The sequence below is a fragment of the Telluria sp. LT2P80 genome (assembly GCF_059685955.1).
Map to the genome: position 1 here is coordinate 403700 of NZ_JCASIO010000003.1, position 115343 is coordinate 519042.

Here is a 115343-nt window from a genome sequence, read left to right on the forward strand (position 1 = left end):
GATGCCGACCACCTGATTACCCTCGACTACCGGGAAGCCGCTGATGCCGTGCTGTTGCGACAGCGCCAGCACTTCGCGGATCTTCATGGTCGGTGGAATCGTGATCGGATCGCGCAGCACGCCCGCTTCGAAGCGCTTGACCCGCGCGACTTCGCGCGCCTGGTCGGCTGGACGGAGATTCTTGTGGATGATACCGATACCGCCCTCTTGCGCCATGGCGATCGCCAGGTTCGCTTCGGTCACGGTATCCATCGCGGCGGACAGCAGCGGAATGTTCAGCGTGATATTGCGGGTGAGCTTGGTGCGCAGGGAAGTTTGGGCCGGAAGAACGTTGGAGTAGGCCGGGACGAGCAGCACGTCATCGAAGGTGAGTGCTTTTTGGAGGAGACGCATAGTATTTCCTATAGGCGCAAAAGCGAATTATACAGAAACCCGTGATTTCCGTCGCCGGCCTGACCCAAATTTAGTTGGTGCGGTACGGTTTGCGATTGACAGCCGGACCGAAGCATGGCGAAATCTGTTAATTCTCAGGAGCAATTTCTATGTCGCAGATGCCGTACCGCGCCCTCGGCGCCACCCTGCTCTTCCTTGCCGCCACGGCCGCGCACGCCCAGTATGTCTGGATCGGCCCCGGCGGCACGCGCCAGTATTCCGATCGCCCGCCCCCGCCCGGCACACCGGCCAGCAAGATCGTCAAGGCGCCGGGCCGCGCCAATCCCGAACTGGCGCCGGCGCCCCCTGCCGCAATGCCGGCGGAAGGGTCAGCCACCGATCCAGCCACCAAGCCGCTACCGCCAAAAGGGCCGCCCACGCTGGCCGAACAGGAAGCCGCCTACCGCGCGCGCACCAAGGCACGTGACGAGTCCAATCTGAAAGCACAGGAAGAAGCGCAGCGTGTACGCCAACTGGCCGAGCGCTGCAACGCCGCGCGCGAGACGCAGGCGCAGCTGGCGTCCGGCACGCGCATCGCGCGCTACGGCCAGGATGGCCAGAAGAGTTATATGACGGATGCCGAGCGGGCCACGCGGGCCGCGCAGGTCAATCAGGCGCTGCAGGACTGCCGCTAGCGCCTTCCCGCTTGGCCGCGCGCTTGCGGCGCGACTCCTTTGGGTCAGCCACGAGCGGCCGGTAGATCTCGATGCGGTCGCGCTCGCGCAGCACCGTGTCGAGCGTCTTCTTCTTGGCGTAGATGCCCACCGGCTGCGTCGTCAGACTGATATCCGGGAAGGCTTCCAGCACGCCACTGCGCTCGATGGCGATGCCGATCGTCGTGCCGGGTTCGACCTGCAGCTCGCGCAGCCACTCGACCTTGTCGCTGGCGTAGCTGACCGAGATGCCCAGCAATGCGGGCGCAGGCGCGACGTCAGCCATACACGACCTCGGCACGCTTGCAGAACGAATCGACCATGCTGTTGGCGATCATGCCGAACACGGGGCCGACGATCTGCGCCAGGATCATGCTGGAGAACTCGTACTGCATGTCGAACTCGATCTTGCAGGCATCGGCGCGTAGCGACTTGAAGCTCCAGGTGGCTTCGAGCAGCTTGAACGGGCCGTCGACCAAGTGCATCTTCATCTGGGTCGGGCGCTGGTTGTGGTTCGATGTCGTGAAGCTCTGCTTGACGCCATGGAAATTAATTTGCAGAGCCGCGACGAGCTTGTCATCGGTGCGTTCGACGATGTTCACGCCACTGCACCAGGGAAGAAACTTCGGATAATCTTCGACTTTGGCAACGAGGTCGAACATCTGTTCTGCGCTATAGCCAAGGAAAACTGATTTGTGCACTACTGCCATTGGTCAACCGTTTGTTATGATGGGGGTCGTTTGCAAGTGGCGCCACCGTTGGCGCAATAGCAGTAGTTTAACCGACACGCGAATTTTCGCCTTTTCATGAGCATCGCTGACAATAAAAAAGCATTTTTTGACTACTTCATCGAAGACCGCTACGAGGCAGGTCTCTTGCTGGAGGGTTGGGAAGTCAAGGCCATCCGCGAAAGCCGGGTGCAGATCAAGGAAGCCTACGTGCTCGTCCGTGACAACGAGCTATACCTGTTCGGTGCGCACGTCAGCGCACTGACGACCACGTCGAGCTTCAGCCACCCCGAGGCGCTGCGCTCGCGCAAGCTGCTGCTGCACCGCGCCGAGATCGATAAGCTGATCGGCAAGGTGGAGCGCTCCGGCTACACGCTGGTGCCGCTCAACCTGCACTTCAAGAAAGGCAATGTGAAGTGCGAGATCGGCCTGGCCAAGGGCAAGAAGCAGCACGACAAGCGCTCGACCGAGAAAGACCGCGACGCCAAACGCGAAGTCGCTGCCGCAATGAAGACCAACCGGCGCTAAGCCGTTCTACGCGCCCTGTGCCGGTAACGCCAGCACGCGGGCGCCGGTCAGCGCGATCAGTTCGCGGTCGTGGGTCGAGAACAGCACCAGGTGTTCGTGCGCCCGTGTCCTGATCTGATCAATCAGAAATGCCCGGGCGTCGGCATCGATGCCATTGGTCGGCTCGTCCATCAGCACGACCTGCGCGTCTCCCATCAGGCCGGCGGCCAGCATGAATTTCTTGCGCGTGCCGAGCGACATGTCGCCAAAGCGCGCGCCAAGATACACCGCGATTCCGAAGCCTTCCAGCAGCGCGCGATGCGGCCCGGCGCAGCCACGCAGCGCCTGCACCATGCACAGGAATTCGTCGCCGGTCATGAAGTCGTAGGCAACCGAGGCATCGGGCACCCAGGCCAGCGCAGCGCGTGCGCCCTGCCCGCGCGCCAGGTCATGCCCGCAGACCAGCACCCGCCCAGCCTGCGGCGCATCGACGCCGGCCAGCAGCGCCAGCAAGGTCGACTTGCCGGCGCCGTTGGGTCCCACCAGCGCCACGGCGCCTGCGCCAAAGGCCACGTGCAGGTCCTCGAATACCACCTGGCCGCCGTAGCGCATGCCCAGGCCTTCGGCTGCCAACAAGATCGTCATTGTGTTGCTCCCATCAGAATCAGTGCAGCGAGCGTGAGCGCAGCCTTGAAGGCGGTGCCGTACCGGTGCCGCTGCAGCACCGGTGCGCCGAGCAGCGCAAGCAGCAGCAGCGACAGGCAAAGGGAACCGGCCAGCATTGACAGCAGGTCCGGGCTGCTCCCCGGCGCGGCGCGATACCCCAGCCACACCAGCATGCCGCTGCCGCCGCCCAGGCCCAGCACGACCAGGTGCTCGGCCGCGAGCACCTTGGCCACGCCGAACGGCATGCTGCGCAGGTAGGGTTCGAGCGGCTGGCGCGCGCGCCAGAACGCGTAGTACAGGCCGGCGAGCGCATACGCGCTCACGGCGCACGCCAGCGCGATGAAGCCTGTGGCATCCTGGCGCTTGCCCACCTGGCAGATCATCCACCAGTTGGCCGCATGCACGAGCAGCGCCGCCCCGATACGTGGCAGCGCCACGTGCAGGTGGCCGCGCCACAAGCTGCGCATCTGCAGCAGCATCAGGAACACCAGCGCAGGAACACGCAGCACGCCGCCCGCACCCGTGCGCCGCGCGCTACGAGCTCGGTCAGCACCGAACACCACGACATGCGCCACGGCGAGTGTCAACACGATCAGCCCAAGAACATACAGGGGAAAGAAACCGTCAGCACCTGGCGGCGACGCGGGGCTCGTGGCCACAGTCCAGAAGGCGACCGCAAACGGCAGCGCCCACCACTGCAGCGCAACGAGCAGCAAGGCAAGGTCCAGCGCCGGCGCCACACGCCCTCCGTGCAGGCTCGCTCGGGCAAACCCCGCAAGCGCCGCGCCGCGCACGAATGGCCGGTGCACGCGTGCCCACAATGCAACCGCCGCCAGCCAGCCGGCGACGTACATCAGGCTGGTACGCCAGTCGGCGGGATCGCGCCAGAAGTGCAGGATCGGCGCAGCCAGCAGCGTGGGCCGCTCGACCAGCGCGAGGCCAAACAAGGCAAGGCAGATGACCAGTGCATGCGCATAGCGCGCATACAGCGCCCGCGACTGCGCGGCGAAATAGCGGCGGCGCAGCAGGAACAGGGTACCGAAAGGTTCGGCCACCGCTGCCCGCCAGCGCCGCACTGCCATCACTCAGGCCGCGACGCTGGCAGGTTTGACCGCCATCATGACCGACAGGCGCCACGCGCCAAAGCTCAGCGCCAGCCCGGCCGCCACGCCCAGCGCCAGATGCAGCGCGCTGTGGAACAGCAGCGGCGCCACCAGGCCCGAGACCAGCGCAAACGACATCATCTGGATGAAGCCGATCATCGACGAGGCCAGGCCCCGGTTGTCAGGGAACAGGCCCAGCGCCGTGATCTGGATCGCCGGCATCGCGACCGACAGGCCGAACGTGTAGACGAACAGCGGCAGCACGGCCCACGGCACGGCAGCGGTGAACAACGCGTTGTAGCCAACGTTAAAGGCCGCGCCCAGCGCCATCACGCCAAAGCCCAGCCACATCATGCGGGTCGGCGTGCTTTTGTGCGCGTGTTTGCCGCCCCAGGCCGAGCCGACCACCATGCCGCCGACAAGCGGGATGAACATCCAGGCAAACGCCGTCTCGGGCAGGCCGAGGATCACCATCACGAAATTCGAGGCCGAGCCGATGTACAGCGACAGGCCCGAAAACGCGAGGCCGAGCGCCAGCGAGAGCAGCACGAACTGCGGATGGCGCAGCACCTTGACGTAGTTGCGGCCGATGGTCCCGGGATGGAAGACCTGGCGCTTTTCACGCGGCAGGCTTTCGGGCAGGAACTTCAGGCACACGAGGACCAGCAGCGCGCCGAACACCGCCAGGAACACGAACGACGAGCGCCAGCCGAAGGTGACGTGCAGCCAGCCACCCAGGACCGGCGCGATCGCCGGCGCGAGGCCGAACACCATCATGATGTGCGACATCATGCGCTGCGCCTGCGCGCCCGAGAAGCGGTCCTGCACGATGGCCTGGCCGATCACCGAGCCCGCGCCTGCCGACAGGCCCTGCAACGCGCGAAACACGAGCAGCCAGCCGAAGCTCGGCGCCCACGCCGCGCCAATCGAGGCCAGCGTGTAGACCGTCAGCGCAGTCAGGATCACAGGACGGCGGCCGAACGAATCGGACAGCGTCCCGTAGAACAGCATCATGAACGCAAACGTGAACAGGAACACGCTCAGCGTCTGCTGCACCGCGACCGGGCCGACTGCATATTCGGCGCCGATGGCCGGCATCGACGGCAGGTAGGTGTCGATGGCCAGGGCCCCGACCATGCCGAGGCAGGCGAGGATGACGGTGAGGAGTTTTTGCATGAACGGCGCTTTCGGAAAACCTGCCGGCGCTGCACGGTGCGCGATGCACGATGCATGGGGCCGGATGACGGGCATTGGAGGGCTGCGATTGTAATCGATTTCGGCCTTCCCGATCTGTCGCTGCCCTGTTTTCAATCGGCGCTCAGCGCCATGCCGAAACGCTCGAAACGGGGCATCCAGTCGTGCTGGTAGTCGGCAGAAACAAGGATGCGTTCGGCGCGGCCAAGCAGCTTCGCGCGCGGCACCAGGCCGATCACGCGCGAATCGGCGCTGTTGTTGCGGTTATCGCCGAGCATCAGGTACTGGCCGGGCGGTACGCGCAGCGGCGCAATGTCACGCAGCGCGGGTACGCCAGGAAGCAGTTGTACGCGCTGATGCGTGCCGCCCACGGATTCGCTGAGCCGGACGGCGTCGACCTCGCGCCCGCCGACCGGCTCGCGTGCGGTCCCGACCAGCGCGTAGGCGCCCTCTTCCCCGTTGATGCTCAAGCGGTCATTGCGCATCTCGACCAGGTCGCCCGGCAGCGCCAGCACACGTTTGATCAGGCGCGTACCGTCGAGCGGCGAATAAAACACGACCACATCGCCGCGCACAGGATCGCCGAGGTGCGCCACTTGCCGTTCAGTCAGTGGTATCTTGAGGTCGTATGCCAGGCGGTTGATGAACACCACGTCGCCCTCGAGCAGATTGGGCCGCATCGACCCGGATGGAATCGGGCTCCAGTCGGCGACTGCGGTACGAAATACGCCGAACAGCAGCAGAAACAGCAGAAAACCTTTGTTGGCGCGGACAAGATTGATCACGGACTGCTCCTGATTGGGTGGTGGAGTCGTCAATAGTAATTGTCGATCAAACGTCAATGCTTAGCTGTTCGTTAACCACGCAATCCTGACAGCAGTGTCACCACGCTGTCATATTCGACAACTAGACTGATTGCGGGACGACTACGACCGCAGACCATGGATATGAAGAAAAAGGCCACCGAGGCTGACTTGAAACAATTTTCCGACGGCAGCGCCTATTTGAATCGCGAGCTGTCGCTGCTCGAATTCAATCGCCGCGTGCTGGCACAGGCGGAAGACCCGACCGTACCACTGCTCGAGCGCCTGCGTTTTTTATGCATCGTCGCGAGCAATCTGGACGAATTCTTCGAAGTGCGCGTGGCCAGCCTGCTCGCTACCTACCAGATCGACCGCAACGACAGCGAGCTGCCCGAGACCCTGGCCGCCGACCTCGAACGCGCGAGCGCCGAGTGCCGCCACCTGATCGCGCGCCAGTACGCGCTGTTCAATCAGGAGATTCTGCCGCAGCTGTCCGAGCAAGGCATCCACCTCCTGCACCGCAGCGAACGTAATCCCGCGCAGCGCGCGTGGGTCAAGCAGTATTTCGACCGCGAAGTGCGCCCGCTGCTCACGCCCATTGGCCTGGACCCGGCGCACCCGTTCCCGCGCGTGATCAACAAGAGCCTGAACTTCATCGTTGAACTCAGTGGCAAGGATGCGTTCGGCCGCGGCTCGGGCATCGCCATCATGAAGGCGCCGCGCGTGCTGCCGCGTGTGATCCGTCTGCCAGACGACCTGTCGGACAAGCCGGGCAGCTCGTACTGCCTGCTGTCGTCGGTGATCCAGTCGCACATGGCCGATCTGTTCACAGGCCGCGAAGTGGTCTCGTACTCGCAGTTCCGCGTCACGCGCAACAGCGACCTGTGGGTGGACGAAGAAGAAGTGAAAAACCTGCGCCAGGCGCTGCAAAGCGAGCTGCATGGCCGCCAGTACGGCTTTGCCGTGCGCCTTGAGGTGGGCCGCTCATGCCCGGCGCACCTGGCCGATTTCTTGCTGAACCAGTTCCACATCGACCGCAGCCGCCTGTTCACCGTCGATGGCCCGGTGAACCTGGGGCGCCTGCTCGAAATCGTCAACCAGCACGACCAGCCAGACCTGAAATTCCCGTCGTATGTGTCGGGCTATCCGGGCAAGCTGTCAGGCGCCGACATGTTCGCCGCGCTGAGGAAGCAAGACGTGCTGCTGCACCACCCGTTCGAATCGTTCCAGCCGGTGATCAACTTCATCCAGTGCGCGGCGGCCGATCCCAACGTGGTGGCGATCAAGCAGACCATCTACCGGGCGGGCAGCAATTCCGAACTCGTCGAGGCGTTGATCACGGCCGCCGAACGGGGCAAGGAAGTCACCGTCATCGTCGAACTGATGGCGCGCTTCGACGAAGAGGCCAATATCAACTGGGCGGAGAAGCTCGAGAAGGCCGGCGCCCAGGTCGTGTATGGCGTCGTCGGATTGAAAACGCACGCCAAGATGGCACTGGTGCTGCGCCGCGAACCGAGTGGCCTGCGCCGTTACGCGCACCTCGGCACCGGCAACTACAACCCCACCACCGCGAGGTTCTATACCGACTTCGGCATCCTCACATCCGACGACGACCTGACGTCGGATGTGAACGAAGTGTTCATCCACCTGACCAGCATGACGCGGCCCAAGCAGCTGGCCAGCATCTGGCTGGCGCCGTTCTCGCTGCACAAGGAAATCGTGCGCGCGATCCGCAACGAGACTGAACTCGCGAAACAGGGCAAGCCGGGGCGCATCATCGCCAAGATGAATTCCTTGACCGATGAATCGGTGATCAAGGCGCTGTACGACGCGTCGTGCGTGGGCGTGAAGATCGACCTGATCATCCGCGGCGCCTGCGCGCTGCGCCCGGGTGTCGAAGGGCTGTCCGAAAACATCAAGGTGCGCTCGATCGTCGGGCGCTTCCTGGAGCACACGCGGATCTACTACTTCCGCAACGACCTGAAACACGATACGTACCTGAGCAGCGCCGACTGGATGAACCGCAATCTGTTCCGCCGGGTCGAAGTGGCCTTCCCGATCCGCGCGCCGCTGCTCAAGCGCCGCATCATGCGCGAAGGCTTGCTGCCCTACCTGAAGGACAACGTGAATGCGTGGGAACTGGGCAGCGATGGGCGCTACCGCCGTCGCCGGCCGCGCGGCAAACAGGTTGGCTTCAGCGCGCAGCAGGCACTGATGGACATGCTCGGCGCTGAAAGCGCCCCCAACAAGGAAATCGACAATGGAACTGATCCTCTGGCGCCACGCTGAAGCCGAACCGGGCACGCCTGACCTGCCCGACGAACTGCGCGCGCTGACACCCAAAGGCCAGCGCCACGCGGCCCGCATGGGTGCGTGGCTCGAACGCACACTGCCACACGAATGCCGCATCCTCGTCAGCCCCGCCACACGCTGCGTGCAGACGGCCGATGCGCTGGGACGGCGTTACAAGGTGGTGGAAGCATTGAGCACGGCGTCGAGCGCCGAAGCGATCATCGAGGCCTGCGGCTGGCCGGCGCACCGGCAGCCGGTGCTGGTCGTGGGGCACCAGCCACTGCTGGGCGACGTAGCCTCGCTGTTATTGTGCGGACAAAAGCAGGACTGGCGCATCCGCAAGGGCGGCGTGTTCTGGATCGAGCACAAGGCCAGCGATGGCATGCCGTACATCCGGCTCGTCGCCGGACCGGATGTCATCGGCAAGCTGCGCTAACCCTGGCGTACCTGGAACGGCACCCCGACCTCACCCCAAGCCTGCACTTCTTTCTCGAGCCAGGGCGCGAGCGTCGGGTGCTTGCGCATCAGCTCCGCCGGCAGATCCAGGTCGATGCGTGAGCGCATGCGCAGGCGCAGGCCGGCGATGTCGTCATCGGCGCGTGCGTGCATCAGCACGATCGCCAGTCGCAGCGCCAGCACGGCCTTGGCCAGATCGGCCTCCACCAGCGTCTCGCGGATCTTGCGCAGATTGCCTTTCTGGCCAAGCACGAGCGTCGACAGCATGCGCTGCTCGCGCGTCGTGAAGCCACCCAGATCGGCGTGTTCGACGATGTAGGCGCCGTGCTTGTGCGCACCGCTCATCGAGATCGCCAGGCCGATTTCGTGCAGCATCGCGGCCCAGGCAAGGTACGGCCGGTGCGTCTCGCCCTGCGGCTGCAGGCGTTCGAACAGCTGCGTCGCGATGCCCACGGTGCGCAGCGCGCGGCCGCTGTCGACACGGAAGCGCCCCATGCAGGCGCGGATCGCGGCGTCGCGCCGGTCGCGCCGGTTCGCGCGCAATTCGAGATCGGACAGCACACCCAGGCGCAGGCCCGCATTGATGGCGGTAAGCCGCTCGACCTTCAGCTCCTGCATCGCGCCGATCAGCACCGTCAGACCGCCGACCATCACGGGCACGCGCTCGCGCTTGACGCCCGGTAGCACGAAGGCATCCACGTGACCCAGGTCGAGCAGGATGGCGCGCAGTGCCTGCAGGCTGTGCTGCGAGACCGTGCCATCGCCGATGGCATTGCGCGAGATGACCTCGGAAATCGCCCGCATCGTGCCCGACGAGCCGTAGGCGGTGTCCCAGCCCTTGGCGTGGTACAGCGAGGCGGCGTCTTCGAAGCGCGCGCGCGCGGCCGTGACGGCGGCGTCGAAATTGTGCTCGGTGATGCGGCCATCCGGGAAATACGCCAGCGTTTGCGGCTGGGTGCCGATGCCGAAGGATTCGACCAACTGAATGTCGCCCCCGGTGCCGGCGATGACTTCGGTCGAGCCGCCGCCGATGTCGATCACCAGGCGCCGCTCGTCGTGGCGCTCGATCGCGCGCGCCACGCCCATGTAGATCAGGCGCCCTTCTTCTTCGCCCGAGATGATGTCGATCGGGTGCCCGATCGCGTTCTCGGCCAGCGGCAGCAGCAGGTCGGCGTTCTTCGCCACGCGCATCGTGTTGGTGGCGACCACGCGCATGGCGTCGAGCTGGTATTCGTCGAGGATCTTGCGGAACTCTTGCAGGCAGTGGATCGCGCTGCGCATTGCCGCTTCGCTGAGCATGTTGTCGGCATCGAGACCGGCCGCCAGGCGGATCGGATTGCGCGCGGTGCGCACGATGTGGATGCGGCCACCGGCGGGCTCGCCGATGTGAAGGCGGAAGCTGTTGGACCCGAGGTCGACTGCTGCAAACATGAGGTCCTTTCGATGATGACCGGATGCCTGGGCGGGCAAGGCGCCGCGCAGGTATCTTCATGGGACCGAGTATACAGCCTGGGCCGGTGTGCGCCTAGAGCGCGCTGCGCGGTGCCGGCGTACGGCGCATGCCGAACCAGAAGCCCAGCAGGCACGGGATGCCGAGTGCGACGGCCGAGACGGCGTCCCAGATGCCGTCGCCCAGCAGCGCCGAGATCAGACCGATCGTGGTGAGGATGCCGAGCACGATCGGCGCGCCCCAGATTTGTGATGGTGTGCGGATCATGAGCGTTCTCCGGTGAGTGTCGTCGTTGTGGGGAGCGGGTGCGCGTGCGCGGCCACCTTGGTGGTGGCGTTGCCCGTCTTGCCGCGCTTGAGCCACAGGTACAGGCCCGTGCCCAGCAGGATGATGGTGGCGATGTCGAGCAGCGCCCACAGCAGCTTCATCGCCTGCCCGCCGTAGTCACCGAAGTGCAGCGGCTGCGACACCAGCAGCGCTTTCAGATACCACGGCAGTACCGGGGAGTCCGTCAGCTGGCCCGTGTTCGCATCGATCAGCACGGGCCGGTACATGCGCGAGCTGAACGCCTCGTTGCCATTCATGTAGATGCCATAGTGATGCTCGCTGCTGAAATCGGTGCCCGGGAAGGCGACGAAGGCCACGCGCATGCCCGGCAGCGCCGCCTTGGCCGTCTCGATCGCATCGTGCACCGACGCGGTATGCGGCAGCGGCTTCTTGCCTTCGTATTGCTTGAGGATCTGCGCCAGCTCGTTCTTCTGGTAGTACTTGTACATCAGGTCGGCCCAGGTGTTGATCATCCCGGTGCCGCCGACGACGAACAGCCAGACCAGCGTGACGATGCCCAGCATATTGTGCATGTCGAGCCACTTCAGGCGCGCGCTGCGTTCCTTGCGCACGGTGCCGAAATCGAGCTTGCGCATGAACGGCGCATACAGTACGACGCCGCTGACGATGGCCACCAGCAGCAGCAAGGCCATGAAGCCCAGGAACAGCATTCCCGGCAAGCCCATGAACAGGTCGACGTGCAGCGCCAGCATCGTCGACATGAACACCCCGCCCTCGAAGGCCGGCTCGGTAATCACTTTCGTGGTACGTGCATCGACCGCGATCGGCTTGTAGTTGGGGTCGTGCATATGGTCGGCCAGCGTGACGTTCCAGATCTCGGGCACGTCGGCTTCCTGCGAGATGAACATCGGCTTCTTGGTCGGGTACAACTCTTTCGCCGACGCGATCACGGCGTCGACGTTCCCCTGCGGCATCGGGCTCGACAGCACAGGCGGCTCTACCTCGGTGCCGAGCAAGTGGCCGATTTCGTGGTGGTAGATCAGCGGCAGACCGGTCAGGCACAGCAGCAGCATGAAGATGGTGCAGATCAGGCTGCTCCACTTGTGGATCCAGCCCCAGCGGCGCAGGGAGACGGGTGACATGATGGTTGCGCGTGCCTATGGCAAAAATCGTTGAGTCCAGAATAATAATCGTTCTCATTTACATTTGCAAGGCGCGAGGATAGAATGCGCGCTACCCTATTCACCCAGACTGCATCACATGAACACTCGCCGTTTCGCCCTGACCCCGGCCGCATTCGCCGCCGCCCTCCTCGTCGCAGGTACCGCATTTGCCCAGGACGGCGCGCCGGCCACGGACGACAGCGCCGTCCCGACCGTCGTCATCAGCGCGTCGGCCGACGCATCGGCCCAGGGCCTGCCGGCTGTCTATGCGGGCGGCCAGGTCGCGCGCGGCGGGCGTCTGGGCCTGCTGGGCAACGTCGACATCATGGACACGCCGTTCAACAGCACCAACTACACGCATGCGCTGATCCAGGACCAGCAGGCACGCAGCGTCGCCGACGTCGTCCAGAACGATCCGTCGGTGCGCGTGGCGCGCGGCTTTGGTAACTACCAGGAGCTGTACATGATCCGCGGCTTCGCGGTGGGCTCGGACGACACCGCGTACAACGGCCTGTATGGCCTGCTGCCACGCCAGTTCGTCGCGACCGAACTGGTCGAACGCGTCGAAGTACTGCGCGGCGCCCACAGCTTCATCAACGGCGCGGCCCCTGCTGGCGGCAGCATCGGCGGCTCGATCAACCTGCTGCCCAAGCGCGCCCCGAATCAGGACCTGAGCGAAGTCACGCTTGGCGTCGAGACGGGCGGCCAGGGTTACGGCGCCATCGACCTGGGTCGCCGCTTCGGACCGGAAGGCCGCGCCGGCGTGCGCGTCAACGTTGCTCACCGCAAGGGCGACACCGCAGTCGATCGCGAAGGCCGTGAACTGAGCGTGTATTCGCTGGGCGTCGATTACCGCGGCCGTGGTTTCCGCCTGTCGGCCGACATCGGCGCGCAGGACCACGAACTGACCAATGCACGCCCGAGCGTGACGCTGGGCGCGACCACCCCGATGATTGCCGCGCCAAGCGCCGACCGCAACTTCGCGCAGCCATGGACCATCTCGGAAGAACGCCACACCTTCGGCACCGTGCGCGCTGAAGTCGACCTGGCTGGCGGCGCCGTCGCCTGGGCCGCACTGGGCGCGCGCAGCGGCCAGGAATACAACATTCTGTCGTCGATCACGGTCAACAACGCCAATGGCGACGGCACCATGACCCGCTTCGACAATATCCGCAAGGACCAGGTCCGCACTGGCGAAGTGGGCGTGCGCGGCGCACTGCGCACCGGCTTCATCAAGCACATGCTCAGCGCCTCGGCCTCGGGCTTCCACAGCGAGTCGCGCAACGCCTATGCCCTCAGTGACTTCGCCGGCTTCGCGTCGAACGTCTACATGCCGCGTGACGTGGCAGCGCCATCGTCATCGTTCTTCACGGGCGGCGACATGGGCAACCCACTCGTGACGTCCAAGGCAATCCTGTCGAGCCTGGCGATCGCCGACACGCTGTCGCTGCTGGACGACACGGTGCTGGTCAATCTGGGCCTGCGCCACCAGCGCCTCAAGGACTACGGCTATGACTATGGCACCGGTCTGGAAAACTCGGCCTACGAGGCCAGCGAGAATACCCCGTTCGCCGCCGTTGTCTACAAGCCGCGCAAGGACCTGTCGGTGTACGCCAACTACAGCGAAGGCTTGCAGCGCGGCGCGGTTGCCTCGGGCACCGAGATCATCAACCAGGGCCAGGTCTTCGCGCCGTACGTCTCGCGCCAGCGTGAAGCGGGCGTCAAGTTCGACAGCGGCCGCTATGGCTTGAGCGCCGCCGTGTTCTCGACCAGTCAGCCGAGCGGCTATGTGCAGAACCGCGTGTTTGGCGTGTTCGGCGAGCAGCGCAACCGTGGCCTGGAGCTGTCGGTGTTCGGCAATCCGGTGCGCGGCCTGCGCGTGCTGGGTGGCCTGACGCTGATCGACGCCGAGCAGCGCATCACGGCCGGCGGCATCAACCAGGGCAAGGATGCGATCGGCGTGCCAAAAACGCAGCTGAACATCGGCGCCGACTGGGACGTGCCGGGTGTGCAGGGCCTGGCACTGAATGCCCGCACCGTCTACACGGCGACCCAGTACGCCGATGGCGCCAACACGCAGAAGCTGCCGTCGTGGACCCGCGTTGACCTGGGCGCAACCTACCGCACGACCTTCATGGACCGTGACCTGACGCTGCGCGCCCGTGTCGACAACGTCGCCGACAAGAACTACTGGGCCTCGGCCGGCGGCTACCCGGGTTCGGGCTATCTGGTGCTGGCGGCGCCGCGCACCGTGGCGGTGTCGGCAACCGTCGGCTTCTAAAGCACGTTCATCGCTGCGCCTTGACGATCTGCAGGGCGCTGGCGATGGCGGTGCTGATGTCGCCCATATTCGCGGGCACGATCAGCGTATTGTTGGTCTTGGCCAGGTTGGCAAAGGCGTCCACATAATGCTCGGCCACGCGCAGGCTGACGGCGTCCATCCCGCCCGGCGACTGGATTGCATCGCCCACCTGCCGCAGTGCCGACGCGCTGGCTTCGGCCAGCGCGACAATCGCCGTCGCTTCACCCATCGCGCGGTTGATGGCCGCCTGCTTCTCCCCTTCCGAGCGCGCGATCGACGCCTCGCGCTCACCACTGGCGATATTGATCTGCTCCTGGCGCCGGCCTTCCGACGCCGCGATCAGCGCCCGCTTTTCGCGTTCAGCCGTGATCTGGGCCTGCATCGCATGCAGGATCTCCGCCGGTGGCGTCAGGTCCTTGATTTCATAGCGCAGCACCTTCACGCCCCAGTTGGCGGCCGATTCATCGATCGCATTGACGATGTGGGTGTTGATATGGTCGCGCTCTTCGAACGTTTTATCCAGTTCCATCTTGCCGATCACCGAGCGCAGCGTGGTCTGGGCCAGTTGCGTGATCGCCTGCAGATAGTTCGATGAACCGTACGACGCGCGCATCGCATCGGTCACCTGAAAGTACAGGATGCCGTCGACCTGCAACTGCGTGTTGTCGCGCGTGATGCAGACCTGCGGCGGCACGTCGAGCGGGATTTCCTTGAGGCTGTGCTTGTAGGCGACGCGGTCGACGAACGGCACCACGATGTTCAGGCCCGGCGCCAGCGTGGCATGGTATTTACCGAGGCGCTCGACGACCCAGGCGTTCTGCTGCGGCACCACGTTGATGGTCTTGAAGACGAAGACCAACGCGACGACAAAAATGATCAGTGCGACGATGCTGAGGGTCGATTCCATGGGTTTCCTTTGGAGTTGGATTGAATCCGGATTGGATGGGACGGTTCTGGTCTACCGGCGAGCCACGATCAGGCGATTGCCCTGCACTTCGACGATTTCGTGCTCGCCCGGCTGCGCGTCCTGGCCAGGCTGCAGTTCGACGTCCCACAACGCGCCCCGGTACATGACGCGGGCACGCCCGCCGTGCCACTGCGGCACGCTGACGCGCTGGCCGATGTCGAGGTTGATGCTCGGGTCATTCGCCGCCGGGCGCCGGCCGCTGCGGGCAAAGCGCGTGCGGCGCAGGACCAGCGTTGCCGCGATCCCGATCGCTGCCGCGACGAGCGTCTGCAGCGCGCCGCTTGCGCCCAGCCACGCAGCCAGTGCGCCGAAGACGAGGCCCAGCGCAATCATCAGCAGATAGAACGTGCCGATGAACAGCTCGGCCACGATGAGTAGCCCGGCCCCGATCAGCCAGTAGGTCCAGTCGGCCATGGTGTGTCTCCTTTTTATTGTGGTGAAAAAAAACCCCCGCTACCCGAAATGGATAGCGGGGGCCTCGCGAGCACTGTGTGCCCGCCCTTGCTTACATCTTCGCCAGCTTTTGCCAGGTGTCGATCACCGAGTCAGGATTGAGCGACATCGACTCGATGCCCTCTTCCACCAGCCACTGCGCGAAATCAGGATTGTCCGATGGACCCTGGCCGCAGATGCCGATGTACTTGCCCTTGGCGCGGCAGGCCTTGATCGCCATCGACAGCAGCGCCTTGACAGCCGGATCGCGCTCGTCGAAGTCCTTGGCCAGCAGCTCCATGCCCGAATCGCGGTCCAGGCCCAGCGTCAGCTGGGTCAGGTCGTTCGAACCGATCGAGAAGCCGTCGAAGAACTCGAGGAACTGCTCGGCCAGGATGGCGTTGGATGGCACTTCGCACATCATGATCAGGCGCAGGCCGTTCTCGCCGCGCACCAGGCCGTTCTTGGCCAGCAGGTTCACGACTGCCTCGGCCTGGCCGAGCGTGCGCACGAACGGGATCATCAGCTCGACGTTGGTCAGGCCCATCTCGTTACGCACGCGCTTCATGGCCGTGCACTCCATCGCGAACGATTCGGCGAAATCGTCGGCCAGATAACGCGCCGCGCCGCGGAAGCCCAGCATCGGGTTTTCTTCGTCCGGCTCGTAGCGCGAACCGCCGATCAGCTTCTTGTACTCGTTCGACTTGAAGTCGGACAGGCGCACGATGACCGGCTTTGGCCAGAACGCGGCAGCGATCGTCGACACGCCTTCGACCAGCTTGTCGACGTAGAAGGCGCGTGGCGATGCATGGCCACGGGCGACCGATTCGACGGCTTTTTTCAGGTCGGCGTCGATGTTCGGGTATTCGAGGATCGCCTTCGGGTGCACGCCGATATTGTTGTTGATGATGAACTCGACGCGCGCCAGGCCCACGCCGCTGTTCGGCACCGACTGGAAGTCGAAGGCCAGCTGCGGGTTGCCGACGTTGAGCATGATCTTGGTCTTGATCGGTGGCAGTTCGCCACGCGCGACTTCGGTTACTTCGGTTTCGAGCAGGCCGTCGTAGATCATGCCTTCGTCGCCTTCGGCGCAGGAGACGGTGACCAGCGTGCCGTCCTTGAGGACGTCGGTGGCGTCGCCGCAGCCGACGACGGCCGGCACGCCCAGTTCACGCGCGATGATCGCTGCGTGGCAGGTACGGCCGCCACGGTTGGTGACGATCGCTGCGGCGCGCTTCATGACCGGTTCCCAGTTCGGATCGGTCATGTCGGCCACCAGCACGTCGCCCGGCTGGACGCGGTCCATTTCGGACGGGTCGGTGATCACGCGCACGCGGCCGGCGCCGATCTTCTGGCCGATTGCGCGGCCGTGGGTCAGCACGGTGCCCGTGCCCTTCAGGTGGAAGCGCTGCTGCGCGTCGGTCGACTTCTGCTGCGACTTGACGGTCTCTGGACGCGCCTGCAGGATGTACAGCTTGCCGTCGCGGCCATCCTTGCCCCACTCGATGTCCATCGGACGGCCGTAGTGGTTTTCGATGATGACGGCGTACTTGGCCAGCTCGATGATTTCTTCTTCGACCAGCGAATAGCGGTTGCGCATTTCGATCGGCACGTCGACGGTCTTGACCGAGCGGCCGGCCTTGGCTTCGGCGGTGAATTCCATCTTGATCAGCTTGGAGCCGATATTGCGGCGGATGACGGCCGACTTGCCCATTTCGAGCATCGGCTTGTGGACATAGAATTCGTCCGGGTTCACGGCGCCCTGCACGACGGTCTCGCCCAAGCCGTAGCTCGAGGTGATGAAGACGACGTCCTTGAAGCCCGATTCGGTGTCGATGGTGAACATGACGCCGGCGGCGCCGGTATCCGAGCGCACCATGCGCTGCACGCCGGCCGACAGCGCGACTTCGGCGTGGGTGAAGCCTTTGTGCACGCGGTACGAGATCGCGCGGTCGTTGTACAGCGAGGCGAAGACGTGCTTCATCGCCTCGAGCACGTTGTCGATGCCGACGACGTTCAGGAACGACTCCTGCTGGCCGGCGAACGACGCATCCGGCAAATCTTCGGCGGTGGCCGACGAACGCACGGCGAACGAGACTTCGGTTTCCGAATCGGCGAACAGGCGCTCGTAGAAGTTGCGGATTTCTTGTTCGAGGCGCGGCTGGAATGGCGTGGCGACGATCCACTCGCGGATCTCGGCGCCGGCGACGGCCAGCGAACGCACGTCGTCGATGTCGAGGTTGTCGAGGCGGCGCGCAATGCGCTCGCCGAGCGACGCGCCGCCGTCGATGCTGTGATCGAGGAAGTCGCGGAAGGCATCGGCCGTGGTGGCAAAGCCGGTTGGCACGCGCACGCCGGCGCCCGCCAGTTGGCTGATCATTTCGCCGAGGGACGCGTTCTTGCCGCCGACCGACTCGACGTCGGTCATGCGCAGCTCTTCGAACGACGCGACGTAGACGCGGTCGGCCTGCCCCGGTTGGATCGCTGCAGTAGCTGGATTGGTCATGATAAAAAACACCTTACTTGATGATGGAAACCTGTGGGTGCATCGGTGCAAGGCGGGGGCGCGATTCGCGTATTCTTGTTATTCTGGCCCGCGTGCAGCACAATGCAAAATCCGTTGCCGAGCATTCTACCCCGCAAGTCGGGGATGTGCAGCGCACTTTACATGCAACTCTGTCAGCAAAGCTTAACAAACAGACCATGATCGACGATCCCCAGTCCCTGCCCGCACTGGCGCCGGCCCCCTCCCGCACCGTGTTCTTCGTCTCCGACGGCACCGGCATCACTGCGGAGACGTTCGGTCACGCGGTCCTGAGCCAGTTCGAGATGCGTTTCCGGCAGATCCGCCTGCCCTTCATCGACTCCATCGAAAAAGCGCACGACGCCGCGCGCCGCATCAACGACAGTTTCGCGTTGCACGGCCAGCGGCCGATCGTGTTCTCGACGCTGGTCAAGCACGACCTGTCGAGCGTGATCCGCTCGGCCAAGGGCATGCACATGGACCTGTTCCAGACTTTCGTCGCGCCGCTCGAGCAAGAACTGGACGTCAAGTCGACGCACACGATTGGCCGCATCCACAACGCGGTCGACAGCGAAGAATACAAGAACCGCATCGAAGCCATCAACTTCTCGCTCGCGCACGACGATGGCCAGTCGCACAAGAACCTGGCCGATGCCGATGTGATCCTGGTCGGGGTGTCACGCTCAGGGAAAACGCCAACAAGTTTGTACCTGGCGATGCAATACGGCCTGAAGGCCGCCAACTACCCATTGATCCCGGACGACTTCGAGCGCGGCCGCCTGCCGAGCAACCTGCCGCCGTACAAGGCCAAGCTGTTCGGCCTGACGATCACGCCCGAACGCCTCTCGCAGATCCGCAACGAACGCCGCGCCGGCAGCAAATACGCGTCCATCGAAAACTGCCGCTACGAAGTCAACGAAGCCGAGCTCCTGATGCGCCGCGAAGGCATCCGCTGGCTCTCGTCAACGACGAAATCCATCGAAGAAATCGCCACAACGATTCTCCAAGAAATCGCCCCCGACCGCCGCGAATACTGAACAATTAGGGTCAGAGTCGAATTATTGAGCAATTTCTTTTTCATCCCGGCGGATTCAAGCCGGGATAACTTCAACTTGCGCCAGAGCTCTTGAATCCCAATTAGGGTCAGAGTCGAATTGTTTGACAACTTTTGAAATCAAAGCGACCTCAATCAGATGAGGTCGCTTTTTTAGTGGGAAATTGCCCAACAATTCGACTCTGACCCTAATTGCCGATTAATTGATTGGAGCTCAGGATTGAGAATAGAAGGACTTGCGCCATAAATCGGAGGTGTCACCCGACGCCGATTGCCCGGGCTGCTGTTGAAGACCAACATTAACAGTCGGGCCGGCAAGTAAACCGAGGCGGACTGGCAATAAACAATGAGGGTCAGAGTCGAATTGTTTGACAACTTTCTCGAATTAAACATCCTCAATAAGATGAGACTGCTCATTCAAAGATAAATTGCTCAATAAATCTACTCTGACCCTAATTGTTAGAGCTCAGTAAAAAGGAAATTGCCCAACAATTCTACTCTGACCCTAATTGTTGGGCTATTGGGTGGGGGCTAGAAGTATTGGCGCCAGTCGCTTAGCCAGGCGGGGAAGGCGGCGGAGGGCATGGGATTGGCGATGTGGTAGCCCTGGGCGTAGGTGCAGCCTAGGGCTTGCAGGAAGTCCCAGTCGCGGCGGGTTTCGACGCCGACGGCGACCGATTTGCGGTCCAGGCTGTGGGCCAGGCTCAGGCAGGAGCGCAGGAGCGTGCTCAGCGGCAAGCGGCGTGAGGCGCCGTCGACGAAGCTGCGGTCGATCTTCAATTCGGTGAACGGGATACGCGCCAGCAGCTGCAGGTTTGAGCGACCGGTGCCGTAGTCGTCGATGGCCAGCCCAAAACCCATCATCCGCAGCCGGACCAGGCGCTCGATGAAGTCCGGGTCCGTGTTCAGCACCGACGATTCCGAGATCTCGAATGTCACGTCGGTAGCAGCGACCCCGTGGCGCTCCAGGCACGCCGACATCTGGCGCACGAATGCGGGGTGAGCAAGTGTCTCGGAGGCGATGTTCAGCGAGATCGGGATGGCGATGTCCTGGTCCTGCAGCCAGCGCCGGCGCTCCACCGACAACTCGATCATGCTCCAGTCGAGGAAGTCGATGCGGCCACTCTCGGCCAGCGCATCGACGAACGAGGCTGGCCCCAGCACGCCGTGCTCAGGATGGTTCCAGCGTGCGAACACCTCGAGGCCTTTGACCTGTCCCGTCGCCAGCTCGATCTTCGGCTGGAAGTACGGCTCGAACTGGCGCTTTTGCAGGCCAATGCCCACTTGCTGGAACGTGAAGCGCGGCTCGGCTGGCGCCTGCGTGAAGCGCGGCAGCGGCGTGTAGTTCTCCAGCACCGGCTTGAGCGTCACGGCGGTGACCGGTCGGGCGATGGCGCCGAGCAGCTCGATGCCGAAGGCTTCGGCCAGCGTTTCGACGGAGAACAGCAGGCCGGCCGGCTGCGCGCCGGTCACGATCAGGCGCGCGGCGCACTTGATCTCGCCCAAGCGCCGCAGCAGCGTCAAGCCGTCCATGCCGGGCAAGTCCAGGTCGATCAGTGCGACGTTGACGAGCGGCGTGGTCCCGGCTTCCAGCGCCTGCAGCGCAGCCGCGCCGTCGGCGACGTCGGTGACCTGGCCGGCGCCGAGTTGTCCCAGCAAGGCGACCAGCGCCCGGCGCTCGGAAAGGTCGGCTTGCGCCACCAGAAAATGCAAATGCGCGATGTCCATCGTTACTCCACGTTACAAGCCGCTAGCCTACTGGATGGCGCAGGCGCCGTCTATGCCTGCTGCTGGCGCAGGCCTTCAAAGAAGCACACGGCGGCGCAGGCGGCGACGTTGAGCGACTCGACCTGGCCAAGATGCGGCACCGCGACACGGTGCGTGGCCAGCTCCAGCACCTCGGTCGATACGCCCTGCCCTTCGTGTCCCAGCACCCACGCCACAGGTAGCCGCAGGTCCAGCGCATACAGGCCCTCGGCCGCATAGCCGCTGGTGGCCAGCACCGGCACCTGCGCCGTGCGCACCAGGTCCGCCAGTTCGACATGCTCGAAAATCTCCAGCACGAAGTGCGCGCCCATCGCCGCGCGCAGCACCTTCGGCGACCAGCAGAACGCGGTGCCGGGGCTGCAGTACACCTGCTTGATGCCGGCGGCAGCAGCGCTGCGCAGGATCGAGCCGACGTTACCCGGGTCCTGCACGCCATCGAGCAGCAGGCTGGCCATCACCAGCGCCGGCGCGGTCGCCGGCTGCGGCGTGTCGATCACGAACAGCAGGTGCACGCCGTGCTCGACCTGGCTGACAGCGTTGAACAGTGCATCGGGCAGCGCCGTCACCGGCGCGTTGACGGCGCCGCAGCGTGCAACGATGGCCTGTACTTCGGGATTGCCCAGCGCGCCCTCGGACACCACGCAGTGGCGCGGTGCGCCGCGCAATTCGAGCCAGGTCTGGCACAGGTGCACGCCGTCTAACAGGCTGTGGCCGGCCTTGCGGCGCGCCTGCGAGCTGGTGGCCAACGCCTTGATCTCTTTGTAGAACGCGTTGTCGCGCGAAGTGATGGTCTTCATGGGTTCACCACATCGCCAACCATGGCACCAAACAGGTCGGTCTGCAGCATCCCGCGCACCGGTGCGAACGAGCGCCGGTGCGCCGGCGACGGCCCGTGTGCGCCCAGGCGTTCCAGATGCAGCGCGGTGCCGTAGCCCTTGTGCTGGTCGAAGCCGTATTGCGGATACTGTTCGTGCAGCCGCACCAGCGCCGCGTCGCGCGCGGTCTTGGCCAGGATCGAGGCCGCCGAAATCGCGTTGACCTTGTCGTCGCCCTTGACGATCGCGTGCGCACGCACCGTCAGCTCGGGACAGCGGTTGCCGTCGATGAGCGCGATCGTCGGCGCATGCTGCAGCGCCTCCACCGCGCGCCGCATCGCCAGCATCGTCGCCTGCAGGATGTTGATGCTGTCGATTTCTTCGCACGAGCATTCGGCCACCGCCCAGGCCAGCGCCTGGGCGCGGATCAGCGGCGCGAGTTCATCGCGCCGTGCGGCGGTCAGCTTTTTTGAATCGCGCAGGCCGTCGATCGGGCGGCGCGGATCGAGGATGACGGCGGCCGCGAACACGGGCCCCGCCAGCGGGCCGCGGCCCGCTTCATCGACGCCGCACACGATGTCCAGTGCGGTGAACGGCCGGCCCCTGGTAGGCAGGCCCGGATACAGATTGATTCTTGTCTTGGTCATCTACGTGGTGCGGGCGCGGTGCGCCCGATAATCTGCAGCACCGCCTGCGCGCTCTCTTCGGCGCTGTTGCGCAGCAGGCTGTGGTGCATGTCGAGGAAGCGCTGCGCCAGGCGCTCGCGCCCCGCGGTGTCTTCCAGCTGGTGCCAGACGGCGTCGGCCATTGCTTGAGGCGTGGCCGCATGCTGCAGCAATTCCGGCACGACGAATTCGCGCGCCAATATGTTCGGCAGGCCGATCCACGGCTGGTAACCCATATGCCGCATGATTTCCCACGAGGCGCGCATGACCTTGTAGGCGATCACCATCGGCTTCTTGAATAGCGCGACTTCAAGGGTGGCCGTACCCGAGGCGACCAGCACCGCGTCGGCGGCGGCAATCGCCGTATGGGAGCCTTCGGCGGTCACCATCAGCTCCACGCCCTGCAGGCCGGCTGCGGTAACGATCTGGTCGAAGTACGCCCGTTGGCGCTCGCCGGCCATCGGCACGACAAAGCGCAGGCCCGGATCGCGCGCCGCCAGCAGCTGCACGGCGCGCACGAATGGCTCGGCCAGGTATTTCAGTTCGCCCATCCGGCTGCCCGGCATGACGGTGACGACGCGCGCATCGACCGGCAAACCAAGCGCGCGGCGCGCACCGGCCACGTCAGGCTCGAGCGGAATCGTCTCGGCCAGTGGGTGTCCGATATAAGTCACCGGCACGCCGGCAGCGCGATAGATCGCTTCTTCGAACGGGAAGATGACGAGCATGTGCGACACGGCGCGCTGGATCTTCTTGATGCGGCCACCGCGCCAGGCCCAGATCTGCGGCCCGATGAAGTGCACCGTCGGGATGCCCGCCGCGCGCAACTGCTCTTCCAGGCCCAGGTTGAAGCCAGGGTAGTCGGCGCCGATGAAGGCAGCCGGCCGCTCGGCGATCAACCGATCGCGCAGGCGGCTCTGGATGCCCTTGAGTTCGCGGTAGCGGGGAATGACTTCGAACAGACCGCGCACAGTCAACAGGTCCATCGGGACGTCGCTGACCATGCCCTGCTCGATCATGCGCGGCCCACCGATACCGTGGAAGCGCGCGTCGGGCAGGTGCGGCCGCAGGCCGGCCAGCAGACGCGCCGCCAGCATGTCGCCGGATGCTTCGCCGGCCACCAGGGCCAGCGACACATCGCGGGCCGCGGCGGACGGCACGCCGTCAGCGAACGATGCCACGGCTCGCGGTGCCGAGGAAATCGCGCAGCAGGCGAATGTCGTTTGCCGCCGCTGGCAGGCGTTCTTCTTCGGCCTGCAGCGCCGCTTTCGATTCTTCGAGCGTCAGGCCATTCCGGTACAGCAGCTTGTAGGCGCTGCGGATGCCGTCGAGCTGCTCACGCGTGAAGCCGCGGCGCTTGAGACCTTCGAGGTTGACGCCGCGCGCACCGGCCGGGTTACCCGACACCAGCACGTACGGCGGCACGTCCTGCGTCAGGCTCGTGTACATGCCGATGAACGCGTGGGCGCCGATCTTGCAGAACTGGTGCACACCGACGAAGCCGGACAGGATCGCCCAGTCACCCACGTGCACGTGGCCCGCGAGCTGTGCATTGTTCGAGAAGATCGTGTTGCTGCCCACCTGGCAGTCGTGCGCCAGGTGGACGTAGGCCGAAATCCAGTTGTCGTTGCCCAGGCGCGTGACGCCTTCATCCTGCACCGTGCCCAGGTTGAAGCTGACAAATTCACGCACCGTATTGCGGTCGCCCACTTCCAGCCGGGTCGGCTCGCCCTGCCACTTCTTGTCCTGTGGCGCAGCGCCAATGGAGCAGAACTGGAAGAACTTGTTGTCCTTGCCGATCGTCGTGTGGCCGTCGATAACGACGTGCGGCCCGATGACGGTGCCGGCATCGATGCGCACGTTCGGGCCGACGATCGAGTAGGCCCCGACCTCGACCGAGCTGTCGAGCTGCGCCTGCGGATCGACGATCGCGGTTGGATGAATCTTGCTCATCACGTCTCCTTACTCGGGCGTGGACGCAGCCGGTGCCGCCTCGGCGCCTTTCATCGGCGCTTCGGCAGCGCCCCGGATCGTGCACATCAAATCGCCTTCGACAGCGACCTTGCCGTCGACCGTGGCCACGGCCTTGTATTTCCAGATGCCGCGCGAGACGCGGACGATTTCCACTTCCATGCGCAGCTGGTCGCCCGGCTCCACTGGCCGCTTGAAGCGCGCATTGTCGATGCCGACGAAGTACACGACCGAGTTTTCATCGGGCTTGACGCCCATGGTCATGAACGACAGGATCGCGGCGGTCTGCGCCATCGCTTCGATCATCAGGACGCCCGGCATCACCGGCTTGTGCGGGAAGTGGCCGTTGAAGAATTCTTCGTTGATGGTGACGTTCTTGATCGCGACGATGCGCTTGCCCAGTTCGACGTCCAGCACGCGGTCGACCAGCAGCAGCGGATAGCGGTGCGGCAGGTATTCCTTGATCTGGTTGATGTCGAGGGTGGTGAGTTCTGGCGTAGTCATTGTTGTTCTGTAAGGGTTTTGATGGTTTTCTCGAGCGCGCGCAGTTTTTCGCGCATCGAGCCCAGGTTGCGCACGATCGCTGCGCTGCGTTCCCATTCGGCGTTCTTGGCCAGTGGGTAAAAGCCCGTGTACTGGCCCGGTTCGAGCACCGAGCGCGAGACCATGCTGCCCGATGAGATATGCACGTTATCGGCGATCTCGAGGTGGCCCAGCACCATGGCGGCGCCGCCGAACGTGCAGCGGCTGCCGATCTTGGCGCTGCCGGCCACGCCGACGCAGCCGGCCATCGCGGTGTGCGCGCCGATGCGGGTGTTGTGGCCGATCTGGATCTGGTTGTCGAGCTTGACGCCATCTTCGATGATCGTGTCTTCGAGCGCGCCGCGGTCGATCGTCGTGTTGGCGCCGATGTCGACGTCGTCGCCGATCAGCACACGCCCGGTCTGCGGAATCTTGATGTACACGCCGCCTTCGTTGGCAAAGCCGAAGCCGTCGGTGCCGATCACAGCGCCCGAATGCAGGATGCCCCGCTTGCCGATCTCGCAGCCAGCGTGGAACGTCACGTTCGCAAACAGATGCGTGCCTTCGCCGATGACGGCATTGCGCCCGACGTAGCAGCCGGCGTCGATGACGGCCTGCGCTTTGACGACGGCGCCTTCGTCGATCGTCACGTGCGGCCCGATATGGGCGCTCGGGTCGATCACGGCGCTGTCGGAGACGACGGCGCTCGGGTGCACGCCTGCGGGCGGCACGTGATCCGTCAGCGAAGCGAAATACTGCGCCGCGCGGGCAAAGTATGCGTAAGGGTTGGTGGTGACGATGCGCGCGCCTTCATAGGTCGCGGCCACCGTCGGGTCGTCCAGCGGCGACAGGATCAGGGCCGCGGCCCCGCTTTGCGCCGCCAGTGCGCGCAGCTTGCTGTTGGAAAGGAAGCTGATGTGCGAAGCGCCGGCCGTGTCCAGGGGAGCAATCGCCGTAACCTCGAGGTTCGGGTCGCCCACCAGCTGTCCGCCGAAGCGCTCGACCAAATCGCCTAGTCGAATGCCCATCTCGGTCTTTCAGTGTGAGTCAAAATCGGTAAAGCAGGAAAACACTGCCGACAGGTGTTACTTATCGAGCAGCTTGAGGATCTTGTCGGTGATGTCCACGCGTGGATTCACCCACGCCGCTTCGACCAGCACCGCGTCGAGCTTTTCGGCTTCGGCGTACTGCTCCACGAGCTTGTAGGCCTTCTGGGCGATCGCGGCGCGTTCTTCGTTCTTGCGCTGCTGCAGGTCTTCCTGGAACTCGCGCTGCATGCGCTCGACGTCTTTCTGCATGTTGAACAGCTCGCGCGCTCGGCGCGTGCGTTCCAGCTCGGCCAGACTGCTGCCTTCGGCATCGAACTTCTCGGACGCGCCCTTGAACTTGCCGACCATCTCTTCGACGGCCTTCTGACGCTTGGAGAATTCGGCCGCCAGCTTGGCGTCGGCCGCCTTGGCCATCTTGGAGTCGGTCATCAGGCGCTCGGTGTAGACGAAGCCGATGCGGCCCGTCGCCACCTGCGCCTGCGCCTGTGCCAGCGGCGACGCGCACACCGCGGCCAGCAGCAAGGCTGGCGCCACGGTGGGCTTGAAGCCGTCAGGCAGCGAGGCAATCAGATTTTTCAACATAAAGTCTCTCGCAATCGTTCTTCAGGACGCAGTGGGCCGGTCAGAAACCAGTACCCATCTGGAACTGGAAGCGCTCCAGGCGGTCACCCGGCAGCGAATTCAGCGGCTTAGCATAACTCAACTTGAGCGGACCGACCGGGGAAATCCAGGACAGACCGATACCAGCCGAGTAGCGGAACTCGCCGAAGCGGATCTTCGCATCCTCTTGGAACACCTGGCCGCCGTCGGCGAAGGTGAACCAGCGCAGGCTGCGGTCGGTGCCGCTGCCCGGGAACGGGAACTGCAGTTCGGCGTTGACGATGATGCGTTTCGAGCCGCCAATCGCATCGTAGTAGCGCTGGTCGACCACGCCCAGCGACGAGCTCTCGTAGCCGCGCACCGAACCGATGCCGCCGGCATAGAAGTTCTTGAAGACCGGGTAGGCGCTGCCGCCGATGCCCTTGCCGTAATCGAACTCGCCGCGCAGGGCCAGCGTCATCCAGCGCGTGACTGGCTTCCACCACTGGTGTTCGTACACGAGGCGGTAGTACTTGGCGTCGCCGATCGCATCGACTTCGAAGTTGGCGCGCTGGAAGCGGCCGCGGCTCGGGGTCACGGCGCTGTCGCGCGTGTCGCGGCCCCATGCCACCGTCAATGGAATCGCGTTGGTGGTGGCCGAACCCACACCGCTGGCCGGGCCGCCGTTCTGGCGCACGAACGTCTGGTAGATGCTCGGCGACGATTCGTCGGTTTCCAGTTCGGTGCGTTCCAGGCCCGCGCCGAAGTAGACGGTATCGGACTCGGAGAACGGCACGCCGAACGTCATGTTGCCGCCGGTCTGACGCACCGTGTACGAACCGATGTTCAGCGCCGGTGGACGCGATGTGCGCAGGTACAGCGAGAATGCGCGCGAGACGCCGTCATCGGTGAAATACGGATTGGTCTGCGAGAACGCGATCGTCCGGTTGTACTTGCTGGTATTGAGTTCGATACCGACCGTGTTGCCGCTGCCGGCGAAGTTGGCTTGCGAGATCGACGCGGTGAACGTGAACTTCTCGGACTGCGAGAAGGCGCCGCCGATCATGAAGTTACCGGTCGGTTTTTCTTCGACGGCGATGTTCACGTCGACCTGATCGGACGTGCCTGGCGACTCGGGCGTCTCCACTTTCACGTCCTTGAAGTAGCCGAGGCGGTCGACGCGGTCGCGCGAGAGCTTGACGCGGTTGGCGTCGTACCACGAGCTCTCGAACTGGCGGAATTCGCGGCGGATGACTTCATCGCGGGTCACCGTGTTGCCCGAGATGTTCATGTGGCGCACGTAGGCGCGCTTGCCCGGATCGACGAAGAACGTGAAGGCCACTTCGCGCTTTTCGCGGTTCAGTTCAGGGTTGGCCGTGACGTTGGCGAACGCGTAGCCGAAGGTGCCCAGGCGATCGGAGATCAGCTTGTTGGTGCCCTCTTGCAGGTCGCCCACGTAGGTCTTGCCCGGCTGGAGCAGGATCAGCTGCTTGAGCTCTTCTTCGCGGCCGAACATCTCGCCTTCGAGCTTGACGCTCGAGACGGTGTACTGCTCGCCTTCGGTGATGTTGAGCGTCAGGTAGATGTCGCGTTTATCCGGCGTAATCGACACTTGCGTCGATTCGACGTTGGCTTCGAGGTAGCCGTGATTCAGGTACCACGACTTGATCTTTTCCAGGTCGCCGGTGAGCTTCTGCTTGGAATACTGGTCGGCCTTGGAGTACCAGGTGAACCAGCCCGACGGGCGCAGTTCGAGCAGCTGGCGCAGCTCTTTGTCGCTGAACGCCTTGTTGCCGATGATGTTGATGCCCTTGATCTTGGCGACATCGCCTTCGTCCACGTTGAACATGATCGTGACGCGGTTGCGTTCGATCGGGGTCACGGTGGTGGTGATCTTGACGCCGTACAGGCCATGCGACAGGTACTGGCGCTTGAGTTCCTGCTCGGCGCGGTCGACCGACGCCTTGTCGAAGATCTTGGTCTGGGCCACGCCGATTTCGGACAGCGCCTTGACCAGCATGTCTTTTTCGAATTCCTTGGTGCCCGTGAAGTCGACCGACGAAATCGCCGGACGCTCTTCGACCAGCACGACCAGCACGCCGTTTTCTTCTTCGAGGCGGATGTCCTTGAAGAAGCCGGTTGCGTACAACGCCTTGATCGCGCTCGAGGCCTTGACGTCGTCGAAGGTCTCGCCCACGCGCACCGGCAGGTAGCTGAACACGGTGCCTGCCTCGGTACGCTGGATGCCCTCGACCCGGATGTCCTTGACGACGAACGGGTTGACGGCCATGGCATTATTTGCGTACAGCGTGGCGCACAGCGCCACGACGGCGGAGCCAATCAGGCTGCGGCGAATGAACGGCAAGGCGAAACGATCTGGTTGTGATTTCATTGGCTGGATCAAAGGGTCACTCATTTGGACAACGATTGCTTGGTGATTTGACTGGGCTCCCGGGGAGCGAACCGCGGGCGGCTAGAGTAAGCGTCCCAGGTCGTTGAAGACGGCGAGCGCCATCAGCATGAACAGCAGGCCGACCCCGGCGCGCTGTGCGAACTCGACGACGCGCACAGAAACAGGACGCCCGGTCAAAACTTCCAGCGAATAATACAGTAAATGGCCACCATCCAGAACGGGAATTGGTAACAAATTCATGACGCCTAAGCTGATACTAATGAAGGCAATAAACTGTAAATAGCTGACGAGCCCAATGCGGGCGGTCTGTCCGGCGTAATCGGCGATCGTGATCGGACCGGTCACATTTTTCAATGACGCTTCGCCGGTAATCATCTTGCCGATCATTTTCAGCGTCATCGTGGACGTTTCCCAGGTGCGCTCGGCACCGCGTGCGATGGCATCGAACGGGCCTGACGAGACGGTCACCATCTCGGGCGCCTGCGCCACCATCGCCTTGATCACGCCGCGGCCGCTGGCGTCCGCCTCGGGCGTGAGCGACAACGTGACCGGGGTTCCGGCGCGCTGCACCTCGACCTGCAGCGCGCGGCCAGGCGCGGCGCGCACTGCCTCGATGAAGGCGATGCCATCCACCACCGGCGCGCCGTTCAGGCGCAGCACGAGGTCACCGGCCTGCAGGCCGGCGCGCTGCCCTGCCCCATCGGCGATCACCTTGTCGATGCGCGGCTGCGGGCGCCACAGGTCCAGGCCCAGCGTAGCCATCACATCGCTGTCGACATCGAGCTTGCCGATGACGGACGCGGGCAGCACCACGGTGTAGGCTCCGCCGCCCGTGCTGCGCAGATCCAGGCGCGCATCGGTCTTGTCGACCGCCGCGTGCATGATCTGCCAGCGCAGCTCGGACCACGAGCGCACGGCGCTGCCATTGACGGCAACCACGGTCTCGCCGCCGCGCACGCCGGCGCGGTAGGCGTCCGTCGATTCGGCCACGGCGCGCAGGCGCGCCGACGGCTCGTCCACGCCGTGCATGAACAGTGCCGCCATCAGGACGATCGCCAGCGCGAAGTTCGACAGCGGCCCGGCGGCGACGATGGCGATGCGCTTCCAGACGTTCTGGCGCGTGAATTCGCGGGCCAGCTCACTCTTGTCGATCGGGCCGGCGTCGGGATCGCGGCTGTCCAGGAACTTGACATAGCCGCCCAGCGGCAGCAGCGACACTGCCCACTCGGTCTGGTCGCGTCCGAAGCGGCGCGACCAGACGACGCGGCCCATGCCGATCGAAAAACGCAGCACCTTGACGCCGCAGGCACGCGCCACCAGGTAGTGACCCAGCTCGTGGATCACGATCAGGGGGCCGAGCGCCAGCGCGAACGCCAGCACGGTGTAAAGCAGGGTCATTGGGCGGTATCCGTCAATCAGTGCAGGCTGGCGACCGCATGCGCTGCGGCCTCGCGGGCACGCGCATCCTGGGCCAGCACGGCCTCGATCGACGGCGCCGGGCCGTGCTCGACGGCGTCGAGTGCATGGCGGATGACGCGGTCGATGTCGCGGAAACCAATGCGGCGCTCGAGGAACGCGTCCACGGCCACTTCATTGGCGGCGTTGAGCAGTGCCGGGGCGGTGCCGCCGGCGCGCAGCGCGTCGAAGGCCAGTGCCAGGCACGGGAAGCGCGTGAAGTCGGGTGGGAAGAACTGCAACGCCGCCATCTGCGTCAGGTCGAGCTGGGCGACGCCGGATGCGATCCGGTCCGGGTACGCCAGCGCGTGCGCGATCGGCGTGCGCATGTCGGGATTGCCCAGTTGCGCCAGCACCGAGCCGTCGACGTACGACACCATCGAGTGGATCACGCTTTGCGGGTGGATCACGACTTCGATCTGGTCGGCCGGCGCGCCGAACAGCCAGTGGGCTTCGATCACTTCGAGACCCTTGTTCATCATGGTCGCAGAATCTACCGAAATCTTGCGGCCCATGACCCAGTTCGGGTGCTTGCAGGCTTCGTCCGGGGTCACGTCGCCAAGCGTTTCGACGGCGCGGTTCAGGAACGGGCCGCCCGATGCGGTGAGTAAAATCTTGGCCACGCCGGCCGCTGCCGGCACGCGGCCAAAGGCCGCAGGCAGCGACTGGAAGATGGCATTGTGTTCGCTGTCGATCGGCAGCAGCGTGGCGTTGTGCTCGCGCACGGCGTCCATGAACAGCTGGCCGGACATGACCAGCGCTTCCTTGTTCGCCAGCAGGACCTTCTTGCCGGCGCGGGCCGCAGCCAGCGTGGGGGCCAGGCCGGCGGCGCCGACGATGGCAGCCATCACGGTGTCGGTATCGGCGCTTGACGCGATATCGCACAGCGCCTGCTCGCCGTATTCCACACTGGTGGGCAGGTCGGCAATCAGCGCCGCCAGGCGCGCGGCCGCGTCGGCGCTACCGACCACGGCACGTGCGGGACGGCAGCTGCGGCAGGCGGCGGCCAGCTCTTCCACACGGGTGTGGGCGCTCAGCGCGTACACCTGGTATTGCTCCGGATGGCGCGCCAGCACGTCGAGGGTCGAGGCGCCGATCGAGCCGGTGGCGCCCAGAATGGTAATGCGTTGCATGTGAACTTCCTTCTAGAGCCAGGTGGCGATCAGCGCCGCCAGTGGCAGGACCGGCACGAGTGCGTCGATCCGGTCCAGCACGCCGCCGTGGCCCGGCAGCAGATTGCTGCTGTCCTTGGCGCCGGCGCGGCGTTTGAGCTGGGATTCGAACAGGTCGCCAACGACGCTGGCAACCACGATGAGGGCAATCACGGCGAACAGGCCGAGCCAGCCCAGGCCCGCCTGGACGCGCACGGCGAACGTGCCGGCGAAGGCTTCGCCACCAAACAGCACGGTGCAGGCAGCCAGCACCAGCGTAACGAGTCCGCCACCGATGGCGCCCTCCCACGATTTACCGGGCGAAATACTCGGCGCCAGCTTGCGCTTGCCGAAGGTCTTGCCGCATACATAGGCAAAGATGTCGGCGGCCCAGACGATCGCCAGCACCGACAGCAGCAGCACGGCCGAGTAATTGAACAGGTACACGATGGCCACGAAGCAGGCCACCAGCGAGATCGCATAGAGCAGGCTCAGCAAGGTGTTGGGCGTGCTCGACAGCGGCGGCAGGCCGAACTTGAGCGTGGGCGCGAAGCGCAGCGCCCACAACAGGACACCGATACCGAACCAGAAGGTTGGATTGCCCTGCTCACGCACGAAGAACGCGTAGGCAAAGGCCAGCGTCCAGGCGCCGGCGATCAGGAGCGCGCTACGGGCGCCGGGATTGAACAGGCGAAAACATTCCCAGATCGCGGCGCCAAAAAAGACGCAGGCCACCACCGCAAACGCCGTGTAATTGTTGGAGTACAGAACCGGCAGCAGGACTGCCAGCAGGACGAGTGCGGTGAGAATCCGGGTCTTGAGCATTTAGTTGGTCTTCTTCGCTACTTGGGCGCCGGTCTGGCCAAAGCGCCGTTCGCGCTCCTGGTAGGAGCCAATCGCCTCGTCCAGCGCCTTTGGCGTGAAGTCAGGCCAGAAGGTGTCGGTAAAGTGCAGCTCGGCATATGCCAGCTGCCACAACAGGAAATTCGAAATGCGTTCTTCGCCGCCGGTGCGGATGAACAGGTCGGGCTCAGGCGCATACGCCATCGCCAGGTGCGGCGCCAGCATCTCTTCACTGAACTCGGTGACGCCGGGGTTGGCTTTCACCATCTTGCCGGTTGCCTGCATGATATCCCAGCGGCCGCCATAGTTCGCGCACACGGTGACCGTCAGGCGCGTGTTGCCGGCCGTGCGGCGCTCGGCATTGGCGATCATGTCCTGCAGCTTGGCGTCGAAGCGGCTCAGGTCACCCACCACTTTCAGGCGGATATTATTGGCGTGCATCTTGGCGACTTCACGCTCGAGCGCCGTCACGAACAGGCGCATCAGCAGCGAGACTTCGTCGGCCGGCCGCCGCCAGTTCTCGGATGAGAACGCGAACAGCGTCAGGTACTCGACGCCACGCTCGACGCAGGCTTCCACCACGCCACGCACGGCTTCAACGCCCTTGACGTGACCAGCCACGCGCGGCAGCAAGCGTTTGGTTGCCCAGCGGCCATTACCGTCCATGATGATGGCGATATGACGTGGCACGGCGGACGTGACGGGGACGGCGGTGGTCGAGCTTTTGAACATCATGATTCCATAAAACTGCGCCATACAACTGCGCCATAAAACGTCGCCAGAGAACTGCGCTACAGAATTGCACCTGGCATTGCGCAATTGGCCAATCATAAGGCACGCGGACCGGCCGCGGCAAGTTGCCGGGGCCGGTCCGCAGGAAAGCCCGAGGGCTTGCCGATGAAATACCTGCTTACACCGTCAGGATTTCTTTTTCTTTCTCGCCCAGCAGCTTGTCGATGTCGGCCACGGCCTTGTCGGTCAGCTTCTGGATTTCGTCCGACGAACGGCGCTCGTCGTCTTCCGATGCGGTCTTGTCCTTGACCATTTTCTTCAGCGCTTCGTTGGCGTCGCGACGGATATTGCGCACGGCAATTTTCGCGTCTTCACCTTCGGACTTGGTCAGCTTGACCATTTCCTTGCGGCGCTCTTCGGTCAGCGGCGGGGTCGGCACGCGGATCATTTCGCCCTGCGACGACGGGTTCAGGCCCAGGTCGGCATCGCGGATGGCTTTTTCGATGGCTGCCAGCATCTTCTTTTCGAATGGCTGGACGCCGATCGTGCGGGCATCGACCAGGGTCAGGTTGGCGACCATCGGCAGCGCCGTTGGCGAACCGTAGTAGTCGACCGTGACGTGATCCAGAATGCCGGTGTGGGCGCGGCCGGTACGGACCTTGGCCAGATCGGCGCGCAGGGTTTCGATGGACTTGACCATGCGGTCTTGTGCGTTTTTCTTGACGTCAGCTAAGGACATGCTGCTCTCCTGTTGTTCAGTTAATTTAGACGTGGACCAGTGTACCTTCGTCTTCACCCATGATCACGCGCGTGAGCGCGCCGGGCTTGACGATGGAAAACACCTTGATCGGCAGTTTCTGGTCGCGGCACAGTGCGAACGCGGTGGCGTCCATCACTTGCAGGTGCTTCGAGATCGCTTCGTCGAACGTGATGCTCTCGTAGCGGGTCGCGGTTGGATCCTTGTTAGGATCGGCGCTGTAGACGCCGTCGACCTTGGTGGCTTTCAGGACGATCTCGGCCGAGATTTCGGCGCCGCGCAGGGCAGCAGCCGTATCGGTCGTGAAGAACGGGTTGCCGGTACCGGCGGCAAACACGACGACTTTGCCTTCTTCGAGGTATTGCAGCGCTTTCGGACGCACGTATGGCTCGACGACCTGCTCGATGGCGATGGCCGACATGACGCGGGCGGTGATGCCGACGTGACGCATCGCGTCCGCCAGTGCCAGCGCATTCATGACGGTGGCCAGCATGCCCATGTAGTCGGCGGTCGCGCGGTCCATGCCCTGGGCGCCGGGGGCGACGCCGCGGAAGATGTTGCCACCGCCAATGACGACCGCGATCTGCACGCCCAGCTTGGCCACTTCGGCCACGTCGGCCACCATGCGTTCGATGGTGGCGCGGTTGATGCCGAACTGATCGTCGCCCATCAGTGCTTCGCCAGACAGTTTCAGAAGGACACGTTGGTAAGCTGGTTTTGTCATGATGAAGCGGCTCCTTTAAGATATTGCTGTGGATCGAATTCGGGTCTGACCAACGCCTCGTGGGCGGGTCTCATCCGTGCCGGGACGGATGGGATTGTAAAACGGGTACGGCTTCGGGCGCGCTACGCATGGCGGACGCGACGATTGTTGGCCGGGCACTCATCCGAAATGATAACGGAGACGCAATATGCATCCTGCAAAACTTACGTTCGGATACCAAACCTAACCGGCTCCGCTTGCTGCCTCATCACCGCGCCGTCAACCATCACCGCGTGGGCGGCATAGCCGCCTGCGCGGCCCGGCCCACCCTACAAAAACGGGCCTCACGGCCCGTTTGTTTGATTACTGCTTGTTGGCAGCCATCTGTGCTGCGACTTCAGCTGCGAAGTCGTCGACCTTCTTCTCGATGCCCTCGCCCACCACGTACATGGTGAAGCCCTTGACGGTGGTATTTGCCGCCTTGATCATCTGTTCGATCGACTGCTTGTCGTTCTTGACGAACGCCTGGTTCAGCAGCGAGACTTCTTTCAGGTACTTCTGCACCGAACCGTCGACACGCTTGGCGACGATGTCAGCCGATTGTGGCTGCTTGCCTTCGGCGACGGCCTTGTCGGCATCTTCCTTGGCTTTCAGTTCAGCAACCGAACGCTCTTTTTCGATCATTTCTGCTGGCACTTGCTCCGACGACAGAGCGACTGGCTTCATGGCAGCGATGTGCATGGCCAGGTCCTTGCCGACTTGCTCGTCTGCACCTTCGAAATCGACGATGACGCCGATACGGGTGCCGTGCAGGTACGATGCCAGCTTGCCGGTGGTTTCGAAACGCTGGAAACGACGCACGGTCATGTTCTCGCCGATCTTGCCGATCAGGGCAGTACGGACGTCGTCGAAGGTACCGCCTTCGTGCGGCAGGGCTGCCAGAGCAGCGACGTCAGCCGGGTTGTTTTCGGCGACCAGGCGTGCTGCCAGGTTGACCATGGCCAGGAAATCGTCGTTCTTCGCGACGAAGTCGGTTTCGCTGTTGACTTCGACGAGCGCGCCGACGTTGCCCGAAATATAGGTAGCAACAACGCCTTCAGCGGTCACGCGTGCCGATGCCTTCGATGCCTTGCCGCCCAGCTTGACGCGCAGGATTTCTTCAGCACGACCCATGTCGCCGTCGGCTTCGGTCAGTGCTTTTTTGCATTCCATCATTGGTGCATCGGTCTTGGCGCGCAGTTCGCCAACCATTGCTGCAGTAATAGCTGCCATAGTGTGTTCTCCTAAATGTGTATCCAGGGGTGCAGTCCGCTCAAGTTGAGCGTCCTGCAAGTATTTAGCTTAAAAAAAGGGGGGCTCGACAGTCCGGCGCCCCCTTCTATGTGGCAGCAGGCACATGGCCTGCCATCACTTATGCCTGCTCGGAAACTTCGACGAAGTCGTCGCCGCCGGCTGCCTTGACCATGTCAGCCACTTCGTTGGTCGCGCTGGCGCGGCCTTCGATGATCGCATCGGCAACGCCGCGTGCGTACAGGCTGATGGCTTTCGACGAGTCGTCGTTACCCGGGATGATGTGGGTGACGCCTTCTGGCGAGTGGTTGGTATCGACGATGCCGATGACCGGGATGCCCAGCTTGCCGGCTTCGGTGATCGTACCCTTGTGGTAGCCGACGTCAACAACGAAGATCGCGTCTGGCACGCCGCCCAGATCCTTGATACCGCCGATCGACTTTTGCAGCTTGATCATTTCGCGCGAGAACATCAGCGCTTCTTTTTTCGACATCTTCTCGACCGAGCCATCTTCGACCAGGACTTCCATTTCCTTCAGGCGCTTGATCGACGTCTTGATGGTCTTGAAGTTGGTCAGCATGCCGCCGAGCCAGCGCTGGTCGACGTATGGGACGCCGGCGCGTTGCGCTTCAGCTGCGATGATGTCGCGAGCCTGACGCTTGGTACCGACCATCAGGATCGTGCCGCGGTTGGCGGAGATCTGCTTGATGGTTTTCATCGCATCCTGATACATCGCCATGGTTTTTTCCAGGTTGATGATGTGGATCTTGTTGCGATGACCGAAGATGAACGGTGCCATCTTTGGATTCCAGAAACGGGTCTGGTGGCCGAAGTGAATACCGGCTTCCAGCATTTCGCGCATAGTAACGGACATGTAATTCTCCAGGGTTGGGTCTTGAATGTGGCCAGTCACCAAGCAGGCACCCTTTTAGGGCCACATTCGCGATTTCTATCAATTAAAAAACTTTATTTTTACAACGTTGCACGATGTGAATCCGAGCAACCCGAGATTCTAGCGGAATTGTCGGCATTATTCAAGCGTGCAATCGCAGCCCGGCCAGGCAGGCGAGTCCCCTGCCTTACAGCAGTGCCGCGACATCCCTTATAATGGCCGCCATACTGCCCCGACCATTGCCACCCCGGTCGCCGGGCGCTCACCCGATACCACGCAGGATACGACTCTCCTATGGCCACCATCATCAAGACCCTCGAAGAAATCGACGGCATGCGCGTCGCTTGCCGCCTCGGCTCGGAAGTGCTGGACTATATCACTCCGTTCATCAAGCCTGGCATCACCACCGGCGAGCTCGACCGCCTGGCGTACGAGTACATGGTCAACGTGCAAGGCACGATCCCGGCCACGCTCAACTACGCCCCGCCCGGCTACCCGCCGTTCCCGGGCTCGATCTGCGCCTCGCTCAACGACGTGATCTGCCATGGCATCCCGGGCGACCGCGTGCTCAAGAGCGGCGACGCGCTGAACATCGACATCACGCCGATCACGAAGGAAGGTTTCCACGGCGACAACAGCCGCATGTACCTGGTCGGCGAACCGTCGATCATGGCGCGCCGTCTGTCCGAAGTCACCTTTGAATGCATGTGGCTGGGTATCGCCGCCGTCAAGCCAGGCAAGCACCTGGGTGACATCGGCTACGCGATCCAGCAGCACGCCGAAAAGAACGGCTACAGCGTCGTGCGCGAATTCTGCGGCCACGGCGTGGGCCGCTCGTTCCACGAAGAGCCGCAAGTGCTGCACTATGGCCGCCCGGGCACGCTCGAAGTGCTGCAACCAGGGATGATCTTCACGATCGAGCCGATGATCAATGCCGGCAAGCGCGACATCAAGGAAATGCCGGACGGCTGGACGATCAAGACCAAAGACCGCAGCCTGTCGGCGCAGTGGGAACACACGGTGCTGGTCACCGAGACCGGCGTCGAAGTCTTGACGCTGTCGGCCGGCAGCCCGCCACCGCCGGCGATCGCCCTGCCGCTGCTCGGGCCGGACTTTGTCTGGTCGGCGCCTGCCCCTGCTGCCGCAGCGGCATAAGGAGCCGGCCATGGGTCACGCCGAACACCTGGACACCGTCCGCACCACGCTGCGCCAGCGCCTCAAGAATGAGCGCCAGCTCGTGTTCCAGGCATTCCAGGAAGACGGCATGCCCGAAAAACTGCTGCGCAACCTGCGCCAGGTCGTCGATGCGGTACTGATCGATGCCTGGCAGGCGGCCGGCCTGCCCGCCGGCACCGCGCTCGTGGGCGTGGGCGGCTACGGGCGCGGCGAGCTGTTTCCGTATTCCGACGTCGACCTCCTGATCCTGCTGGCCGCCCCGCCGGATGCGATCACGCAGGCGCGCCTCGAAGGCCTGGTCCAGCTGCTGTGGGATCTGGGCCTGGAGATCGGCCACAGCATCCGCACGGTCGACGAATGCCTGATCGAATCCGCGGCCGACATCACCGTGCAAACGAGCCTGCTCGAGGCGCGCCTGGTCACCGGCAATGAGCCGCTGTTCGACACGCTGCAGCAGCGCTACCGTGAGGCGCTCGACCCGCAGGCGTTCTTCCGGGCCAAGACGGCCGAGATGCGCCTGCGCCACGCCAAGCACGAATACACGGCGTTCGCGCTCGAACCGAACGTCAAGGAAAGCCCGGGCGCGCTGCGCGACCTGCAGGTGATCATGTGGGTGGCCAAGGCTGCGGGCCTGGCCGACAGCTGGGGCCAGCTTGCCACGCGCGAGCTGATCACGCGCATGGAAGCGCGCCAGCTGATGGAAAAGGAAAGCGCCTTCAAGGACATCCGCATCCGCCTGCACCTGCACACCAAGCGGCGCGAAGATCGTCTGGTGTTCGACGTGCAGACGGCGATTGCCAATACGCTGGGCCTGGTCGCCACCGACGATGGCCCGAACGTGCGCCGCCCGAGCGAACTGCTGATGCAGCGCTACTACTGGGCCGCCAAGACCGTCACGCAGCTCAACACGATCCTGCTGCAGAATATCGAGGCCCAGCTGTTCCCGCAGCCGGCCGTCGCCTTCCCGATCAGCGCCCACTTTTTGCAGATGGGGAACCTGATCGATATCGCGCAGGACGACACGTTCGAGCAGACGCCTACGGCGATCCTCGAACTGTTCGTCGTGATGACCGAGCGCCACGACATCAAGGGCATGACGGCGCGCGCCACCCGCGCGCTGTGGCATGCCCGCACCCAGATCGACGACGCGTACCGCGCCGATCCGGTCAACAAGGCGCTGTTCCTGCGCGTGCTGCAGGCGCCGCGCGGCATGGTGCACGCGCTGCGCCGCATGAACGAATTCGGCATCCTGGGCCGCTACCTGCCGGCGTTTCGCAAGATCGTCGGCCAGATGCAGCACGACCTGTTCCACGCTTACACGGTCGACCAGCACATCATGATGGTGGTGCGTAACCTGCGCCGCTTCACGATGCCCGAACATGCGCACGAATACCCGTTCTGCAGCCAGCTGATTGCCGACTTCCGCGATCGCTGGGTGCTGTACGTCGCCGCGCTGTTCCACGATATCGCCAAGGGCCGTGGTGGCGACCACTCCAAACTCGGCATGGACGACGCGCGCCAGTTCTGCAGCAGCCAGGGCATGACCGAGGCCGACACTGAACTTGTGGTGTTCCTCGTCGAGCAGCACCTGACGATGTCGCAGGTCGCGCAGAAGCAGGACCTGTCGGATGCTGACGTCATCGCGGCGTTTGCTGCGGTGGTCAAGGATGAGCGTCACCTGACGGCGCTGTATCTGCTGACCGTGGCCGACATCCGCGGCACCAGTCCGAAGGTCTGGAATGCATGGAAGGCCAAGCTGCTGGAAGACCTGTACAAGACGACGCTGCGCGTACTGGGCGGCGAGCCGCACTCGGCCGACCGCGAGCTGCGCGCGCGCCAGAAAGAGGCGCTGGCCACGCTGCGCCTGTTTGGCCTGCCGGTCGATGCGCACGAGGCATTGTGGAAGCAGCTGGACGTCGCGTACTTTTTGCGCCATGACGCGTCCGACATCGCCTGGCAGACGCGCGCCCTGCACGACAAGGTCGACAGCGACAAGCCGATCGTGCGCGTGCGCCTGGCGCCGATCGGCGAAGGGCTGCAGGTGGCCGTGTACATCAAGGATCAACCCGACCTGTTCGCGCGCATCTGCAGCTACTTCGACCGCAAGGATTTCTCGATCCTCGACGCCAAGATCCACACGACGCGCCACGGCTATGCGCTCGACAGCTTCATGGTGGCCGACGAACACTTCGCCGGCAGCTACCGCGACATCATCAACCTGATCGAGCACGAACTGAGTGCCCTGCTCGTGTCGCAGGAACCGCTGCCGCCGCCGTGCCGCGGACGCCTGTCGCGCATGTCGCGCACGTTCCCGATCACGCCGACAGTCGAAGTGCGGCCCGATGAACGGGGCCAATTCCACGTGCTGTCGATCGCTGCCAATGATCGTATGGGCCTGCTGTATGCGGTATCGAGCGTGCTGACGCGCTACCGTATCAACCTGCACACCGCCAAGATCATGACGCTGGGCGAGCGTGTCGAAGACGTGTTCCTCGTCGACGGCCCTGCCCTGAACAACCCGCGCATCCAGGTCCAGCTTGAAACGGATCTGCTCGACGCGCTCAAGATCTGATAACTACTCCTTCAACGAAAAGCTTTGACAATGACCGAACCGCTCCGCCTCTCCAAACGAATGTCCGAACTGGGCCTGTGCTCGCGCCGCGAAGCCGATGAATGGATCGCGCGCGGTTGGGTGCGGGTGGATGGCCAGGTGGTGTCGGAGCTGGGCAGCAAGGTGCTGCCAACGCAGCGCATCACGGTCGAGCGCCAGGCCGCCGCCGAGCAGTCCAAGCGCGTCACGGTGCTGATCCACAAACCGGTCGGCTACGTCAGCGGCCAGGCCGAAGACGGCTACACGCCGGCCGTGGCGCTGATCCGGCCCGAGAACCGCTGGGCCGATGATCCGTCGACGGAGCAGTTCCACCCGACCCAGTTGCGCAGCCTGGTCCCGTGCGGCCGCCTGGACATCGACTCGGTGGGCCTGCTGGTGCTGTCGCAGGACGGCCGCATCGCCAAGCAGCTGATTGGCGAGACGACGTCCATCGAGAAGGAATACCTCGTGCGCGTGGAGTACACGAAGCCGGGCACGCTGCCCGACAGTGAACTCAAGAAGCTCAAGCACGGCCTGTGGATGGACGGCAAACCGCTGCTGCCAGCCAAGGTGCGCTGGCAGAACGAAGACCAGCTGAGCTTTACGCTGAAGGAAGGCCGCAAACGCCAGATCCGGCGCATGTGCGACATGGTGGGGCTGAAGGTGCTGGGCCTGAAGCGCGTACGGATCGGACGCGTCAAGCTGGGCGATCTGCCCGTGGGTCAGTGGCGGTATCTGACGCCGGAAGAAGGTTTCTAAGCCGTAAGATGCAATGCTGGCCGATATCGCGTGACCGGATCACTGCTGCACAGCCGGGGTCAGGTCTGACATTCGGACACGAACTCAGCTGCACAGCCGGGGTCAGGTCTGACATTCGGACACGAACTCAGCCTTAGTCACTTCCTATAGTGTCTTGACCAGCATTAGTATTGCAATCTGACAGCTACTTCCGACTAACCCGGCTAGCCGACTGCCGAGGCCGTGTCCGAATGTCAGACCTGACCCCGGGGTTTGTGTTGCAGTCTGACAGCTACTTCCGACCAACCCGGCTACCCGACTGCCGAGGCCGTGTCCGAATGTTAGACCTGACCCCGGCTTTTTTTTGCGGCAGGCAGGTTATGGTAGCGGCGCGTCCTCGGCCACTAGGCCCTCGGTGCGCAGCGCTTCCCAGAATGCCTTCGGGATCGCCATCTCCATCAACACCGCATTGCGCCGCAGGTGCTCGGGGCTGCTTGCGCCCGGGATCGTCGCGGCGACCACCGGATGGGCCAGGCCGAACTGCAGCGCGGCCGCGGCCAGGTCGACGCCGTGGTCGACCGCGACTTTGCGCAAGCGTTCGCGTTGTGCCAGCTTGCCCGCATCGGCCGGACCGTAATCGTAGTTCGGCCCGCCCGCCAGGAAGCCCGAATTGAATGGCCCGCCGATGACGACCTTTGCGCCGCGCTCGGCGCATAGGGGAAACAGTTCGGCCAGCGGCGTCGTTTCCATCAGCGTGTAGCGCCCGGCCAGCAAAAAGATGTCGGGGTCGGCATCGCGCAGCGCGCGCAGGCATGGCTCGACCGTGTTGACGCCCAGGCCCCAGGCCTTGATGACGCCCTCCTCGCGCAGCTTCGTCAAACCCTCGAAGGCGCCGCCCGGGCCGGATGCGATCCGGTAGTAGTGGTCGAACTGGTCGCCGAACATGTCGGGCGACAGGTCATGCACGTAGACGATGTCGATGGATGCCAGCGCCATGCGCTGCAGGCTGTCTTCCACCGAACGGCGCGCGCCATCGGCCGTGTAGTCGATCACCCGCTTGAAGGGCAAGGCGCCGACGAACGGCGCGGCGATTTCGCCCGGGCTGGATGGGGCCAGCAGGCGGCCGACCTTGGTCGAGAGCGTGTAGTCGGCGCGCGGGCGGCGGCGCAATGCGTGTCCGAAGCGGTGTTCGGACAGGCCGGCGCCGTAGTGCGGCGCGGTGTCGAAGTAGCGGATGCCGGCGTCCCATGCGGCGTCGGCGGTCGCCTGGGCTGCTTCGTCGCTGGTGGCGTGGTACATGTCGCCAAAGCCCGTGCCGCCCAGGCCCAGGCGGGTGATCGGTTGGTAGCGCTGCGTCATGGTGTGTCCCTTGTGCGTGAATCAGGCACAAATTCTGCCTGACGCACGCGGACCCCGTCGCACAGCAGGCTAGCGCCGGCGCCGTTCGATCTGCACCAGCGCCGCGCCCAGCACCTCGAGGTCGACCGGCTTGGCGAACAGGTCGTGAAAGCCCGCGGCGCGTGCTTCGGCGCGGTCTTTTTCCTGTGCGTAGCCGGTGACCGCAATCAGGATGGCATGGTCGGTTCCGGGCCTGGTGCGCAGTGCCCGCGCCAACTCGAAACCATTCATCTCGGGCAGGCCGATATCGAGCAGGCACACGTCCGGCTCGAACGCCGGCAGCGCTTCCAGCGCGGCGCGCGCCGAATGGGCAACCGACACCGTGTGGCCCAGTGTCTCGAGCAGCAGCGCCAGCGTCACGGCGGCGTCTTCGTTGTCATCGACCACGCCGATGCGCAGCGCGGCCGGATTGCCCTGCGGCGCATCGGTTCCGGCAGCCGGCGCGGCGGCGCCAGCGCGCGACGACAGCGGCAGCGTGACCCGGAACGTGCTGCCGCAACCCGGGCCGTCGCTGGCGGCAGTCACTTCCCCGCCATGCAGCTTGAGCAGGCTGCGCACGAGCGCCAGGCCGATGCCCAGGCCGCCCTGGCTGCGATCCAGCCCGCGCGTGCCCTGCGCGAACAGGTCGAACGCGCTGGCGATCAGCTCGGGCGACATGCCGATGCCATCGTCGCGGATCGTCAGGTCGATCAGCGCGCCGCGCGTGGCCATGCGCACCTCGATGCGCCCGCCCTCGAGCGTGTACTTGGCCGCGTTGCTGAGCAAATTGGTCATGACCTGCACCAGGCGCTTGCGATCGCCCACGACCAGTGCCGGCGTCGGCGTCGCCTCCTGCACCAGCCGGTGGCCGTGCTTCTCGATCAGCGGCCGCACCTGTTCGACCGCGTCGGCCAGAACATCCTTCAGATCGAGTTCGACGAATTCGAGCTCCACCTTGCCGCGCGTGACGCGCGACACGTCGAGCAGGTCGTCGATCAGGGAGGTCATGTGGCCCGCCTGGCGCGCGATGATGTCGGCAGCGCGCTGCACCATGCTTGGCTGGAGCTCGAAATTCGACAGCATCGTGGCGGCAGAGACGATCGGCGCCAGCGGATTACGCAGCTCGTGCGCCAGCATCGCGAGGAATTCATCCTTGCGCTGGTCGGCACGGCGCAGCGCCTCGTTCAGCGCTTCCTGCTCGGCGAGCGCCTGGCGCAGCTCGATCTGGCTCATCACCTGGTGCGCCAATGTCGTCAGCATGAACTGCTGCTGCTCGGTCAACCCTTCCGGCCGCGGTTTCTTGTCGAGCACACACAGGGTCCCGAGCGGTACGCCGTCGCGCGTGCGCAGCACGGCGCCGGCATAAAAGCGCAGGCCGCCATCGGCCGTGACGAGCGGATTGCAGCTGAAGCGGGGATCGTTCTGGGTGTCGGTCACGATCATCTGCTCTTGCTGCAGCAGGGCGTGGCGGCAGATCGAGTTATCGAGCGGCATTTCGCGCGTGCCCAGGCCGATCTCCGACTTGAACCACTGGCGTCCGCGCGCGATCAGGTTGACGGCGGCAATCGGGGCGTCAAGCAGCTGGCTGACCAGGCGCACCACGTCATCGAACGAGCGTTCCGGCGGCGTATCGAGGATGCCGAAGGAATCGAGTACGGCGAGGCGTGCATCTTCATCGAAGTTGGCAGAATTGGACGTCATCGCGGGAAAGCTTCAAGTGGCACGGTAAAAGGAAGCCGCAATCGGCAAAGGGAAAGGCACAGGGAAAGCATGATCGGCGGGCCCAGACCTGCCTGTCGGCCAGCCATTATAAATACCAAACCGCTGTCCTGCATGTGCATGGCGTCCACGAAACTGTGCATGCCCTCCGTGGCGGGGCGCTAGTTGCGGTTGCGATCGGCGAGAAACTGGATGGCGCGGGGATGCTGCGGGTTGGCGAAGAAGTCGCCGGGCGTGCCCTTCTCGAGGATTTTGCCTTCGGCCATGAACCAGATGCGATCGGCCACGTCGCGCGCAAACCCCATTTCGTGGGTCACGCAGACCATCGTCATGCCTTGTTTTGCCAGCGTGCGCATCACCTGCAGCACCTCGCCCACCATCTCCGGATCGAGCGCGCTGGTCGGTTCATCGAACAGCATGATCGAAGGCCGCATGGCCAGCGCACGGGCAATCGCCACGCGCTGCTGCTGGCCGCCCGACAGCGCGTCCGGATAGGCGTCGGCCTTGTGGGCCAGGCCCACCTGGTCGAGCAGCGCCATCGCCTGTTCCCTGGCTTCGGCCTTGCTGGCACGCTTCAGCTGCACCGGCGCCAGCATGCAGTTCTCGAGCGCCGTCAGGTGCGGAAACAGGTTGAATTGCTGGAACACGAAGCCGATGCCGGCGCGCAGCGCGTTCACGTCGAAGCCTTTGGCGTGGATGTCGCGCCCGTCGATGGCGATATGGCCACCGTCGATGTCTTCGAGCCGGTTGAGCGTGCGGATCAGCGTCGACTTGCCCGACCCCGATGGCCCGCACACGACCAGGACTTCATTTTTTTCCACGCGCTCGGTGATCCCCACCAGCGCGTGATAGTCACCGTAATACTTGTTGACGTTATCGAGAACGATCATCGTTCGCTTCTTTCAGGAATTCAGTGCGCGCCGACCGGCCGCCGCTGCAGGCGCCGTTCGAGCAGGAAGGCCAGGCGGGACAGGCCGAAGCACAGGATGAAATAGGTCAGCGCCAGGATCAGGTACACCTCCACCGATCGGGTGAACACGAGCGTGTTGATCTGCGTTGCGATGAACGAGACTTCCGACAGGCCGATGATGTAGCCGAGCGAGGTCGCCTTGATCGTCGAGACCAGCTGGTTCACGATCGACGGCAGGCCGTGGCGCAAGGTCTGCGGCAGCACGACATGGCGCAGCGCCTGGCCGTATCCCAGGCCCAGCGAGCGGGCGCTTTCCAGCTGCCCCTTCGGCAGCGCGCGAATGCCCGCTGCCACGATTTCGGCCAGGTACACGCTGTCGAACACCACCAGCACGATCAGCATCGTCATCGCCTGCGAGGTCTTCACGCCGGTCACGGCAGGCAAGAAGAAGTACACCCAGAACAGCACCAGCAGCAGCGGCACGGCGCGCACGAGCTGCACGAACGCGCCCACCGGCAGGCTGATGGCGCGCCGGCGGCTCACGCGCGCAATGCCCAGCATCAGGCCAAGCGGCATGGCCAGCAGCAGCGCAGCGCCGGACAGCAGGATGGTCAGCACCAGGCCGCCCATCGGGCCGTCAGGGTATTGGCCGACCAGGAAGTACAGCCAGTAGGTATCGATCAGTTCCAGCATCGGGACGCTTTCATGGTCAGGCCGCCGTGCGCACCGGATAGCGGCGCTGGAACAGATAGGCTGCCGCTGAAATGAGCAGCGAGACGGTCAGGTAGGCCAGCGTGGCGAAGGTGAACGCTTCGAGGCTGCGAAAGCTCGCTGTCTCGACACGCGCGGCCTGGTACATCATCTCGGCCGCGCCGATCACGGTGGCCACGCTGGTGTCCTTCCACAGATTGACCGTTTGCGACAGCAGCGGCGGCACCGAAGCACGCAGCGCCTGCGGCAGCAGCACGAGGCGCACCGCCGCGGCGCGCCCCAGGCCCAGCGAACGGGCTGCTTCGAGCTGGGTCGCGGGCACCGCGCGGATCCCACTGCGGATATCCTCGGCCATGTGCACGCCGCTGTAGAGCGTGAGCGCGATGACGGCGCACACCACTTCGGGATTGTTCGCGTACAGGATCTCGCGCAGGCCCTCGGGCAGCAGCTCAGGAAAGGCAAAATACCAGAACAGCAGATGCGCCAGCAGCGGCACGTTGCGGATCGATTCGACGAGCGTGGTGCCGACCGCGCGCAGCAGCCTGGACGTCGAGGTGCGCATCACCGCCACCAGCGCGCCGAACGGCAGCGCGAAGGCGAAGCTGATCACGGTCAGCTGGATCGACAGGATGAAGCCCTGCACCAGCCAGTCGTGGTACTCGCCGGATTGCAGGATGGTCGGATCGAACAGCGCCAAGGTCAGATCTTGTCAGTGCTGATCTTGAAGGTGCGCTTGGCGATATTGGCACGCGTGCCGGGGCCATACCATTTAACGAACAGGTCTTCGGCCGCGCCATTCGCTTCGAGCTCGCGCAGCGCCTGGTCGACGACCGTCTTGAGGCCCGCCTCACCCTTGCGCAGGCCCAGGGCAATCGGCTCGACGCCGATCGACTGCGGCAGGATCACGAAGTCTTTCGCAGCCGGGCCCAGTTTGCCGTAGTCGGCCAGCAGCGACGACTCGTCATTGACGTAGGCCGCGCCCTTGCCCTGGCGCAGTGCCTGGAACGCTTGCTGGGTATTCTCGAAAGTGACGATACTGGCCGTCGGTACGGCCTTCTTCATATTGGTTTCCTGGGTGCCGCCGCGGACGGTGACGACCTTCTTGCCCGCCAGTTGCGGCAGCGCCGTGATGCCGCTGTTCTTGCGCACCATGACCTTCGAACCGGTGACGAAGTGCGTCAGCGCGAAATCGACCTGCGCTTCGCGCTCTTTATTGTGCGTGAGCGTGGCGGCCAGGATGTCGACGTGGCCCTGCTGCAGCTCGGGGATGCGGGCCGACACGGCCAGTTGCTTGAACACCGGCTTGACGCCGATTTTCTTGGCCACGGCCGTGGCGACGTCGATCTCGTAGCCCACCAGCTGGCGCGTCTTGGGGTCGATGAAGCTGTTCGGCTCGTCGGTGCCGAGCACCCCGAACACGATCTGGCCTTTTTTCTTGATATCGGCCAGCTGGTCGGCTTTAGCCAGACCCATGGTGAGCGAACTACCCAGCGCAACGGCGCACAGGATGAGGGAACGGCGGTTGATCATGCAAAATCTCCAGCAACAATATTCGATGATCGAAGTATAGAACAAACACTTATATGAGAAAACGAACAATTCGCCATAAGATAATACTGTTTTGCGTATATGTACCGAAGCGCGCCCAATGAGACGTGCGACTGATTCCACGCAATATTGTCATAATTACCTACTACGAATGCGGAACACCCCATGCTGCTCGCCACCTACAACGTCAACAGTATCAACAGCAGGCTGGACGCCCTCTTGCACTATCTCGAGGAGCGCCAGCCCGACGTCGTGTGCCTGCAAGAGCTCAAGGCGCCGCAAGAGAAATTCCCGATCGCCGCGATCGAGGCGGCCGGCTACCACGCACTCTGGCAAGGCCAGAAAAGCTGGAATGGCGTCGCGATCGTCACGCGCGAGCCGGCCCAGGAAGTGCAGCGCGGCTTGCCGGGCGACGACGCCGACGAGCAAAGTCGCTACCTCGAGGTGGCCTACCAGGGCATCCTGATCGCCTGCCTGTACCTGCCGAACGGGAACCCGGCGCCCGGCCCCAAATACGACTACAAGCTGGCCTGGATGGAGCGCCTGCGCCTGCGCGGCCTCGAGCTGCTGGCCGCCGGCGTGCCGGCCGTTCTGGCCGGCGACTTCAATGTGATCCCGACCGAGCGCGATGTCTACAAGCCCGAACGCTGGGTCGACGACGCGCTGTTCCGTGATGAGACCCGCGCCGCCTTCGGGCGCCTGATGGAACAGGGCTGGCTCGATTCGCTGCGCGCGCTGCATCCCGACGAGACGATCTACACGTTCTGGGATTACTTCCGCAATGCGTTCGGGCGCGATGCCGGCCTGCGCATCGACCACCTGCTGCTGAGCCCTGCGCTGGCGCCGGCGCTCAAGGCGGCCGGCGTGGACAAATTCATGCGCGGGCGCGAAAAGCCCAGCGACCACACGCCGACCTGGGTTGAACTCGACCTGAGCAAACTCTCCTGAATCAATTCACGACGGCGCCCCAACTAGATGCGCCGCGACCACCACCATAAGGAATCCTCATGAAAAAACTTCTCGTTCTCGCCGCCGCCCTCGCCCTGCCGATCGGCGCGCAAGCTGTCTCGATGCCGGGCTTCTGCGCCAAGGGCATCGGCTCGGCCGAAGCCAAGGTCTGCGGCCATCCCGGCTCCGCCGAATCGGAAGGCCTGATCTACGCAATGTACCGCGCAGCGCTGGAAAAAATCGATGCCGGCGCCGGCAAGACGCTGCAGGAACAGCACACCAAGTGGTGGGACGGCGTCAAGCAATGCGCCGATGCCAAGGACATGACCAGCTGCATCAACAATGCCTATGGCACCCGCGCCATGCAGCTGCAGACCGCCTACAAGGTCACCAAGGCCAAGGGCCCGGTCAAGTACACGTGCAGCGACAAGAGCAAGATCACCGCATTCTTCCTCGAAACCACGCCAGCGTCGATGGTCGCAGCGCGCAACAAGGAACACGTGCTGCTGCGCGGCGAGCCAAGCGACAACGGCGTCGCCTACGGCAACCGCGGCGAACAGTTCAAGGAACAGAATGGCAAGGTCACCATCAAGTGGGGCGAAAACGCCAAGGAACTGAGCTGCAAGAAGGCGTGATGAGCGCTTGACCCCGCGCCGCGGGATGCTTGACGAAGGGCGAACATGCGCTATGCTGTTCGCCCTTTCTTCATCTCGCCGCCATCATGCTTTCGCCCGAACAGCTCTTCGGCTTTCTCGCCGCCGCCATCCTGATCACGCTCTCTCCCGGCCCCGACAACCTGATGGTGCTCAGCACCGGCATCGCCAAGGGGCGCCTGCGCGGCGTGGCCTTCGGGCTTGGCTGCGCCTTCGGCTGCCTGAGTCACACGCTGCTGGCCGTCATTGGCGTGAGTGCGCTGATCGCGGCGTCGCCGACGGCCTTCACGGCGCTCAAGGTTGCCGGTGGCCTGTACCTGATCTGGATGGGCTGGGGCGCGATTCGCAGCCGTGGCGGCGCGCGCGTCTCTGGCGAAGGATTGTCGAACGAACCGGCGCGGCGCCTGTTCGCCAAAGGCCTGGTGGCTGCGGCGATCAATCCGAAGGTGGTGCTGTTCTTCCTGTCGTTCCTGCCGCAGTTCGTCGTCGCGGCGCGTGGCGACGCCAATCTGCAGATCGGCGTGCTGGGACTGGTCTTCACGCTGCAGGCGGCCGTGATCTTCGGGCTGCTCGGCTACTTCTCGGGCACGATCGGCGGATGGCTGAACCGCACCCCCACGGCAGGCATGTGGCTTGACCGGATCGCGGGGGCAGTGTTCATCGGACTGGGCCTGCGCTTGATCGTGGCCCGGTAGTCACGGCATCGTTATGCCGACGGCTCGTGAATCGGGCAGCGGTTGAACTCCGAGCGGAATTCGCGCGACGTGGCCATCACCTGGCGCCGCGCGCGGTTCACCGACCCGAGCGGGCGGTGTTCGACGAGGCAGTTCCACTGGTCATAGGCGATTTCGTCTTCCAGCTTTTCCAGCGACGCATCCCAGCTCGTTTGCGGCTCCAGGCGCACGCGCGCCACGGCGATGAACGGGCTCAGTTCCTGTGGCCACTCGACCGAGGCATCCTCGATCGGCATCTTCTCGACATCGACGTTCAGCTGCACGCGCAGTTCCCACTCGCCACCCTGCGACGCGAAGTGCGAACCGATCGCGTGACGCTGCGCGTCGTCTTCGGTCTTGATCGATGCGCCATCGAGCGCCAGCAGTTCAGGCGCGACCGGCGCCAGCGACAGCTTGGCCATGTACTGGCCGTAGAGGTACGGCGTCTGGCTGAAGTAGGTTTCGCCCAGCGGATGGTGCTGCGGCTCGCCACCCAGCGCCTTGAGCATGCCGCTCTCGCCACCGACCGCCTCCAGCGCATTTTCGGCGGTGCGCAGCACCGCAGAGATGATCTTCTTGCCGGTTTCGGATGCGTTGGTCGTCGCTGCCAGCATCTTCACGCTCTTGAGGAACCCCTGCGGATCGGGCGCCGAGAACACCGGGCCGTTCACCATCAGGAAGTCCTGCGAGTTGCCGCTCTTGGCCGTGTCGAAGCGCTCGCCCGGCACGTTCAGCACCTTCATCGCCACGGCGCGGTGGGTCGAAACGCCATCTGGCAGCTGCTCGGCCGGTGGCGACGACCATCGCAGCAGTACGTCATAGATACCGGCCTTGCCGAACAGGCCCTGGGCCAGTTGCGGCGGCAGGTTGTCCAGCACGGTCAGCTTGCCGCGCACGAGGGCGTGGCCCTTGGCGTGGACGGCGCGGCTGGCGTGGCCCTCGGCGCCTGCCACCTTCTTGGCCATGTTGGCAAACACGGTTTGAAGGGCGTGGATGGTCTCGGATTCGTCGAGGCCGACGTGTTCGAACTCGCTGCGAAACACGAGGGGATTGGCTGGTGCGGTGGTCGTCATGGGTGGCTCCTGAAATGAAGCACCCAATGTAGCGAACTTCGGCAACCTGCGATGTTCGCCAGACCACCGTCCCTGCCACGCGCCGTTACAGCGTGACGACTACCTGCGCCGACTGGCCCGCCTTCGCCGAGACCGGCACTTCCAGCAGGTGCTGCTGGGCGTTAAACACGAAGCGCACGGCGCGCCCATCCACCGTCACCGCCCGCGGTTTGGCCGCCACGTTGTGCACCTTCAGCGAAAAGCCCCGTGGGATGGCGGTCATGGCCTTGCCGGTTTCGGTGGCAAAACCGATCTCGAGCTGCGCCTTGCCGTCTGCGTCCGCCAGCTTGCTGGTGAAGCGCACGATCTCGTACTTGCCCGCAGCGAAGGCGCCAGCCGTCTCGCCATCGTCGTCATACAGCTTGCCGCTGGACGTCTTGACCGAGGCATCATGGTAGTAGTGCAGGTCGATCTGACGGCCCGTGTAATCGCGCGTGGTCTGTACCACCTTCGCCATCGGCACGAAGGCGCCGGCGCGCACGTAGACCGGGATGTTGGCATCGACCGGGCGCACGGTTTCGAGAATGCCGCCCTTGTGCGCCTGGCCCGTATGGAAGTCGAACCACACGCTGCCCGTGGTCGGGAAGTACACCTCGGCGCGCGTGGCACCCGGCTTGACGATCGGCGTGACGAGGAAATCCGGGCCCCACAGATAGGTCGACGAGCGCTCGATCGGCTGGGCCGGATCGGTTTCGACGAACATCAGGGGGCGCATCAAAGGCATGCCGGTCTGCTGGTTGTCGAACGCGATCGTGTAGTTATACGGCAGCATCGCGTAGCGCAACCACACGGCTTCGCGCGCCAGCACCTTGGTGCGCTCCGAGCGCAGCACCGGTTCGGACGCCACCGCCTCTTGCGCATGCGGGCGGAAGATCGGCTGGAACACGCCGTACTGCAGCCAGCGCACGTACAGTTCGTCGTCGAGCACCGCGCCGGCAAAGCCGCCCAGGTCCGAGTGCATGTAGGCCAGGCCCTGCATGCCCATCTGCAGCGAGATTTCCATCTGCGACTGCAGGCCGCCCCAGCTGCGGCTGACGTCACCCGACCACGGGATCATGCCGAAGCGCTGCGAGCCCGAGTAACCGGCGCGCATCAGGATGAACGGGCGCTCGGCCGGGAATTCACGTCCGTAGCCTTCGGCGATCAGGCGCGCCCAGTCGTGGCCATAGATATTGTGGACCTGGTCGGCCGTGCCCGTGCCATGGACCAGATTCGACGGATGCAGTTCCGGCTCTCCCAGGTCGCCCCACCAGCCCGTGACGCCGCCCTTTTTCAGGTCGCGGTAGATGTTCCACCACCAGTCGCGCCCTTCCTTTTTGTACAGGTCGATCAGGCCCGTGTTACCGAAGTAGAAGTCATACGTGGCCGGCTTGCCGGCGCCGTCCAGCGCCAGCACGTTCTTGTCGACGGCTTCCTGCCAGCGCCTGGACGTGGTCAGCACGAACGGCTCGGTGATGACGACCGTCTTGACGCCCTTGGCCTTGAAGTCGGCCATCATTTTCTCGGCGTACGGGAACGTGTCGCGATCCCAGTCCATATTGCCCATCGTGCCCTGCACCGTCTTGCCGAACCAGTACAAGTCGAGCACGACCGCGTCGAGCGGAATCTTCTCTTGCGCGAACTTGTCGACGATGGCGCGCGTCTCGGCCTCGGTCTTGTAGCCGAAGCGGCTGGCGAAGTTGCCGAAGGCCCAGCGCGGCGGCAGCGGCTGGCGGCCCGTCAGGTCAGTGTAGCCAGTCATGACGGCGTCCCAGGTGTCGCCCGCGACGACCTGGTACGTTTTGCGCCCGCCGATGACTTCATAGCGCAGCGTACCGTCCTTGCGGCTGTCGAAATCGAGCCAGCCGACCTGCGGATTGTCGAAGTGGATCGCGTATTTTTTCGACGACAGCGCCACCGGAATCGTGAAGTTGAGCAGTTCGGAGCGTTCGGCGTAGCCGTAGTCGGCCTTGTTGTACAGACGCAGGCGGTTGCCGCGCCGGTTCATGCCGAGCGCACGCGCCCCGCCACCGTACAGCGCTTCGCCGTCGTCCAGTCCGAATTCGATGGTGTCCATGCCGTCGACGCGGCCAAAGCCACGCTTCTCGGCCACGAGCGGCTTGCCCTTGTACGTATAAGCGATGCGAAACGGCTTGCGCTCGACCGTGACCGCGATGCCGTCGGTCGCGTACGTGATGCGCGCGCCGTCGTCCTTGAAGGTCGCCGGGGCCTGGACCGGGGCGAGGATCACCGCATGCGAGGCCGGGTCCAGCTGTTCGCCGTTCGGGATGAAGGTGGTCTCGACGATCGCGCTCGAATACGGCTTGATCAGGTAGCGCCCGTCGGCCGTCGCGATCTCGAGCGTGTTGCCGTTCTGCGTGACGCTCTTGAACTGGCGCTCGGCGTTCTGCGCCAACGCGAACGTGCTGGTGGCCAGTGGGAGTGCGGTGATGCACAGGGCAAGGCGGGCGATCGTGGCTGTTGTCATGGCGTGGTTGTCGTTATGTCAGGTTGTGCGGCTGCAGCCGAAGCATGACAGAATTCGGCCGCCACCAACAGCCTTGCCCTACATGAAACCTGAAGACCGGTCGCCCACTAGCGGGTACCGAGCGTCAGCAGCATCAGGCGGCCCTGGCCATCGGCGCGCTCGTTGGTCACGACGATGATGCGGCCTTGCGGATCCTGGCTCAGCGCCGACACCGACGGCGTCGAGAATTCGTCGTCGGTCTTCCTGTCGAAGCCCGGCACCAGCGCGGAGATGTCCTTCCACGAGTTGCCGCTGTCCTCCGACCACGCCAGATAAGGCCGGCCATGCAGTTTGTCGAAGCCGCCGATGACCAGCGTACCCGGCTTGTCGCGCAGCGGCAGGAAGGCGCCGATGTACGGATAGCTTTTGGCGCTCGTCAGCGGCTCGCGCAGTACGAACCGGAAGCTGCGGCCATCATCGAGGCTGCGCAGCAGGCCGCCTTCGACACCGATGTAGACGATCTCGGTGCCCGGCACCGATTCGATGAACTGGACATTGCGGTTTTCCAGCTCGGGCAAGGTCAGTGGCAGCTTGGGCTCGCCCACCAGCGCGCCGCCGTCTGCGGTGAGGCGATAGGCCTCGACGAAGGCCATGTCGAGCGGGCATTCGCCGCCGACCAGCACGCGGTCGCCCAGCACGTGGAACTTGGTCGCGTAGCACATCTGCGAATCCTTCGAGCCCCGGATCACCTGCCAGGTCGTGCCACCGTCGCTTGACGTGAGCAGGTTATTGCCGCCGCCCGCGTTGCTGTACAGCCGGTTGCCGGCCAGTTTCAGGTCCTGCATGGACAGCGTTTCGCAGAAGTAGTCGTTGCAGGTGCGCAGATCCTGGTCGCGCGTCGCGAAGCTGGCAGCTGTTGGACCCAATGTGCAGGTCGAGTGTTCGTTGCTGGTCTCGGGCGTATCTGCCCACGGCTGCATCAGCCACACGTCCTGCCCTACCAGCTTGATCTTTGGCGAACGCCCGATGAAGTCGCCAATGGGCGCCATCGCGCACGCGCCCAGGTCCACGGGGCGCCAGGTCGAGGCGGCAGTCAGGGGCAGCGCGGTGCGCAGGACGGCTGAGCCTTCGGTCGCGCTGTTGGCCAGCGACAGGTAGGCGCTGTCGCCCCGGAACACGACCGTGTCCATCGCGCGCGCGGTCGACGACAGCAGTTCGAGCTTTGTTGCGACCGGCGTGACGGCCACTGGTGGCGGGAGCGGCAGCGCCGGGTTGTCCGAGCCGCCGCAAGCGGTGACGAAGGCGCCGAGCAGCAATGCGCAGGCGATGCGGACGGCCATGGGCCTGGTGTGGTCAATCATGCGAGTCTTTCGGATCTTGTGGATGTTGTCAGTGCGCGATTCTAGGCAATCACCGACGCTCGCTTGCGGGTTTATTGTCCGTCGACTGTCGTGAAACTGTAAGCACCGCGCAGTGCCCCGACGATGCGTCTTTCACCCAAATTGCATAGAATCGTCGGATTTTGCGCGCCGGCCTGACCGGGGCGCAGTCGCAGAGGATTTGTATGGACACGACACTCGGGCGCCCGGTCAGTCAGACCCGCTCATTCGCCACGATCGCGCTGATCGAGTTGTGGGAGCGCTTCGGCTACTACGGCATGCAGGCGCTGATCGTCTACTTCATGGTGCAGCGCCTGGGATTCGACGACACCCGCGCGACGCTCGTATGGGGTGCAGCCGCCGCACTGATCTACGTCGCGCCGGCGATCGGCGGCTGGATCGGCGACAAGGTGCTCGGCACGCGCCGCTCGATGGTGATCGGCGCCATCATCCTGTCGCTCGGCTACGCGCTGATGGGCATCCCGACGACCAATACCTGGCTGACGTTTTCGGCGTTGGGCGTGATCGTCGTCGGCAATGGCCTGTTCAAGCCCAATACCGCGAACCTGGTGCGCAAGATCTACGAAGGCAACGACTCGAAGATCGACAGCGCCTTCACCATCTACTACATGGCCGTCAATGTCGGCTCCACGGTCTCGATGCTGGCCACGCCGGCCATCAAGGACTACGTCAACGCCAACTACGCCGGTGAACTGGGCTGGCACGTGGCGTTCGCATTCTGCAGCGTGGGCCTGTGGGTCGGCCTCATCACCGTGGGCCTGTTGCGCCGTACGATCGGGCATATCGGTTCGCCCCCGGATAACCTGCCGCTCAACTGGGGCAAGCTCGCGCTGGTGCTGGGCGGCGGCGTTCTGGCGGTGATCGCATCGGCCTTCATCCTCGAATACGGCTGGCTCGCGCGCCTGTTCGTGTACCTGGCGGGCCTCGTCGTGCTGGGCATCTTCATCCACCTGATCCGTACCAGCCAGGCCAGCGAACGCTCGGGCCTCGTTGCCGCGCTCGTGCTGACGCTGCAGACGGTGTTCTTCTTCATCTTCTACCAGCAGATGTCGACGTCGCTGTCGCTGTTCGCGCTGCGGAATGTCGACCTGGACTTCAGCCTGTTCGGCAACCACCTGTTCACCTGGTCGCCTGCGCAGTTCCAGGCGCTCAACGCCATCTGGATCATGCTGCTCAGCCCCGTGCTGGCCTGGGTCTACACGCGCGCCAGCAATGCCGGGCGCGACCTGTCGATCGCCGCCAAGTTCGCGCTGGGCTTTGCCGTCGTCGCGGCAGGCTTCTTCACGTACGGTTTTGCCGGCGCCTTCGCGGTCAATGGCCTGACCTCGTCGTGGATCATGATCGCGGGCTACGGCCTGTATTCGCTGGGCGAACTGCTGGTGAGCGGCCTCGGACTGGCCATGATCGCGCGCTACGTGCCGGCGCGGATGGGCGGCTTCATGATGGGCGCCTACTTCGTGGCGGTCGGCATTTCGCAATACCTGGGCGGCCTGGTGGCCACGATGGCCAGCGTGCCGCAAGGGATGACCGACCCGCTGCAGACGCTACCGATCTATACGAGCCTGTTCAACAAGCTGGGCCTGGCGGCAATCGCCTGCACGCTGATTGCGCTGGCCGCACTGCCGCTGATGCGCCGCCTGACGGCCGAGCACCACACGCACCGCTAGGGTTCTTGTAAGATGGCCGGATTGCTTCTTTTTCGATCCGGCCATCATGTCTTCCAATTCCCTCGACACCAATCTGCAGGTCGCACAGCGCGTGCACGCCATTGAACCGTTTCGCGTCATGGAGATGGTCAAGGCCGCTGCGCTGCTGCGCCGCGCAGGTCACGACATCATCAGCATGAGCGTCGGCGAGCCCGATTTCACGGCGCCCGACATCGTCGCCGATGCGGCCGTGGCCGCGATCCGCGGCGGCGTCACCCAATACACCGAGTCGCTCGGTCTGCCCGAGCTGCGCACCGCCATCTCGGGCCACTACGCGGCCACACAGGGCCTGACCATCGATCCACGCCGCATCGTCATCACCGCCGGCGCCTCGGCCGGCCTGCTGCTGGCCTGCGCCGCACTGGTCGGCCAGGGCGACGAGGTCCTGATGCCCGACCCGTCGTACCCGTGCAACCGCCATTTCGTGACCAGCTTCGGCGGCACACCGATCCTGGTGCCCTCCTCGTTCGAGGACCGCTACCAGCTCGGCGCGCACCATGTGCACGAGCGCTGGACGGCGCGCACGCGCGGCGTACTGGTGGCCTCGCCCTCGAATCCGACCGGCACATCGATGACACCGGCGCAGCTGCGCGACATGCTCGCTGCCGTGCGCACACGGGGCGGCTTTGCCATCGTCGACGAGATTTACCAGGGCCTGTCGTACGACCACGTGCCGGTCAGCGCGCTGGCGCTGGACCCGGATGTCATCACCGTGAACAGCTTCTCGAAATACTTCAACATGACCGGCTGGCGCCTGGGCTGGCTCGTGGTGCCCGACAGCCTGGTGCCCGTGTTCGAAAAGCTCGCCCAGAACCTGTTCATCTGCGCGCCGACGATCGCCCAGCATGCGGCGCTGGCCTGCTTCCAGCCCGAAGCGCTGGCGATCTTCGAAGCACGCCGCCAGGAATTCCAGCGCCGCCGCGACTATCTGGTGCCCGCCTTGCGGGCTCTTGGGTTCGGGGTGCCGGTCATGCCCGACGGTGCGTTCTATGTGTACGCCGACGTCACCGCGCTCGACCATCCGCTGCGTGGTGACAGCGCGGCGCTGAGCATGGCGCTGCTCAATGACGCGCACGTGGCGATCGTGCCGGGAGATGACTTCGGCGTGGCAGCTCCTGCGCAGCATGTGCGCTTTTCGTATGCGACGAAGTATGACCGGATCGAGGAAGCGGTGGCGCGGCTGGCGCGGCAGCTGGGGCGCTGAAGGCCCGGCACCGTCAACCCTCGGACACCGGCGATGCTGCGACCAGGTCGATGAAGGCGCGCAGCGGCGCCGGCATGCGTCGGCTCGGGAAATACAGCTTGGGGCCATCGAATCGTTGCCACCACGTTGTCAGGACAGGCTCGAGACTGCCGTTCTCGAAATACGGATCGAGCCAGTTCCTGAAAGTGCAGATCAATCCATGCCCGGCGCGCGCCAGTTCGATAGCGGCAGCGGCTGCATCGACGCCGATGATCAACCGGCTGGCCGGATCGACGGTGATTTTTTCGCCATCGCGCTCGAAGTCCCAGGCAGTGAGCGCGCCGCTGGCAAAACGCAGGCGCACGCACTGGTGCCCCATGACGTCGCGGGGATGCTCGGGGTGGCCATGCGCCCGCAGATACGCTGGCGCCGCGGCCAGTGCCAGCTGCTGGTAGCGGGGACCGATGGGCACCGCAATCATGTCCTTCGCAAGATGTTCGGGATAGCGGATGCCGGCCGCACAACCCTGGGCGATCGTATCCGTCAGCCGGTCGTCCACGACCAGCTCCACGCGCACTGCAGGGTGCGCGGCAAGAAAGCGGTCGATCAACGGCGGCAGGATATCGACCATGACCGAACCGGCCACATTCAGTTTCAGCAATCCGGTCACTGACGTCGACGCGGTGCTGATCTCTTGCAGGGCAGCGCGCGTCTGGGACAACAAGGGGCCCAGGCGGGCTTCCAGCTCGCGCCCTGCTTCGGTTGGCGTCACGCTGCGCGTGTTTCGGGTCAGGAGGGGCAAGCCAAGCTGCTTTTCCAGACGCGTGATGGTGTCGCTGACATTCGACGGCGCCAGCCCCAGCCGTTTCGCGGCGGCCCGGAATCCCTTCGCATCGCACACCGCAATAAATACGGCAAGATCGTCCAGGGATGGCGCGCGATTGTTCTTCATGGCGATCAGTCTATTCTGAAACCACCGTCTTATCAAACTGGCTGGCCGCTTCTACACTGGTTTGCGCCGGATACGACCGCTCGACAGGCGGCGTATCCAGGCGCCCAGTGATCGCTGGAGAGAATGTGCAAAGAGCGTCGTTCTTCTAGATGATCCGTTTTCGAACCTTTTGAAAGAACCCCATGCCAGCATCCAACGACGCCACGTCGACCAATCCAACGAGCCCGTTTACCTCATGGCGAGGCGACCATGTCGGACTGCGCGTGCCGGACTTTGAAGCCGCTGCAGCCTGGTACACCGGCACGCTCGATTTCCGCCTGATGCGCACGATGGCACTGGGTGAAAAGACACTGGCTTTTCTTGCCCCTGCTGCTGACGACGGTTTTCGCATCGAGTTGATTGCGGGGCCCGGCTGCGCGCCGCGTCCCGGGTACGACCAGCTGATCGATACCCATGCGGTCGCCGGATGGCACCATCTGTGCCTGCGCGTCGAGGATGTCGATGCCGCGATCGGTGAACTGAGACGTCGTGATGTGAGGATTGTCAGCGAACCGCGCGACGCACCCGGACTGGCGCTGCGTTTCGCTTTTTTCAGCGATCCATGGGGCAATCTGATCGAACTGACGCAGCCTCTGTTGAACATTCAAGCTGCAAATCAACCTGAATCTCCGGGTCAAGGCACGAATGCTTTGCCCTGAAAAAGGCTTGAGCTGGGCATAGCCGATAGTCATGGCCGACATCGCCTGATCATGTCACGCCATGTTCAGGGAGCGGCACGGCTATTTGCGCTGGGCTGTCGCACTGCAGATCGTCAAAATGGCACCAGACAGCAAAATAGCCCGAAGTGCGCTGACGTCGCCGGCATAAACACAAACGACTACACCAGCCGCTGTCGCGGCCATTACTCGCGGCCATCGCTGATTGGAAAGGCGGAAAGCGAGATAGAGTGCGGTCATGCCAATCAGGCCAACTGAAGCAATCCAATACCAGGAAACGTCTTGCATATTGCTCCGTTTAATTTTCTGCAGCCCGTCATGAATATTCAGGCTGGGTTTATCCGCGAATAAGGTCTGCAGTCCAGCACGTCCATCCCGTATTATGCCATCTTCAAAAGGCGGCCCATTGGTACCATTCCAAGCCGTTTGTAATGCCCGCTGTTTCCACTCAAAGAGGTGAATGCACAATGCGCATATCGATTTCAGTCGTCCTGCTGGCCGCGTTCTCGGCGGGTACAGCCCATGCCGACGCCCTTGACGCTGCCATTGAACGCATGATGCTGGCACGTCAGGTACCGGGTCTGGTGGTGGTCGTGGTCAAGGACGGCAAGATCGTGCGTGAACGGGGCTATGGCCTGGCCAACGTGGAGCACCGCGTGCCGGTCACGCCGGACACCGTTTTCCAGTCCGCGTCGACCGGCAAGACGTTCACGGCTGCATTGGTGCTGCTGCTCGAGAAAGACGGCAAGCTGACACTCGACGACCCGATCTCGCGCTACCTGGACAACACGCCGATCGCCTGGAAGGGCATCACGATTCGCCACCTGCTCACGCACACGTCCGGCCTCGGCGACCCCTACACGAAAATCGACCTGCGCAAGGATTACAGCGATGATGAACTGATCGCACTGGAGGCGTCCTTGCCCCTGTTATCTGCCCCTGGAGAGCGCTTTGCCTATAGCAATGCCGGCTACCACCTGCTCGGCTTCATTTGCAACCGGGTTGGCGGTAAATATTTCGGCGACCAGCTTGAAGAACGCATCTTTGCGCCGCTTGGCATGACGACCGCGGGCGTGATCAGCGAATCGGACATCGTACCGGGCCGCGCCGCGGGCTACGAGCGGATCGACGGCAAGCTGCAGAATCAGCGCTGGGTGGCGCCCAGCCAGAACCGCACTGCCGACGGCACGATCCAGCTGAGCGCCCGCGACCTGGCGCGCTGGAGCATGGCGCTCGACGGCGATGCCGTTCTCGATGCCCATGCCAAGGCCGCCAGCTGGACGCCGGCGCGCCTGAATGACGGCAGCAGTGCTCCCTACGGCCTGGGTTGGTACGTGGGCCGCCAGCAGGGCCACCGTGTTGTCCAGCATGGCGGCGCCTGGCAAGGCTTCAAGGCAGCCCTCGCGCGCTACCCCGATGACCGCCTCACGGTGGTAGTACTGGCCAATTCGGCCGCTGCACGCCAGGGCAAGATCGCGGACATGATCGCCGCGCACTACGTGCCCGCACTGGCTGATCCGCGCCCGCCCGCCATCGCAGACCGCGCGCCTGCCGACACCGCCGGCGCGCGCAAGGTGATTGGCGAGCTGGCTGCAGGACAGATTCCCGCAGGCCTGTCCGAAAGCGAACGCGGCCGATTCAATCAGCGATGGGTCACGCAGATTGCCACCGAGTTCCGTGATTACGGGCCATTACGCAACGTCGACGTGCTGGCACGCAGCAGCGAAGGAAACGGCAAGCAGGCACGCTATCGTTTTCTGTTCGAGAACGAGACCGTGCTGGTGGCGCTGGAGCAAGACCGCGACGGGCTGATCAAGCAGCTGGGCGTCTCGCTGGAATAGCCTCCCGGCGTGGGCAACGCGCAGAATTGGCACACGCCTGGTTTGGGAATGAACGTCAAGGCGCAACAAAGGCGTTATCCGCAGAGTGCCATGGACGAATACAACCCGACAGCAAAGCCGCCCCTGCAAAGACAGGCAACGCAATGCCCACGCCCCAACCGGTCAACAATGCGCCAAACAATGGCGATCCCGCGCTCTGGCCTGCGGCGAGAATCAGAAACGGGATACCCAGTCCCAGATCGGGCCGATCCGGAAGCAGCCGGATGCCCTGGATCAGAAACGCGCCGGTCGACGTGATATACGAAGCGCCGAACAGCGCGACGCTGATGAAAGCGAATGCCACCGAGACCGACGTGAAGGACAGGCCAATCATCCCCGCCGCCATGCCGGCCAGGGAAACCCAGTGAACCCGCACGAGGCCGAACCGCTGCACGAAGACGCCGGTCATCGCGCCAGTTACGCCAGCCAGACCAAGCGCCACCCAGATCCAGGCGATATCGGTTTGCGTGAAGTTGAATTCGTCCCGCAACAGGCTGCCGCCGAATGTCCAGATTGCAGTACTCGACAAGCCCATCAAAAAGCTGCCCGTGCAGAGCGCCAGCATGCCGGGGCGCTTAAAGATGGCAAATGAAATGGGCTCGCTCGCGGTGCGTTCGTGCCCCGTTGGCACGGCATACAACACCCACACCGCGACTGCGCAGCTGATTGCCGCAAACAGGATATACAGTTCGCGCCAGCCACCGAATGCGAGCAGGCTCGCCAGGCCTGAAAACACGATGCCCGCTGCGGTGCCCGCATTGATGATGGCATTGGCCTTCGGCCGGTGTGCATCGTCAAATTGCAATGACACCGCCGTCGCCAGTGGCGGCGAGGTCAGGCCGGTACTCAGGCCTGCCAGCGCGACACCCAGTCCCAGGACTACCCCGCTCGTGGACAACGTGATGATGACCATGCCGATGGTCGACGCCAATCCGGCGGCAAAGGCAAGCGCCCGTGGCGAGCACACACGGTTCAACGCGAAGGTGATGCACACGCCAATGCAATACGCGACGAACGCGCTGCTGCCGATCCAGCCCGTGGTGCCGATATCGAGGGATAGCTCAGTGCGTATCTGCGGCAGCAGCAGCCCGAAGACAAAGCGCGCGAGCCCGTACGAGACGGCAGTCAGCGCGAAAGCCGCCGCCAGCAGGTTGACGTTATGCTTCACTGTGCTTGCCAGCATGGCCCATCAGGGATTTGGCGGCAGCCCTGGCAGCGCGAATCACCGCCGTATTGTCCAGGCTGGCGATGGCCGTGGCGCCTTCGAACAGGATCCAGATCTGGGACGACAGCAGCGCATCGTCATGCCCCAGCGCGTGCTTGACGCGCCTTGCAATCTCCTTGAAAAACGCGGCTTTTTGCCCGCGCACCAAAGCCACGATGTCATCGTTGGCGCCCCGGTACTCATTGCCAGCACGCAGCAGCAAACAACCCGAAGCACCGAACTCGGCCGACCATTGTTCGAGCGTATCGAACAGCGATTCAACGGTACCAATCTCTGCGTCGTCATGATTCAGGAGATCCATGAATGCCGCATGCCGCGATTCGAGCGCTGCCATGACCAGCCCATCGCGCGAACCGAAGTGCTTGTAGAGCGTGCGGGTGGATGCGCCGACCGTGGCGCCGATGTGATCAACGCCGATGCCGCGCAAGCCTTCCCGCGCGAACAGCTGTGCTGCAGCTGCAGCCATGTCAGTTTTCTTGTCCATGGCCCAAGTGTACAACGATCGTTTTACATGTCAAGCGTGCAGGGTCTGCACGTGATCTGTTTCATGATGCATGGGGAATGAAGTCTATTTACGCTGAGGCGGCCGACACGCCAGCCAGCGCCTCGACGAGCGTCGCCGGCGCCACCGGCTTGACCAGGTAACGATCGAACCCGGCGGCCAGCGCGCGCGCGCGGTCACTCGGTTGGCCATAGCCCGACAGCGCCACCGTCAGCGGCCGCGGGACCGGTTGCGCGGCGCGCAGGCGCGTCATCAGCTCCAGGCCATCGATGCCGGGCAGGCCGATGTCGCAGACGATGGCGTCGAAACGTCCTTCGAGTGCGAGTGCCAGGCCGGCGTGCCCCTCGGCCGCGATCTCGACCTGGTGGCCCTCGAGCTCGAGCAGCATGCGCAGCACGTCGGCGGCGTCGCCATTGTCTTCAATGACCAGGATGCGGCGCGTGTTGCTGGCCGCATGCGATGGCGCAGTGGTGGGAGCAAGCGGGGCAGCGGCTGACGATTGCGGCAGCCTCACGATGAAGGTGCTGCCCTGCCCCGGGCCGTCGCTGCCGGCAGTCACGCTGCCGCCATGCATGCTCACCAGATTGCGCACGACGTTCAGGCCCACGCCCAGTCCGCCCTCCGAGCGCGCCAGCGTGCGCGGTCCCTGCGTGAACAGCTCGAACGCGCGCCCGATGGTCTCGTCCGACATGCCAGCGCCATTGTCGGCAATCGTGACCGCGATGCCCTCGCCGCAGCGCACGCAGACGGCAACGCGGCCACCATCCTGCGTGTACTTCGAGGCGTTGTTGAGCAGATTGGTGAAGACCTGCGTCAGGCGCACGCGGTCACCGTCGACGACCAGATTGCGCTCGTCGTGGGTGATCGTGAGGCTCTGCCTGCGCTCGCGTACCCGTGGCATGATCGTCTCGGCGGCGTGTTCGAGCACTTCGGCCAGGCGCAATGGCTCGATCGCCAGCGTGATCTTGCCGCTGCTCAGGCGCGCAGCATCGAGCAGGTCGTCGAGCAGGCGCGCCATATGGTCCACCTGGCGCTGGATCACGGCCGTCAGGCGCGCCAGCGGTAACGAGGCGACCGGGCCCCGTTCGAGCAGGCCTGCCGAGACGCTGATCGGTACCAGCGGATTGCGCAGTTCGTGCGCCAGCATGGCAAGGAACTCGTTCTGGCGCCGGTTGTTGTCCTCGGCGTCGTCGCGCGAGGTTTGCGCATCGACCGCCGCCAGCACCAGGTGTTCGTTGGCCTCGCGCAGGCTGTCGGCCAGCGCCGTGCTGGCTGACAGCTCGCGCCGCAACTGCGCGTTCTCGCGCTCGAGCTGCGCGAGACGGCTCTCGGCCGTGACGGGTTTGTCGCCAGGAAGCGCCGGCATGGAAGTCACTCAGGTGGCGCCGCGTGTGGTCGGCAACCCGTGCAGCACACCCTCGTGCGCGGTGCTGATCGCATCGATGTGGATGCCGGCGTCGTCGATATGGAATTCGCGCAGGTCGTGACTGTGGCTGCTGCCGCGTACCTTGACCACCGAAATGAACCGGCGCAGCTGGCCGGCGCTTTCGCCAAAGCGCATCAGCACGACCGCATCGGTCAGGTAGGCGATTTCGGACTGGCTGAAGCGCAGATGCGTGAAGTCGTCGTCCATCCCCATCGTCACCAGCACCGTGACGTTGCGCTTGACCAGCGACGTGAGCATCTGGAACACGGTGGAGCGCAACTGGTTGCGCCCTTCCGGCGCCAGGTACAACGACAGCTCGGACAGCGAATCGACCACCACCCGGCGCGCACCGGTGCGGTCGATTGCTTCGTTCAGCGCCTCGAGTACCTCGTCGACCGTCAGGTCGATCATCCGGCTTTCCAGCACCACCACGTCGCCCGCGTCCACCATCGCAGCCAGTTCGGCATTGCGCAAGCGCGATGTGCCTTTCTCGAACGACAGGGCCACGCCCTTCTCGCCCTGGCGCACGCCCTCTTGCAGGAAACGCGTGGCCAGGATGGTCTTGCCGCAGCCGCTGGGGCCGGTCACCAGCAACGAATGCCCCTGCGGCAGGCCGCCATGCAGCAGTACATCGAGGTCGCGCGTGCCGGTCGGAATGCGCTTGTGATCGCGGTCGGTCGGCGCGCCGTCGTGATGGTCGTGGGCCAGCGGCGGCAGCATGCGTGGGTAGACGCGGATGCCGTCGCTGGTAATACGGAAGGTGTGCGAGCCGTTCATGTGGGCCTGGCCGCGCATCTTCACCACGCGCATCTTGCGCACCACCGAATTGTCGTCATGGACGGGCGTCAGCGAGATCATGCCGTCGGCCACTGTCATGATCGGACTGGCCTCGGCATCGCTGTTGGCATATTCGCCGATCAGGAAGGTGGTCGCTTGCCAGCTCGTCATGCGCGTGCCGAGATCCTGGATGAAGTGCTGCAGGTCGGCCACGCCCTCATTGCCGCTGCGCGCCGTCTGCGCGACCGAGCGGAACGAATCGACGAACACGAGGCTCGGTGCGAAGTCTTCGACCTCTTTCATCATGCGCGCCAGCACGGTGCTGAAGTCGCCAGCGCGCAGGTCTTCGGCCAGGTTCACGTAACGCACCACAGTGCCGACCTTCTGCATGTCGAAGAAACTGTACTGCTGCTGGTAGCGCAGCATCTTCAGCGGCGGCTCGCCCAGCACGGTGAAGAACAGGGCGCGCCGCTCGGTGGTCGCGAGGGAGAACATGATCTGGTGCGCCAGCGTGGTCTTGCCTGAACCCGGTGGCCCGGCGATCAGGTTGAACGAAAACTCGCTCAGTCCACCACCGAGCAGGACATCGAGCCCTTGCACACCAGTGCTCAATTTCCCAAGTGATACTTTGTCGCTCATTAGTTGTGATCCTGTACTTTCTTCTCTTCTCCGTCAACTGCCGCGGCATCGAGCAGGCGCCGCGCAAGTGCGTGCCCGATCAGCGACGCCAGCAGGTTGGTAAACGTCTGGAGCAGGGCCGCATGGGCCGCTTGTGCGAGGTCGGGTGCAACGCTGGCGAGCATGTCGTCCAGCGCGTCGATTTGGGCGGCGCGGGTCTGGCACGGCGCAGTCGTGGCCAGCCATGTGTAATCGGGACCGACGAGGCGCAGAGCCCGGCCATACAGCGCGCAGAAACCGTTGTCGCCAATGAGTGGGCCCAACTGGTCGGCTAGACGCCGCCAGGACTGAATGAGTAACAGGTGCTCGACAGAGCGGCCGGGATCACCCTTACTCGTCATCATGTCTGGATCGAAAAGCAATTGCGGCCGTTATCATCATGAAAGGTCCATGCACGCTGCGGTGCGGATTGGTCGTACGCCCGCGTCGTGTGGTGCCCGGCGATAGGTTGGCAACATTATATCGTGGCTTTCGACCGTTTCTTTTGAAAGCCCATGTAGATGGTGGGGACAAAGATGGCGTGGAAGCCGACCCGCAGCCCGTCAATACGCGGTGACGAGGCGGCTTGCATGCAGTAGGCATTCCCGGCATTCCCCGCTAAGATGGCATGCGCCGGGCGAACATGCTCCCGAGCATCATGCACATTCATGGATTGGGATTCAATGGAAAAGAAGAAGCTCAGCGCCGTCATCTCGACGGCCTTCGTGGTAATGGGATTGGCTATGGCGCCAGCAGCAGCGATAGCGGCGGTGCCTGCAGCGGGCAAGGCTGCGCAGGCAACGCCAGCCGATGTGCGCTTCAAGGACATCTATACGCGGGAATGGAAGTGGCGCGTCGCCGAAAAGCTCGAACGCGATGAGGATGCACCGGACGCGAGCCGCGGCTTCGCCCGGGTCGACGCGCCAGCGCAGGAAGCGCGCCGCGTGTACTGGGCCGGCATCCTGAAACAGCTCGATGCGATCAAGCCCGCCAGCCTGTCGCCAGCAGAGCGCATCAACTTCGCCGTGTATCGCGCGCAGATTGCCTCGCTGCACGACGCCCAGGTATTCCGCGAGTTCGAGCAGCCGGTCAATGCCGACAGCGCGTTCTGGACCGGCGTTACTTACAGCGCGCGCCGCCCGCTCAAGACCACGCAGGCTTACCGCAACTATCTTGACCAGCTTGAAGGCATCCCCGCCTACTTCGACGAAGAGATCGGCAATATGCGCGCGGGCCTCGCGCGCGGCTTCACGCCGCCGAAGGTCACGCTGGCTGGCCGCGAAAGCACACTGCTGTCGGTGACCGAGGCCAGGACGCCGCAGGACACCGTGTTCTACGGCCCGTTCAAAGAGATGCCGTCGACCATGCCCGCGGCCGAGCAGGAAGCGCTGCGCCGCCAGGCCGTCGCCATCATCGCCGGCAAGGTACAGCCGGCGCATGCCAAGACCCTCGCCTTCTTCCGCGACGAATACGTCCCAAAAGCCCGCACCACGCTGGCCGCCCAGGACATGCCGGGCGGGAAGGATTACTACCAGTCGAAGATCGTCGAATTCACGACGACCAACCTGACGGCCGACCAGATCCATGCGATCGGCCTGGCCGAGATGGCAAAGATCCGCGCCGAGATGCATGACATCATGCGGCAGGTCGGGTTCAAGGGTGACCTGCAGGCCTTCCTGCAATTCCTGCGCACCGATCCGCAGTTCTATGCCAAGACGCCCGCAGAGCTGCTCAAGAGCGCGGCGTGGACCGCCAAGCGCTTCGACGCCAAGGCCGACCAGTACTTCGGCCACCTGCCGCGCCGGCGCTTTGCGATCGTGCCGGTGCCGGACGATCAGGCACCATTCTGGACGGCGGGCCGCGGCGGGCCAGGCATGTATTGGGTGAACACGTATAACCTGCCGGCGCGCCCGCTCTACAGCCTGCCGGCCTTGACGCTGCACGAATCGGCGCCGGGCCATGCTTTCCAGATTCCGCTGGCGCAGGAGCAGAAAGGCGTACCACCGTTTCGCCGCGCGTACATCTCGGCCTATGGCGAAGGCTGGGCACTGTACACCGAGCGCCTGGGCGCCGAGATGGGCATCTATGAGACGCCGTATGAAGTGTTCGGGATGCTCAGCTACCAGGCCTGGCGCGCGTCACGCCTCGTGGTCGATACCGGCGTGCATGCGAAGGGCTGGACGCGCGAACAGGCGCAGGCCTACCTGATGGAGAACACAGCGCTGTCGAAGCACGAAGTCGAAACCGAAGTGGATCGCTACATCTCGTGGCCGGGCCAGGCGCTGTCGTATTACCTGGGCCAGATGGCGATTCAGGAAGCGCGCGCGCGGGCCGAAAAGGCGCTGGGGCCGAAGTTCGATATCCGCAACTTCCACGACACCGTGCTGCACATGGGATCCGTGCCTCTGCCAGTGCTGCAGCAGCGGATCGACGCATTCATCGCCGATGGCGGACCGAGTCCGTATCCGAAGGAAAGCTGATCGCTCCGGCGCTGAACGCGTGAACGGCACAGCCGGGGTCAGGTCTGACATTCGGACACGGCCTCAGCGTTTGCCTTAGCAAAGCCGGGGTCAGGTCTGACATTCGGACACAGCCTCAGCCTTAGCCACTTCCATTAGTGTCTTGCATGGCATTAGCATCGCCCCGGCCAGCGAGTTTCGGCTACCTGACTGTTGAGATCGTGTCCGAATGTCAGACCTGACCCCCGCTTTTTGCATTTATCGTTGGAACAGTTTGAACTTGAGCTGGAACGAGATACCGCCGTACAGGCGGTCTTTGTAGTTCGGGATGATCCCGACGTTCACGCCCACGCGCTCGTACTCGTAGGTCAGCGTCGGGATCACGCCCGGGAACCAGCCGCCGTCGCGCGTCTTCGGGTAGCCGTCGAACGCCGCCAGCGCCAGGCCCACCCGCACCGGTCCGACTGCGTATGGCTGCCAGATCACGCCTGCGTAGTTCGACCAGGCGCGGTCGCTGTTGTAGAAGCGCCCGCCGGTGGCGGCCAGCGTGCCGCTGAAGCGGTATTCGAGCGCCAGGCCCTTGTTGTTATTGTTCAGGTCCTTGTCGCCGTCGAAGTGGGCCGTGTAAAAGCCCGTGTCGATCCACAATTCGCTTTTTGGCGCCGGGTCGATCTTCGTGAAGAAGTCGGCGCCGTGCGCCAGCGGGGCCGCGCCCAGGAGCGCCAGCAGATAAAGGGTGCGCATCAAGCGTCGGCTTTCTGGTCAAGGTCAGGGAACATCACGTCGGTGAAACCGAAGCGGTTGAAGTCGCGGATACGCGACGGGTACAGGATGCCCAGCAGATGATCGACTTCGTGCTGCACCACGCGCGCATGGAATCCTTCGGCGTCAACGGCGATGCGCTTGCCGAACTGGTCGAAGCCTTCGTAATGCAGGCGCGCGTAGCGCGGAACGCTGCCGCGCAGGCCCGGTATCGACAGGCAGCCTTCGACGCCTTCTTCCATCGCTTCGCCGATCGGCGTGAGCACGGGATTGATCAACACGGTTTCCAGCACCGGCGGCGCGTCCGGATAGCGCTGGTTGCTGGCGAAGCCGAAGACCACCAGTTGCAGATCGATGCCGATCTGCGGCGCGGCCAGGCCCACGCCTTTGGCCGCATGCATGGTCTCGAACATGTCTGCCACCAGGGCGTGCAGCTCGGGCGTGTCGAATTGCGTGACCGGCGGGGCCACGCGCAGCAGGCGCGGATCGCCCATGCGCAGGATGGTTCGTACGGTCATTGCGCCCCCTCTCCTGCCAGCAGCGCGGTCAGCGACGCGCGGAAGCCTTCGGCGGTCTCGGGGTGTTTCAGGCCCATGGCCGTCATCGCCTGCAGGTAACCGAGTTTGGAGCCGCAGTCGTAGCGCTGGCCGGCGTAGCGGTAGGCCAGCACGCGCTCGGCCTGCATCAGCGCGGCGATGCCGTCGGTCAGCTGGATTTCGCCGCCGGCGCCCTTGCCGATCGTCTCGAGGTAGCCGAAGATCGATGGCGACAGCACGTAGCGGCCAACGACGGCCAGCGTCGACGGGGCATCGGCCGGCTGCGGTTTCTCGATGATGTCGGACACCAGTTCGAGGTTCGGACGGTATGGCGAAGCGCTGACAATCCCGTACTGGCGCGTCTGCTCGCGCGGCACGTCCTGTACGGCCAGGATGCTGCTGCGCTCATACGTGTAGAGGTCGGTCATCTGCGCCAGCACCGGCTTGTGGCCGGCGGCCGTGTCCATGAAGTCGTCGGCCAGCAGGACGGCAAATGGATCGTTGCCCACCACCGGCCGCGCGCACAGGACGGCGTGACCGAGTCCCAGAGGTGACGACTGGCGGATGTAGATGCAGTTGACGTTCTTCGGAATGACATTGCGCACCGTCTCGAGCAGCGCCTGCTTGCCAGCCGCTTCCAGTTCGGCCTCGAGCTCGTAGGCGGTGTCGAAATGGTCTTCGATCGCGCGCTTGTTGCGGCCCGTGATGAAGATCAGCTCCGTGATGCCGGCGGCGACCGCCTCTTCGACCGCGTACTGAATCAGCGGCTTGTCGACGATCGGCAGCATTTCCTTCGGCTGCGCCTTGGTCGCGGGCAGGAAGCGGCTGCCAAGGCCGGCCACAGGAAATACGGCTTTGCGGATCAGGGTCATCGGGTTCAGTCAGGTTGGGGATGATTGGCCGAGCAGCGCGAGCAGCGCCGCTTCGTCCAGGATCGCGACGCCCAGTTCTTCGGCCTTGGCCAACTTGCTGCCCGCCTCCGCACCGGCCACCACGTACGAGGTCTTCTTCGATACCGAGCCGGCGATCTTGCCGCCGGCCGCTTCGATCAGCGCGCCGGCCGCGTCGCGGCTCATGGTCGGCAGCGTCCCGGTCAACACGAACGTCTTGCCGGTCAACGGGCCTTCAGGCGCCGGCGCGGCTTCGGGCACCGCATCGAGCAGTTCGCGCCGCATGGCCGCCAGCGCCGTCACCAGATCGCGGTTGGCCGCGTCCGCCAGCCAGCCTTCGAGCGCGCTGGCCACCGTGGCCGGCAAGCCGAAGGTCCCGAAGTCGGTACGTGTGGCGATGGCGTCCAGGGTCTGGCCCGCGGCGATGATCTGGCGCGCGCGCGGCTCGGTCAGTTTCGGGATGTCCAGCGCGGCCAGCAGCTTGATCTCGTCGAGCTTCTCGCGCAGCTGGGCCTTGGGTGGATGCTCACCCTTGGGCGCCACGCCGGCCGCCAGCAAGGCATCCAGCGCAATCTGGTTTTTCTGTTCGGCGAAGAAGTCGGCGATCGACTGCGCCACCGTGCCGCCGATATCCGGCAGCACGCGCAGCAGCGCGGCCGGAGCGCGGCGCACCAGCGCCAGGCTGCCGAGATACTCGGCCAGTGTCTTGGCGGTGGACTCGCCAACATGGCGGATGCCCAGTGCGAACAGCAAGCGTTCGAGCGGCGGCGCCTTGCTGGCGGCAATCGCCGCCAGCAGATTGTCGGCCCATTTGGTCGGCACCTTGCCCTGCCGGACGGTTTCCGGGGTTGCAGCGTCGGCCTCGTCGGCCAGGCGCTTCATCTTGAGCAGGTCGTCCTGCGTCAGCTTGTACAGGTCGGCCACGCCGGTGACCAGGTCCGCCTCGACCAGACTGTCGATGTAGCGGTCGCCCAGCCCTTCGATGTCCATCATGCGGCGGCCGGCGAAGTGGCGGATCGCCTCTTTGCGCTGCGCGGCGCAGGTCAGGCCGCCGGAGCAGCGCGCGACGATTTCGCCTTCTTCGCGCACGACGTGCGAGCCACACACCGGGCAGGTTGCCGGCAAGGTGTACACCGGAGGTTCCGGCGTCGGGCGGCGTTCGAGCACCACACCCAGCACCTCGGGAATCACGTCGCCGGCGCGGCGCACGATGACGGTGTCGCCCACCCGCACGTCCTTGCGCCGCACTTCGTCTTCATTGTGCAGCGTGGCGTTGGTGACGGTCACGCCACCGACCGATACGGGCAACAGGCGCGCGACCGGCGTGATGGCGCCGGTGCGGCCGACCTGGACCTCGATCGCCTGGACCGTGGTCAAGGCTTCTTCGGCCGGGAATTTATGCGCCAGCGCGAAACGGGGCGCGCGCGAAACAAAGCCCAGCGTACGCTGATCGTCCAGCCGGTCGACTTTGTAGACGACGCCGTCGATCTCGTACGGGAGCGACGCGCGGCGCTCGCCGATGTCGCGGTAGAACCCGAGCAGGCCATCGCGGCCAGTGACCACCTGGCGTTCCTTGGCGACCGGCAGACCGAGCGCATCGAGCCAGTCGAGCATGGCCGAATGCGATACGGGCAGCGCATCCTGCGCAGCTTCAAGCTGGCCGACGCCATAGGCGAAAAAGCGCAGCCGGCGCGCACTGGTGATGCGCGCATCTAACTGGCGCAGGCTGCCGGCGGCAGCGTTGCGCGGATTGGCGAATTCCTTGTGGCCGGCGGCGCGCTGGCGTTCGTTCAGGCTCTCGAAGTCGCGCTTGAACATCAGCACTTCACCACGCACCTCGAGCACGGCCGGCACGGCCTCGCCATGCAGGCGCATCGGGATCACGCGCACGGTGCGGATATTGGCAGTGACGTCCTCGCCCGTGTAGCCGTCGCCGCGCGTGGCAGCCTGCACGAAGCGGCCGTTTTCGTAGCGCAGGCTGATGGCCAGGCCGTCGAATTTGAGTTCGGCGTTGTAGGCGACCTCGCGCGTCTCGAGCCCTTCGCGCACGCGGCGGTCGAAGTTGTCGACATCCTCGTCGGCGAAGCCGTTATTCAGCGACAGCATCGGCACTGCATGCGTGACCTGGTCGAATTCGGCGATCGGCGCATCGCCCACGCGCTGGGTCGGCGAATCGGGCGCGATCGCTTCGGGGTGCAGCGTCTCGAGCGCGGCCAGCTCGTGGTACAGGCGATCGTACTCGGCGTCCGGAATCGTCGGGGCGTCGAGCACGTGGTAGTTGTAGCTGGCGCGGTTCAGTTCCGCGACCAGCCAGGCCATCCGGGCCGGGGCATCAAGTTGCTCGGTCACGGCACGGTCCTCAGGAGAACAGGCGCAGTGCCCGGGTCGAACCGGCGGCGATGTCGGCGGCGTCCATTTCGGCGTAGAACTCGACTACCTGGCCCTTGATGTCGTCGAGCGCTTCGGCTTCGAGCGGCTGGTTGCCATCGTCGACGATGGTCGCGTCCAGGCGCTGCGTCAGTGCGCGCGCGGTATCGACCATACGGCCGAAGGGATCGCGCGCCGGGGCCACGCACGGGACGTCCAGCAGCAGCGTCAGGCGCGACGTGGTGTCGGCGCCCAGCGTGACGTTGGTCGAAAGCGTAAACAGCACGCTGTTGCCCGGGCCGTCGCGGTCCGGCATCGCAAAGCGCCCGTCCGGCCGGACGTCGAAGCCCGCGCTCTCGAGCGCGCCGATCAGCGTGGACATCGCCCATGGCGCGCCGTTGGCGGCCAGGTTGACGCTCAGCTGCGCGTCGTGACCGGCGACGAAACGGTGCAGCGTGCGTGCTTCGCTCATCACTTCGATCATGTCGGGCACGTGCGGCTCGGCGCCGATGTCGTCACCCACTGCGCGCAGGCGCGTGACGAGTTCGGAGTATTCGAGCTCATTCAGCGCCGTGGTGCGCGTGGCCATCTGGACGCCCGCCTGCAGCTTGGTGTACACGCCGCCGTGCACGATCGGTTCCCACTCGCCGCTGACGGCAAAGCCGATGTAGTGGATTGGCTTGTTGCCCACGCGGCGCAGGCCGTGCAGCGTCGGCAGGATCTTGTCGCCGCGGACCGGCGCTTCCAGCGCCAGCGGGATCATGCAGTCGATCAGCGGATCGACCAGGCATTCGGCCAGTTCGGCGGGTGGCATGCCAGGACGGGTGCCCGGAAGCGATGCGGCCACGGCATCCTGCGCGGCGGTGGAACCGGCGGCGCGGTAGGACGGCGGCGCGACGGGTGCGGCTGGTGCGGCTGGTGCGGCTGGTGCGGCTGGTGCAGCCGGCACAACTGGCGCGGATGGCATCGCCGGCGTGACTGGTGCAGGTACCGGCTTTGTTACAGGCACAGGGGTTTCTTCGGCTGCTGGCGCGGCAACCGGCGCCGGCGCCGGCGTATCGCCCAATACCGGCGCATCGAGCTGCGGCTCGGGCTTGGTGTCGGCGACCGTGAACGCATCTGCATCGAGCGTCGGCTCGTTCACGCGCGTGTAGGTGAATTCGGTGTCCTTCACGGGCGCGGCGGCGCCGGGGACAGGCGCCGCTGGCGGGGTGTCTGGCAGTGTCGCCGACGGCACGCCGAGATCGAACATCGGCTCGCTGCGTTCGGCCGCCGGCGCGCCTTCGCCGGTGCGCATCAACACGTCGTCGTGGTCCGATGCGAACGCGCGCTCGACGCTTTTCCTGGCCTTGTACTCCTGCCATTTGTTGTAAGTGACGACACCGACGACGAACACGCCGCCGGCTGCGATCAGGCTCATTTGGAGATCAGTCATGCTGCTTGTGCCTCAATAGCGAAAGTCGCGCCGGACGCACGGTCCTGGTCTTGCCGCGAACTGGGTGATTCAATCGAAATGCCACGTGTGCGGGCAGTCCCCACGCGAAGGCATGCAATGATACCAACTCCCCCGCGTGAATGTCATTTATTAGCATTCTGACACGGGCAGTGCCGCACGCGAAGTCCGCACGCTCACGCGGCGACGAGATCCGCGGCCGCTTCCATGTCGACCGCGACAATCCGCGAGACGCCCTGCTCCTGCATCGTCACGCCGATCAACTGGCTGGCCATCTCCATTGCGATCTTGTTATGCGAGATGAACAGGAACTGGGTGTGTTCCGACATGCGCTTGACCATGCGGCAGAACCGCTCGGTGTTGGCGTCGTCCAGCGGCGCATCGACTTCGTCGAGCAGGCAGAATGGCGCCGGGTTCAGGCGGAACATCGAAAACACGAGCGCCGTCGCGGTCAGGGCTTTCTCGCCGCCCGACAGCAGATGGATCGTCGCGTTCTTCTTGCCCGGCGGTTGCGCCATCACCTGCACGCCCGCGTCGAGGATCTCGTCGCCCGTCATCACCAGGCGCGCATTGCCGCCACCGAACAGGATCGGGAACAGCTCCGAGAAATGCCCGTTCACGCGGTCGAACGTGTCTTGCAGCAGGTCGCGCGTTTCGCGGTCGATGCGCCCGATTGCGTCTTCCAGCGTGGCGATGGCTTCACTCAGGTCGGCATTCTGCGAATCGAGGAAGTGCTTGCGCTCGCTGGCCTGCGCCAGTTCGTCCACCGCCGCCAGGTTGACGGCGCCCAGGCCGGCAATGGCATTGGTCAGGCGCGTGACTTCGCCCTGCAGGAATTGCGGCTTCAGATCCGGGGCGAGCTTGGCCTGCAACTCGGCCTCGTCGGCACCGGTGGCGGCCAGCGCTTCGGCGAACTGCTCCTGGTTCAGGCGCGCCGCCTGCTCCTTCAGTTGCAGCTCGGTGATGCGGTCGCGCTGCGGCTGCAGGCTGCGCTCGGTCTGCATGCGCGACTCTTCGGCCGTACGCAGTTGCTGCGCGACCTGATCGAGTTCATGGCGGGCCGCTGACAATGCCGCCTCCTGCGTCGTGCGCTGGTCGAGCAGCACCTGCAGGCCTTCGTGGGCGCTCCCGCTTTCGAGCGCTGCCAGTTCCAGGCGCGCCTGCGCCAGACTGGTGCCAACCTGCTCGGCCTGCGTGGCGGCGGTGGCGATCGTGCGGCGCAGTTCGTCGATGCGGCTGCGCTGTGCGCGCTCGGCGAACTGCGCTTCCTGCGCGCCGCGTTCCAGGTCGCGCAGGTGTTCGCGCGCGCGGGCCAGCGCCTGCTCCTGGTCCTGGAACGCGGCCTGGTCGTCTTCGCTCGCTTCCTGCAGTTCGGCCAGTTGCATCTCGAGTTCTTCGAACGTTTGCTCCGCTTCCACCTGCGCCTGGCGCTGTTCGGCCTCCTGCGCCGCGATCTCGGTCAGGTCGGCCGCAATCTGGCCGCTGCGCTGGTTGAAGCGCGCTTCGATCTCGCTTTGCTTGAGCACCTCGATCTGCAGTGCGTGTACTTCGCGCTGCAGGGTCGCGACGCGGGCGCGCGCATCCTGCACACGGCGCGCCAGATCGAGAACGGCGGCGTCGGCGCGGGCGGCGCGCTCGCGCGCCTCATTCGCCAGCAGCGCCTGCGCACGCACCTGCTTGTCGGTGTTGTCGATCTCGTGCTGGCGCGCCAGCATGCCATCCTGCTCGGCGTCGGGCGCATGGAAGCGCACGCTCGCACGCGTGATCACGTGCCCCTGGCGCGTGACGAAGCTGGCGCCATGCGGCAGGCGGGCGCGCGCGTCGAACGCTTCCGATGCATCCTGCGCGATATACACGCCGTGCAGCCAGTCGTCGAGCACACCGCGCACGCCAGCGTCGTTGATGCGCAGGAGGCTCGCGAACGGCGTCAGGCCGGCCGGTGCCGCATCGCGCGCAGCACCCGGTTGCGGCGCATACAGCGCCAGGCGCGCCGGTGGCGGATCATTGAAAAAGGCCTTGGTGGCGTCGAGGTCAGACACGTCGAGCGCGCCGGCGCGTTCGCGCAGCACGGCTTCGAGCGCGGTTTCCCAGCCCGCCTCGACATCGAGCTGCTGCCACAGGCGCGGCAAGTCGGCCAGCGCGTGCTTCTGCAACCAGGGCTGGACCTTGCCTTTGGTTTGCACGCGGTCCTGCATCTGGCGCAGCGCGGCCAGGCGCGCTTCGAGCTGCGTGTTGGCGGCGCTCTCGCGCTGGACGTCGCCGTTGGCCTGGCGGCGCTCGGCTTCGACGGTGTCCTGGCGTGAGGTGGCGTCGTCCAGCACCTGCGTCTGTTCTTCGAGCGCCAGCTGCTGTTCTTCGAGCTGGAAGCGCAGGTTGTCGAGCGTGGCGCTGTCGGGCAGGTTCAGCGTATTGCGCTCTTGCTGCAGGCGCTCGCGCCGCACGACCAGGTTGGCCAGGATGCCGCCGGCATTGCGCCCGTGGGCGGACGCCAGCTCGATGCGCTGCTGGACCGCCATGATGCGCGCGCGCGCCGCATTGGCCGCATCCTGGCCAGCGCGCCAGGCCGCTTCGAGTTCGGGCAGGCGCTCGCCATGCACTTCGACCGCGATCTGGGCGCCTTCGGCGCGCGCGGCCAGTTCCTCGAGCTGCATCTCGGCTTCTTCCTGGCCTTCGCGGTGTTCTTCAGCCTGGGTTGCCCAGCCATCACGCTGGGCGCTCAGCGTAGCGATCTGGTTTTGCAGGCGCGTGCGCGATTCGACGACGAACTTGATCTGCGCTTCGAGGCTGCCAATTTCCGCATTCACGCTGTAGAGCGCACCCTGCGCCGTATGCAGGCGGTCGCCCGCCGCGAAGTGCGCCTGGCGCAGGTGTTCGAGGTCGAGCTCCACGCCGCGCAGTTGCGCGGTCTGCGCTTCGAGCCCGGTCTGCGCGTCTTCGATCTCGCGGAAGAACCGCACCTGCTCGGCGTTGGCGTCGTTCTTGCGCAGCAGCCAGAGGAGCTTCTGCTTTTCTTCCTGGTCGGACTGCATCTGCTGGAAGCGCCGCGCGACGGCCGCCTGGGCTTCGAGTTTTTCCAGATTGGCGTTCAGTTCGCGCAGGATGTCTTCGACCCGCAGCAGGTTTTCGCGCGTGTCGGACAGGCGGTTTTCGGTTTCGCGCCGGCGTTCCTTGTATTTGGAGACGCCGGCTGCCTCTTCGAGGAACACGCGCAGTTCTTCGGGGCGCGATTCGATGATCCGCGAAATCATGCCCTGGCCGATGATGGCGTAGGCGCGCGGGCCCAGGCCCGTGCCCAGGAAAATGTCCTGGATGTCGCGCCGGCGCACCGGCTGGCCGTTGATGTAATAGGTGGAGGTGCCGTCGCGCGTGAGCGTGCGCTTGACAGCGATCTCGGCGTACTGCCCCCACTGACCGGCGGCCTTGCCGGCGTTGTTGTCAAACACGAGTTCGACCGACGAGCGCCCGGCGGGCTTGCGGTGCGTGGAGCCGTTAAAGATCACGTCCTGCATCGACTCCCCGCGCAGCTCGGAGGCCTTGGATTCGCCCAGCACCCAGCGCACGGCGTCGATGATGTTCGACTTGCCGCAACCATTGGGGCCGACCACGCCGACCAGCTGGCCGGGCACCTGAAAATTGGTGGGATCGACGAACGATTTGAATCCCGACAATTTGATGGAAGAGAGGCGCACGTTGCGTGGGAGAAGAAGGTAGCGAAGAAGCGATCATCATACCATCGCCGGGATGGCGAAGGCCATGGCCGGGAGGCCGACAAACAAGCGCTTACTCGGCGGCGTGATGGCCGGCTGGCGGGCCTGCATCGTTGACCGCCTCGCTGCCAACGGCAGCGCCGAGGATACGGCCGACGACCCCTTCGGCCAGCACGACCCGGATCGCGCCGGCGCGCAGCAGATCGGCCAGGCGCCCGGCCGGCAGCGAGAACGCTTCCTGGCGCGCGGCGCCGGAGAAGATGTACAGCGTGCGCAGCGGACTGACCCAGGCCAGGCGCACCTTGCGGATGCGATCCCCTTCGGCCAGTTCGAGACGCATGCCGCGCTCCAGGCCGGCCAGGGTGTCCGCTTCCGGACCCTGACTGGCGTGTGCTTCATCCTCGGCCTGCGCCTGCTCCTGCGCCACCCGGCGCAGCGCATCCTGCTGCGCTGCTTCCACCGCCAGTTCGAGCTGGCGTTCGGGCGCCAGCTCGATCGGTGCCCGAACGATCGACGCGTGGCATTCGGCCAGCTCGGCGAAGAACTGGAGCCGCTCGGCGTCCTGCCAGCGCGTGGCGTCGAGCCATTTGTTCAGGCTTGCCAGCAGCGCGGGCAGGCGCGCGATCAGGGTCTTGCGCTGCTCTTGCGTCGCCTTGGGTTTAACGCTCCAGATCAGGTCTTCCATCGTGCGCGTGGCATTCTCGATTGCACCGGGGCGGCTGTCTTCGATCGTGTAGGCCAGCGCCAGCGCGGCGCTCCAGCGCTGTTCGAGAAAGCCCGCCACCGCTGGCACGAGCTGCTCGCCGGTCAGGCGCAAGGCCACAGCGCGCTGGGCCGAGCGCTCGGCGGCGAGCCGCTTTTCCTGGCGCGTGGCGTTGGCGATCGGCCCGGCAATGGCCGCCTGTTCGGCGGCCTCGCGTGCGGCCAGGCCGGCTTCGAGTTCGGCAACGGCGGCCTCGAATTCGGGCTGCTCGGCATCGCGCACCCGCTCGACGCTGCGGCGCATGGCGTGGTAGACGGGATCGTCCTGGTCGGCCGGCTGCTCCCAGCCCGTCTGCGAGAGCAGGTCGAGCAGGCGCCGGGCGGGATGCGCTTCCTCGTAGAAGAAGCTGCGGTCGCGCAGGGCCGCCTTGAGTACGGGCACCTGCAGGAATGCCAGCAGCTCGCGCGTCTCGGGCGCGACGCCGTCGTCCTGCAGCACGCCTTCGAACACGCGCGACAGCAGATCGAGCGTGGTGGCGTCGCCGCGCGAGAGTGCGCCCGGCGGCAGGCTGGCGCGCAGGCGCGGGAGGTAGAAGGCGCCGTGCGGGACGCTGCTGTGAGTGCTGTGCCCCGTGCTGGTGGTCCCTGGGGCACCGGCGTTGCCGGCAAACTGGGGCAGATCCGGCATGCCGGGGATGGCGGCGCCGGTGCCGAGGCGGCCGAGCAGGTCGATCAGTGGCAGCGCGCCGGGCACGGGTGATCCGCTGGCAGCGCCATAGGTGAATCCGTGGGCGGGCGTCGACATGGCGTGGCCTGATGCGCCTGGGTGGAAGGCAGCTTGGGCGCCGGCTTGCGCGCCGGCCTGGACGCCAGCCTCCGTGCTGACCGGCATACTCGCTGCCGGTGCCGCATCCGCCCCCCGTTCCGGCGGCGCGACGGCAAAGCCCGACGCGGTGCTTGGCCGCCAGCCACCGCTGCCCTGCGGCAGATTCGGAATCTCCGGCACGGCCAGCGCCGGGTCGAACAGCTGGCGCAGCTGGTCCGACAACGACGCTTCGCGCCGTGCACGTTCGGCGCGGCGCGCGGCCCGGTCATCGGTCTTGGCAAAACGTGTGTCATCGCCCCTGCCCTTGCGCGCGGCCTTGAGCGCTTCGGTCAACGCTTCGTAGAGCGGGCCGAGATCGATCATCAGGCCCGGGCGCAGCAGTGGCGCGAGCAGGCCGTGCGCCTCCGGGTCGGGCTCGAACTCGCACCACGCCGCGTGCAGCGCGCCCAGGAACACGGCAGGCCGAAACGGGTTATGGGCGGCGCGCACGAGGTCGCGCCCGAGCAGCAATCCAAGGCGCACGCCGAGGGTCGCCAGCTGCTCTGAGTACTGCAGGTCGAACGGGCGGCTGACGGCGTCCAGCGCCATCTGCTGGTCGATCTGCTCGAGCGGCACGAGGCTCAGCGCCACGGGGGCGGCCTGCGCGGCCGTGGCGCCCGGCGCCAGCAACGCGATCTCGGCTTCCAGCGCGGCTTCGAGCGCGCTGGAAGCGAGGTGGACGAAGGCGTAATCGTTATTTTTGAGGAGGTTGCCGGATTTGACCCGACGCATCACGGCGCGCGGATCAGGACCAGCTGCGGTAAGGTCGAGCAAAACCGACACGATGCGCCGGACCACGTCGCCCAGATCCGTCCCGGCCTGGCGGCAGGCGATGGCGACCAGCTCGGCAAGCGTTGCCTGCTGGGCGGCGGCATTGCGCGCGGCGTTGGTCTGGGCGGATGGGGTGGCCATGACGATTCGGCGAAGTAAGGCGAGCCTCTATTTTGCCACACTCTTGCCAGTCAGCAATGAGCAAACACAGCGGGCCAGAGGCAGAGCGGCACTGCGCAGGCGGGCGCCAGTACGGCGCTTGCCAACGTCGATAGTAGCTTCCCAGGCAGGCGCCTGTCTACAGAGGCTGAGGCCGCTGTCTAATGCCTGCGGCGCCGGGCTTAGCCGGGTAGCAGTTCGCGGAAACGAACAACGCCATATCGGCGGCAGGAGTACGATCTGTCGACACTATTGAAAGGAATCATCATGGTCGAGAAAAACAACGCTGATGCAGGCACAGGCAATCAGGGCAGCGCGCAGGCACCGCATATCGACGCCGAACGCCAGCATCGCGAGAACAATCCAGCCGGGCAGTCCGGTGCCTTGTCGAACCAGCGACCGGATTTGGCGACCGATGCATCGGTGAACTCGGCGTGTCAGCCCACGCCGGTACAGCAACCGGATACCCGTGTGAACGAATCGCATGAACCTGGCTCGCTCTCCGCTGCTGACGTCCAGGGCGGCATTCCCGGGCAGCACGCAAACGCAGGGCGCCAGAGCGACTAGAGCGACGAGAACGACACCAGGCGCTGAGGCAGACTGCGCGCCAGCAGGGCCGGACGACAGTCAGATATTGCGCAAGATGGCGCCCTTGGGCGGCGCAAAGTCTTTCACGTCATGAATCATCCTGGCCAGCTTGGCATCGCGCGCCGTCATGTGCAGGTCGCCGTACTGGTGCACGCTCCATTGCTCGGGCGTGAGCTCGATCTCCTTGCGCAGGATTGCCTCGGTGCGCGCATCGTCGGCGCGCAGGCCCTCGACGATGATATTGAGCGCGTCCGGTCGTGAACCGGGCGACGCCGTCGCATGCGACTTGTGAATCATGAACCGCGCCGTCTCGCTGGCGTAGCGGCGCGACCCGGCCAGATACACGACGACGGCAATCGACGCCACCGCCCCGGCGTTGTACATGACAAATTTAATGGGCGAATTGGCCATGAAGTTATACAGGCACAGCCCATCGCTGACATAACCACCGTTGGATTGCAGCAGTACGTGGGCAGTATCGATGCCATCTTCCGTCATATGAGCCACGGCCTCGAACATCCGGTGCACCATATCACTGTTGACATCGCCAGACAGCGTAAACCACCCCTCTTTCTCCTGCGGCACTTTGGCTTGATTCATAGTCTGTTCCGCCTACAAAGTAAGTGAACCAAGTGTAGCAAATCCCCTCACACGCCCTCCACAACCGACCACCAATAGTGCAAAGCAATGTTTAAGAGCACTTCCACGTCAAATCACAATGAGGGTCAGAGTAGATTTAATGGGCAATTCCCCAAAGTTGTCAAACAATTCGACTCTGACCCTCATTATTATTTGCTAATTTAGCGCTACCAAAATCCGGGTTTGATTCTGTTCGTCATCTAGTTTTCTAAGTGCATCGTTTTTATTGCCGCAAAGGTCAAAAATAATGAGGGTCAGAGTCGACTTATTGGGCAATTGTCAAAAGTTGTCAAACAATTCGACTCTGACCCTAATTATGAGTTTGGGGGTGTGCGGTTGACAGTCGGCAAAGGGTGGAATATCCTCCGCAGTCTTGATCGGGAGAGCGCAGCATGCTGCCGCCGAAGGGGCACTCACCCATAAACTCTCAGGCAAAAGGACCGGTCAAGGGACGGCGGCGCGACGCGCGGCGGTTCAACTCTGGAGAGCGGCCGCGGTAGCGGTCCACCGAAGGGGCAAGCGGCGCACAGCCGCTATCTCTCAGGTACCAAGGACAGAGGGGTCGACAGCGCACGACGACCGTGCTGTACCCCTATTTCTGCCTGAGGATTCCATGACGCTCAAAGCGACCCCGCTCAATTCCGCTCACCGCGCCGCCAACGCCAAGATGGTCGATTTCGGTGGCTGGGACATGCCCGTCAACTACGGTTCGCAAATCGAAGAGCACAACGCGGTGCGCAGCGACGCCGGCATGTTCGACGTGTCCCATATGTGCGTCGTCGACGTCAAGGGCGCCAACGTGCGCACGTTCCTGCGTGGTCTCCTGGCCAACAACGTCGACAAGCTGCAGGTGCCGGGCAAGGCCCTGTACTCGTGCATGCTCAATCCCGAAGGCGGCGTCATCGACGACCTGATCGTCTATTTCCTGTCCGAAGAATGGTTCCGCATCGTCGTCAACGCCGGCACCGCCGAAAAAGACGTCGCCTGGATGAACCAGCAGAACACCGCCACCAACAGTGGCGTGACGATCACCGCGCGCCGCGACGGCAACGATCCGATCGCGCTGATCGCCGTCCAGGGCCCGAACGCGCGCGCCAAGGTGTGGCAGGTGCTGCCGACCACCCAGGCACCATCGGAAAACCTCAAGCCGTTCAACGCCGTCATCGTTCCCGATACGGCGTTTGGCGAAGCGATGATCGCCCGCACCGGCTACACCGGCGAAGACGGTTTCGAGATCGGCGTGCCGGCCTCGCAAGCCGAAGCGCTGTGGAATGCCTTTGTTGCCGTCGGCATCAAGCCGGCCGGTCTCGGTGCGCGCGATACGCTGCGCCTGGAAGCGGGCATGAACCTGTACGGCCAGGACATGGACGATTCCGTCAACCCGCTCGACGCCGGCCTGCCCTGGACGATCGACCTGGTCTCCGAGCGCGATTTCATCGGCAAGGCCGCCCTGCAGGCCAAGGGCCAGGGCGCGCAGTTCGTCGGCCTGATCCTGCGCGAAAAAGGCGGCATCCTGCGCGCGCATCAGAAAGTGGTCGCGGCCTCCGGCCTGGAAGGCGAAATCACCAGCGGCACCTTCAGCCCGAGCATGCAGCAGGCGATCGCCCTGGCACGCGTGCCGATGGACGTGGCCATCGGCGACACCGTCCACGTGATCATCCGCGACAAGCGCCTGGCCGCCAGCGTCGTCAAGCTGCCGTTCGTGCGCAACGGTAAAGTGCTGGCCGCCTGAGCGCTGCCCTGCATCCAGAACACCTATACTGCTATCCACCCAACTACCCGGAGTCCCCATGAACATCCCTACCGACCTGAAATACACCGAATCCCATGAGTGGGTTCGCCGCGAAGAAGACGGCACCCTGACCGTCGGCATCACCGAGTACGCGCAGGACGCGCTGGGCGACATCGTGTTCGTCGAACTGCCGCAGGTCGGCAAGGCCTTCACCGCCGGCAGCGACGCGGCCGTCGTGGAATCGGTGAAAGCCGCCAGCGACATCTATTCGCCAGTCGACGGCACCGTCACCGCCGTGAACCAGCCAGTGGCCGACGCGCCGGACTCGATCAACCAGGATGCCTACGGCAGCTGGCTGTTCAAGCTCGCGCCAAGCGACGCCGGCTCGTACGACAATCTGCTCGACGCTGACGCCTACGGCAAGACCACCGACCACTGATCCGCCTCCAGGTGCGCCGCCGGCCCCGCCGCGGCGCACCGCCCTGCACCACCCGCCATTCTCCTTCAACGTCGCCGCAGACTGTGTCCCCCAACATGACCCGACCAAGCCTCACCCAACTCGAAGCACGTGATTCATTCATCCCGCGCCACATCGGCCCGTCCGACGCCGACCAGGCAGCGATGCTGTCGGCCCTCGGCTACGAGACCCGCGCCGCGCTGATCGACGCCGTCGTGCCAGCCAATATCCGCCGCAAGGACAAGATCGACCTGGGCCAGTTCGCCGAGCCACGCACCGAAGAAGAAGCACTGGCCACCCTCAAGGGTCTGGCCTCGAAGAACAAGGTGCTCAAGTCGCTGATCGGCCAGGGCTACTATGGCACCTTCACGCCGAAGGTCATCCTGCGCAACATCTTCGAAAACCCGGCCTGGTACACCGCCTACACGCCCTACCAGCCAGAGATTTCGCAGGGCCGCTTGGAAGCGATCCTGAACTTCCAGCAGGCCGTGACCGACCTGACCGGCATGGGCATCGCCAACTCGTCGATGCTGGACGAAGGCACCGCCGCCGCCGAAGCCATGACGCTGATCCAGCGCGTCGGCAAATCGGCATCGAAAGTGTTCTACGTCGCCGACGACGTGCTGCCGCAGACCCGCGAAATCATCGAAACGCGCGCGCTGCCGATCGGCGTTGAAGTGCGCACCATCGCTGCGGCCGACGTCGAGTCGCTCGACGAAACCTGCTTCGGCGTGCTGCTGCAATACCCGGGCGTGAATGGCGAAGTGCGCGACTACCGCGCCGCCGTCGAGAAACTGCACGCCGCCGGCAGCATGGTGATCGTGGCTGCCGACCTGCTGGCACTGACCCTGCTCACGCCGCCGGGCGAATGGGGCGCCGACGTCGTCGTCGGCAATAGCCAGCGCTTCGGTGTACCGCTCGGTTTCGGCGGCCCGCACGCCGGCTATCTGGCCACCCGCGACGAATTCAAGCGCAGCATGTCCGGCCGTCTGGTCGGCGTGACGATCGATGCGCAAGGCAACCAGGCCTACCGCCTGGCGCTGCAGACGCGCGAACAGCACATCCGCCGCGAAAAAGCGACGTCGAACATCTGCACCGCGCAAGTGCTGCTGGCCGTGATGGCCGGCATGTACACGGTCTACCACGGCCCGCAGGGTCTGGCGCGCATTGCCCGCCGCGTGCACCGCCAGACCGCGATCCTGGCCGCCGGCCTGCAGCAACTGGGCTTCGAGCTGGTCAACCAGACCTACTTCGACACGCTGACCGTACGCGTCAAGGACGCCGGCGCGATCCACGCCGCAGCCACTGAGCACGGCATCAACCTGCGCCAGATCGACGCCACGCAAGTGGGTATCGCGCTGGACGAAACCGTTACCCGCGACGACCTGGCCACGCTGATGGCGATCTTCGGCGACGGCAAGTCTGTCGACCTCGATGCACTGGACGCCGACGCCAGCGACGCGCTGCCGACGGCCCTGGCCCGCACCAGCGCTTACCTGACCCACCCGACCTTCAACCGCTACCACGCCGAGCACGAAATGCTGCGCTACCTGCGCGCACTGGCCGACAAGGACCTGGCGCTGGACCGCACGATGATCCCGCTCGGTTCGTGCACGATGAAGCTGAATGCGACGTCCGAGATGGTGCCGGTCACCTGGCCCGAGTTCTCGAACATCCACCCGCTGGCACCGAACGACCAGACCGTCGGCTACCGTGAAATGATCACGCAGCTCGAAGCGATGCTGTGCGCCGCCACCGGTTACGCCGCGATCTCGCTGCAGCCGAACGCCGGCTCGCAGGGCGAGTACGCCGGTTTGCTGGTGATCCAGAAGTACCACCAGGCGCGCGGCGAAGGCCACCGCAACATCTGCCTGATCCCGTCGTCGGCCCACGGCACCAACCCGGCGTCGGCCAGCATGGTCGGCATGAAGGTCGTCGTCACTGCCTGCGATGAAAACGGCAACGTCGACCTGGCCGATCTGAAGGCCAAGGCCGAGCAGCACAGCGCAAATCTGGCCTGCGTGATGGTCACCTACCCGTCGACCCACGGCGTGTTCGAAGAAGGCATCAAGGAACTGTGCGAGATCGTGCACCAGCACGGCGGCCAGGTGTATGTCGACGGCGCCAACATGAACGCACTGGTGGGCTTGGCCTCGCCGGGCGCATTCGGCGGCGACGTCAGCCACCTGAACCTGCACAAGACCTTCTGCATCCCGCACGGCGGTGGCGGCCCGGGCGTCGGCCCGATCGGCGTCGGCGCGCACTTGGCGAAGTTCCTGCCAAACCAGCTCTCGACCGGCTACGTCCGCGACGAACAGGGTATCGGCGCGGTCAGCGCCGCGGCCTTCGGCTCGGCCTCGATCCTGCCGATTTCGTGGATGTACATCGCGATGATGGGCGCGGATGGCCTGACGGCAGCGACCGAAGTGGCGATCCTGAACGCCAACTACATCGCACGTCGCCTGGCGCCGCACTACCCGGTACTGTACGCGGGCCACGACGGCCTGGTGGCGCACGAGTGCATCATCGACCTGCGTCCGCTGCAGGACAAGACCGGCATCTCGAACGAAGACGTGGCCAAGCGCCTGATGGACTTCGGTTTCCATGCGCCGACCATGAGCTTCCCGGTCCCGGGCACCCTGATGATCGAGCCGACCGAATCGGAATCGAAAGCCGAGATCGACCGCTTCATCGAGGCGATGATCACGATCCACGCCGAAATCGTCAAGGTCGAGCGCGGCGAGTACGACCGCATGGACAATCCGCTCAAGGGTGCACCGCACACGGCCGAAGTGGTCACGAGCGACGACTGGGCCCACGGCTACACGCGTGAAGTGGCGGCGTTCCCGGTCGCGAGCCTGCGCAAGAAGAAGTACTGGCCACCGGTCGGCCGCGCCGACAACGTGTACGGTGACCGCAACCTGTTCTGCGGCTGCGCGCCGATCAGCGATTACGAATAATCGCTGACCTGCCCTGGCAGCGGCATCATTTGCGGCTCGATGCGAGCCGCAAATGCGATGCCGAGTGACGGCGGCGTTCCCGGTTTGACCCACGCCGTTCGCGCGTGGGTTCGCCGGGGACGCCGCTGTTCTCGTTGGGCCCTGGCGGTGCCGCCAAGGTCGCCGCTGGCGCCCCGTGGCTGCCCTCTCCCTCTTCGAGCCGGAACCCGGCCACGGTGCGCGCCAGCGCAATCGCCTGCATCTGCAGCATGCAGGCGGCGCTGGCGGCTTCCTCGACCAGCGTGCAGTTCTGGCGCGTGACCTGGTCCATCTGCACGATCGCCTGACTGACGCCCTGCAGCTGCTTCGTCTGGCCATCGCCGGTCGACCCAATCCGCCCGACGAGATGTTCGACATCGCGCACCGAACTGGCGATGCGCTGCATATTGCTGCCGGCGTGCAGCGCCCACGCCGTGCCGCCGTCGATCTGCGCCACCGACTGTGCGATCACGGCGCGGATTTCCTGGCTGGCCGCGGCCACCCGCCTTGCCAGCGAGCGCACCTCGGTCGCCACGGCCGCCAGATCCGTGGCGTTCATTGGCGCACGCGAGGCGTCCAGCGCCGCATTCAACACCCGCGTACCCGTTTCGCCAGCCGCCACCTCCAGCGCATCGACGATCGCCATCACCTGCTGCGCGCTGCGCCGGCTCGCGTCGAGCGTGTTGACGAGCCGCTCGACCACACCGCCACCGTCCTGCGCCACGTCACCGGCGCCAGCGGCGAGGCGGTTGGCGGCCCGGGCATCGTCGACGTAGTCGCGTACGTTTGCCGCCAGCGCCTGCAGCGTATCCTCGGTTTCCGCCAGCGCCTCGGCGCGGTACACGGCGCGGCTGCCCAGGCTCAGGCTCCCGAGCTTGATGTCGCGCGACGCTGCACCGATCGTGCGCGCCGCCTCGACCACCGTGCACAACATGCCATTCAGATTGCGGATGCTCGCATCGAGCAGGCGCGACGTGTCGGCGATTTCGTCGCTGCCGTAGTCACGCTCCTGTACCGTGAAGTTGCCGCTGGCCAGGCTGCTGGCGGCCATGCCGATGCCACGGATCTCACCGAGCAGGATCCGGCGCACGGCGAACGTGATGGCCAGCGACAGCCCGATCGCCAGCACCAGTACGGCCGGCATCAGCAGCGAGACCATGCGAAAGTCGGCCTTGGCACCTGCGGCAGCCTGGCGCGCCAGCGTGTCTTCCAGTGCGCTCAGGCCCGCCAGGCGCTGGTCCACCAGGGCGTAGGCGGCTTCGGCCTTCTGCATCGCGTTGGCGCTGATCGAGCCGTCCAGTGGCGCGAGCTCGATGACGTCGCGCACCGCGCGCGCATAGCGCCGCTGCGCCTGCGCGGCCTGCTCGACGTGGCGCAACTCGGCGCCAGTCAGCGGGCCGGCCGACAGAGTCGTGAGGCCAACCGCGATGCGTCCGTGCTGCGCCAGGATGTCGCGCCGCAGCGGCTCGGTGCGGGCCGGCGGAAAGCTGCCGCCCATCCAGCTCAGGTAACGGTAGATGTCGGCATGCGCCTTGTGCGATTGCGTGCCCAGGCTGGCGGCAGCGTGCAGGCTGGCAGCGCGCTGGCCGACGATCGATTCGAGCGATGCATTCTGGCGCGCCAGCGCGACATAGGCTGCGCAGGACAGCACCAGCAGCAGCACGAGCACGGCGCCTGGGGCCAGCAGGAGCTTGGGGCCGATGCGAAGACGGGCCAGCATGTCAGGCCGCCGTCATGGCAGGTGGAACGAACGGGCGGCGCGGCGGTATCGTCATGATGGTATCCCCTTTAGAATGCAATATTTCTTGAGTGCACTCTTGAATGTACGCCGCAGAACAAGCCAGCCTTTGTGATGGCGCAAGGCGCGCGCTACACTAGCGGCATGATCTTTCTTGCTCCACTGCACCGAAACCGGCGCCTGCTCCTGGTCTGCGTGCTGTCGCTTCTGCTCCATGCACTGGTGATCGCCTGGATCGACGCGCGCCTGACGCAGCGCCCCGCCATCATTGGCATGCCGGCGTTCACGGTGCGGCTGGCCTCGTCCGAACGGGGCATCGTGGATGCACCATCCAGGGCGGTCGACGCACCTGCCGTACCTGCACCTCCGGAACCTCCCGCACCAGCCCCCCCCGTGGCGCCCGCTCCCATCGCCATGGCCGATGGCGGCCCTGTTGCGATGCCGTCCGCCGCGCCGCCCTCCGCCGCTGGCGAAAGCGCGCTCCCCGCCGCCAGCGGCGGCAGTACTGCCCCGATCCAGATGCCGGGCACCTACCGCGTCAAGCCACCGCCGTCCGGCCGCATCGACTACACCGTCGTCACCCGCAGCAGCCTGGACGCGCCGTCGCAGGACGCCGGCTCGGCCCGCATGGTCTGGCGCAGCGATGGCACGCGCTATGGGGTCGAACTCGATGGTGTGCTGGGCACGATCTCCAGCGAAGGCCAGGTCGACGATGCCGGCATCGCGCCGCAACGGGCTTTGACCGGGATGGGCACTGGCGCCTTGACCACCGTGTTCGATCGCGGCAGCGGCACCATCGGCGCCGGGCCGCAGGGGCAGCCCTTCCCGCTCGTGCCAGGAAGCCAGGACACGGCGTCGGTCTTGCTGCAACTGGCGGGCATGGGCGTGGGTGACGCCGGCCAGATCAAGGACGTGCTGGAATTCTGGGTCGGCGGCGCGAGCGGCGCCGGCATCGAGCGTTATCAGGTGATGGGGCCGGACCGGATCGACACGGCCGCCGGGCCGCTCGAGACCGTGCGGCTGGTGCGCCTGGGCGAGCCGGGCGCGCCCGTGCTGGAACTGTGGCTGGCGCCGCAGCACGCCTGGCTGCCGGTGCAGCTGCGCGTGACCGACGCGCTGGGCGCCTCGCGCACGCAAACGCTGGAATCGATTGCGATCGACACCAGCCCGACACCACAGGAGTAAAAAGCCCGCGTCAGGAAGACGCGGGCTCAGGCCTTGAATCAGGCCAGCTTGACCGCGTGCTCGCGGGTTGCGTGGAACGTCAGCTTTGGCCAGCGTTCCTGCGTCAGGCGCAGGTTGACGCCCGAGGTGGCCAGATACGCCATATTGCCGGCCGCATCGTAGGCCACGTTGTGACCGAGCGAGTTTTCGAAGTCGGCCAGTGCCTTCTTGTCGTCGCTCGAGACCCAGCGGGCGCTGCTGATGCTGGCGCTTTCGAATACGGCGTCGACGCCGTACTCGTTGAGCAGGCGGCTGGCAACCACCTCGAACTGCAGCACGCCGACGGCGCCCAGGATCAGCTCACTGCCCAGCACCGGCTTGAAGACCTGCACCGCACCTTCTTCGCCCAGCTGCTGCAGGCCCTTGTGCAACTGCTTCATCTTGAGCGGATTACGGATGCGCACCGAGCGGAACAGCTCTGGCGCAAAGTAAGGAATGCCGGTGAAGCTGAGCATTTCGCCTTCGGTAAAGCTGTCGCCGATCTGCATATTGCCGTGGTTCGGCAAACCGATGATGTCGCCGGCGAAGGCTTCTTCGACCTGCTCGCGGCTTGAGGCCATGAACGTCACGACCGACGACAGCTTGACGTCGCGGCCCAGGCGCAGGTGCTTGACCTTCATGCCCTTTTCGAAGCGGCCCGAGCATACGCGCAGGAACGCGATGCGGTCGCGGTGCGCCGGGTCCATATTGGCCTGGATCTTGAAGACGAAACCGGAGAACGGCACTTCGCTTGGCAGGACCGAGCGCACCGTGGCGTCGCGCTCGCGCGGCGCCGGCGCCCAGTCGACCAGCGCCGACAGGATTTCGCGCACGCCGAAGTTGTTGATCGCCGAGCCGAAGAACACCGGGGTCTGCACGCCGGACAGGAAGCGCTCCAGGTCGAACACGTGCGAGGCGCCATGCACCAGCTCGACTTCCATCTTGAGCTGCTCGATCTCGAGCGGGAACATCTCGGCCAGGCGCGGATTGTCGATGCCCTTGACGATCTCGAAGGCGCCATCGGCTTTTTCTTCGCCGGCCTTGAACAGCATGATCTCGTCCTTCAGCAGGTGGTACACACCGCGGAAGTTCTTGCCCATGCCGATCGGCCAGGTCACCGGCGCGCACTCGATCTTGAGCACCGATTCGACTTCGTCGAGCAGTTCGAGCGGATCGCGCGTTTCGCGGTCCATCTTGTTCATGAACGTGACGATCGGCGTGGCGCGCATGCGGCACACCTCGAGCAGCTTGATCGTCTGCGCTTCGACGCCCTTGGCCGCATCGATCACCATCAGCGCCGAGTCGACCGCCGTCAGCACGCGGTAGGTGTCTTCGGAGAAGTCCTGGTGGCCGGGGGTGTCGAGCAGGTTGATGACGTGGTCGCGGAAATCGAACTGCATCACCGACGAGGCAACCGAAATACCGCGCTGCTTTTCGATGTCCATCCAGTCGGACGTCGCATGGCGCCCGCTCTTGCGGCCCTTGACGGTACCGGCCAGCTGGATGGCGCCCGAGAACAGCAGCAGCTTTTCGGTCAGCGTGGTTTTACCGGCATCCGGGTGGGAAATGATGCCGAAGGTGCGGCGGCGCCCCACTTCGCGCGCGATCACGCCGGCCTGTGCGGCCGAGTTGGTGGTAGTGGTGGTGCTGTCATCGCGCGCGTCAGGCGTGTCCTGCGCGGCGGAGGTGTCGGTATCGTTGGCCATAGTCGAGCCCTTCAAACGGCCCTTGTCGAAAACCCTCGATTTTACCGTTTTCGCAAGGCGCCGTGTGAACTCTCTTCGCTCCCGATGCCATCCCTCAGTCGCGCAAGCGGCGCCAGCCGGCGCGGTGTGCCTCGATCGTTTCCGATGGCGGGAATTTGCCGGTCACCATGGTGCCGTCGGCGGTGGTGGTAATCGTCTTGAGCGCGCCCGATGGCAGGCGGATCACGATGAAACCCACCGCGGCCGAACTGGCCAGCGGATAGCCGGCCAGCCCGTCCGGCGAGGCCGCGCGGCCGGTGCAGACATTGAGCTGGTAGATATTGCTGGTGCCGCCGACCTTGCAGTCGGTCGACGAGCTTGGCAAGTTGGTGACCACGTTGATGGTACCGGCCACCACTTGCGGGTCGAGGTTGACGCGCTCGCCGGTATTGAGATTGAAGTCGGTGAACCAGCCCTTCTTGCTGGCCAGGTTCACGTCGTCGCCGGCGATCGTGTAGGGCGCATTGCCCTTATCGTCACCGGCCACGCGCGCCAGCGTGCGCTTGACCATGGCCGAAGACTGCCGCCAGGCGGCCGTGCTGATACCCTCGCCGTCATCCTTGAGCAGATAGGCGCTCTGCACCTCGGTGCTGGTCACGTCGACCAGGTCGAGCAGACGCCCGGTGCCGAACAGCACCACGCGCTGCGCCGACGCGACGGCCTTGTTGTCGACGGTGGTGTCGACGCGGCACAGCGTGACTTCAGGGCGGGTGGTGACTGGCTGGTTCATGCCCGCGTCGCCCATCAGCACGCGCGCTGGTGCGCCGGTGCCGGTGAAGTCAAAGCGCCACATCTTGCCGGTATTGTCGCCGCCGTACACATACGTCACCCGCGGATCGTTGTTAGGGTCATTCGTGATCGCCGAAATCTTGGCCAGGCCCGACGGCGTAGCGACACTGCCCACGCCGGTCGTCGCCGAGCGCGATTCGATCACCTTGCCGGTCGCGACATCGACCACCAGCAGGTACCCCTTGCCGTCGCCGGCATCGACGCCGTCGACACCCGGGATATTGTTGTAGCCCGAGGTCAGGAACACGACCCATTTCTCCGCGCCGGCGCTGTCGACGATGGTACCGAACTGCGGGTTGCCGAACGTGAGGCCCAGGCGCGTGTCGACGTTGCCGGCGCAGGCAGTGGCGTCGGCGCACAGTTCCCACAGCGCTTTCGGCGCGGCCGGGTCCGTGACATCGAGCGCGTAGTAACCGCGCCCGCCCGCGTTCAGCCCCGCCACCAGCACCGACTTCCATTCGGTGCCGACCTGGACGTCCGCAATCTCGGGCGAGCCGTCGACCGAGAAGATATGGTTGGTGCCGTAGGTGGTGCTGGCCAGCTGGTGCAGTTTTTTCATCGTGATGCGCGGGACGTACGCCCACAACTCTTCGCCCGAGTTCGCGTCAAACGCGTGCAGCATGCCGTCGTTGGCGGCGGCGAACACGGTTGCCTTGCGGCTCGCATGGGTGGTCTTGAAGGCGCCGTAGCCGGGCCGGTCGAAATTGCGGCGCGGCTCGCGCAGATACGCCGGCTTGGACGAGGCGATATCGCCCAGCACGATCGGGATTGTCGTCTTGTCGGTGCCCACTTGCTCGCGCGAGAACGCGCGCAGGACGTTGTCGTTGGCGTACTGCTGGCGACCGCGCAGCCAGTTGACGATGTTGCGGCCATCGTTGACCAGCGCGCGGTTGGCCACCGACATATTGGCGCACTGCGTCAGCGCATTGCACTTGTTGTCGAACCAGGCGCGCGTGCCCGTGTCCATCGTGTCGTAGCTGAAAGCCGCCAGTGCGCCATCCTTGAGCATGTAGATCGAGCGCCCGTCCAGGCCATCTTCGTCCACCTCGACCTGCCTGCCGAGCAGGCTCGAGGTATTCCAGTCCTCGGTCGCCGCCACGTCGCCGGTGACGATATTCACTTTGCGCTTGGACAGGCGCCCGTACCAGTGCACGGTGGTGAACGTTGCCGAGAAGATGTCGTTGTCGCTTTGCGAGATGTTCGGGGTCGACGTGGCCGCCGCCGCCGCTGCGCCGGTCTTGACTTCGATGTTCGACAGGGCCGTACGCAGCCCTTCCACCACCTGCATCGGATCGGACGCCGAGAAGTACTTGCCATGGCCATTGATCGCGGCATGCCACAGATCGTCTACGCGCGATTGCAGGGCAGCCGAGCCGCTGTCCTCGTCGACGTCCGGATCGGGCCAGACGTAGCGCCCCTCTTTGTTCCAGGGGCAGTTGAGCGCGCCACTGACCAGCTTGTAGAAGTCGCCGTTCGGATCCGGATCAGTGTCGTATTTCGCCTCGTAGTTCATGATGCCGTCCACGCCCAGGCCGAGGGCATAGGTACGCATGTGCAGACGGTTGTTCTCGCCGGTGCCGGCCGGCACCGCGCCGGGTTTGGTGTAGTCCTCGAGCGTGGTACGCAGTGACACGGTCTTGTCGGCCGAGCCGCCGTTGTACCAGTACAGCGCGATGTCGGCCAGCGATGGCTTGCCCTGGCCGCGCGGATCGACGCAGCCCTTCGATTGCAGGCAGAAGCGCGCCGGATTGTCGATCTGGTCGTTGCTGGCCACCCCGAGCGGCGCCTTGCCGTTCCAGTAGCCGTCGGTGGTGATGAACGTGAAGTTCTGCTGGCACGGGTACTTTACGACTTCCTCGCCGGCCGCGTAGTTGTACGGACTCTGATTGGCGTACATCTTGCCGATCGCGTGCAGGGCCTGGCGCACCGGGGTCGAGCCCTCCGTGTCCATCGCGTACAGCGCGTTGTACCAGCTGGTGCGTTCAGCGCCGGCAAACGGCTTGGGCTTGGTCATGGCGCCTTCGACCGCGGCAACCGACAACGCGACCAGCCCCACGTTGTACTTGTCGGTGACGGGCGAAAACGCCTGGCCGACGGCCGTCTTCATCATCTGGTTGCGGGTGCGGTAGTAGCCATACCAGTTGGCGAAGTTGGTCATCTCCTGCGCATACGAGCAGGAACCGCTGGTGCAGTCGGTGCGGCCAATGGCGCGTGGGTAGATGGTGCGGCCGGGAACGATGTCGGTGCGCACGAACACCGAGCCACCCAGGCCGGTAGCCGACGTCGGCACGATGTCCGAGATCGCGTTGACAGCGCTCATCGTCAGCCAGGTGTTGTTGTTGAGCCGGTTGTTACTCGGAATGGTGTAGTCGATGCCCAGCCCTTCGGCCTGGCCGGAGCTGTCCACCAGGCACAGCGTGGTGTTGGGTTCACTCGCACAGACCGGCGACGAATTCGGGGTGCCGCCAACATAGGCGGTCACATTGCCCCGGGTGCCGATCCCGGCTTGCAGTGCAGCCACGACCGCGCTCGCGCCCGTGCTACGGTTGAACGTGATGTCGCCGCCCAGCATGCCGCTGCCGGCAAAGTTCAGGCGGCTCATTACTTGCCTGTCGCGGTTGTTGTTGCTGTTGTTGGTGGTGCCGCTCACGCGCAACAAGGCGGTCGCGCCGGTGCCGTCCGCGACCATCAGGCCGGTGCCGGCGCGGCTGTTGTCGGACACCAGGCTGCACACGCTGAGCGACTTGGTGGTCGAATTCGCAGGGCACGAGACCGGCACGACACCCACCACGTTGTCGGCGCCGAGGGCCACGCCCAGGCTGCTGCAGCTGGGCACCGCGCCGTTTCTCGGGGAGCGCACGCAAGCGAAGTAACTGTCGGCGTCGCCGACCTTGTTATTGATCGACACGGCCAGCGCCTGGGCCAGGGCAGCCTGCTTGTCGGCCGTGTTGGTGCCGGCTGCCGCAGTCACGGCGCTATTGGTGATCACCTGCGTGCCCAGCGGACCGACGGCGGTTACCTGGGGGATCGAGCGCGTGCTGGCGGTATTGGAAGCCCCGATGCTGATCGTGCCGTACCACGGCGCCACCACGTTCTCGGCGCCGAAACGCGGATACTTGTAGTTGCCGACGAACTTGGCCTGGCATTTGGTCAATGCTCTCGAGTCGCACCAGCGCACGCGCGCCGCGACGGTGTAGCCTGATGCCGGCGACGTGCCGTTGGCGGTCGCGGCGCGGCAATCGGTCAGGTTGGTATTGGTGCAGTATTCGGCGACGTTGTTCGTGTAGTAGTACGGGGTGCTATAGACATAGCGTGAACGGTAGCGGGCGTTGGTCGGGTAGGCATAGCCACCCGTATTGCGCACGCAGTTGTTCATGTTACCGTCGCACCATTCGATATCGTAGAAGCCATCCACCAGATTGCTGGTGTCCGTCCTGGTGCCCAGAAAGTCCGCTTTGTTGACGCCATACACGTCAGTCGGCACGCGCTTCCAGTCGCCCGTGCGCCCGGCGTCGAGATCGGGATACGACGTGCCGTCGGCCTTGACCGGCGGGACATACCGCACCGCCGGGTCGTAGTACTGGCGGTTGAAGCCGGCACTGGCAAATGGCGGATCGCCAATCTTGCAGGCACGCGTGCCGGCAGACATCGTGGTACCGGCGCGGCAGGTGTCGGTGACGTTGATGTAATCGGGCGTGTAATTGAAATTCATCGACCCCGAGTTATCGTACAGCAGCATCAGGTTCGGCTTGACGGTGCCGCTGCCGCTGATATTGAGCAGCGGCAATTGGGCGATGGCGGTGGGTTCTGCCTGCGCCAGTGGCGCGCCCAGGAGCAGCGCCAGCAATGCCAGCGGTACCAACTGTGCCAGCGGGCCAATGCGGCCGGCGGCACGCGTGGGGGTCGTCGAGAAGTTCATGGGCAATCCGTTCGTTTGTACGGCGCCATCAGACGCCGATCAGTACTACCATCTGGTTCACCACGGTGCCGCCACGCGCACCGTGGATGCGGGCGGTAATCACATAGTGCAATTGCGGGCTGGCGGCGTACACGACGCCATCGGTGCGGATGCTCTCGCCGATGGCGGTCGCGTTGCCCAGGCCGGCCGTGTTGGCAGCGGTCTGCACGCAGGCATTCTTGTCGTCGAACGTGCCGGTGCTCTTGCACAGGCGGTGGATCACGTATTCCACCTCGGTGCCGCCCGAATCCGTGACCTTCTTGCTGTCGCTCCAGAACTCTTCTTCACGGGTGGACAGACCGGGCGCCATGGTGGCGCGATAACCCTCCGCCGGCTGGTGCGCCGTCAGCGCGCCCTTGTCGGTCTTGGCTTTCTGGTCGATCCACTCGAAGCCCTTGTGCAGCCCGAAATCGGCAGCGCGGCTGAGCGTGGCGTCGTAGGCGAGGCTCGATGCGCTCAGCGTCGTGCTGTTGCTCGACTTGAGCAGATAGATGCTCGTCACGAGCATCACGAGCATCATGATCAGCATGACCGGCAGCGCAATGCCGCGCTGGGCTGCCCGGAACAACGGTTGCGGACGATGCGCCATCATGGCCTCCATCCCGCATTGCGCAGCGGGACAATGGTGTCGAATACGCGGTAGCGATAGCACGTCCAGTCGACTGGATCGTTCTCCACCGCCAGGTCGATCTCCACTTCTTCCGCCGTGGCCTCGCTCGGCTGCGCGCGCGCGAACAGCGTCGGCGCGGTGGTCGTGGCAGTGCACGTGCCGTCAGCGGCAGGCCGCTCGGGGTTTTTCCCGCGCGCCACCACGGCGATGCGCAGCGCCACGATGCGGCCATAGTCGCCGGGACTGCCGGTCACGCCATCGCCGTCGGCATCGATCATCGTGGACGACCAGGCACTGATGGCGGTGCCCTTCTCCAGTGCAAAGGCGGCGCCAAGGCGCCGGTCGAAACCGTACTGCGCCTTGAGCGAGACGATGTCGCCGGTCACCGCCTGCGCATTTTGGGCAGCATTGGCCATGTCGGTGGCGCGCAGACGGAGGTAGCCACCCTCGACCGACCAGGTATGAAACGCCAGGCGCGCGCCCGGTCCGAGATTGAACAGGCGGGTCGTATTGCCCGTGTAATTCGCGCCCAGCGCGCCGCGGTTGAAGCGCTGGCTGGTCGCGCCGAAGGCCAGTTCAGGCTTGTCGGGAACGCTCGATATCTGCGCCAGCGCGCAATCGGCCCCGATGTTCTCGGGCGCGACGACGATCACGTCACCGAGCGTAAAGTAACCCCATGGATCGCGATCGACCTCGACGCTGGTGCCGCCCATGTAATTCTTGATCACGCGCATCGTCGACGTGCCGCCAGGAGCGCCGCCTGCGTACAGCGTCAGGCGGTCCGGGCCCGTGCCGCCCGGCTCGATCACGGCAGCGGCCAGCGGACGGATCGTGGCCGCGCCGCGCTTGGCCGGCGCCAGCTCGTAGCCCTGGCTGTCGGCGAACATGGTGTTGCAGCCGGTGATCAACGGGTCGTTCAGTCCAAAGCCGGCCTGCTCGGCGTCGCTGCTGATCTGGAACATTGCCAGCATGCCGTTCTGCATCGAGTTGGAGCCGCCCAGTGCGGCGTCCTTGTTGCGCTCGCTGTCGGTCATGATCCTCGTCGCAAACAGCACTGCCAGCAGGCCGATGACGACGCTGACCATCAGTTCGACCAGCGAAAAGCCACCGGCGCGAAGAATAGATGGGGACGGGGACGGGGCGCTCATGGTTTCGATGCCGTCAGGTAGGATTTGATCCGATGGGTATTGCGCTGGCTGTCGCTGGTGCGCTGCCAGCCGATCGCGATATTCACTTCGGTGCGGCCGACAGCCGCATTGGTGGCCACGCCCACCACGACGCCGGCGCCCGGAATCCGCTCCTGCACGGCCGCATGCCAGCCGGCCAGGCGCGCACCCGGGGTGCCGCCGGCGGCCAGCGCATAGTCGGCGGCGTGCGGCATGTCGCTGTACATGATGCCCAGCAGTTCGTTGGCAGCGACGGTCGCCTCGGCCCGCATTCCGGCATCCGACAGCGCCGCAATCGAACGCGCCTGCAGACCCAGCGTGCCGACCAGGGCGATACCCAGGATCATCACGGCAAGCAGCGACTCGAGCAGCGCGACGCCGTGTTCGGCACGGCGAATCACTGAGGTGCGAATCGTTGAAGTGCGGATCATTGCGGGCACCTGCGTGAATCGCCGGGGGCGGCGCCCGGCACACAGGTCACCGCCATGCCGCCCAGGGTCAGCACGACGGCTGACGCCTTGAATTCACCCACGAGCGTGCCGGCTGGCGCGAGGTCGACACGGCGCACCTGATTCTGCTGGCCGGCATCGATCCAGCCCAGCGGCGTGAAAAACACGGCGTCATCGTCGTCCGGATCCAGTGTGATGGTCAGCATGGTGGTCGGGGGCAGCGTGTCGGCGCTGCGCACGAGCGAGCGGTAGTCTGCCGTCGGGCCGGTTGCCCCCTTGGCCGCCGTGGTAGCGGTCGACCAGTCGTTGCTGCCATCGGTACAGGGGTTGTCGCTGTTACGCAGGCACACATCGATCTGCCAGCCTGGCTGGCCATTGGCGCCTGGAGCAAACACCAGCCGGCTCTGGCTGTTGTGCGTCATGGCCAGGTTGCGCGCCTGCGCGAAGCCGTCGGCGTAGAACTGCGCCGCGCCGGTGGCGCGCGTACTGGCCAGCCAGCCCGTCATCTGCGGCACGCCCACGGCCAGCAGAATGCCCAGCACCACCAGGCCGACCATCGACTCGATCAGCGTGAAGCCGCCTGCAAGGCGCCGGGGTGGGCTTACTGGGTACATGCGCCATCCTTGCGGTCGACCCAGCAAGTGTCTTTCTTGGTCCAGCCGGCCGGTGCGCCGGTGGTGGCGCGGGTACCGGCCTGGTCGATGGTATAAACGAACTCGGCAGCGCCCGCGCGGCCGGTTGCGGTCAGCACATAAGCGCTGGCGCTGGCGCTCGTCAGCGCGTAGGTAAAGTTCTTGGTGTCGGCAGGCTTGCCGGCAAAGCCCTCGTACGTTCGTTCGTTGGACCAGTACTGCTCAAGACGCGGCTGGGTCGACGCCAGGTCGCCATGGGCTTCAGCCAGGCGCGCGCGCAGGATGTAGCTATTGTAAGAAGGTAAGGCAATGGCGCTCAGGATGCCGATGACGGCCACGACGACCATGAGTTCGACGAGCGTAAAACCGGATTGACGTTGCTGCATGAAATTCTCCTGGGCGCCGGGCGCTGATGGCCGGGCTACATTTGTTGCTCGGCATGTTTCCAGGTGGAATCATAAATCATGTAGCTGTCATTTCCCTGAGGGAATGCTGACAAATCCCTGACAACTGCGCAAAAATGCGCTACTTGCTTGACGCAACAACATTGTTTCGGGGATTGCCGCGTTTGCCGCAGCCATCAAACAGGATGTCAGCCCGATATGCCAAAACGCACAACGACGTGCGTGCCACCGCCCGCTGCCCCGCCAATCGCCACGTCCGCGCCGTGAGCACGTGCGATGTCGCGCACGATCGCCAGCCCCAGGCCGCTGCCAGTGGACTTGTCATCGAGCCGCACGAAGCGCTCGAACACGGCGGCGCGCCGGGCGGCGGGAATGCCGGGACCGGAATCGACGACGGAAAACTGCGTCGCCCCGCCATCCACTCCGCAACCGACCGTCACCTGTCCGCCCTCCGGCGTATAGCGCAGTGCATTGTCGACCAGGTTGTCGATCAGATCGCGCAATTGAAAGGCGTCGCCCGTGACTGGCGCCGGTGCCAGCTCGAAGCCCAGGTCAATCTCCTTGCGCGCCGCCTTGTCGACGAAGAACTGGATCGATTCCTGCACCAGCAGCGCCAGGTCGAGCGGGCCGACATGGTCACCTGGCCGCCCTTCCCTCGCCCGCGCCAGCGCCAGCAACTGATTTACCTGGCGGATCATGCGCTCGTTGGCCAGGCCCATCATGGCAAGCGACGCCACGGTGTTGGCGTCCTGCGCGTGACGGGCATGCAGCCATTCGAGCTGCAGTTGCACGCCGGCCAGCGGCGTGCGGAGCTGGTGCGCCATGTCGGCCAGAAAGTCGCGCTGGGCCCGCGCGCCGGCCTCGACTTTGTCCAGCAGGTCGTTGAAGCCACTGACCACGGGCGCGATTTCATACGGCACCCCGTCGCCGGGAATGGGGGCGAGGTCGCCCGGTCCACGCCTGGCCAGCTCGGCGCGGATGCGTGCCAGCGGCCGCAAGCCATTGCCAACAGAAAGCCAGACGACGCCAACCAGCGTCAGCGTGCCGAGCGAGACCAGCACGACGAGAGAGCGCACGATGGCGGCGCGCACCTCGAGGCGCTGGCGCAATGTGTGGGCGACGCCGACGTGACGTACGCCGGTCGGCGTGGCCACAGCCAGCGCGACGACGCGCACCGGCTCGCCGTCAACCTCGGCGTCATACGCCGGCGCGCCGGGGCGCAATGGCGGAAAAGTCCTGCTTCCTTCGAGATGCCGGCCTCCCACGTCGCGCACGACGAACCAGGCGCGCTCACCCGTCGCTGCAGGGGCCACGGGTGGCAGGCTGGCCATACTGCCGGCGGCCACGCGGCCCGCCAACGCGGTGGCCGTGTCCATGAGGCCGGCGTCGAACGCCACCTGGGCGGGTGTCCAGGCCAGGCCCGCGACGAGCGCGGCGAGCACGAGATTGACAAGCAGAATCGGCCCGAGCAGCCATTTCAGCAGGCGCAGGCGGATGCTGTTCATCGGGAGGACTCGATCATGCAACCGCTTCGAGCAGGTAGCCGAAGCCGCGGATGGTGCGGATCGCCACGTCGGCGCCATCGAGCTTCAGGCGCAGGCGTGAGACATAGACTTCCACGGCATTGAGCGTGACATCGTCGCCCCACGGCAGGATGGCGTCGAGAATCTGCTGCTTGGAGACGACGCGGCCTGCCTGCTGCAGCAGGTATTCGAGCACGCCCCACTCGCGCACGGACAATTCAATAGCGCCTTCGCCGATACGTGCGCGGCGGGTGGCACTGTCGAGGCTCAGGCGACCCAGGGTCAGGACAGACGACGGCGACGCATGACGGCGGGCCAGCGCGCGAATGCGGGCGACCAGTTCGGCAGTAGCAAAGGGTTTGACCAGATAGTCGTCGGCGCCGGTTTCCAGGCCGCGGACGCGGTCTTCGACGGCGTCGCGGGCGGTCAGCAGGAGGACGGGGATTGCGCCACCACGCGCGCGCAGGCGGCGTACCACCTCGAAACCATCGATCCCGGGCAGGCCGATATCCAGCACGGCGACGTCGAATGTGGGGGTGGACTCGGCACGTTGCAAGGCGGTGTCAGCGGCAAGGCCGTCGCGCACCAGGTGCACGGTCATGTCCTGCGCAGCGAGCGCGCGCAGCAAACCGTCAGCGAGCACGGTATCGTCTTCGACCAGCAATATATGCAGCCCGATTTGCAGCCCCATTTGTAGGAATATCCTGTTTTGTGGACGATGAACATCACCGCCGGCACCCCGAATTATGCGTTATTTTTTGTTTCCATAACAAAATACAACGCCTTTTAGGGGCAAAACAGGCATTTCTCCCAGTAGGACTGGGCTGACACATGATGATGCTTGCAACCTACACCGGGGCGACTACATGTCTTATGTGCGGCAACAGACGGTAGACGTAAAGTACACACATCGCAACGAGGCAAGCACCATACGCCTTCTGACTTGCACCCGACGCACGATAGACCTAAGAGGACATAAAATGAACAACACTCAACTTGCTGGTATCACACAAAAAGCAAAAAGCCAGACCCCTGCCACGAGTGAGGCAATGAAGTCCCAGTCTAAACCGATCGTCAGCTATAGCGGCACCCAACAAAACGAATTGCTGGCAGCACTGCCACGCATGGACCTCGAAGAAATGTTCGACCACCTCGAACTGGTGGCGATGCCATTCGGTAAAGAACTGTTCGAGTATGGCAGCAAACTGGAATACGTGTATTTCCCGACAACGGCAATCGTGTCGCTGCTGTACGTGATGGAAGATGGCGCCACGACCGAAATCGCTGTCGTCGGCCACGAAGGTGCAGTCGGTGTGTCGCTGTTCATGGGTGAGCGCGCTACCTGCTCGGCTGTCGTGCAAAGCGCTGGCTACGGTTATCGCCTGCGCACCCAGTACCTGCGTGACGCCTTCAACCGCGGCGGCGCCCTGCCACAACTGCTGATGCGCTACACCAATGCCCTGTTCGCCCAGATGGCACAGAACGCAGTCGGCGGCCGTCACAGCTCGATCGAACAGAAGCTGTGCCGCTGGTTGCTCGATCGTCTGGATCGTTCAGCAAGCAACGAACTGAAAGTGACCCAGGAACTGATCTCGATTATGCTGGGTGTGCGCCGCGAGAGCATCACTGCTGCCGCCGGCAAGCTGCAAGACGAAGGCCTGATCCAGTACCGTCGCGGCAACATCACCGTACTCGACCGTGCTGGCCTGGAAGACTACGCTGGCGAATGCTACAAGGTTGCCAAGTCGGAATACGACCGCCTGCTGTCGGACGTCGCACGCTAAGTCATCAACCCGGGTTCGCTGCCCCGTGCGGTAGCGAATCCTGATATTCCGGCCCTGCACTCTGCGTCAGGGCCGGCGGTGTGTAAACGGTGCCTGCCACCTCATTGCCGCCCGGCGCCAATGCCGGAATCAGCGCGCGAACACACGTTCCAACGTCATTCACTCCCCGCTCCACCACTAACGTACCGCCCAATAGCAAGGCGCGTTCACGCATGCCAAGCAAGCCATGGGATTTCGTTCCGGTCAGCATGCCATCAGGGATGCCGATCCCATCGTCGGTAATTTCCAGACCCCATCCAGTCGGCTCGCGCGTCAGATTCACGATGACATTGCGCGCCTTCGCATACTTGGCGATGTTGTTGAGCGCCTCCTGCGTGATGCGGAACAGGGCGATGGCCTGCGTCGGACCAGCTTCATCGACATCGGCATCGATCAGCGCATCACAATCGAGCGACGTCACGTGCGCATAATCGGCGCAATAACTTTGCAGCGCCGCCGACAAGCCCATATTGTCGAGCAGGCTCGGTCGCAGGTTTTCGATGATGCGGCGCTTGAGCTGCACGGTGTCGACCAGCGTGCGGCGCGCACGGCCCAGCTTATCCGCCAGATCCGGTTCATTCGCCCGCAAGCGATCAATGACGGTGGCCAGGTCAATGCCGATTGCCGTCAGGTTGGCGCCCATCTCGTCGTGCAGTTCGCGTGCAAGCCGTGATTTTTCTTCTTCCGACACGCGAATCAGGTGGCGCGACAGGACGGACAATTGCGCCGTACGTTCCGCAACAATGTGCTCGAGACCGTCGTTCGTCTGCTGCAACGCATGCTCGGCATCCAGGCGCGCCCCGAAGGCACGCTGCACCAGCTTGTAAAAGAGCAGCAGGATAATGATGGCCGCGACATTGATGCTGACACCAAACAGGGCGGCATGCCGATACTGCTGATAAAAACCGGCGGTGCGCGACTTGACTAACTCATTCTGTTCACGCGCCATGATCACCACTTGCAGGCGGATTTCATCCATTTCCGCGCGCTCGTCCGGTGACGCAGCATTCGCAACGATGTCATCCAGGCCACCGTGGCGGAATACGTCGAGCGACTGATTCAGCAAGGCGAGCTTGCGCTGGACCAGCGCGCGCAACTGCGCCAGATTGCGGGTTTGAGAAGGATTATCGGCGAGCAGCACGCCAAGTGCGCGCAACTGGGCATCGATCTGCTGCGGCGCGCCGCGCAGCGGGCTCAGATACACCGGATCGTTCGACAGGAAATAGCCACGCAGACTCGATTCGGCATCCGTGACGAGGAGATTCAGGTATTGCAGCTCGTCGGAGACCTGGGCAGTCTGCGCCTGGAGCAGATTGGCGTCGCGCAAATCATCGAGATTGCGCAGCAAGAATACGCCATTGAGCACAAGGAGCACCACGCAGACGAGGCACAGCACCGACTTGTGAAGAGGAAGACGACGGGCCGGGCGGTCCGCCCAGGTGGTAGAAAAATACATCCAGACATCCTTTCACGCAGACAACGCGGCCTCGCATTCTACCTGTAAGGACGTATTGTTGCGCCGCAAAATGGCCTGACGTAACTATTTGTTGCAGTTAATGCTGTTGAATAGTGCTGACTTCGTATTAACACCGCCCCAATGACAAAACGCGCCGAAGCGCGTTGTGGGACCAATCCGATACGAAACATCAGCGCGCGCTTAGTCGAGCAGATTGTTCTTCATGGCATAGTAGGTCAAGTCGGAGTTGGACTGCAGGCCCATTTTTTCCATGATCCGGGTGCGGTAGGTCGACACGGTCTTGATCGACAGCGACAGCGCATTGCCGATATCGGACACGGTGGCGCCCTTCGCCAGACGCAGGAACACCTGGAACTCGCGATCGGACAGCTCGGTGTGCAGCGCCGTGTTCGGATCGCGGTCAAAACTCTGGGCCAGCAATTCACCGACGGTGGACGAGACGTAACGCCGGCCCTGGAATACGGTGCGCACGGCCGTCTTGAGCTCGTCCGCTTCGCATTCCTTGTTCAGGTAACCGTTCGCACCCATCTTGAAAAGGTTCAGCGCGTATTGCTGCGCCGGATAACCCGACAGAATCAACACCGGCAGGTTGGGCTGACCCTGACGAATCGTGCGCAGGATGTCGATGCCGCTTTGGTCTGGCATGGCGATGTCGAGCAGCAGCACGTCGCAAATCTCGCGACGCGCGATATCCAGTGCCTCACGGCCCGTAGCGCCTTCGGCCACGACTTCAAAGTCGCCCGACGACGAAAAAATCTGCTTGAAACCTGCTCGTACTATCTGGTGATCGTCACAAATGGCAACGCGTATCATTGTCTTCCCTTAAATTTTCCTTGCGCAGGAAAGTGCCGGATCTGCTCCGCCCGGTTGATGCGTGTCATTCAGCATCGCGCGAGTGACATTTTAACACTCCGCGGCCTGCCTTCAACAGCAGTACGAATGCATGAGTGATCAAACGTGGTGCTTGACCCGGCGACGACCCGCTGCCTGCGGGGCCGCGAGCGAACCGGCGCAGTCTGGTGCGGCGATCTGGTCGATGGCGTGAGGTGCTGGCCTGCACTAAGGTGCTGGCTGCGATCCGTGTTTCAGCAGATCGAGAATATCCAGCAAGCCGGCGCGCAGTTTGTCGCCATCGATGGCCGGTGGGGCGTCGCGCAGGCGCTCTTCGTCGAGCTCAGCCACCACGGTGGCGCGGTGGTCGAGCCGGTTGCGGGCGCCGCTGATGGTGAAGCCCTGCTCGTACAGCAATTCGCGAATGCGCCGGATCAACAGCACTTCGTGGTGCTGGTAATAGCGGCGGTTGCCACGACGTTTGACAGGCTTGAGCTGGGTGAATTCTTGCTCCCAGTAGCGCAACACATGGGGTTTGACACCGCACAGCTCACTGACTTCCCCAATCGTGAAATAACGTTTGGCCGGAATCGGTGGCAACACGGTCAGTTCGGTCTTGTTTGGTCGGTCGTTCATCGTTTAATCAGGCTGCGCGCGCCATCGAACCCGAGCCCGAATTGCCCGGCCCGGCTTCTTCCACCATGGCCTTGAGCTTCTGGCTGGCGTGGAACGTCACGACGCGGCGTGCCGTAATGGGAATTTCTTCCCCGGTTTTCGGATTGCGGCCAGGCCGCTGCGGCTTGTCGCGCAACTGGAAATTGCCAAAGCCCGACAGCTTGACGGCTTCGCCGCGCTCGAGTGCATTGCGGATCTCGTCGAAGAAGGTCTCGACCATGTCCTTGGCTTCGCGCTTGTTCAGCCCGACCTGCTCGAACAGCAGTTCGGCCAACTCGGCTTTGGTCAGCGTGGGCAATGACTGCTCTGCCTCTTTACGCACGCGCGCCACCAGCATTGCACGATCCAGGTCGGCCACGAGGGCTTCCTGGAACACGGTCGAATCAACGTCGTTATTGTTAATTTTGAGGCCCTGCCCGTAAGTCAAACGATGCCGCAGCGACAGCAACACGGCTTGGGACCCGTGTGCTGTCAGCCTGGAGATGCATATTATGCACGCAGCTTCGCGTTCAGTTTGGTTGAAGCAGTAGCGAGCACCGCCGCCATGATGGCGTCGACCGCATCGTCCTGCAGTGTCGATTGAGTATCTTGCAAGCTAAAGCGGAAAGCAAGGCTTTTTTCATCCGCTTCGAGACCCTTACCGCGATATTCATCAAACAAAACAACGGCTTGCACGATCTTTCCCATAGGATTTACTGCGATTTCAGCAGTAAAAGCGTCCAGTACGGACTGGGCCGGCACGTCCTGTTTTACGACCAGCGCGAGGTCGCGCGTGGCGCCCGGGAACTTGGAAATCTCGGCATAGACCGGCACGACGCGACCGCGCAATGCTTCAGCATCGACCTCGAACACGACCGGTGCTTGCGGCAGATCATACTTTTGCAGCCAGCGCGGGTGCAGCTCGCCGATCACGCCGATCTGCTGGTCGCCGAGCATGACGTTGGCCGAGCGGCCCGGGTGCAGCGCTGGATGTTCGGCAGTGGAGAAACGCAGCTGGCGCGGCGCGAACAGTGCTTCGAGATCGGCCTTCAGATCGAAGAAGTCGACGGCGCGCGTGGCGACGTCCCACTGCTCGTCGAGCGCAGGGCCGTAGGCAATCGCGGCGACGCGCTTTGGCTGGTCGTAACCGGCCACCGTCAGCGGACCATCCATGACCGACGCGTTGCGCTTGAACACGCCGCCGACTTCGAACGCGCGCACGCGGCCAGCCTTGCGGTTGATGTTGTAGCGCACGTTGGCGACCAGACTGCCGATCAGCGACGAACGCATCACGCTGAGCTGGCTGGCAATCGGGTTCTGCAGGCGGATCGGCTCGAGGTTGCCGGCGAAATCCTGTTCCCACGTGCTTTCGACAAAGCTCATGTTGACCACTTCCTGGAAGCCCAGGTCGGCCAGCTGGTGGCGGATCGCGAACAGCGAGCGGGTGTTTTCCGGCTCGATCAGCATCGCGCTCGGCGCCGTTGGCGGCCGGGTTGGAATGTTCTCGAAGCCATAGACGCGCGCGACTTCCTCGATCAGGTCTTCCTCGATCTCGATGTCGAAGCGGTAGGTCGGCGCCGTCACGTGGAACACGCCCTCTTCTTGCACGAAGCCCAAATGCAGGCGCGTGAAGATGTCGGCGATCACGGCATCGGTCAGCGGCACGCCGATCACTTGCGCGGCGCGCGCCGTGCGCAGCACGACCGGCGCACGCACCGGCAGGTTGACGATCTGGTCGTCGATCGGGCCAACCTTGCTGTCCGGCGTGCCGCAGATGTCGATCAGAAGCGCCGTGATGCGCTCGAGGTGCTCGGGCACGGTCGCGTAGTCGACGCCACGCTCGAAGCGGTGCGCGGCATCGGTCGAGAAATTGAAGCGGCGGGCACGGCCCTGGATGGCGTTCGGCCACCAGAATGCCGCTTCCAGATAGATATCGGTGGTGTCGAGCGAAACGGCGGTCGAATCGCCGCCCATGATGCCGGCCAGCGATTCGATCTGTGCTTCATCGGCGATCACGCCGACCCACTCGTCAATGGCAACGGTGTTGCCATTGAGAAGCTTGAGGGACTCTCCGGCCTTGCCCCAGCGTACGTCGAGGCTGCCGTGGATCTTGGCCAGGTCGAACACATGCGACGGACGGCCGACTTCGAGCATCACGTAATTGGAGATGTCGACCAGGGCCGATACCGAGCGCTGGCCGCTGCGTTCCAGGCGACGCTTCATCCAGTCGGGTGTGGCCGCGCGCGCATTCAGGCCGCGGATCACGCGGCCGGCGAAACGGCCGCACAGGTCCGGCGCCGACACCTTGACGGGCAGGATCTCATCGCTGTTGACCGCGACCGTGCGGGTCGGCTCGAGCGTCAGCGGTGCGCCGGTCAGGGCTGCCACTTCGCGTGCCACACCCAGCACGGACAGGCAGTCGGCCTTGTTCGGCGTGAGCTTGATCGTAAACTTCAGGTCGTCCAGGCCCAGGTAGTCGCGGATGCTCTGGCCCACCGGCGCGTCGGCCGGCAGTTCCATCAAGCCATTGCTTTCTTCAGAGATGCCGAGCTCTTTGCTCGAGCACATCATGCCCTGCGACTCGACGCCGCGCAGCTGGCCAACCTTGATTTCAAACGGCTTGCCATCGGCGCCTGGCGGCAGCACGGCGCCGGCTTTCGCGCAGATCGCTTTCATGCCGGCGCGCACGTTCGGCGCGCCGCACACGATATTGAGCAAGGTGCCGGTGCCGACATCGACCTGACACACGTTCAGGCGGTCGGCGTTCGGGTGCTTGACCACTTCCTTGACCTCGGCCACGACGACGTTCGAGAACGGTGGTGCGACCGCTTCGACCTCTTCGACTTCGAGGCCCGACATGGTGAGCAGGTGCGACAGCGCGCCGGAGTCGATCTGCGGATTGACGATCGAGCGGAGCCAGTTTTCGGAGAATTGCATAATCTTTGTGCCTCAGCGTCGAATTAATTGAACTGCTTCAGGAAACGCAGGTCGCCTTCGTAGAACAGGCGCAAATCGCTGATTCCATAACGCAGCATCGTCAGGCGCTCGAGGCCGGAGCCGAACGCGAAGCCGATGAATTTTTCCGGGTCGAGCCCGAAGTTGCGCACCACCGTCGGGTGCACCTGGCCGGCGCCCGACACCTCGAGCCAGCGGCCCTTGAGCGGACCGGAGCCGAACGCGATGTCGATCTCGGCCGACGGTTCGGTAAACGGGAAATACGACGGGCGGAAGCGCACTTGCAGGTCGTCGGTCTCGAAGAAGGCCTGGACGAAGTTCAGGTACACGCCCTTGAGGTCGGCGAAGCTGATGTTTTCGCCAATCCACAGGCCTTCGACCTGGTGGAACATCGGCGAGTGGGTGGCGTCGCTGTCGACACGGTAGGTGCGACCGGGCGCGATGACCTTGATCGGTGGCGTATGGGTGCGGGCGTAGCGCACCTGCATCGGGCTCGTGTGCGTGCGCAGCAGCAGCGGCTTGCCGGTGCTGTCATTGCCGTCGATGTAGAAGGTGTCCTGCATCGAACGCGCCGGGTGATTCTCGGGGCTGTTCAGTGCAGTGAAGTTGGTCCAGTCGTTTTCGATCTCGGGGCCGTCGGCCACGTCGAAACCGATTGAGCGGAAGATCTGCTCGACGCGTTCCCAGGTGCGCATCACCGGGTGGATGCCACCCTTCGAGCGGCCTCGGCCGGGCAGCGTCACGTCAATGGCTTCCATGGACAGGCGCGCCTGCAGCTGCGCCTCGGCGAGCGCATCGCGGCGCGCGGTCAATGCCTGTTCGATTTGTTCTTTGGCGGCATTGATCAGGGCGCCCTGCGCCTTGCGCGCATCGGGGTCGAGCTTGCCCAGACCCTTCATCAGGTCGGTCACCTGGCCGGTCTTGCCCAGGTACTTGGCTTTCGCATTTTCAAGCGCGGCGGCGTCTGGCGCCTCCGCGAAATCGGCACGGGCCGCGACGACGAGTTCTTCCAGGTTCATGCTTGTTCTTTTCCTGTTTTTCGTTGGCGGGAGACGCCAGAATCAAAAACGGGGCACAGGTGTGAACCTTGCCCCGCTTCTTTGTGCACCACGCCCGGTGAAGGGCGCGGCACCAACTTGCTTAACCGCTTAACGAATCAAGCAGCCAGCTTGGCCTTGACGGCGCTGACAATCGCGGCGAATGCCGGCTTGTCATGCACAGCCATGTCGGCCAGGACTTTACGGTCCAGTTCAATCGCGGACTTCTTCAGGCCGTTCATGAACACGCTGTAGGTCATGCCGTGCGAACGCGATGCCGCGTTGATACGGGTGATCCACAGTGCGCGGAAGACGCGCTTCTTGTTGCGACGGTCACGGTATGCGTATTGGCCAGCGCGCATGACTGCTTGCTTGGCAACACGATATACCTTGCTGCGACGACCGCGGTAACCTTTGGCAAGGTCAAGAACCTTCTTATGACGGGCACGTGCTGTAACCCCACGTTTAACTCTAGGCATAGTAGCTCCTTAGTGTGAGATTAAGCAGATGGCATCATGCGGTAGACGGACGTGACGTCTGCTGCATTGATGTTGCGGGTGCCGCGCAGTTGGCGCTTGTTCTTGGTGGTCTTCTTGGTCAGGATGTGACGCTTGAACGCCATACCCGATTTCACAGTACCACCTGGACGCACGCGAAAACGTTTCTTCGCGCTGCTTTTGGTTTTCATTTTTGGCATAGTCATCTGCCCTCGCGGACAGTCTCATATGTAACAGGATTGCAGGTGGCAGCGACGCTGCTCTTAGATGCCTACTTTCACTTGTTTTGCAGCAGACGCAGAGCCTGCTACAACCTGCTTGTCGCAAACAGGAATCGAAGATTGTAGCACAGCTTCTACACGCTGCGATAGCCGACAGAAAGAAACACTGCTAGCCGGCGACACCGGGCGTACGGACGCAATAAAGCCGGGCCGGGCTGCAGACACTGCCTGCAACGCGGACCCGGCTCTGGATGCTCCCGGCGAAGAATTACTTCTTCTTCCTCGGCGCGACCACCATGATCATCTGGCGACCTTCGAGTTTCGGGAACTGCTCCACCTGACCGACTGCATCGAGATCCGTGCGCAGACGCTCGAGCACACGCATACCGATATCCTGGTGGGCCATTTCACGACCGCGGAAGCGCAGCGTGATCTTGGCTTTGTCGCCTTCTTCCAAGAACTTGATGAGGTTACGCAACTTGATGTTGTAGTCGCCATCATCGGTACCTGGACGGAATTTGACTTCCTTGACCTGGATGATCTTCTGCTTGAGCTTCGCCTCATGCGCCTTTTTTTGCTCCGAATACTTGAACTTGCCGTAGTCCATCAGGCGGCAGACCGGCGGGACCGCGTTTGGCGCGATCTCGACCAGGTCGACGTTCAGTTCTTCGGCCATGCGAAACGCGTCGGCCAGACTAACGATGCCCAATGGCTCGTTCTCTACGCCGTTCAAACGCATTTCGGGATGAGTGATCTCGCCATTGATGCGATTATTCTTGTCAGTAGCTATGTTGTTTCCTTTGAACGTATTGAAATTTGGCCGGGATTACTTGGTCTTGGCGGCGACTTCGCCCACCAGACGTTCCACGAGTGCATCGACGGACATTACGCCCAGATCGACATTGCCTCGGGCTCGCACAGCCACGGTATTCGCGTCTTTTTCTTTATCCCCAACAACGAGGATGTACGGCAGTTTTTGGACGGAATGTTCACGTATTTTATAGGTGATCTTCTCATTGCGCAAATCAGCGTGAACACGCAGGCCTGCCGCACGCAGCTTGGCCTCGACTTCTTTTACGTAATCGCCTTGCGCATCCGAGATGTTGAGCACCGCCACCTGCACCGGCGCCAGCCAGAGCGGCAACGCGCCAGCGTAGTTTTCGATCAGGATGCCGATGAAACGTTCCATCGAACCGACGATCGCACGGTGCAGCATCACCGGCACGCGACGGGTGTTGTCTTCTGCGACATACTCGGAACCGAGGCGGCCCGGCATCGAGAAGTCGACCTGCACGGTGCCGACCTGCCATGGACGGCCGAGGCTATCCTTCAGGTGGTATTCGATCTTCGGACCATAGAACGCGCCCTCGCCCGGCAATTCGGTCCAGGTCACGCCGCAGGCACGCAGCGCCGAGCGCAGCGATTCTTCGGCCTGGTCCCAGACCTCGTCCGAACCGATGCGGCTGTCGGGACGCAGCGCCAGCTTGACGTCGATGTTGGCAAAGCCGAAGTCGTCATACACGGCCATCGCCTGGGCGTGGAACGACGTGACTTCGCGCTCGACCTGCTCTTCGGTACAGAAGATGTGGCCGTCATCCTGGGTAAAGCCGCGCACGCGCATCAGGCCGTGCAGCGCGCCGGACGGCTCGTTGCGGTGGCACTGGCCGAATTCGCCGAAGCGCAGCGGCAGGTCGCGATACGAGCGCATGCCCGAGTTGTAGATCTGCACGTGGCCCGGGCAATTCATTGGCTTCAATGCGTACGAACGGCTCTCCGACTCGGTCGTGAACATATTGTCGCGGTAGTTTTCCCAGTGACCGGTCTTTTCCCACAGCGTGCGGTCGAGAATCTGCGGCGCCTTCACTTCGCTGTAGCCGGCGACCTGGTACTTGTGGCGCATGTACTGCTCGACTTGCTGCCAGATGGTCCAGCCCTTCGGATGCCAGAACACCAGGCCCGGGGCTTCTTCCTGGAAGTGGAACAGGTCCAGCGACTTGCCGAGTTTGCGGTGATCGCGCTTTTCGGCTTCTTCGAGCATGTGCAGGTACTGCTCCTGGTCTTCCTTCTTGGTCCAGGCGGTGCCGTACACGCGCTGCAGCATCTCGTTCTTCGAGTCGCCGCGCCAGTAGGCGCCCGCCAGCTTCATCAGCTTGAAGACTTTGAGCTTGCCGGACGATGGCACGTGCGGGCCGCGGCACAGATCGGTGAAACTGCCTTCGGTGTACAGGGAGACATCCTCGTTCGCCGGGATCGAGGCAATGATTTCCGCCTTGTAGTGCTCGCCGATCGATTTGAAGTAGTCGACGGCCTCGTCACGCGGCAGCACCTTGCGGGTGACCGGCTCGTCCTTCTTGGCCAGCTCGGTCATCTTCTTTTCGATGGCGGTCAGATCGTCCGGAGTAAACGGGCGCTTGTACGAGAAATCGTAGTAGAAGCCGTTTTCGATGACCGGGCCGATCGTCACCTGCGCCTCAGGGAACAGTTCCTTGACCGCGTGCGCGAGCAGGTGGGCGGTCGAGTGACGGATCACGTCCAGGCCTTCCGGATCGCGGTCGGTGACGATCGCGAGATCGGCATCGGCGTCGATCAGAAACGACGTGTCGACCACTTTGCCGTTGACCTTGCCGGCCAGCGCGGCCTTGCCCAGGCTCGGGGCAATGCTCTGCGCTACCTGCGCCACCGTCACGGGACCGTCAAACTGGCGGCTGGAACCATCGGGAAGTCGGACGTTCAACATGCTGTACTCCAATCGTGGCGCCGCGCGCCGTTAAATAACAAGAATCAAGGATAGTAAAATCTGGACGAAAAAAAACGCGGGCTAGCCGCGTTGATTCGTTGTGTTAAGCAAAAGCACACCCCTTCGCGTCTAGCGATTCCCCCACAACGTCGTTGTAGTTCGCGGTGTCATAACCGTGGTGCCTTTCTCGCTCTTACTGATGTTCTGGTGGGCGGTGCAGAATTCGAATCTGCGACCCCTTGGATGTCGACCAAGTATTCTAACCAGCTGAACTAACCGCCCGATGCCGCCATTATAGGGACCCGATGCGGGAACTGCAACCCTCGCACAAAATTTATTGCTGACCAGCTCACCATGCTGCACGGGCGCCGATGATTTACACTGGTGCCCCATCCGAATATTGAATGCATTGGCGATGACGTACAAGCTGCACGACCCTTCCCACCTGCATGCCCACCTCGACGGTGACGCACGCCATTCCCATTCCATCGAAGCGCGCAGCCAGAAGGCGCTGGCATTCGCGATGGGCCTGACACTGCTGTTTGCGCTGATCGAGGTGATCACCGGCTTCGTCTCCAACTCGCTGGCCCTGATCTCGGACGCCGGCCATATGGTCACCGACGCCGCGGCCCTCGGCCTGGCCCTGCTCGCACAGATGATCGCCAAGCGCCCACCCTCGGCGCGCCACTCGTTCGGCTTCGTGCGCGCCGAAGCCCTGGCCGCGTTCGTCAACTGCCTGGTGATGCTGGCCCTGGTGGGCTGGATCGGCTGGGAAGCCATCCAGCGCCTGATCCATCCGGAGCCCGTCAAGGGCGGCATCGTGCTGGTCGTGGCTGCCCTGGGTGCCTCGATCAACCTGCTGGTTGCCTGGATCCTGTCGCGCAACAACGACAGCATCAACACGCGCGCCGCGCTCGTCAATGTGATGGGCGACCTGCTCGGCTCGCTGGCCGCGATCGCGTCCGGCGCCATCATCTATTTCACCGGGTGGTTGCGGGCCGACCCGATCCTGTCGATTTTCGTTGCCCTGCTGATCCTGCGCTCGACGAGCGGCATCCTGCGCGAGTCATATCACTTCCTGATGGAAGGTGTGCCGCACAAGATCGACTTCGTCCGGGTCGGCGCGGACATGGCCACCGTCGATGGCGTGCTGGGCGTGCACGACATGCACGTCTGGGACATGTCGCCCGGCCACCCGGCGCTGATTGGCCACATCGAGATCCGCAGCCTGGAGCAATGGCCAGCCGTGCTGGAAGCCGTGCGCGCGATGCTGCGTGAGCGCCATGGCATCGACCACGTGACGCTGCAGCCGGAGGCGGCCGGCGGCAAATCGCTGTGAAACCGATCGTGGCAATCGGCAGCTAACCAATCGTGTAAGCACAGGCCGACTCAGCACGGGCGCGTGCGCTGATACCTCCATCCTGCATTCAGCGACATAATGCAGCGATGGACCTTACACCAAACGTATTCGATACCCTCATCATCGGCGGCGGGCCGGGTGGCCTGACCGCCGCCATCTACCTGCGCCGGTTCACCCGCAATGTCGCCCTGGTCGACAAGGGCAACAGCCGTCTGGCCTGGATTCCCGTCTCGCACAATTACCCGGGCTTCCCGGACGGGATCAATGGCAAGCTGCTGCTCGACCAATTGCGCTGCCAGCTCGGCAAGTATGGCGGCCACGTGATTCCCGGTGAAATCAGCAACCTGCGCATCGACGACGGCCTGTTCATCGCCGACTGCACGAGCCCGGAGGGCGACGTCACCGAAATGCGCGCCTACACGGTGCTGCTGGCCACGGGCGTGGCCGACGTCGGCATGCCGGTCGAGCGCTGGGACGAAGCGGTGGCCAGCGGTGCGGTGCGCCTGTGCCCCGTGTGCGACGGCTACGATGTGATCGACAAGCGCATCGCCGTGGCCACGGCCGAAGTCAATCCGGTCGGCCACGCCCTCTTCATGCGCAGCTTCAGCCGCGACGTGCTGCTGTTCGAGCGAGCCGACGAGTCGGTGGTCGACGCCGACCAGCATGCCCAGCTGCAGGCGGCGAACGTGCAGCATATCGCATCACCGCTGGCCGGCGTCACACTGACCGACGATCTGAAACCCGTCCTGCACACGCGCGACGGGCAATCCTATGAATGCGATGTGT

Annotated in this window: 99 protein-coding genes, 1 tRNA gene, 1 pseudogene and 2 riboswitches (2 of these 103 running past the window's edge); of the genes and pseudogenes, 25 read left to right on the top strand and 76 right to left on the bottom strand. The window is 64.3% G+C overall.

Features of this window, described 5'->3' with window-relative positions; translation table 11 throughout:
* Positions 1–393: the 5' end (the start) of an IMP dehydrogenase gene (guaB, locus tag AC56LW_RS11010; RefSeq protein ID WP_183552919.1), read on the bottom strand. It extends 1068 nt beyond the left edge of the window; 393 of the gene's 1461 nt are visible here — the first part of the coding sequence; its start codon is at positions 391–393; its stop codon lies beyond the left edge, outside the window.
* A gap of 149 nt (positions 394–542) precedes the next feature.
* On the opposite strand from guaB, the gene AC56LW_RS11015 reads away from it, so the two are divergent.
* A complete protein-coding gene (locus AC56LW_RS11015; protein WP_499634212.1) occupies positions 543–1067 on the top strand; it encodes a DUF4124 domain-containing protein in 525 nt (174 codons plus the stop codon).
* On the opposite strand, the gene AC56LW_RS11020 is transcribed toward AC56LW_RS11015, so the two are convergent.
* Together AC56LW_RS11020 and AC56LW_RS11025 are read right to left on the bottom strand one after the other, a co-directional pair.
* Positions 1039–1371 (bottom strand): RnfH family protein, encoded by a 333-nt coding sequence (locus tag AC56LW_RS11020; protein ID WP_499634214.1) that lies wholly within the window; start codon positions 1369–1371, stop codon positions 1039–1041. The genes AC56LW_RS11015 and AC56LW_RS11020 overlap by 29 nt on opposite strands.
* Positions 1364–1795: a type II toxin-antitoxin system RatA family toxin gene (locus AC56LW_RS11025; protein WP_258834442.1), complete on the bottom strand. Its 432-nt coding sequence runs from the start codon at positions 1793–1795 to the stop codon at positions 1364–1366. Before AC56LW_RS11025 ends, AC56LW_RS11020 begins: the two co-directional genes overlap by 8 nt.
* A gap of 96 nt (positions 1796–1891) precedes the next feature.
* Here AC56LW_RS11025 and smpB point away from each other — a divergent pair, with 96 nt between their 5' ends.
* The gene (smpB, locus tag AC56LW_RS11030) at positions 1892–2341 is read left to right on the top strand and encodes an SsrA-binding protein SmpB (protein ID WP_499634215.1); all 450 of its coding nucleotides are present in this window, start codon (positions 1892–1894) and stop codon (positions 2339–2341) included.
* Between the two features lie 6 nt (positions 2342–2347).
* Here the strand turns inward: smpB and AC56LW_RS11035 are convergent, their stop codons facing one another.
* From AC56LW_RS11035 to lepB, 4 genes are all read right to left on the bottom strand, one after another.
* Positions 2348–2965, bottom strand: coding sequence for an ATP-binding cassette domain-containing protein (locus tag AC56LW_RS11035; RefSeq protein ID WP_499634217.1), 618 nt, complete (start codon positions 2963–2965; stop codon positions 2348–2350).
* Complete coding sequence (locus AC56LW_RS11040) at positions 2962–4041, bottom strand: hypothetical protein (RefSeq protein ID WP_499634219.1); 1080 nt, start codon at positions 4039–4041, stop codon at positions 2962–2964. Before AC56LW_RS11040 ends, AC56LW_RS11035 begins: the two co-directional genes overlap by 4 nt.
* Positions 4042–4071: 30 nt before the next feature.
* Complete coding sequence (locus AC56LW_RS11045; protein WP_499634221.1) at positions 4072–5265, bottom strand: multidrug effflux MFS transporter; 1194 nt, start codon at positions 5263–5265, stop codon at positions 4072–4074.
* Between the two features lie 131 nt (positions 5266–5396).
* The gene (gene lepB, locus AC56LW_RS11050; protein WP_499634223.1) at positions 5397–6068 is read right to left on the bottom strand and encodes a signal peptidase I; all 672 of its coding nucleotides are present in this window, start codon (positions 6066–6068) and stop codon (positions 5397–5399) included.
* Between the two features lie 156 nt (positions 6069–6224).
* Between lepB and ppk1 the strand changes: the two genes are divergently transcribed.
* Together ppk1 and AC56LW_RS11060 are read left to right on the top strand one after the other, a co-directional pair.
* A complete protein-coding gene (gene ppk1 / locus AC56LW_RS11055) occupies positions 6225–8375 on the top strand; it encodes a polyphosphate kinase 1 (RefSeq protein WP_499634225.1) in 2151 nt (716 codons plus the stop codon).
* Positions 8347–8814 (top strand): SixA phosphatase family protein, encoded by a 468-nt coding sequence (locus tag AC56LW_RS11060; RefSeq protein ID WP_332531619.1) that lies wholly within the window; start codon positions 8347–8349, stop codon positions 8812–8814. Before ppk1 ends, AC56LW_RS11060 begins: the two co-directional genes overlap by 29 nt.
* Here AC56LW_RS11060 and AC56LW_RS11065 read toward each other — a convergent pair.
* The 3 genes from AC56LW_RS11065 to AC56LW_RS11075 all read right to left on the bottom strand — a co-directional run bounded on the left by AC56LW_RS11065 (position 8811) and on the right by AC56LW_RS11075 (position 11714).
* On the bottom strand, positions 8811–10265 hold the full coding sequence (locus AC56LW_RS11065; RefSeq protein WP_499634227.1) for a Ppx/GppA phosphatase family protein: 1455 nt from the start codon (positions 10263–10265) through the stop codon (positions 8811–8813). The two genes, AC56LW_RS11060 and AC56LW_RS11065, sit on opposite strands and share 4 nt — an antisense overlap.
* Positions 10266–10359: 94 nt before the next feature.
* Positions 10360–10551 (bottom strand): hypothetical protein, encoded by a 192-nt coding sequence (locus tag AC56LW_RS11070; protein WP_499634229.1) that lies wholly within the window; start codon positions 10549–10551, stop codon positions 10360–10362.
* Positions 10548–11714: a PepSY-associated TM helix domain-containing protein gene (locus tag AC56LW_RS11075; protein WP_499634231.1), complete on the bottom strand. Its 1167-nt coding sequence runs from the start codon at positions 11712–11714 to the stop codon at positions 10548–10550. Before AC56LW_RS11075 ends, AC56LW_RS11070 begins: the two co-directional genes overlap by 4 nt.
* Before the next feature lie 118 nt (positions 11715–11832).
* Here AC56LW_RS11075 and AC56LW_RS11080 point away from each other — a divergent pair, with 118 nt between their 5' ends.
* Positions 11833–14016, top strand: a complete 2184-nt coding sequence (locus AC56LW_RS11080; protein ID WP_499634233.1) for a TonB-dependent receptor — start codon at positions 11833–11835, stop codon at positions 14014–14016.
* 7 nt (positions 14017–14023) lie between these two features.
* Here the strand turns inward: AC56LW_RS11080 and AC56LW_RS11085 are convergent, their stop codons facing one another.
* The 3 genes from AC56LW_RS11085 to ppsA form a co-directional block, all read right to left on the bottom strand.
* On the bottom strand, positions 14024–14944 hold the full coding sequence (locus AC56LW_RS11085; protein WP_499572401.1) for an SPFH domain-containing protein: 921 nt from the start codon (positions 14942–14944) through the stop codon (positions 14024–14026).
* Between the two features lie 51 nt (positions 14945–14995).
* Entirely contained in the window at positions 14996–15418 is a 423-nt protein-coding gene (locus AC56LW_RS11090) for an NfeD family protein (protein ID WP_332531613.1), read from the bottom strand.
* Positions 15419–15509: 91 nt separating this feature from the next.
* Complete coding sequence (gene ppsA / locus AC56LW_RS11095) at positions 15510–17942, bottom strand: phosphoenolpyruvate synthase (RefSeq protein ID WP_499634235.1); 2433 nt, start codon at positions 17940–17942, stop codon at positions 15510–15512.
* Positions 17943–18139: 197 nt separating this feature from the next.
* On the opposite strand from ppsA, the gene ppsR reads away from it, so the two are divergent.
* Positions 18140–18997, top strand: a complete 858-nt coding sequence (gene ppsR / locus AC56LW_RS11100; RefSeq protein WP_183552950.1) for a posphoenolpyruvate synthetase regulatory kinase/phosphorylase PpsR — start codon at positions 18140–18142, stop codon at positions 18995–18997.
* A gap of 548 nt (positions 18998–19545) precedes the next feature.
* Here the strand turns inward: ppsR and AC56LW_RS11105 are convergent.
* From AC56LW_RS11105 to rpsB, 17 genes are all read right to left on the bottom strand, one after another.
* Entirely contained in the window at positions 19546–20742 is a 1197-nt protein-coding gene (locus tag AC56LW_RS11105; RefSeq protein WP_499634237.1) for an EAL domain-containing response regulator, read from the bottom strand.
* A gap of 50 nt (positions 20743–20792) precedes the next feature.
* Positions 20793–21578 (bottom strand): TrmH family RNA methyltransferase, encoded by a 786-nt coding sequence (locus AC56LW_RS11110; RefSeq protein WP_499634238.1) that lies wholly within the window; start codon positions 21576–21578, stop codon positions 20793–20795.
* Positions 21575–22243 (bottom strand): ribonuclease HII, encoded by a 669-nt coding sequence (gene rnhB, locus AC56LW_RS11115; protein WP_499634239.1) that lies wholly within the window; start codon positions 22241–22243, stop codon positions 21575–21577. Before rnhB ends, AC56LW_RS11110 begins: the two co-directional genes overlap by 4 nt.
* Positions 22240–23442 (bottom strand): lipid-A-disaccharide synthase, encoded by a 1203-nt coding sequence (gene lpxB / locus AC56LW_RS11120; RefSeq protein WP_499634241.1) that lies wholly within the window; start codon positions 23440–23442, stop codon positions 22240–22242. Before lpxB ends, rnhB begins: the two co-directional genes overlap by 4 nt.
* On the bottom strand, positions 23426–24214 hold the full coding sequence (gene lpxA / locus AC56LW_RS11125) for an acyl-ACP--UDP-N-acetylglucosamine O-acyltransferase (protein ID WP_258834502.1): 789 nt from the start codon (positions 24212–24214) through the stop codon (positions 23426–23428). The genes lpxB and lpxA overlap by 17 nt, the downstream gene beginning before the upstream one ends.
* A gap of 9 nt (positions 24215–24223) precedes the next feature.
* Entirely contained in the window at positions 24224–24736 is a 513-nt protein-coding gene (fabZ, locus tag AC56LW_RS11130; protein WP_332531607.1) for a 3-hydroxyacyl-ACP dehydratase FabZ, read from the bottom strand.
* Positions 24733–25782, bottom strand: a complete 1050-nt coding sequence (gene lpxD / locus AC56LW_RS11135; protein ID WP_499634243.1) for a UDP-3-O-(3-hydroxymyristoyl)glucosamine N-acyltransferase — start codon at positions 25780–25782, stop codon at positions 24733–24735. The genes fabZ and lpxD overlap by 4 nt, the downstream gene beginning before the upstream one ends.
* 57 nt (positions 25783–25839) lie before the next feature.
* Complete coding sequence (locus tag AC56LW_RS11140) at positions 25840–26385, bottom strand: OmpH/Skp family outer membrane protein (RefSeq protein ID WP_332531605.1); 546 nt, start codon at positions 26383–26385, stop codon at positions 25840–25842.
* Positions 26386–26425: 40 nt separating this feature from the next.
* Positions 26426–28774, bottom strand: a complete 2349-nt coding sequence (gene bamA, locus AC56LW_RS11145) for an outer membrane protein assembly factor BamA (RefSeq protein ID WP_332531604.1) — start codon at positions 28772–28774, stop codon at positions 26426–26428.
* 81 nt (positions 28775–28855) lie between these two features.
* Positions 28856–30193 carry an RIP metalloprotease RseP gene (rseP, locus tag AC56LW_RS11150; RefSeq protein WP_499634244.1) on the bottom strand — a complete coding sequence of 446 codons (1338 nt, stop codon included), beginning with the start codon at positions 30191–30193 and terminating at the stop codon, positions 28856–28858.
* Between the two features lie 17 nt (positions 30194–30210).
* Entirely contained in the window at positions 30211–31383 is a 1173-nt protein-coding gene (gene ispC, locus AC56LW_RS11155) for a 1-deoxy-D-xylulose-5-phosphate reductoisomerase (protein ID WP_499634245.1), read from the bottom strand.
* A 12-nt stretch (positions 31384–31395) separates the two neighbouring features.
* Complete coding sequence (locus AC56LW_RS11160; protein ID WP_258834508.1) at positions 31396–32226, bottom strand: phosphatidate cytidylyltransferase; 831 nt, start codon at positions 32224–32226, stop codon at positions 31396–31398.
* The gene (uppS, locus tag AC56LW_RS11165) at positions 32227–32979 is read right to left on the bottom strand and encodes a polyprenyl diphosphate synthase (RefSeq protein ID WP_332531600.1); all 753 of its coding nucleotides are present in this window, start codon (positions 32977–32979) and stop codon (positions 32227–32229) included. It lies immediately after the preceding gene.
* 175 nt (positions 32980–33154) lie between these two features.
* Positions 33155–33715: a ribosome recycling factor gene (gene frr / locus AC56LW_RS11170; protein WP_183552974.1), complete on the bottom strand. Its 561-nt coding sequence runs from the start codon at positions 33713–33715 to the stop codon at positions 33155–33157.
* Positions 33716–33740: 25 nt separating this feature from the next.
* Positions 33741–34457 (bottom strand): UMP kinase, encoded by a 717-nt coding sequence (gene pyrH / locus AC56LW_RS11175; RefSeq protein ID WP_183552976.1) that lies wholly within the window; start codon positions 34455–34457, stop codon positions 33741–33743.
* Positions 34458–34799: 342 nt separating this feature from the next.
* Entirely contained in the window at positions 34800–35708 is a 909-nt protein-coding gene (gene tsf / locus AC56LW_RS11180; protein WP_183552978.1) for a translation elongation factor Ts, read from the bottom strand.
* A 139-nt stretch (positions 35709–35847) separates the two neighbouring features.
* A complete protein-coding gene (gene rpsB / locus AC56LW_RS11185) occupies positions 35848–36600 on the bottom strand; it encodes a 30S ribosomal protein S2 (protein ID WP_183552980.1) in 753 nt (250 codons plus the stop codon).
* A gap of 282 nt (positions 36601–36882) precedes the next feature.
* Here rpsB and map point away from each other — a divergent pair.
* The 3 genes and pseudogenes from map to AC56LW_RS11200 all read left to right on the top strand — a co-directional run.
* Positions 36883–37773 (top strand): annotated as a pseudogene (gene map / locus AC56LW_RS11190) (type I methionyl aminopeptidase); the annotation flags it as partial.
* A 10-nt stretch (positions 37774–37783) separates the two neighbouring features.
* Positions 37784–40366, top strand: coding sequence for a [protein-PII] uridylyltransferase (locus AC56LW_RS11195; protein ID WP_499634247.1), 2583 nt, complete (start codon positions 37784–37786; stop codon positions 40364–40366).
* A 30-nt stretch (positions 40367–40396) separates the two neighbouring features.
* On the top strand, positions 40397–41143 hold the full coding sequence (locus AC56LW_RS11200; RefSeq protein ID WP_258834513.1) for a pseudouridine synthase: 747 nt from the start codon (positions 40397–40399) through the stop codon (positions 41141–41143).
* A 357-nt stretch (positions 41144–41500) separates the two neighbouring features.
* Here the strand turns inward: AC56LW_RS11200 and AC56LW_RS11205 are convergent, their stop codons facing one another.
* From AC56LW_RS11205 to AC56LW_RS11230, 6 genes are all read right to left on the bottom strand, one after another.
* Positions 41501–42481 carry an aldo/keto reductase gene (locus AC56LW_RS11205; RefSeq protein ID WP_332533388.1) on the bottom strand — a complete coding sequence of 327 codons (981 nt, stop codon included), beginning with the start codon at positions 42479–42481 and terminating at the stop codon, positions 41501–41503.
* Positions 42482–42550: 69 nt separating this feature from the next.
* The gene (locus tag AC56LW_RS11210; protein ID WP_499634249.1) at positions 42551–44200 is read right to left on the bottom strand and encodes a hybrid sensor histidine kinase/response regulator; all 1650 of its coding nucleotides are present in this window, start codon (positions 44198–44200) and stop codon (positions 42551–42553) included.
* 179 nt (positions 44201–44379) lie between these two features.
* A complete protein-coding gene (locus tag AC56LW_RS11215; RefSeq protein ID WP_499634251.1) occupies positions 44380–45108 on the bottom strand; it encodes an amino acid ABC transporter ATP-binding protein in 729 nt (242 codons plus the stop codon).
* A gap of 20 nt (positions 45109–45128) precedes the next feature.
* Positions 45129–45821 carry an amino acid ABC transporter permease gene (locus AC56LW_RS11220; protein WP_499634253.1) on the bottom strand — a complete coding sequence of 231 codons (693 nt, stop codon included), beginning with the start codon at positions 45819–45821 and terminating at the stop codon, positions 45129–45131.
* Between the two features lie 16 nt (positions 45822–45837).
* Entirely contained in the window at positions 45838–46536 is a 699-nt protein-coding gene (locus tag AC56LW_RS11225) for an amino acid ABC transporter permease (RefSeq protein WP_183552996.1), read from the bottom strand.
* Between the two features lie 2 nt (positions 46537–46538).
* Entirely contained in the window at positions 46539–47369 is an 831-nt protein-coding gene (locus AC56LW_RS11230; protein WP_499634255.1) for a transporter substrate-binding domain-containing protein, read from the bottom strand.
* A 183-nt stretch (positions 47370–47552) separates the two neighbouring features.
* Between AC56LW_RS11230 and xth the strand changes: the two genes are divergently transcribed.
* The 3 genes from xth (at position 47553) to AC56LW_RS11245 (ending at position 49683) form a co-directional block, all read left to right on the top strand.
* Entirely contained in the window at positions 47553–48335 is a 783-nt protein-coding gene (gene xth / locus AC56LW_RS11235) for an exodeoxyribonuclease III (RefSeq protein WP_499634257.1), read from the top strand.
* A 59-nt stretch (positions 48336–48394) separates the two neighbouring features.
* Positions 48395–48970, top strand: a complete 576-nt coding sequence (locus AC56LW_RS11240) for an MliC family protein (RefSeq protein ID WP_499634258.1) — start codon at positions 48395–48397, stop codon at positions 48968–48970.
* Positions 48971–49056: 86 nt separating this feature from the next.
* Positions 49057–49683, top strand: coding sequence for a LysE family translocator (locus AC56LW_RS11245; protein ID WP_332533381.1), 627 nt, complete (start codon positions 49057–49059; stop codon positions 49681–49683).
* Between the two features lie 11 nt (positions 49684–49694).
* Here AC56LW_RS11245 and AC56LW_RS11250 read toward each other — a convergent pair whose 3' ends face one another.
* The 3 genes from AC56LW_RS11250 to AC56LW_RS11260 all read right to left on the bottom strand — a co-directional run bounded on the left by AC56LW_RS11250 (position 49695) and on the right by AC56LW_RS11260 (position 54599).
* Positions 49695–50774: a catalase family protein gene (locus AC56LW_RS11250; RefSeq protein ID WP_499634260.1), complete on the bottom strand. Its 1080-nt coding sequence runs from the start codon at positions 50772–50774 to the stop codon at positions 49695–49697.
* An 85-nt stretch (positions 50775–50859) separates the two neighbouring features.
* The gene (locus AC56LW_RS11255) at positions 50860–53280 is read right to left on the bottom strand and encodes a glycoside hydrolase family 31 protein (protein WP_499634262.1); all 2421 of its coding nucleotides are present in this window, start codon (positions 53278–53280) and stop codon (positions 50860–50862) included.
* A gap of 107 nt (positions 53281–53387) precedes the next feature.
* Positions 53388–54599 (bottom strand): beta propeller repeat protein, encoded by a 1212-nt coding sequence (locus tag AC56LW_RS11260; protein WP_499634264.1) that lies wholly within the window; start codon positions 54597–54599, stop codon positions 53388–53390.
* Positions 54600–54823: 224 nt separating this feature from the next.
* On the opposite strand from AC56LW_RS11260, the gene AC56LW_RS11265 reads away from it, so the two are divergent.
* Complete coding sequence (locus tag AC56LW_RS11265) at positions 54824–56326, top strand: peptide MFS transporter (protein ID WP_499454263.1); 1503 nt, start codon at positions 54824–54826, stop codon at positions 56324–56326.
* A gap of 46 nt (positions 56327–56372) precedes the next feature.
* Complete coding sequence (locus AC56LW_RS11270) at positions 56373–57569, top strand: pyridoxal phosphate-dependent aminotransferase (RefSeq protein WP_499634266.1); 1197 nt, start codon at positions 56373–56375, stop codon at positions 57567–57569.
* A gap of 13 nt (positions 57570–57582) precedes the next feature.
* Here the strand turns inward: AC56LW_RS11270 and AC56LW_RS11275 are convergent, their stop codons facing one another.
* The gene (locus AC56LW_RS11275) at positions 57583–58500 is read right to left on the bottom strand and encodes a LysR family transcriptional regulator (protein WP_499634268.1); all 918 of its coding nucleotides are present in this window, start codon (positions 58498–58500) and stop codon (positions 57583–57585) included.
* Between the two features lie 182 nt (positions 58501–58682).
* On the opposite strand from AC56LW_RS11275, the gene AC56LW_RS11280 reads away from it, so the two are divergent.
* The gene (locus AC56LW_RS11280; RefSeq protein WP_332533374.1) at positions 58683–59198 is read left to right on the top strand and encodes a VOC family protein; all 516 of its coding nucleotides are present in this window, start codon (positions 58683–58685) and stop codon (positions 59196–59198) included.
* A gap of 81 nt (positions 59199–59279) precedes the next feature.
* On the opposite strand, the gene AC56LW_RS11285 is transcribed toward AC56LW_RS11280, so the two are convergent.
* Positions 59280–59684 carry a hypothetical protein gene (locus tag AC56LW_RS11285; protein ID WP_499634270.1) on the bottom strand — a complete coding sequence of 135 codons (405 nt, stop codon included), beginning with the start codon at positions 59682–59684 and terminating at the stop codon, positions 59280–59282.
* On the opposite strand from AC56LW_RS11285, the gene AC56LW_RS11290 reads away from it, so the two are divergent.
* On the top strand, positions 59684–61057 hold the full coding sequence (locus tag AC56LW_RS11290; protein ID WP_499634272.1) for a serine hydrolase domain-containing protein: 1374 nt from the start codon (positions 59684–59686) through the stop codon (positions 61055–61057). The genes AC56LW_RS11285 and AC56LW_RS11290 overlap by 1 nt on opposite strands.
* A 55-nt stretch (positions 61058–61112) precedes the next feature.
* Here AC56LW_RS11290 and AC56LW_RS11295 read toward each other — a convergent pair whose 3' ends face one another.
* The 6 genes from AC56LW_RS11295 to AC56LW_RS11320 all read right to left on the bottom strand — a co-directional run bounded on the left by AC56LW_RS11295 (position 61113) and on the right by AC56LW_RS11320 (position 66395).
* Complete coding sequence (locus tag AC56LW_RS11295; RefSeq protein WP_499634274.1) at positions 61113–62264, bottom strand: MFS transporter; 1152 nt, start codon at positions 62262–62264, stop codon at positions 61113–61115.
* Positions 62254–62787: a TetR/AcrR family transcriptional regulator gene (locus AC56LW_RS11300; RefSeq protein WP_499634276.1), complete on the bottom strand. Its 534-nt coding sequence runs from the start codon at positions 62785–62787 to the stop codon at positions 62254–62256. The genes AC56LW_RS11295 and AC56LW_RS11300 overlap by 11 nt, the downstream gene beginning before the upstream one ends.
* Before the next feature lie 106 nt (positions 62788–62893).
* Positions 62894–64189, bottom strand: a complete 1296-nt coding sequence (locus AC56LW_RS11305) for a hybrid sensor histidine kinase/response regulator (protein WP_499634278.1) — start codon at positions 64187–64189, stop codon at positions 62894–62896.
* Positions 64190–64198: 9 nt separating this feature from the next.
* Positions 64199–65665, bottom strand: coding sequence for an ATPase domain-containing protein (locus AC56LW_RS11310; protein ID WP_332533368.1), 1467 nt, complete (start codon positions 65663–65665; stop codon positions 64199–64201).
* Positions 65665–66048: a hypothetical protein gene (locus tag AC56LW_RS11315; RefSeq protein ID WP_499634280.1), complete on the bottom strand. Its 384-nt coding sequence runs from the start codon at positions 66046–66048 to the stop codon at positions 65665–65667. The genes AC56LW_RS11310 and AC56LW_RS11315 overlap by 1 nt, the downstream gene beginning before the upstream one ends.
* Positions 66049–66161: 113 nt before the next feature.
* Positions 66162–66395 carry a hypothetical protein gene (locus AC56LW_RS11320; RefSeq protein ID WP_499634282.1) on the bottom strand — a complete coding sequence of 78 codons (234 nt, stop codon included), beginning with the start codon at positions 66393–66395 and terminating at the stop codon, positions 66162–66164.
* On the opposite strand from AC56LW_RS11320, the gene AC56LW_RS11325 reads away from it, so the two are divergent.
* Positions 66367–68163, top strand: coding sequence for a DUF885 domain-containing protein (locus AC56LW_RS11325; protein WP_499634284.1), 1797 nt, complete (start codon positions 66367–66369; stop codon positions 68161–68163). The genes AC56LW_RS11320 and AC56LW_RS11325 overlap by 29 nt on opposite strands.
* 237 nt (positions 68164–68400) lie before the next feature.
* Here the strand turns inward: AC56LW_RS11325 and AC56LW_RS11330 are convergent, their stop codons facing one another.
* From AC56LW_RS11330 to AC56LW_RS11360, 7 genes are all read right to left on the bottom strand, one after another.
* Positions 68401–68886, bottom strand: coding sequence for a hypothetical protein (locus AC56LW_RS11330; RefSeq protein ID WP_499502739.1), 486 nt, complete (start codon positions 68884–68886; stop codon positions 68401–68403).
* Positions 68886–69422, bottom strand: a complete 537-nt coding sequence (gene def / locus AC56LW_RS11335) for a peptide deformylase (RefSeq protein ID WP_499634286.1) — start codon at positions 69420–69422, stop codon at positions 68886–68888. Before def ends, AC56LW_RS11330 begins: the two co-directional genes overlap by 1 nt.
* A complete protein-coding gene (gene galU, locus AC56LW_RS11340) occupies positions 69419–70312 on the bottom strand; it encodes a UTP--glucose-1-phosphate uridylyltransferase GalU (protein WP_332533362.1) in 894 nt (297 codons plus the stop codon). The genes def and galU overlap by 4 nt, the downstream gene beginning before the upstream one ends.
* Positions 70313–70321: 9 nt before the next feature.
* Positions 70322–72649: an NAD-dependent DNA ligase LigA gene (gene ligA / locus AC56LW_RS11345; protein WP_499634449.1), complete on the bottom strand. Its 2328-nt coding sequence runs from the start codon at positions 72647–72649 to the stop codon at positions 70322–70324.
* Between the two features lie 40 nt (positions 72650–72689).
* A complete protein-coding gene (locus AC56LW_RS11350) occupies positions 72690–74132 on the bottom strand; it encodes a cell division protein ZipA C-terminal FtsZ-binding domain-containing protein (protein WP_499634288.1) in 1443 nt (480 codons plus the stop codon).
* A gap of 194 nt (positions 74133–74326) precedes the next feature.
* Complete coding sequence (gene smc / locus AC56LW_RS11355; protein WP_499634290.1) at positions 74327–77839, bottom strand: chromosome segregation protein SMC; 3513 nt, start codon at positions 77837–77839, stop codon at positions 74327–74329.
* Between the two features lie 91 nt (positions 77840–77930).
* Positions 77931–80336, bottom strand: coding sequence for a DUF1631 family protein (locus AC56LW_RS11360; RefSeq protein WP_499634292.1), 2406 nt, complete (start codon positions 80334–80336; stop codon positions 77931–77933).
* Between the two features lie 285 nt (positions 80337–80621).
* Between AC56LW_RS11360 and AC56LW_RS11365 the strand changes: the two genes are divergently transcribed.
* Positions 80622–80921 carry a hypothetical protein gene (locus AC56LW_RS11365; protein ID WP_499634293.1) on the top strand — a complete coding sequence of 100 codons (300 nt, stop codon included), beginning with the start codon at positions 80622–80624 and terminating at the stop codon, positions 80919–80921.
* A gap of 60 nt (positions 80922–80981) precedes the next feature.
* Here AC56LW_RS11365 and AC56LW_RS11370 read toward each other — a convergent pair whose 3' ends face one another.
* Positions 80982–81542: an ATP-dependent Clp protease proteolytic subunit gene (locus tag AC56LW_RS11370; protein ID WP_499634295.1), complete on the bottom strand. Its 561-nt coding sequence runs from the start codon at positions 81540–81542 to the stop codon at positions 80982–80984.
* 407 nt (positions 81543–81949) lie between these two features.
* A riboswitch (glycine riboswitch) is annotated at positions 81950–82034 on the top strand.
* A 17-nt stretch (positions 82035–82051) separates the two neighbouring features.
* Positions 82052–82148, top strand: a riboswitch (glycine riboswitch).
* 46 nt (positions 82149–82194) lie between these two features.
* Between AC56LW_RS11370 and gcvT the strand changes: the two genes are divergently transcribed.
* The 3 genes from gcvT to gcvP all read left to right on the top strand — a co-directional run bounded on the left by gcvT (position 82195) and on the right by gcvP (position 86730).
* Positions 82195–83313 (top strand): glycine cleavage system aminomethyltransferase GcvT, encoded by a 1119-nt coding sequence (gene gcvT / locus AC56LW_RS11375; RefSeq protein WP_499634297.1) that lies wholly within the window; start codon positions 82195–82197, stop codon positions 83311–83313.
* 58 nt (positions 83314–83371) lie between these two features.
* On the top strand, positions 83372–83752 hold the full coding sequence (gene gcvH / locus AC56LW_RS11380) for a glycine cleavage system protein GcvH (protein ID WP_499578883.1): 381 nt from the start codon (positions 83372–83374) through the stop codon (positions 83750–83752).
* Between the two features lie 95 nt (positions 83753–83847).
* Positions 83848–86730 carry an aminomethyl-transferring glycine dehydrogenase gene (gcvP, locus tag AC56LW_RS11385; RefSeq protein WP_499634299.1) on the top strand — a complete coding sequence of 961 codons (2883 nt, stop codon included), beginning with the start codon at positions 83848–83850 and terminating at the stop codon, positions 86728–86730.
* A 25-nt stretch (positions 86731–86755) separates the two neighbouring features.
* Here gcvP and AC56LW_RS11390 read toward each other — a convergent pair whose 3' ends face one another.
* A complete protein-coding gene (locus AC56LW_RS11390) occupies positions 86756–88468 on the bottom strand; it encodes a methyl-accepting chemotaxis protein (RefSeq protein ID WP_499634301.1) in 1713 nt (570 codons plus the stop codon).
* 162 nt (positions 88469–88630) lie between these two features.
* On the opposite strand from AC56LW_RS11390, the gene AC56LW_RS11395 reads away from it, so the two are divergent.
* On the top strand, positions 88631–89671 hold the full coding sequence (locus AC56LW_RS11395) for a DUF3108 domain-containing protein (protein WP_499634303.1): 1041 nt from the start codon (positions 88631–88633) through the stop codon (positions 89669–89671).
* A gap of 38 nt (positions 89672–89709) precedes the next feature.
* Here the strand turns inward: AC56LW_RS11395 and AC56LW_RS11400 are convergent, their stop codons facing one another.
* From AC56LW_RS11400 to AC56LW_RS11440, 9 genes are all read right to left on the bottom strand, one after another.
* Complete coding sequence (locus AC56LW_RS11400; RefSeq protein ID WP_499502752.1) at positions 89710–91395, bottom strand: peptide chain release factor 3; 1686 nt, start codon at positions 91393–91395, stop codon at positions 89710–89712.
* Positions 91396–91489: 94 nt separating this feature from the next.
* Positions 91490–96142 carry a pilus assembly protein gene (locus tag AC56LW_RS11405; protein WP_499634305.1) on the bottom strand — a complete coding sequence of 1551 codons (4653 nt, stop codon included), beginning with the start codon at positions 96140–96142 and terminating at the stop codon, positions 91490–91492.
* A 28-nt stretch (positions 96143–96170) separates the two neighbouring features.
* Positions 96171–96773 (bottom strand): pilus assembly PilX family protein, encoded by a 603-nt coding sequence (locus AC56LW_RS11410; RefSeq protein WP_332533350.1) that lies wholly within the window; start codon positions 96771–96773, stop codon positions 96171–96173.
* Entirely contained in the window at positions 96770–97939 is a 1170-nt protein-coding gene (locus tag AC56LW_RS11415; protein WP_499634307.1) for a PilW family protein, read from the bottom strand. Before AC56LW_RS11415 ends, AC56LW_RS11410 begins: the two co-directional genes overlap by 4 nt.
* Positions 97936–98388: a type IV pilus modification PilV family protein gene (locus tag AC56LW_RS11420; protein ID WP_499634308.1), complete on the bottom strand. Its 453-nt coding sequence runs from the start codon at positions 98386–98388 to the stop codon at positions 97936–97938. The genes AC56LW_RS11415 and AC56LW_RS11420 overlap by 4 nt, the downstream gene beginning before the upstream one ends.
* Complete coding sequence (locus tag AC56LW_RS11425; RefSeq protein ID WP_499634310.1) at positions 98385–99020, bottom strand: pilus assembly FimT family protein; 636 nt, start codon at positions 99018–99020, stop codon at positions 98385–98387. The genes AC56LW_RS11420 and AC56LW_RS11425 overlap by 4 nt, the downstream gene beginning before the upstream one ends.
* On the bottom strand, positions 99008–99424 hold the full coding sequence (locus AC56LW_RS11430; protein ID WP_332533346.1) for a type IV pilin protein: 417 nt from the start codon (positions 99422–99424) through the stop codon (positions 99008–99010). Before AC56LW_RS11430 ends, AC56LW_RS11425 begins: the two co-directional genes overlap by 13 nt.
* 206 nt (positions 99425–99630) lie before the next feature.
* On the bottom strand, positions 99631–100947 hold the full coding sequence (locus AC56LW_RS11435; RefSeq protein ID WP_499634313.1) for a sensor histidine kinase: 1317 nt from the start codon (positions 100945–100947) through the stop codon (positions 99631–99633).
* A gap of 13 nt (positions 100948–100960) precedes the next feature.
* Positions 100961–101656: a response regulator transcription factor gene (locus AC56LW_RS11440; protein WP_499634316.1), complete on the bottom strand. Its 696-nt coding sequence runs from the start codon at positions 101654–101656 to the stop codon at positions 100961–100963.
* Positions 101657–101945: 289 nt separating this feature from the next.
* Here AC56LW_RS11440 and AC56LW_RS11445 point away from each other — a divergent pair, with 289 nt between their 5' ends.
* Positions 101946–102749 (top strand): Crp/Fnr family transcriptional regulator, encoded by an 804-nt coding sequence (locus tag AC56LW_RS11445; protein WP_183553067.1) that lies wholly within the window; start codon positions 101946–101948, stop codon positions 102747–102749.
* A 4-nt stretch (positions 102750–102753) separates the two neighbouring features.
* On the opposite strand, the gene AC56LW_RS11450 is transcribed toward AC56LW_RS11445, so the two are convergent.
* From AC56LW_RS11450 to AC56LW_RS11500, 11 genes are all read right to left on the bottom strand, one after another.
* Positions 102754–104244, bottom strand: a complete 1491-nt coding sequence (locus AC56LW_RS11450) for a CHASE3 domain-containing protein (RefSeq protein WP_499634318.1) — start codon at positions 104242–104244, stop codon at positions 102754–102756.
* A 201-nt stretch (positions 104245–104445) separates the two neighbouring features.
* A complete protein-coding gene (locus tag AC56LW_RS11455) occupies positions 104446–105078 on the bottom strand; it encodes a response regulator (RefSeq protein WP_091873377.1) in 633 nt (210 codons plus the stop codon).
* 246 nt (positions 105079–105324) lie between these two features.
* On the bottom strand, positions 105325–105732 hold the full coding sequence (locus tag AC56LW_RS11460; protein ID WP_332533342.1) for a MerR family transcriptional regulator: 408 nt from the start codon (positions 105730–105732) through the stop codon (positions 105325–105327).
* A gap of 7 nt (positions 105733–105739) precedes the next feature.
* A complete protein-coding gene (locus tag AC56LW_RS11465; RefSeq protein ID WP_183553735.1) occupies positions 105740–106108 on the bottom strand; it encodes an integration host factor subunit alpha in 369 nt (122 codons plus the stop codon).
* Positions 106109–106260: 152 nt separating this feature from the next.
* Positions 106261–108687 (bottom strand): phenylalanine--tRNA ligase subunit beta, encoded by a 2427-nt coding sequence (gene pheT, locus AC56LW_RS11470; RefSeq protein ID WP_499634321.1) that lies wholly within the window; start codon positions 108685–108687, stop codon positions 106261–106263.
* Positions 108688–108710: 23 nt separating this feature from the next.
* Positions 108711–109724: a phenylalanine--tRNA ligase subunit alpha gene (pheS, locus tag AC56LW_RS11475; RefSeq protein ID WP_499578932.1), complete on the bottom strand. Its 1014-nt coding sequence runs from the start codon at positions 109722–109724 to the stop codon at positions 108711–108713.
* A 137-nt stretch (positions 109725–109861) separates the two neighbouring features.
* Positions 109862–110221 (bottom strand): 50S ribosomal protein L20, encoded by a 360-nt coding sequence (gene rplT, locus AC56LW_RS11480; protein WP_183553077.1) that lies wholly within the window; start codon positions 110219–110221, stop codon positions 109862–109864.
* 20 nt (positions 110222–110241) lie between these two features.
* Positions 110242–110439, bottom strand: coding sequence for a 50S ribosomal protein L35 (gene rpmI, locus AC56LW_RS11485; protein WP_183553079.1), 198 nt, complete (start codon positions 110437–110439; stop codon positions 110242–110244).
* A gap of 289 nt (positions 110440–110728) precedes the next feature.
* Positions 110729–111199 carry a translation initiation factor IF-3 gene (infC, locus tag AC56LW_RS11490; RefSeq protein ID WP_221290154.1) on the bottom strand — a complete coding sequence of 157 codons (471 nt, stop codon included), beginning with the start codon at positions 111197–111199 and terminating at the stop codon, positions 110729–110731.
* Between the two features lie 87 nt (positions 111200–111286).
* The gene (gene thrS, locus AC56LW_RS11495; protein WP_499634324.1) at positions 111287–113197 is read right to left on the bottom strand and encodes a threonine--tRNA ligase; all 1911 of its coding nucleotides are present in this window, start codon (positions 113195–113197) and stop codon (positions 111287–111289) included.
* 205 nt (positions 113198–113402) lie between these two features.
* Positions 113403–113479, bottom strand: a tRNA-Val gene (locus tag AC56LW_RS11500).
* A 133-nt stretch (positions 113480–113612) separates the two neighbouring features.
* Here AC56LW_RS11500 and AC56LW_RS11505 point away from each other — a divergent pair.
* Together AC56LW_RS11505 and AC56LW_RS11510 are read left to right on the top strand one after the other, a co-directional pair.
* On the top strand, positions 113613–114536 hold the full coding sequence (locus AC56LW_RS11505; RefSeq protein ID WP_499634327.1) for a cation diffusion facilitator family transporter: 924 nt from the start codon (positions 113613–113615) through the stop codon (positions 114534–114536).
* Between the two features lie 107 nt (positions 114537–114643).
* A protein-coding gene (locus AC56LW_RS11510; RefSeq protein WP_332533338.1) for an NAD(P)/FAD-dependent oxidoreductase crosses the window boundary here: on the top strand, positions 114644–115343 show its 5' portion. Its footprint extends 230 nt past the window's final position; only the first 700 of its 930 coding nucleotides appear in the window; the start codon lies at positions 114644–114646; its stop codon lies beyond the right edge, outside the window.

What these genes read in the sequence shown, in the direction of transcription:
- AC56LW_RS11045 (WP_499634221.1), bottom strand. Translation starts at nt 5,265, where the DNA reads ATGCAAAAACTCCTCACCGTCATCCTCGCCTGCCTCGGCATGGTCGGG.
- AC56LW_RS11200 (WP_258834513.1), top strand. Translation starts at nt 40,397, where the DNA reads ATGACCGAACCGCTCCGCCTCTCCAAACGAATGTCCGAACTGGGCCTG.
- gcvH (WP_499578883.1), top strand. Translation starts at nt 83,372, where the DNA reads ATGAACATCCCTACCGACCTGAAATACACCGAATCCCATGAGTGGGTT.
- lpxD (WP_499634243.1), bottom strand. Translation starts at nt 25,782, where the DNA reads ATGGGCATTCGACTAGGCGATTTGGTCGAGCGCTTCGGCGGACAGCTG.
- pheS (WP_499578932.1), bottom strand. Translation starts at nt 109,724, where the DNA reads ATGAACCTGGAAGAACTCGTCGTCGCGGCCCGTGCCGATTTCGCGGAG.
- pyrH (WP_183552976.1), bottom strand. Translation starts at nt 34,457, where the DNA reads ATGACAAAACCAGCTTACCAACGTGTCCTTCTGAAACTGTCTGGCGAA.
- AC56LW_RS11370 (WP_499634295.1), bottom strand. Translation starts at nt 81,542, where the DNA reads ATGAATCAAGCCAAAGTGCCGCAGGAGAAAGAGGGGTGGTTTACGCTG.
- smpB (WP_499634215.1), top strand. Translation starts at nt 1,892, where the DNA reads ATGAGCATCGCTGACAATAAAAAAGCATTTTTTGACTACTTCATCGAA.
- AC56LW_RS11220 (WP_499634253.1), bottom strand. Translation starts at nt 45,821, where the DNA reads ATGCTGGAACTGATCGATACCTACTGGCTGTACTTCCTGGTCGGCCAA.
- uppS (WP_332531600.1), bottom strand. Translation starts at nt 32,979, where the DNA reads ATGATGTTCAAAAGCTCGACCACCGCCGTCCCCGTCACGTCCGCCGTG.
- bamA (WP_332531604.1), bottom strand. Translation starts at nt 28,774, where the DNA reads ATGAAATCACAACCAGATCGTTTCGCCTTGCCGTTCATTCGCCGCAGC.
- def (WP_499634286.1), bottom strand. Translation starts at nt 69,422, where the DNA reads ATGACCGTACGAACCATCCTGCGCATGGGCGATCCGCGCCTGCTGCGC.
- AC56LW_RS11440 (WP_499634316.1), bottom strand. Translation starts at nt 101,656, where the DNA reads ATGGGGCTGCAAATCGGGCTGCATATATTGCTGGTCGAAGACGATACC.
- AC56LW_RS11270 (WP_499634266.1), top strand. Translation starts at nt 56,373, where the DNA reads ATGTCTTCCAATTCCCTCGACACCAATCTGCAGGTCGCACAGCGCGTG.
- AC56LW_RS11060 (WP_332531619.1), top strand. Translation starts at nt 8,347, where the DNA reads ATGGAACTGATCCTCTGGCGCCACGCTGAAGCCGAACCGGGCACGCCT.
- AC56LW_RS11405 (WP_499634305.1), bottom strand. Translation starts at nt 96,142, where the DNA reads ATGAACTTCTCGACGACCCCCACGCGTGCCGCCGGCCGCATTGGCCCG.
- lpxA (WP_258834502.1), bottom strand. Translation starts at nt 24,214, where the DNA reads ATGAGCAAGATTCATCCAACCGCGATCGTCGATCCGCAGGCGCAGCTC.
- AC56LW_RS11080 (WP_499634233.1), top strand. Translation starts at nt 11,833, where the DNA reads ATGAACACTCGCCGTTTCGCCCTGACCCCGGCCGCATTCGCCGCCGCC.
- AC56LW_RS11110 (WP_499634238.1), bottom strand. Translation starts at nt 21,578, where the DNA reads ATGAAGACCATCACTTCGCGCGACAACGCGTTCTACAAAGAGATCAAG.
- AC56LW_RS11330 (WP_499502739.1), bottom strand. Translation starts at nt 68,886, where the DNA reads ATGCGCACCCTTTATCTGCTGGCGCTCCTGGGCGCGGCCCCGCTGGCG.
- AC56LW_RS11410 (WP_332533350.1), bottom strand. Translation starts at nt 96,773, where the DNA reads ATGATGGCGCATCGTCCGCAACCGTTGTTCCGGGCAGCCCAGCGCGGC.
- ligA (WP_499634449.1), bottom strand. Translation starts at nt 72,649, where the DNA reads ATGGCCTGGCTGGTCGCGGAACTGAACCGCGCCAGCTACAACTACCAC.
- AC56LW_RS11025 (WP_258834442.1), bottom strand. Translation starts at nt 1,795, where the DNA reads ATGGCAGTAGTGCACAAATCAGTTTTCCTTGGCTATAGCGCAGAACAG.
- AC56LW_RS11245 (WP_332533381.1), top strand. Translation starts at nt 49,057, where the DNA reads ATGCTTTCGCCCGAACAGCTCTTCGGCTTTCTCGCCGCCGCCATCCTG.
- AC56LW_RS11450 (WP_499634318.1), bottom strand. Translation starts at nt 104,244, where the DNA reads ATGTATTTTTCTACCACCTGGGCGGACCGCCCGGCCCGTCGTCTTCCT.
- AC56LW_RS11275 (WP_499634268.1), bottom strand. Translation starts at nt 58,500, where the DNA reads ATGAAGAACAATCGCGCGCCATCCCTGGACGATCTTGCCGTATTTATT.
- AC56LW_RS11435 (WP_499634313.1), bottom strand. Translation starts at nt 100,947, where the DNA reads ATGAACAGCATCCGCCTGCGCCTGCTGAAATGGCTGCTCGGGCCGATT.
- AC56LW_RS11420 (WP_499634308.1), bottom strand. Translation starts at nt 98,388, where the DNA reads ATGATCCGCACTTCAACGATTCGCACCTCAGTGATTCGCCGTGCCGAA.
- AC56LW_RS11290 (WP_499634272.1), top strand. Translation starts at nt 59,684, where the DNA reads ATGCGCATATCGATTTCAGTCGTCCTGCTGGCCGCGTTCTCGGCGGGT.
- rpsB (WP_183552980.1), bottom strand. Translation starts at nt 36,600, where the DNA reads ATGTCCGTTACTATGCGCGAAATGCTGGAAGCCGGTATTCACTTCGGC.
- AC56LW_RS11360 (WP_499634292.1), bottom strand. Translation starts at nt 80,336, where the DNA reads ATGGCCACCCCATCCGCCCAGACCAACGCCGCGCGCAATGCCGCCGCC.
- AC56LW_RS11415 (WP_499634307.1), bottom strand. Translation starts at nt 97,939, where the DNA reads ATGAGCGCCCCGTCCCCGTCCCCATCTATTCTTCGCGCCGGTGGCTTT.
- AC56LW_RS11105 (WP_499634237.1), bottom strand. Translation starts at nt 20,742, where the DNA reads ATGGACATCGCGCATTTGCATTTTCTGGTGGCGCAAGCCGACCTTTCC.
- AC56LW_RS11365 (WP_499634293.1), top strand. Translation starts at nt 80,622, where the DNA reads ATGGTCGAGAAAAACAACGCTGATGCAGGCACAGGCAATCAGGGCAGC.
- AC56LW_RS11075 (WP_499634231.1), bottom strand. Translation starts at nt 11,714, where the DNA reads ATGTCACCCGTCTCCCTGCGCCGCTGGGGCTGGATCCACAAGTGGAGC.
- ppsR (WP_183552950.1), top strand. Translation starts at nt 18,140, where the DNA reads ATGATCGACGATCCCCAGTCCCTGCCCGCACTGGCGCCGGCCCCCTCC.
- AC56LW_RS11350 (WP_499634288.1), bottom strand. Translation starts at nt 74,132, where the DNA reads ATGACTGATCTCCAAATGAGCCTGATCGCAGCCGGCGGCGTGTTCGTC.
- fabZ (WP_332531607.1), bottom strand. Translation starts at nt 24,736, where the DNA reads ATGACTACGCCAGAACTCACCACCCTCGACATCAACCAGATCAAGGAA.
- AC56LW_RS11015 (WP_499634212.1), top strand. Translation starts at nt 543, where the DNA reads ATGTCGCAGATGCCGTACCGCGCCCTCGGCGCCACCCTGCTCTTCCTT.
- AC56LW_RS11315 (WP_499634280.1), bottom strand. Translation starts at nt 66,048, where the DNA reads ATGATGACGAGTAAGGGTGATCCCGGCCGCTCTGTCGAGCACCTGTTA.
- AC56LW_RS11505 (WP_499634327.1), top strand. Translation starts at nt 113,613, where the DNA reads ATGACGTACAAGCTGCACGACCCTTCCCACCTGCATGCCCACCTCGAC.
- ispC (WP_499634245.1), bottom strand. Translation starts at nt 31,383, where the DNA reads ATGCAACGCATTACCATTCTGGGCGCCACCGGCTCGATCGGCGCCTCG.
- AC56LW_RS11090 (WP_332531613.1), bottom strand. Translation starts at nt 15,418, where the DNA reads ATGGCCGACTGGACCTACTGGCTGATCGGGGCCGGGCTACTCATCGTG.
- AC56LW_RS11210 (WP_499634249.1), bottom strand. Translation starts at nt 44,200, where the DNA reads ATGACGTCCAATTCTGCCAACTTCGATGAAGATGCACGCCTCGCCGTA.
- AC56LW_RS11430 (WP_332533346.1), bottom strand. Translation starts at nt 99,424, where the DNA reads ATGCAGCAACGTCAATCCGGTTTTACGCTCGTCGAACTCATGGTCGTC.
- AC56LW_RS11205 (WP_332533388.1), bottom strand. Translation starts at nt 42,481, where the DNA reads ATGACGCAGCGCTACCAACCGATCACCCGCCTGGGCCTGGGCGGCACG.
- AC56LW_RS11460 (WP_332533342.1), bottom strand. Translation starts at nt 105,732, where the DNA reads ATGAACGACCGACCAAACAAGACCGAACTGACCGTGTTGCCACCGATT.
- AC56LW_RS11240 (WP_499634258.1), top strand. Translation starts at nt 48,395, where the DNA reads ATGAAAAAACTTCTCGTTCTCGCCGCCGCCCTCGCCCTGCCGATCGGC.
- tsf (WP_183552978.1), bottom strand. Translation starts at nt 35,708, where the DNA reads ATGGCAGCTATTACTGCAGCAATGGTTGGCGAACTGCGCGCCAAGACC.
- AC56LW_RS11230 (WP_499634255.1), bottom strand. Translation starts at nt 47,369, where the DNA reads ATGATCAACCGCCGTTCCCTCATCCTGTGCGCCGTTGCGCTGGGTAGT.
- ppsA (WP_499634235.1), bottom strand. Translation starts at nt 17,942, where the DNA reads ATGACCAATCCAGCTACTGCAGCGATCCAACCGGGGCAGGCCGACCGC.
- AC56LW_RS11280 (WP_332533374.1), top strand. Translation starts at nt 58,683, where the DNA reads ATGCCAGCATCCAACGACGCCACGTCGACCAATCCAACGAGCCCGTTT.
- rnhB (WP_499634239.1), bottom strand. Translation starts at nt 22,243, where the DNA reads ATGACCAAGACAAGAATCAATCTGTATCCGGGCCTGCCTACCAGGGGC.
- frr (WP_183552974.1), bottom strand. Translation starts at nt 33,715, where the DNA reads ATGTCCTTAGCTGACGTCAAGAAAAACGCACAAGACCGCATGGTCAAG.
- gcvT (WP_499634297.1), top strand. Translation starts at nt 82,195, where the DNA reads ATGACGCTCAAAGCGACCCCGCTCAATTCCGCTCACCGCGCCGCCAAC.
- AC56LW_RS11395 (WP_499634303.1), top strand. Translation starts at nt 88,631, where the DNA reads ATGATCTTTCTTGCTCCACTGCACCGAAACCGGCGCCTGCTCCTGGTC.
- AC56LW_RS11020 (WP_499634214.1), bottom strand. Translation starts at nt 1,371, where the DNA reads ATGGCTGACGTCGCGCCTGCGCCCGCATTGCTGGGCATCTCGGTCAGC.
- AC56LW_RS11195 (WP_499634247.1), top strand. Translation starts at nt 37,784, where the DNA reads ATGGGTCACGCCGAACACCTGGACACCGTCCGCACCACGCTGCGCCAG.
- AC56LW_RS11260 (WP_499634264.1), bottom strand. Translation starts at nt 54,599, where the DNA reads ATGGCCGTCCGCATCGCCTGCGCATTGCTGCTCGGCGCCTTCGTCACC.
- AC56LW_RS11215 (WP_499634251.1), bottom strand. Translation starts at nt 45,108, where the DNA reads ATGATCGTTCTCGATAACGTCAACAAGTATTACGGTGACTATCACGCG.
- rpmI (WP_183553079.1), bottom strand. Translation starts at nt 110,439, where the DNA reads ATGCCAAAAATGAAAACCAAAAGCAGCGCGAAGAAACGTTTTCGCGTG.
- AC56LW_RS11400 (WP_499502752.1), bottom strand. Translation starts at nt 91,395, where the DNA reads ATGGCCAACGATACCGACACCTCCGCCGCGCAGGACACGCCTGACGCG.
- thrS (WP_499634324.1), bottom strand. Translation starts at nt 113,197, where the DNA reads ATGTTGAACGTCCGACTTCCCGATGGTTCCAGCCGCCAGTTTGACGGT.
- AC56LW_RS11065 (WP_499634227.1), bottom strand. Translation starts at nt 10,265, where the DNA reads ATGTTTGCAGCAGTCGACCTCGGGTCCAACAGCTTCCGCCTTCACATC.
- infC (WP_221290154.1), bottom strand. Translation starts at nt 111,199, where the DNA reads ATGCGTTTGAACGGCGTAGAGAACGAGCCATTGGGCATCGTTAGTCTG.
- ppk1 (WP_499634225.1), top strand. Translation starts at nt 6,225, where the DNA reads ATGGATATGAAGAAAAAGGCCACCGAGGCTGACTTGAAACAATTTTCC.
- AC56LW_RS11300 (WP_499634276.1), bottom strand. Translation starts at nt 62,787, where the DNA reads ATGGCTGCAGCTGCAGCACAGCTGTTCGCGCGGGAAGGCTTGCGCGGC.
- AC56LW_RS11320 (WP_499634282.1), bottom strand. Translation starts at nt 66,395, where the DNA reads ATGACGGCGCTGAGCTTCTTCTTTTCCATTGAATCCCAATCCATGAAT.
- AC56LW_RS11305 (WP_499634278.1), bottom strand. Translation starts at nt 64,189, where the DNA reads ATGCCGGCGCTTCCTGGCGACAAACCCGTCACGGCCGAGAGCCGTCTC.
- AC56LW_RS11465 (WP_183553735.1), bottom strand. Translation starts at nt 106,108, where the DNA reads ATGCTGGTGGCGCGCGTGCGTAAAGAGGCAGAGCAGTCATTGCCCACG.
- AC56LW_RS11325 (WP_499634284.1), top strand. Translation starts at nt 66,367, where the DNA reads ATGGAAAAGAAGAAGCTCAGCGCCGTCATCTCGACGGCCTTCGTGGTA.
- AC56LW_RS11390 (WP_499634301.1), bottom strand. Translation starts at nt 88,468, where the DNA reads ATGCTGGCCCGTCTTCGCATCGGCCCCAAGCTCCTGCTGGCCCCAGGC.
- galU (WP_332533362.1), bottom strand. Translation starts at nt 70,312, where the DNA reads ATGACCCTGATCCGCAAAGCCGTATTTCCTGTGGCCGGCCTTGGCAGC.
- rplT (WP_183553077.1), bottom strand. Translation starts at nt 110,221, where the DNA reads ATGCCTAGAGTTAAACGTGGGGTTACAGCACGTGCCCGTCATAAGAAG.
- AC56LW_RS11310 (WP_332533368.1), bottom strand. Translation starts at nt 65,665, where the DNA reads ATGAGCGACAAAGTATCACTTGGGAAATTGAGCACTGGTGTGCAAGGG.
- AC56LW_RS11160 (WP_258834508.1), bottom strand. Translation starts at nt 32,226, where the DNA reads ATGCTCAAGACCCGGATTCTCACCGCACTCGTCCTGCTGGCAGTCCTG.
- xth (WP_499634257.1), top strand. Translation starts at nt 47,553, where the DNA reads ATGCTGCTCGCCACCTACAACGTCAACAGTATCAACAGCAGGCTGGAC.
- AC56LW_RS11455 (WP_091873377.1), bottom strand. Translation starts at nt 105,078, where the DNA reads ATGATACGCGTTGCCATTTGTGACGATCACCAGATAGTACGAGCAGGT.
- gcvP (WP_499634299.1), top strand. Translation starts at nt 83,848, where the DNA reads ATGACCCGACCAAGCCTCACCCAACTCGAAGCACGTGATTCATTCATC.
- AC56LW_RS11265 (WP_499454263.1), top strand. Translation starts at nt 54,824, where the DNA reads ATGGACACGACACTCGGGCGCCCGGTCAGTCAGACCCGCTCATTCGCC.
- rseP (WP_499634244.1), bottom strand. Translation starts at nt 30,193, where the DNA reads ATGACCCTGCTTTACACCGTGCTGGCGTTCGCGCTGGCGCTCGGCCCC.
- AC56LW_RS11255 (WP_499634262.1), bottom strand. Translation starts at nt 53,280, where the DNA reads ATGACAACAGCCACGATCGCCCGCCTTGCCCTGTGCATCACCGCACTC.
- AC56LW_RS11445 (WP_183553067.1), top strand. Translation starts at nt 101,946, where the DNA reads ATGAACAACACTCAACTTGCTGGTATCACACAAAAAGCAAAAAGCCAG.
- AC56LW_RS11140 (WP_332531605.1), bottom strand. Translation starts at nt 26,385, where the DNA reads ATGTTGAAAAATCTGATTGCCTCGCTGCCTGACGGCTTCAAGCCCACC.
- AC56LW_RS11250 (WP_499634260.1), bottom strand. Translation starts at nt 50,774, where the DNA reads ATGACGACCACCGCACCAGCCAATCCCCTCGTGTTTCGCAGCGAGTTC.
- AC56LW_RS11085 (WP_499572401.1), bottom strand. Translation starts at nt 14,944, where the DNA reads ATGGAATCGACCCTCAGCATCGTCGCACTGATCATTTTTGTCGTCGCG.
- AC56LW_RS11070 (WP_499634229.1), bottom strand. Translation starts at nt 10,551, where the DNA reads ATGATCCGCACACCATCACAAATCTGGGGCGCGCCGATCGTGCTCGGC.
- pheT (WP_499634321.1), bottom strand. Translation starts at nt 108,687, where the DNA reads ATGCAATTCTCCGAAAACTGGCTCCGCTCGATCGTCAATCCGCAGATC.
- AC56LW_RS11035 (WP_499634217.1), bottom strand. Translation starts at nt 2,965, where the DNA reads ATGACGATCTTGTTGGCAGCCGAAGGCCTGGGCATGCGCTACGGCGGC.
- AC56LW_RS11425 (WP_499634310.1), bottom strand. Translation starts at nt 99,020, where the DNA reads ATGTACCCAGTAAGCCCACCCCGGCGCCTTGCAGGCGGCTTCACGCTG.